This is a genomic window from Cupriavidus alkaliphilus (assembly GCF_900094595.1).
In the GTDB taxonomy this organism is placed as follows: Bacteria; Pseudomonadota; Gammaproteobacteria; order Burkholderiales; family Burkholderiaceae; genus Cupriavidus; species Cupriavidus alkaliphilus.
Map to the genome: position 1 here is coordinate 1 of NZ_FMAD01000019.1, position 86,473 is coordinate 86,473.

77 protein-coding genes are annotated in these 86,473 nt (G+C 68.3%); 42 read left to right on the forward strand and 35 right to left on the reverse strand.

The genetic code is table 11. From position 1 onward, the window contains the following. Positions 1 to 325 precede the first annotated feature (325 nt). From GA0116996_RS26980 to GA0116996_RS26995, 4 genes are all read right to left on the reverse strand, one after another. Positions 326 to 1,102, reverse strand: coding sequence for an enoyl-CoA hydratase (locus GA0116996_RS26980; RefSeq protein WP_092317912.1), 777 nt, complete (start codon positions 1,100 to 1,102; stop codon positions 326 to 328). A gap of 90 nt (positions 1,103 to 1,192) precedes the next feature. Then, positions 1,193 to 1,945 carry an amino acid ABC transporter ATP-binding protein gene (locus tag GA0116996_RS26985; protein ID WP_092317915.1) on the reverse strand — a complete coding sequence of 251 codons (753 nt, stop codon included), beginning with the start codon at positions 1,943 to 1,945 and terminating at the stop codon, positions 1,193 to 1,195. Between the two features lie 37 nt (positions 1,946 to 1,982). Then, positions 1,983 to 2,636, reverse strand: coding sequence for an amino acid ABC transporter permease (locus GA0116996_RS26990; RefSeq protein WP_092317918.1), 654 nt, complete (start codon positions 2,634 to 2,636; stop codon positions 1,983 to 1,985). Positions 2,637 to 2,742: 106 nt separating this feature from the next. Further along, positions 2,743 to 3,534, reverse strand: a complete 792-nt coding sequence (locus GA0116996_RS26995) for an amino acid ABC transporter substrate-binding protein (protein WP_092317921.1) — start codon at positions 3,532 to 3,534, stop codon at positions 2,743 to 2,745. Between the two features lie 273 nt (positions 3,535 to 3,807). Here GA0116996_RS26995 and paaG point away from each other — a divergent pair, with 273 nt between their 5' ends. The 3 genes from paaG to paaK are packed head-to-tail and all read left to right on the forward strand — an operon-like array spanning position 3,808 to position 6,479. Continuing rightward, entirely contained in the window at positions 3,808 to 4,632 is an 825-nt protein-coding gene (gene paaG / locus GA0116996_RS27000) for a 2-(1,2-epoxy-1,2-dihydrophenyl)acetyl-CoA isomerase PaaG (protein WP_092317924.1), read from the forward strand. Between the two features lie 39 nt (positions 4,633 to 4,671). Further along, the gene (paaI, locus tag GA0116996_RS27005) at positions 4,672 to 5,124 is read left to right on the forward strand and encodes a hydroxyphenylacetyl-CoA thioesterase PaaI (protein WP_092317927.1); all 453 of its coding nucleotides are present in this window, start codon (positions 4,672 to 4,674) and stop codon (positions 5,122 to 5,124) included. 50 nt (positions 5,125 to 5,174) lie between these two features. After that, positions 5,175 to 6,479: a phenylacetate--CoA ligase PaaK gene (gene paaK / locus GA0116996_RS27010; RefSeq protein ID WP_092317930.1), complete on the forward strand. Its 1,305-nt coding sequence runs from the start codon at positions 5,175 to 5,177 to the stop codon at positions 6,477 to 6,479. Between the two features lie 69 nt (positions 6,480 to 6,548). On the opposite strand, the gene mltA is transcribed toward paaK, so the two are convergent. Further along, the gene (mltA, locus tag GA0116996_RS27015; protein WP_092317933.1) at positions 6,549 to 7,694 is read right to left on the reverse strand and encodes a murein transglycosylase A; all 1,146 of its coding nucleotides are present in this window, start codon (positions 7,692 to 7,694) and stop codon (positions 6,549 to 6,551) included. A gap of 125 nt (positions 7,695 to 7,819) precedes the next feature. Here mltA and GA0116996_RS27020 point away from each other — a divergent pair, with 125 nt between their 5' ends. Next, complete coding sequence (locus GA0116996_RS27020; protein WP_092317936.1) at positions 7,820 to 8,038, forward strand: hypothetical protein; 219 nt, start codon at positions 7,820 to 7,822, stop codon at positions 8,036 to 8,038. Positions 8,039 to 8,051: 13 nt separating this feature from the next. Here the strand turns inward: GA0116996_RS27020 and apaG are convergent, their stop codons facing one another. Then, positions 8,052 to 8,426 carry a Co2+/Mg2+ efflux protein ApaG gene (apaG, locus tag GA0116996_RS27025; protein ID WP_012353991.1) on the reverse strand — a complete coding sequence of 125 codons (375 nt, stop codon included), beginning with the start codon at positions 8,424 to 8,426 and terminating at the stop codon, positions 8,052 to 8,054. Between the two features lie 278 nt (positions 8,427 to 8,704). Here apaG and rpe point away from each other — a divergent pair, with 278 nt between their 5' ends. The 8 genes from rpe to GA0116996_RS27065 all read left to right on the forward strand — a co-directional run bounded on the left by rpe (position 8,705) and on the right by GA0116996_RS27065 (position 16,052). Further along, entirely contained in the window at positions 8,705 to 9,406 is a 702-nt protein-coding gene (gene rpe, locus GA0116996_RS27030) for a ribulose-phosphate 3-epimerase (RefSeq protein WP_092317939.1), read from the forward strand. Next, the gene (gph, locus tag GA0116996_RS27035; RefSeq protein ID WP_092317942.1) at positions 9,403 to 10,146 is read left to right on the forward strand and encodes a phosphoglycolate phosphatase; all 744 of its coding nucleotides are present in this window, start codon (positions 9,403 to 9,405) and stop codon (positions 10,144 to 10,146) included. The genes rpe and gph overlap by 4 nt, the downstream gene beginning before the upstream one ends. A 426-nt stretch (positions 10,147 to 10,572) precedes the next feature. Further along, positions 10,573 to 12,102, forward strand: coding sequence for an anthranilate synthase component I (gene trpE, locus GA0116996_RS27040; protein ID WP_092317945.1), 1,530 nt, complete (start codon positions 10,573 to 10,575; stop codon positions 12,100 to 12,102). A gap of 20 nt (positions 12,103 to 12,122) precedes the next feature. Beyond that, entirely contained in the window at positions 12,123 to 12,692 is a 570-nt protein-coding gene (locus tag GA0116996_RS27045; RefSeq protein ID WP_092317948.1) for an aminodeoxychorismate/anthranilate synthase component II, read from the forward strand. A gap of 74 nt (positions 12,693 to 12,766) precedes the next feature. Continuing rightward, complete coding sequence (trpD, locus tag GA0116996_RS27050) at positions 12,767 to 13,792, forward strand: anthranilate phosphoribosyltransferase (protein WP_092318104.1); 1,026 nt, start codon at positions 12,767 to 12,769, stop codon at positions 13,790 to 13,792. An 11-nt stretch (positions 13,793 to 13,803) separates the two neighbouring features. Next, complete coding sequence (gene trpC / locus GA0116996_RS27055; RefSeq protein WP_092317951.1) at positions 13,804 to 14,607, forward strand: indole-3-glycerol phosphate synthase TrpC; 804 nt, start codon at positions 13,804 to 13,806, stop codon at positions 14,605 to 14,607. 12 nt (positions 14,608 to 14,619) lie between these two features. Next, the gene (locus GA0116996_RS27060) at positions 14,620 to 15,249 is read left to right on the forward strand and encodes a CYTH domain-containing protein (protein ID WP_092317954.1); all 630 of its coding nucleotides are present in this window, start codon (positions 14,620 to 14,622) and stop codon (positions 15,247 to 15,249) included. A gap of 29 nt (positions 15,250 to 15,278) precedes the next feature. Next, positions 15,279 to 16,052 carry a uracil-DNA glycosylase gene (locus tag GA0116996_RS27065; RefSeq protein ID WP_092317957.1) on the forward strand — a complete coding sequence of 258 codons (774 nt, stop codon included), beginning with the start codon at positions 15,279 to 15,281 and terminating at the stop codon, positions 16,050 to 16,052. A gap of 12 nt (positions 16,053 to 16,064) precedes the next feature. Here GA0116996_RS27065 and GA0116996_RS27070 read toward each other — a convergent pair whose 3' ends face one another. Continuing rightward, positions 16,065 to 16,343 (reverse strand): acylphosphatase, encoded by a 279-nt coding sequence (locus tag GA0116996_RS27070; RefSeq protein WP_092317960.1) that lies wholly within the window; start codon positions 16,341 to 16,343, stop codon positions 16,065 to 16,067. Positions 16,344 to 16,563: 220 nt separating this feature from the next. Here GA0116996_RS27070 and GA0116996_RS27075 point away from each other — a divergent pair, with 220 nt between their 5' ends. Both GA0116996_RS27075 and GA0116996_RS27080 read left to right on the forward strand, forming a co-directional pair. After that, positions 16,564 to 18,318 (forward strand): ABC transporter permease, encoded by a 1,755-nt coding sequence (locus GA0116996_RS27075; protein ID WP_208601275.1) that lies wholly within the window; start codon positions 16,564 to 16,566, stop codon positions 18,316 to 18,318. 12 nt (positions 18,319 to 18,330) lie between these two features. Continuing rightward, the gene (locus tag GA0116996_RS27080; protein WP_092317963.1) at positions 18,331 to 19,662 is read left to right on the forward strand and encodes an ABC transporter ATP-binding protein; all 1,332 of its coding nucleotides are present in this window, start codon (positions 18,331 to 18,333) and stop codon (positions 19,660 to 19,662) included. 28 nt (positions 19,663 to 19,690) lie between these two features. On the opposite strand, the gene GA0116996_RS27085 is transcribed toward GA0116996_RS27080, so the two are convergent. The 5 genes from GA0116996_RS27085 to GA0116996_RS27105 all read right to left on the reverse strand — a co-directional run bounded on the left by GA0116996_RS27085 (position 19,691) and on the right by GA0116996_RS27105 (position 27,260). Continuing rightward, the gene (locus tag GA0116996_RS27085) at positions 19,691 to 22,105 is read right to left on the reverse strand and encodes an FUSC family protein (protein WP_092317966.1); all 2,415 of its coding nucleotides are present in this window, start codon (positions 22,103 to 22,105) and stop codon (positions 19,691 to 19,693) included. Positions 22,106 to 22,161: 56 nt separating this feature from the next. Continuing rightward, positions 22,162 to 23,976 (reverse strand): M61 family metallopeptidase, encoded by a 1,815-nt coding sequence (locus GA0116996_RS27090; protein ID WP_092317970.1) that lies wholly within the window; start codon positions 23,974 to 23,976, stop codon positions 22,162 to 22,164. A 73-nt stretch (positions 23,977 to 24,049) separates the two neighbouring features. Beyond that, on the reverse strand, positions 24,050 to 25,054 hold the full coding sequence (gene acuI, locus GA0116996_RS27095) for an acrylyl-CoA reductase (NADPH) (RefSeq protein ID WP_092317973.1): 1,005 nt from the start codon (positions 25,052 to 25,054) through the stop codon (positions 24,050 to 24,052). A gap of 112 nt (positions 25,055 to 25,166) precedes the next feature. Further along, positions 25,167 to 25,925, reverse strand: coding sequence for a DsbC family protein (locus tag GA0116996_RS27100; protein WP_092317976.1), 759 nt, complete (start codon positions 25,923 to 25,925; stop codon positions 25,167 to 25,169). Positions 25,926 to 25,970: 45 nt separating this feature from the next. After that, on the reverse strand, positions 25,971 to 27,260 hold the full coding sequence (locus GA0116996_RS27105) for a UbiH/UbiF family hydroxylase (RefSeq protein ID WP_092317979.1): 1,290 nt from the start codon (positions 27,258 to 27,260) through the stop codon (positions 25,971 to 25,973). A 234-nt stretch (positions 27,261 to 27,494) separates the two neighbouring features. On the opposite strand from GA0116996_RS27105, the gene GA0116996_RS27110 reads away from it, so the two are divergent. After that, positions 27,495 to 27,746 (forward strand): hypothetical protein, encoded by a 252-nt coding sequence (locus tag GA0116996_RS27110; RefSeq protein WP_092317982.1) that lies wholly within the window; start codon positions 27,495 to 27,497, stop codon positions 27,744 to 27,746. 284 nt (positions 27,747 to 28,030) lie between these two features. Continuing rightward, a complete protein-coding gene (gene ychF, locus GA0116996_RS27115) occupies positions 28,031 to 29,122 on the forward strand; it encodes a redox-regulated ATPase YchF (protein WP_025585754.1) in 1,092 nt (363 codons plus the stop codon). Between the two features lie 74 nt (positions 29,123 to 29,196). Here the strand turns inward: ychF and GA0116996_RS27120 are convergent, their stop codons facing one another. The 3 genes from GA0116996_RS27120 to GA0116996_RS27130 are packed head-to-tail and all read right to left on the reverse strand — an operon-like array spanning position 29,197 to position 31,863. Beyond that, entirely contained in the window at positions 29,197 to 29,694 is a 498-nt protein-coding gene (locus GA0116996_RS27120; protein ID WP_092317984.1) for a GDYXXLXY domain-containing protein, read from the reverse strand. 10 nt (positions 29,695 to 29,704) lie between these two features. Beyond that, the gene (locus GA0116996_RS27125; RefSeq protein WP_092317987.1) at positions 29,705 to 30,820 is read right to left on the reverse strand and encodes a DUF4401 domain-containing protein; all 1,116 of its coding nucleotides are present in this window, start codon (positions 30,818 to 30,820) and stop codon (positions 29,705 to 29,707) included. Then, positions 30,817 to 31,863, reverse strand: a complete 1,047-nt coding sequence (locus GA0116996_RS27130) for a DUF2157 domain-containing protein (RefSeq protein WP_092317990.1) — start codon at positions 31,861 to 31,863, stop codon at positions 30,817 to 30,819. Before GA0116996_RS27130 ends, GA0116996_RS27125 begins: the two co-directional genes overlap by 4 nt. A 153-nt stretch (positions 31,864 to 32,016) precedes the next feature. Here GA0116996_RS27130 and GA0116996_RS27135 point away from each other — a divergent pair, with 153 nt between their 5' ends. After that, positions 32,017 to 32,784: a 5'-methylthioadenosine/adenosylhomocysteine nucleosidase gene (locus tag GA0116996_RS27135; protein ID WP_092317993.1), complete on the forward strand. Its 768-nt coding sequence runs from the start codon at positions 32,017 to 32,019 to the stop codon at positions 32,782 to 32,784. Positions 32,785 to 32,856: 72 nt separating this feature from the next. Here the strand turns inward: GA0116996_RS27135 and GA0116996_RS27140 are convergent, their stop codons facing one another. Further along, on the reverse strand, positions 32,857 to 33,102 hold the full coding sequence (locus tag GA0116996_RS27140; RefSeq protein WP_092317996.1) for a hypothetical protein: 246 nt from the start codon (positions 33,100 to 33,102) through the stop codon (positions 32,857 to 32,859). A 166-nt stretch (positions 33,103 to 33,268) separates the two neighbouring features. Between GA0116996_RS27140 and hemA the strand changes: the two genes are divergently transcribed. The 6 genes from hemA (at position 33,269) to GA0116996_RS27170 (ending at position 38,384) form a co-directional block, all read left to right on the forward strand. Continuing rightward, positions 33,269 to 34,573: a glutamyl-tRNA reductase gene (gene hemA, locus GA0116996_RS27145; protein WP_062801867.1), complete on the forward strand. Its 1,305-nt coding sequence runs from the start codon at positions 33,269 to 33,271 to the stop codon at positions 34,571 to 34,573. Positions 34,574 to 34,667: 94 nt separating this feature from the next. Then, the gene (prfA, locus tag GA0116996_RS27150) at positions 34,668 to 35,750 is read left to right on the forward strand and encodes a peptide chain release factor 1 (protein WP_092317999.1); all 1,083 of its coding nucleotides are present in this window, start codon (positions 34,668 to 34,670) and stop codon (positions 35,748 to 35,750) included. 191 nt (positions 35,751 to 35,941) lie between these two features. Further along, on the forward strand, positions 35,942 to 36,271 hold the full coding sequence (locus GA0116996_RS27155) for a hypothetical protein (RefSeq protein WP_092318002.1): 330 nt from the start codon (positions 35,942 to 35,944) through the stop codon (positions 36,269 to 36,271). 154 nt (positions 36,272 to 36,425) lie between these two features. Next, positions 36,426 to 37,319 (forward strand): peptide chain release factor N(5)-glutamine methyltransferase, encoded by an 894-nt coding sequence (prmC, locus tag GA0116996_RS27160; protein ID WP_092318005.1) that lies wholly within the window; start codon positions 36,426 to 36,428, stop codon positions 37,317 to 37,319. Positions 37,320 to 37,440: 121 nt separating this feature from the next. Next, the gene (gene grxD, locus GA0116996_RS27165; protein WP_012354019.1) at positions 37,441 to 37,752 is read left to right on the forward strand and encodes a Grx4 family monothiol glutaredoxin; all 312 of its coding nucleotides are present in this window, start codon (positions 37,441 to 37,443) and stop codon (positions 37,750 to 37,752) included. An 8-nt stretch (positions 37,753 to 37,760) separates the two neighbouring features. Beyond that, positions 37,761 to 38,384 (forward strand): UbiX family flavin prenyltransferase, encoded by a 624-nt coding sequence (locus tag GA0116996_RS27170; RefSeq protein ID WP_092318008.1) that lies wholly within the window; start codon positions 37,761 to 37,763, stop codon positions 38,382 to 38,384. 28 nt (positions 38,385 to 38,412) lie between these two features. Here GA0116996_RS27170 and GA0116996_RS27175 read toward each other — a convergent pair whose 3' ends face one another. The 3 genes from GA0116996_RS27175 to GA0116996_RS27185 all read right to left on the reverse strand — a co-directional run bounded on the left by GA0116996_RS27175 (position 38,413) and on the right by GA0116996_RS27185 (position 41,436). After that, on the reverse strand, positions 38,413 to 38,598 hold the full coding sequence (locus GA0116996_RS27175; RefSeq protein WP_092318011.1) for a hypothetical protein: 186 nt from the start codon (positions 38,596 to 38,598) through the stop codon (positions 38,413 to 38,415). Positions 38,599 to 38,740: 142 nt separating this feature from the next. Then, complete coding sequence (gene amaB / locus GA0116996_RS27180; RefSeq protein ID WP_092318014.1) at positions 38,741 to 40,258, reverse strand: L-piperidine-6-carboxylate dehydrogenase; 1,518 nt, start codon at positions 40,256 to 40,258, stop codon at positions 38,741 to 38,743. After that, positions 40,255 to 41,436: a saccharopine dehydrogenase family protein gene (locus GA0116996_RS27185; protein WP_092318017.1), complete on the reverse strand. Its 1,182-nt coding sequence runs from the start codon at positions 41,434 to 41,436 to the stop codon at positions 40,255 to 40,257. Before GA0116996_RS27185 ends, amaB begins: the two co-directional genes overlap by 4 nt. 127 nt (positions 41,437 to 41,563) lie before the next feature. On the opposite strand from GA0116996_RS27185, the gene GA0116996_RS27190 reads away from it, so the two are divergent. Continuing rightward, positions 41,564 to 42,013, forward strand: a complete 450-nt coding sequence (locus GA0116996_RS27190; protein WP_010809873.1) for an Lrp/AsnC family transcriptional regulator — start codon at positions 41,564 to 41,566, stop codon at positions 42,011 to 42,013. A 45-nt stretch (positions 42,014 to 42,058) separates the two neighbouring features. Continuing rightward, complete coding sequence (dapB, locus tag GA0116996_RS27195) at positions 42,059 to 42,868, forward strand: 4-hydroxy-tetrahydrodipicolinate reductase (RefSeq protein ID WP_092318020.1); 810 nt, start codon at positions 42,059 to 42,061, stop codon at positions 42,866 to 42,868. A gap of 45 nt (positions 42,869 to 42,913) precedes the next feature. On the opposite strand, the gene GA0116996_RS27200 is transcribed toward dapB, so the two are convergent. The 4 genes from GA0116996_RS27200 to GA0116996_RS27215 all read right to left on the reverse strand — a co-directional run bounded on the left by GA0116996_RS27200 (position 42,914) and on the right by GA0116996_RS27215 (position 47,986). Then, the gene (locus GA0116996_RS27200; RefSeq protein WP_092318023.1) at positions 42,914 to 43,645 is read right to left on the reverse strand and encodes a hypothetical protein; all 732 of its coding nucleotides are present in this window, start codon (positions 43,643 to 43,645) and stop codon (positions 42,914 to 42,916) included. Positions 43,646 to 43,823: 178 nt separating this feature from the next. Beyond that, the gene (locus tag GA0116996_RS27205) at positions 43,824 to 45,326 is read right to left on the reverse strand and encodes a chloride channel protein (RefSeq protein ID WP_092318026.1); all 1,503 of its coding nucleotides are present in this window, start codon (positions 45,324 to 45,326) and stop codon (positions 43,824 to 43,826) included. Between the two features lie 95 nt (positions 45,327 to 45,421). Further along, positions 45,422 to 46,438: a Bug family tripartite tricarboxylate transporter substrate binding protein gene (locus GA0116996_RS27210; RefSeq protein ID WP_092318029.1), complete on the reverse strand. Its 1,017-nt coding sequence runs from the start codon at positions 46,436 to 46,438 to the stop codon at positions 45,422 to 45,424. A gap of 54 nt (positions 46,439 to 46,492) precedes the next feature. Beyond that, on the reverse strand, positions 46,493 to 47,986 hold the full coding sequence (locus tag GA0116996_RS27215; RefSeq protein ID WP_092318032.1) for an acyl-CoA synthetase: 1,494 nt from the start codon (positions 47,984 to 47,986) through the stop codon (positions 46,493 to 46,495). A gap of 122 nt (positions 47,987 to 48,108) precedes the next feature. Here GA0116996_RS27215 and GA0116996_RS27220 point away from each other — a divergent pair, with 122 nt between their 5' ends. The 3 genes from GA0116996_RS27220 (at position 48,109) to GA0116996_RS27230 (ending at position 51,023) form a co-directional block, all read left to right on the forward strand. Next, positions 48,109 to 49,023 (forward strand): LysR family transcriptional regulator, encoded by a 915-nt coding sequence (locus GA0116996_RS27220; RefSeq protein ID WP_092318035.1) that lies wholly within the window; start codon positions 48,109 to 48,111, stop codon positions 49,021 to 49,023. Positions 49,024 to 49,156: 133 nt separating this feature from the next. Beyond that, positions 49,157 to 49,672 carry a winged helix-turn-helix transcriptional regulator gene (locus GA0116996_RS27225; protein WP_092318038.1) on the forward strand — a complete coding sequence of 172 codons (516 nt, stop codon included), beginning with the start codon at positions 49,157 to 49,159 and terminating at the stop codon, positions 49,670 to 49,672. Next, positions 49,665 to 51,023, forward strand: a complete 1,359-nt coding sequence (locus GA0116996_RS27230) for an MATE family efflux transporter (protein ID WP_092318041.1) — start codon at positions 49,665 to 49,667, stop codon at positions 51,021 to 51,023. The genes GA0116996_RS27225 and GA0116996_RS27230 overlap by 8 nt, the downstream gene beginning before the upstream one ends. A gap of 92 nt (positions 51,024 to 51,115) precedes the next feature. Here GA0116996_RS27230 and GA0116996_RS27235 read toward each other — a convergent pair whose 3' ends face one another. The 4 genes from GA0116996_RS27235 to GA0116996_RS27250 form a co-directional block, all read right to left on the reverse strand. Then, positions 51,116 to 52,564 (reverse strand): efflux transporter outer membrane subunit, encoded by a 1,449-nt coding sequence (locus tag GA0116996_RS27235; RefSeq protein ID WP_092318044.1) that lies wholly within the window; start codon positions 52,562 to 52,564, stop codon positions 51,116 to 51,118. After that, a complete protein-coding gene (locus GA0116996_RS27240) occupies positions 52,561 to 55,746 on the reverse strand; it encodes an efflux RND transporter permease subunit (RefSeq protein ID WP_092318047.1) in 3,186 nt (1,061 codons plus the stop codon). The genes GA0116996_RS27235 and GA0116996_RS27240 overlap by 4 nt, the downstream gene beginning before the upstream one ends. Continuing rightward, positions 55,743 to 56,966, reverse strand: a complete 1,224-nt coding sequence (locus GA0116996_RS27245) for an efflux RND transporter periplasmic adaptor subunit (RefSeq protein WP_092318050.1) — start codon at positions 56,964 to 56,966, stop codon at positions 55,743 to 55,745. Before GA0116996_RS27245 ends, GA0116996_RS27240 begins: the two co-directional genes overlap by 4 nt. A gap of 203 nt (positions 56,967 to 57,169) precedes the next feature. Continuing rightward, positions 57,170 to 59,578 carry a carbohydrate-binding family V/XII gene (locus GA0116996_RS27250; protein ID WP_092318053.1) on the reverse strand — a complete coding sequence of 803 codons (2,409 nt, stop codon included), beginning with the start codon at positions 59,576 to 59,578 and terminating at the stop codon, positions 57,170 to 57,172. A gap of 359 nt (positions 59,579 to 59,937) precedes the next feature. Here GA0116996_RS27250 and GA0116996_RS27255 point away from each other — a divergent pair, with 359 nt between their 5' ends. Then, positions 59,938 to 61,086, forward strand: a complete 1,149-nt coding sequence (locus GA0116996_RS27255; RefSeq protein WP_092318056.1) for a metallophosphoesterase — start codon at positions 59,938 to 59,940, stop codon at positions 61,084 to 61,086. 101 nt (positions 61,087 to 61,187) lie between these two features. Here the strand turns inward: GA0116996_RS27255 and GA0116996_RS27260 are convergent, their stop codons facing one another. Both GA0116996_RS27260 and ettA read right to left on the reverse strand, forming a co-directional pair. Then, complete coding sequence (locus GA0116996_RS27260; RefSeq protein WP_244160005.1) at positions 61,188 to 61,955, reverse strand: type I phosphoribosyltransferase; 768 nt, start codon at positions 61,953 to 61,955, stop codon at positions 61,188 to 61,190. 231 nt (positions 61,956 to 62,186) lie between these two features. After that, a complete protein-coding gene (gene ettA / locus GA0116996_RS27265) occupies positions 62,187 to 63,854 on the reverse strand; it encodes an energy-dependent translational throttle protein EttA (RefSeq protein WP_092318062.1) in 1,668 nt (555 codons plus the stop codon). A 149-nt stretch (positions 63,855 to 64,003) separates the two neighbouring features. Here ettA and GA0116996_RS27270 point away from each other — a divergent pair, with 149 nt between their 5' ends. Both GA0116996_RS27270 and GA0116996_RS27275 read left to right on the forward strand, forming a co-directional pair. Further along, positions 64,004 to 64,228, forward strand: a complete 225-nt coding sequence (locus GA0116996_RS27270; protein ID WP_010812270.1) for a hypothetical protein — start codon at positions 64,004 to 64,006, stop codon at positions 64,226 to 64,228. 49 nt (positions 64,229 to 64,277) lie between these two features. Then, positions 64,278 to 64,811 (forward strand): M48 family metallopeptidase, encoded by a 534-nt coding sequence (locus GA0116996_RS27275; protein WP_035848314.1) that lies wholly within the window; start codon positions 64,278 to 64,280, stop codon positions 64,809 to 64,811. On the opposite strand, the gene GA0116996_RS27280 is transcribed toward GA0116996_RS27275, so the two are convergent. Beyond that, positions 64,793 to 65,677 (reverse strand): endo alpha-1,4 polygalactosaminidase, encoded by an 885-nt coding sequence (locus GA0116996_RS27280; RefSeq protein WP_092318065.1) that lies wholly within the window; start codon positions 65,675 to 65,677, stop codon positions 64,793 to 64,795. The genes GA0116996_RS27275 and GA0116996_RS27280 overlap by 19 nt on opposite strands. Before the next feature lie 420 nt (positions 65,678 to 66,097). On the opposite strand from GA0116996_RS27280, the gene GA0116996_RS27285 reads away from it, so the two are divergent. The 4 genes from GA0116996_RS27285 to GA0116996_RS27300 all read left to right on the forward strand — a co-directional run bounded on the left by GA0116996_RS27285 (position 66,098) and on the right by GA0116996_RS27300 (position 71,134). Continuing rightward, positions 66,098 to 67,000 carry an amidohydrolase family protein gene (locus GA0116996_RS27285; protein WP_092318068.1) on the forward strand — a complete coding sequence of 301 codons (903 nt, stop codon included), beginning with the start codon at positions 66,098 to 66,100 and terminating at the stop codon, positions 66,998 to 67,000. A gap of 44 nt (positions 67,001 to 67,044) precedes the next feature. Further along, entirely contained in the window at positions 67,045 to 67,959 is a 915-nt protein-coding gene (locus GA0116996_RS27290) for an amidohydrolase family protein (RefSeq protein ID WP_012354043.1), read from the forward strand. A gap of 103 nt (positions 67,960 to 68,062) precedes the next feature. Beyond that, positions 68,063 to 69,505, forward strand: a complete 1,443-nt coding sequence (locus GA0116996_RS27295) for a UbiD family decarboxylase (protein WP_092318071.1) — start codon at positions 68,063 to 68,065, stop codon at positions 69,503 to 69,505. 237 nt (positions 69,506 to 69,742) lie between these two features. Next, a complete protein-coding gene (locus GA0116996_RS27300) occupies positions 69,743 to 71,134 on the forward strand; it encodes a nucleobase:cation symporter-2 family protein (protein ID WP_092318074.1) in 1,392 nt (463 codons plus the stop codon). Positions 71,135 to 71,159: 25 nt separating this feature from the next. On the opposite strand, the gene GA0116996_RS27305 is transcribed toward GA0116996_RS27300, so the two are convergent. Further along, a complete protein-coding gene (locus tag GA0116996_RS27305; protein ID WP_479928773.1) occupies positions 71,160 to 72,083 on the reverse strand; it encodes a LysR family transcriptional regulator in 924 nt (307 codons plus the stop codon). Between the two features lie 214 nt (positions 72,084 to 72,297). Between GA0116996_RS27305 and GA0116996_RS27310 the strand changes: the two genes are divergently transcribed. The 5 genes from GA0116996_RS27310 to GA0116996_RS27330 are packed head-to-tail and all read left to right on the forward strand — an operon-like array spanning position 72,298 to position 77,728. After that, complete coding sequence (locus GA0116996_RS27310) at positions 72,298 to 73,182, forward strand: FAD binding domain-containing protein (protein WP_092318077.1); 885 nt, start codon at positions 72,298 to 72,300, stop codon at positions 73,180 to 73,182. Further along, a complete protein-coding gene (locus tag GA0116996_RS27315; protein ID WP_092318080.1) occupies positions 73,170 to 73,682 on the forward strand; it encodes a (2Fe-2S)-binding protein in 513 nt (170 codons plus the stop codon). The genes GA0116996_RS27310 and GA0116996_RS27315 overlap by 13 nt, the downstream gene beginning before the upstream one ends. Continuing rightward, a complete protein-coding gene (locus GA0116996_RS27320; protein WP_092318083.1) occupies positions 73,682 to 75,970 on the forward strand; it encodes a xanthine dehydrogenase family protein molybdopterin-binding subunit in 2,289 nt (762 codons plus the stop codon). Before GA0116996_RS27315 ends, GA0116996_RS27320 begins: the two co-directional genes overlap by 1 nt. Further along, on the forward strand, positions 75,967 to 76,563 hold the full coding sequence (locus tag GA0116996_RS27325; protein WP_092318086.1) for a UbiX family flavin prenyltransferase: 597 nt from the start codon (positions 75,967 to 75,969) through the stop codon (positions 76,561 to 76,563). Before GA0116996_RS27320 ends, GA0116996_RS27325 begins: the two co-directional genes overlap by 4 nt. 55 nt (positions 76,564 to 76,618) lie before the next feature. After that, positions 76,619 to 77,728, forward strand: coding sequence for a CobW family GTP-binding protein (locus GA0116996_RS27330; protein ID WP_092318089.1), 1,110 nt, complete (start codon positions 76,619 to 76,621; stop codon positions 77,726 to 77,728). 31 nt (positions 77,729 to 77,759) lie between these two features. Here the strand turns inward: GA0116996_RS27330 and GA0116996_RS27335 are convergent, their stop codons facing one another. Next, on the reverse strand, positions 77,760 to 78,767 hold the full coding sequence (locus GA0116996_RS27335; protein ID WP_092318113.1) for an AraC family transcriptional regulator: 1,008 nt from the start codon (positions 78,765 to 78,767) through the stop codon (positions 77,760 to 77,762). Between the two features lie 421 nt (positions 78,768 to 79,188). Between GA0116996_RS27335 and GA0116996_RS27340 the strand changes: the two genes are divergently transcribed. Both GA0116996_RS27340 and GA0116996_RS27345 read left to right on the forward strand, forming a co-directional pair. Further along, positions 79,189 to 80,538 carry a nucleobase:cation symporter-2 family protein gene (locus GA0116996_RS27340; protein WP_092318092.1) on the forward strand — a complete coding sequence of 450 codons (1,350 nt, stop codon included), beginning with the start codon at positions 79,189 to 79,191 and terminating at the stop codon, positions 80,536 to 80,538. 4 nt (positions 80,539 to 80,542) lie between these two features. Continuing rightward, positions 80,543 to 81,964, forward strand: coding sequence for an amidohydrolase family protein (locus GA0116996_RS27345; protein WP_092318095.1), 1,422 nt, complete (start codon positions 80,543 to 80,545; stop codon positions 81,962 to 81,964). A 24-nt stretch (positions 81,965 to 81,988) separates the two neighbouring features. Here GA0116996_RS27345 and GA0116996_RS27350 read toward each other — a convergent pair whose 3' ends face one another. The 3 genes from GA0116996_RS27350 to GA0116996_RS27360 all read right to left on the reverse strand — a co-directional run. Beyond that, the gene (locus tag GA0116996_RS27350) at positions 81,989 to 82,309 is read right to left on the reverse strand and encodes an SH3 domain-containing protein (RefSeq protein ID WP_092318098.1); all 321 of its coding nucleotides are present in this window, start codon (positions 82,307 to 82,309) and stop codon (positions 81,989 to 81,991) included. Positions 82,310 to 82,626: 317 nt separating this feature from the next. Next, positions 82,627 to 84,879, reverse strand: coding sequence for a hypothetical protein (locus GA0116996_RS27355; RefSeq protein WP_092318101.1), 2,253 nt, complete (start codon positions 84,877 to 84,879; stop codon positions 82,627 to 82,629). A 13-nt stretch (positions 84,880 to 84,892) separates the two neighbouring features. After that, a partial coding sequence (locus GA0116996_RS27360) for a DUF2345 domain-containing protein (RefSeq protein WP_244160006.1) occupies positions 84,893 to 86,473 on the reverse strand: 1,581 nt, incomplete at its 5' end.

Consider the following 86,473-nt stretch of genomic DNA (forward strand, 5'->3'; position numbering starts at 1 on the left):
AGATTATGCAGAGCTTTCTTCGTTTCGTCAACCGTTCGCAGCAATCTTTTTTGCTGCCGTCAGCGCTGCAAACCTCGCTGCGCCAACCTCCCGGCTAACCCCGCAACCCTTGCTGCGCCTGCCTTGCAGGGGCCGCGTTGTGTTGCGAGGGGGCGAATAGTAGGCCGGTTTCGCCGCCCTTGCAACACCTTTGTCACGACGATGCGCTAAACGTTCCCGCGGTTCTCGCGTAAAGCCTTGAACGGCAACGGAAAATCGCCCCGACACGTGATCAAAACGAGGCAATACCCCTGCTTGTTCCACGGGTATTCCCTGATCCCAGCGCTTAACGGTGCTGGAAATCCGGGCTGCGCTTCTCCACAAAGGCGGCCATGCCCTCCTTCTGGTCTTCGGTGGCGAAGGTGGCGTGGAACAGGCGTCGCTCGAAGTGAACGCCCTCTGCCAGCGTGGTCTCGTAGGCCGCGTTGACCGATTCCTTGATCATCATGACCACCGGCAGCGAGAACCCGGCGATGGTCTCTGCCGCCGCCAGCACTTCTTCCAGCAGCTTGTCGGCCGGCACCACGCGCGACACCAGGCCGGAGCGCTCGGCTTCGGCGGCGTCCATCATGCGCGAGGTCAGGCACAGGTCCATCGCCTTCGCCTTGGAAACCGCGCGCGGCAGGCGCTGCGTGCCGCCCGCGCCGGGCATGGTGCCGAGCTTGACCTCGGGCTGGCCGAACTTGGCCGAGTCCGCGGCGATGATGATGTCGCACATCATCGCCAGCTCGCAGCCGCCGCCCAGCGCATAACCGGCCACGCCCGCGATGACCGGCTTGCGGATCTTGCGGATGGTTTCCCAGTTGCGGGTGATGTAGTCGCCCTTGTAGACGTCCATGAAGGAGTACTTGGCCATCATGCCGATATCGGCGCCGGCGGCGAAGGCACGCTCGCTGCCGGTGATGACGATGGCGCCGATACCGTCATCCTGATCGAAGGCGGTCAGCGCGGCGCCCAGTTCATCCATCAGCGCATCATTGAGCGCATTCAGGGCCTTCGGACGGTTCAGCGTGACCAGGCCAACGCGGCCGCGGGTCTCGACCAGGATGTTTTCGTACGGCATGTCTTCTCCTATCTATGTGTGGTCAGGCGGATGGCATGTCGCCACCGGCTGCGGGCTATTCTGCCATCGGTTGCGGCGTGGCGGCGCCGGCTAGAGCATGTGCGCCAGGAATTCGCGGGTGCGCGCGTGGGCCGGCGCTCCGAACACGTCGCTGGGAGGGCCTTCCTCCAGAATCCGGCCCTCGTCCATGAACACGACGTGGTTCGCCACTTCCCGCGCAAACCCCATTTCATGGGTGACGACGAGCATGGTCATATGCTCCTCCGCCAGCTGCCGCATGGTGCGCAGCACCTCGCCGGTCAGTTCCGGATCCAGCGCCGAGGTCGGCTCGTCGAACAGCATGATGTCCGGTTCCATCGCCAGTGCGCGCGCGATCGCCACGCGCTGCTTCTGGCCGCCGGACAGCCGCGCCGGATAGCTGTCCCGCTTGGCCAGCAGGCCGACCTTGCGGAGCAGCTCCTCTGCCTTTGGAATCACCGCATCGCGCCGCAGCCCCTTGACGGTCACGGGCGCCTCGATGATGTTCTGCAGCACCGTCATGTGCGGAAACAGGTTGAACGACTGGAACACCATGCCCATCTTGCGGCAGATGCGGCGCACTTCGGCGTCCGCCACATAGCGGGCGGCACCGTCGGGGCCGGCGGCGGCCAGCGTTTCGCCCTCGATGTGCAGGGTGCCGCGGTCGATCACCTCGAGATGGTTCAGGCAGCGCAGCAAGGTGCTCTTGCCCGAGCCCGACGGGCCGATCACCGCGGTGACATCGCCCTTGCGCAAGGTCAGCGAAACGCCGCGCAAGACCTGCAACGGCCCGAACGACTTATAGATGTCCCGTGCCGCGATCATGACGCCGGACGCATCGTGGGAAGGGGCGCCGTTCGGGTTAGTCATCATGTTTGGCATAGCGTTTTTCTAGATTCTGGAAGAACCAGGTCAGAATCAGCGTCATCACCAGGTAGAAAAGCGCGGCGACGAGGAAAGGCGTGGTGGTGAAATCGCGCTGCACGATGCCGCGCGCGGTGCGCAGAATGTCGTTGAGCGCCAGCACGTAGATCAGCGAGGTGTCCTTGATCAGCGTAATGGTTTCATTGCTGACCGGCGGCAGCACGCGGCTGACCATCTGCGGCAGCACGACGCGCCGCATGGTCTGGAAGTAGGTCATGCCCAGCGCCTTGCTGGCCTCGTACTGGCCGCGGTCGACGGACTTGATCCCGGCGCGGAAGATTTCCGCGAAGTACGCGGCGTAGTTGAGCGCGAAGGCCACCACTGCCGCGGGAAAATCAGGCAGCCGCACGCCGATGACCGGCACGAACGGCAGCGCGAAATAGATAAACAGCATCTGCAGCATCAGCGGCGTACCGCGCATCAGCCAGATATAGCCGTTGACCAGGCCGCTCAGCAGCGGCCATGACGAAATGCGTGCCAGTGCCAGCGCAAGCCCGAGCGGCACCGACAGGGCGAGCGTGATGGCGAACAGCGACAGCGTGACTTTGGCACCCTGCGCCAGCGGCAGCAGAAGAGATAAGACGTAATCCATGCTCGCGCGTACAGAAGGAGGTAAGGCCTCCGGGAATCCCGGCAAACGGGTCCGGAGTTGGCGTGCCCCTCGCCTCAACCGCGAGGGGTGTCACGCCAGGTCTGGATTACTTGGTGATGTCGGCACCAAACCACTGGGTGGCGATACGCGCCGCGGTGCCGTCCTGCTTCATCGACGCCAGGGTCTGGTCGAGCTTGCCGAGCAGTTCGGCGTCATCCTTGCGCACGCCGACGCCGTAGTCCTCGGTGCCGAAGTTTTCCTCCAGCACGCGGTATTCGCCGGCACGCTTGCTGATCAGGTAGCGGCCCACCACTTCATCGACCACGATCGCGTCGAGGCGGCCCGCCGACAGGTCCATCAGCGCCGTCACGTTATCGCCGAAGGTCTTGAGCTCCTTCAGGCTCGCGGCAATCTGGCTTTCCTTCTTGATGGCATCCACCGCGCTGCTGCCGTCCTGCGCGCCGACGGTGCGGCCAGCCAGGTCGGCCTTGGCCTTCACTGGCGACTGGGCGCCGACGATGACGATCTGGTGGTTGGTCATGTAGGGCGCGGTAAAGCTGATGTTCTTCTTGCGCTCTTCGGTGATGGTCAGCCCGTTCCACAGCACATCGACGCGCTTGCCGTTCAGCTCCGCCTCCTTGGCGCTCCAGTCGATCGGCTTGAACTCGACCGTCATGCCCAGGCGGCGGCTGGCCTCCTTGGCCATGTCGATGTCGAAGCCGACCAGTTCATTGTTGGCATCGCGAAAACCCATCGGCGGGAAATTGTCGTCCAGGCCTACGATGATCTTGGCAGCCGTTTCCGTGCCGGCAGCCGGCGCGGGGGCGGATTCTTTCTTGCCGCACGCGGCGAACAGCGCGACGGACGAAATCAGGAGCAATGCGGCAAACTTCTTCATAGGATTTCCAATGCGATGGGAGAGCTCGCCAGGCTTCGCTTGCGCCGGCCGGCGGGTTTTCAGATTGTTGTTGGCAGCGCGATTATAGAGCGGTGCCGCAGGCCGGCATTGCGGGCTGGCCGGCATTCGCGCCCATCCCGCCTCGCCAGCGAGTAGAAAGTAGTGCTAACATTGCCCGACCGACTGGTCGGTTTATTTTAGAGGCCTGAGCCCGTATCGACCGCACCGACCGCGAGTTCCGGAGTCCTCGATTCCATCCGGCAGGAGACAACAATGCCCCCGACGTCCACGCCCGCTGGCCAGCCGGTCAGCATCGAGAGCGGCCCCATCCTGCTGGCATGGCAGGGTCCGGTCGCGGTCATCACGCTCAATCGTCCCGACAAGCTCAACAGCTTCACCCGCGCCATGCACCAGGCGCTGCAGCAGGCGCTCGACCATGTCGAGGCCGGCGGCGCCCGTGCCCTGCTGCTGACGGGCGCGGGCCGCGGTTTCTGCGCCGGCCAGGACCTGGCCGACCTGGATTTCACGCCTGGGCACATGACCGACCTCGGCGAACTGATCGACACCTGGTTCAATCCGCTGATCCGACGCCTGCAGGCCCTGCCGCTGCCGGTGGTAGCGGCGGTCAACGGCACCGCGGCCGGTGCCGGCGCCAACCTGGCGCTGGCCTGCGACATGGTGCTGGCGGCGCGCTCCGCCAGCTTTATCCAGGCCTTCGTCAAGATCGGGCTGGTACCGGATTCGGGCGGCACCTGGCTGCTGCCGCAGCGCATCGGCATGGCGCGCGCACTGGGCCTGGCCATGACCGGCGAGCGCCTGAGCGCCGAGGAGGCCGAAACCTGGGGCCTGGTGTGGCAGACCATGGACGACCCGCTGCTGCCGGAACAGGCGCTGGCACTGGCCACGCACCTGGCCGCGCAGCCGACGCGCGCGCTGGCCGCGATCAAGCGCGCCATGTATGCCAGCGCCACGGCCACGCTCGACGCCCAGCTCGACCTCGAACGCGACCTGCAGCGGGAGCTTGGCCAGTCCGCCGACTATGCCGAGGGGGTCAACGCCTTCCTCGCCAAGCGCGCCCCGCACTTCACCGGCAAGTAGACCGCGGGCCCGCCCCGCATTCCCTGACAGGAGACCAGCTTGAAACAGGACCCCCAGGCCCTCGCGGAAGCCGCCGCGGCCGCGATGTATGAAGCCGACACCTGCAGCCGCTGGCTTGGCATCACGGTCGACGCGGTGCGGCCGGGCTTTGCGCGGCTGACCATGCCGGTGCGCAAGGAATTCCTCAACGGTCACGGCATCTGCCATGGCGGCCTGATGTTCACGCTGGCCGATTCGACCTTCGCTTTTGCCTGCAACAGCCATAACATCAACACCGTGGCGGCGGGCTGCAGCATCGAGTTCCTGCGGCCCGTGCACGGCGGCGACGTGCTCACCGCCGAGGCCACCGAGCAGGTTTTGTCCGGCCGGCACGGCATCTACGATATCCGCGTGACCAACGCCGCGGGCCAGGTGGTGGCGATGTTCCGCGGCAAGTCCGCGCAAATCAAGGGACACGTGGTGCCGCCGCCCGACGCAACCGAAGGCGCCTGAGCCAGCCCCGGCAAGATACTGAATACCAACGCCCCCATGCAGGAGACCCCATGAGCACGCGCCTGACCGACCTGCCCCTGGACCCGATCGAGACCGCCAGCCGCGCCGAGCTGCAGGCGTTGCAGCTGGAGCGCCTGAGATGGTCGCTCCACCACGCCTACGCCAATTCGCCGGTCTACCGGCGCAAGTTCGACGAGGCCGGCGTGCACCCGGACCAGCTGCAATCGCTGGCCGACCTGGCCCGCTTTCCGTTCACCAGCAAGCAGGACCTGCGCGACAACTACCCGTTCGGCATGTTCGCGGTGCCGCAGGACCGGGTGGCGCGCATCCATGCCTCCTCGGGCACCACCGGCAAGCCGACCGTGGTCGGCTACACGCTGCAGGACATCGACAACTGGGCTACCGTGATGGCGCGCTCGATCCGCGCCTCGGGCGCGCGGCGCGGCGACAAGGTGCATATCAGCTACGGCTACGGACTCTTCACCGGCGGACTGGGCGCGCACTACGGGGTCGAGAAGGCCGGCCTGACCGCGATCCCGTTCGGCGGCGGGCAGACCGAGCGGCAGGTGCAACTGATCCAGGACTTCAAGCCGGAAGTGATCATGGTGACCCCCAGCTACATGCTGGCAATCGCCGACGAATTCGAGCGCCAGGGCATCGACCCGGCCAGCACCTCGCTGCGCGTGGGCATCTTCGGCGCCGAGCCGTGGACGCCGGAGATGCGGCTGGCGATCGAGAAGCGCATGGGCATTTCCGCGGTTGATATCTATGGCCTGTCGGAAGTGATGGGGCCGGGCGTGGCCAACGAATGCGCCGAGACCAAGGACGGCCCCACCATCTGGGAAGACCATTTCTACCCGGAGATCATCGACCCCGACACCGGCGCGGTGCTGCCCGACGGCGAGTTCGGCGAACTGGTGTTCACCTCGCTGACCAAGGAAGCCATGCCGGTGGTGCGCTACCGTACGCGCGACCTGACCCGGTTGCTGCCGGGCACGGCACGCGCGGCTTTTCGCCGCATGGAGAAGGTCACCGGCCGGACCGACGACATGATGATCGTGCGCGGCGTCAACGTGTTTCCGTCGCAGATCGAGGAACTGATCCTCAGGCACGCCGAGCTGGCGCCGCACTACCAGTGCGTGCTGGCCAAGGAAGGCCACCTCGATACGCTGACGGTGCGGGTGGAATGCGCGCATGGCAGCGACACGCCGCGGGCGCACAGCGCGCGCGAGCAGCTGGCGCACGAGATCAAGTCTTATATCGGCGTGACCGCCGGGATCGAGGTGCTGCCTGAGGGCGGGATCGAGCGGTCAGTGGGGAAAGCGAAGCGAATCGTGGATCAGCGCAAGCGCTGAAGCCGCCGTTGTGCTCGCCGCCCGCTTGCGGGCGAGGGGAAACCCACTGCCTTCCCCCACTGCCTTCCGCTAGCTGCGCGGCATCAGCACCCACATCCTGCCGCCCTGCTTCATCCGTCCGGCGGTCTCGCCGGCGGCATCGCCGGCGCCCCAGAAGAAGTCCGCACGCACGCCGCCCTTGATGGCGCTGCCGGTATCCTGAGCGAACATCAGGCGCTGGATCGGCTCGGTCGACAGCGGGCGCGTGGTCGACAGGAACACCGGCACGCCCAGCGGGATCGTGGCCGGGTCGACCGCGATCGAGCGCTCCGCGGTCAGCGGCACGCCCAGCGCGCCCACCGGGCCGTCATTGTTCGGCGGCAGCTCGCGGAAGAAGACAAAGCGCGGGTTGATGTTCAGCATCTCTTCGACGCGGCCCGGGTTGGCCCGCGCCCAGGCCTTGATGCCCTGCATGGTGGCCTGCGCCGGGGTGATCTCGCCGCGGTCCAGCAGCCACTTGCCGAACGAGCGAAACGGCTGGTCGTTGGTGCCGCCAAAACCCACGCGCATCATGCTGCCATCCGCCATGCGGATGCGGCCCGAGCCCTGGATCTGCAGGAAGGCGGCCTCGACCGCGTCGTCGACCCAGACCAGTTCGTTGCCGCGCATGGCCGGGCTCTGCAGCAGCTCGGCGCGCGCCGGCAGCGCGCGGTTGCCGAACTGCGCCGGCTTGCGGTACAGCGGCACCTGGAACCTGCCCTGGCGCGTGCGCGAGCCATGCAGGATCGGCTCGTAGTAGCCGGTGATCAGGCCGCTGTCGGTGCCGTCGCCGTTGACCACGCGGTAGGGCTGGAAGTTGCTTTCGAAGTACGCGCGCATGGCGTTGATGTCGCCGGCATTGACCATCATGCCGGCGGCGCAGGCGCGGCTCCATTCCGCGCGCTTCTTCAGCGCCTGGCAGCTTTGCTGCAGCGCCGGCCAGGCGGCGCGCACATCATCCTGGGCCCAGCCGCCGATCTCGGCCCAGCTGGCCGCCTGCAGCCGGCCCTTTTGCGACGACGCCGTCGGCGGCGCGGTGCCGGACGGGGTGGTCTCGATGCGCGGCGGCGGGCCGCTCATGCAGCCGGCCAGCAGCACCGCGGCGCCGGCCAGCGCGAGCCAGCCGCGCAGGCGGCGCGCCGGCGGAGAAGAAACCTGGGAAACCTGGGGAGTCGGGAAAGCGTCCGCGTATGCCATCTTGCTATTGTTCAAAGTTCTCGGGGGCGCAGCCTGGGGCGCCGCATGGCGCCGGATTGCCCCTACAATGCCACCGTCATCCGTCAACCACCGCCTGCGCCCCCGCGGGCCGCGCTGCATCTGCCATGAGCAAGTTCTTCGAAGCCCATCCCATGCTGCTGTTCGCCCTGGAAGCCGGCGTGGCGCTGTTCCTGCTGATCTTTATCGTGGTCTGGACCATGGGCACGGCAAAAAAGCATCCGCGCCCCACCCGCGCGCCGTCGGAACATCCGTCGCGCCAGCAGCCGGCGCAGGGAGAGCCGCCAGCGCCGCAGCAGGATCAGGACAGCGCACCGCGGCCGTAGGTTCCCGGCACGTTCAGTGCAGCATGCGCGGCAGCACCAGCGCGAATTCAGGAATCGGCACCTCGAAGCGGTGGCCGTCCTCGGCCACGCAGAAGTATTCGCCCTTCATCGAGCCCACCGGGGTCGAGATCGTGGCCCAGCTGGTGTACTCGAAATGCTCGCCCGGCTTGAGCAGCGGCTGGTGGCCGACCACCCCCAGCCCGGCGACTTCCTGCGTGCCGTTGTCGCTGTCGGTGATGATCCAGTGGCGCGAGATCAGCTGCGCCGCGACCTCGCCGGTGTTGTGGATGGTGATGGTGTAGGCGAAGGCATGGCGCCCGCGCTCGGGGTCGGACTGGTCCGGCAGGTACTGGGTGCGCACCGACACGGAGAAGGCGTACTCGCTCATTTGGGCAGGGCCGGCGGCGGGACCGGCCGGCAGGGAAATGGGTAGCCGCATTGTGCGGGATGGGCGCGGGACGGGCAAGAGCGCGGGTCCGGCGCCGGCCGGACGCGATCGCCCCGGGCGGGCGTAGAATAGCGGTCTTTCAACGCCGTGCCGCCCGCCGTGGCCCCGGCCGCCCTTGCCGCACTTGCCGCCCAGCTGGTGTTCGCGGCCTGGCGGCGGCGCCCGCGGCCCGCTGCCAGCGGCGATAACAGCATTCCCTGCATTCACCGCGCGCCACCATGACCCAGCCCACCTTCCGCATCGCCCCTTCCATCCTGTCCGCCGACTTTGCCCGCCTGGGCGAGGAAGTGCGCCGCGTGACCGAGGCTGGCGCCGACTGGATCCACTTCGACGTGATGGACAACCATTACGTGCCCAACCTGACCGTGGGTCCGCTGGTGTGCGAGGCGATCCGCCCCCACGTGACCGCCCCCATCGACGTGCACCTGATGGTGCGCCCGGTGGACCGGATCATCCCGGACTTTGCCAAGGCCGGCGCCAACATCATCACCTTCCACCCCGAGGCCAGCGAACACGTCGACCGCTCGCTCGCGCTGATCCGCGACCACGGCTGCCAGGCCGGCCTGGTGTTCAACCCGGCCACGCCGCTGCACCACCTGGACCACGTGATGGACCGCCTGGACGTGATCCTGCTGATGTCGGTCAACCCGGGCTTCGGCGGCCAGTCGTTCATCCCCGAGACGCTGAACAAGCTGCGCGCCGTGCGCCAGCGCATCGACGCCTACACCGCGCGCACCGGCCGCACCATCCTGCTGGAAGTGGACGGCGGCGTGAAGGTCGACAACATTGCCGAGATCGCCGCGGCCGGCGCCGACACCTTCGTGGCCGGCTCGGCAGTATTCGGCAAGCCGGACGCCGACGGCGGCTACCGCGGCATCATCTCGGCGCTGCGCGGCGAACTGGCCAAGGCCGCCCGATGACCGGGGGCGTGGCGCTGCGCCGCGCCGACTGGCGCGGCATCGAAGGCGTGATCGTCGACCTGGACGGCACCATGGTCGACACCGCGGGCGACTTCCATGCATCGATTAACGCCATGCTGCTGACGCTGGGCCGCCAGCACCCCAACCTGGGGCCGGTGGCACCGATGTCAGAGCAGGAGATCGTCAGCTACGTCGGCAAGGGCTCGGAAAACCTGATCCGGCGGGTGCTCGACGCACGCTTTTCGCCGCTGCACGCCAACGGCCTCTTTGCCGATGCCTACGCGCTGTACGACCGCGAGTACATCCGCATCAACGGCCAGTTCTCGCAGGTCTACCCGGGCGTGCGCGAAGGCCTGGCGGCGATGAAGGCGGCCGGGCTGCGCCTGGCCTGCGTGACCAACAAGCCTTACAGCTTCACCGAGCCGCTGCTGGCCAAGACCGGCCTGGCCCAGTACTTCGAACTGGTCTATGGCGGCGATGCCTTCCCCCTGCGCAAGCCCGACCCGTTCCCGCTGCTGAAAGTGGCCGACGCCTTCGGCCTGGAGCCGTCGGCGATGGCAGCGCTGGGCGACTCCGAAAACGACGCGCAGGCAGCCCGCGCGGCCGGCATGGGAGTGCTGCTGGTGCCCTATGGCTACAACCATGGCAACCCTGTACAAGGCGTCGACGCCGATGGTATAGTCGACTCCATTGCCCATGCCGCAGCGCTTTTTGCCGCACACTGGGCCGGTCATCGATAGTCCGTCGATCCCGACCAAATCCTGAACCTTCAATGTTTCTCAACCGCAAACGCATCTCTTCTGGCAGTGATCGGCAGGCCTGGCCCTGGCGTCGCTGGCGCGCCTCCCAACAGGCGTAAAGTGCGTTCGCGAGTCTGCTGACACGCCTTCGATCCGAAGGCGTTGCCACCACCGGCCCAGGCGACCAGCCATGCCGGGCATCACTACCCAAACCCGCCAAAAGCCAGCGTAGTCTGATTTCTCTGCTACGTTTAGCTCAAGAACGCGCCGCACGCCCTCCTTCCGGCCGTGTGCAGCCTTGTCCGCAAGCTGGCTGCATCACGGTCCGCAACCGGGGCGGAATTCCCATACGCTCCAGCCAACTCTGCCGACAAGCGGCACCGCGCCTGCCATCGCCTGCGGCGCGGGCCGAACAAGAGGACCGACATGACCGAACTGGAATTCAAATCGCTGGCCGACCAGGGCTACAACCGCATCCCGCTGATCGCCGAAGCCTTTGCCGACCTGGAAACGCCGCTGTCGCTGTACCTGAAGCTGGCCCAGTCGCAGACCCGCGGGGTCAACACCTTCCTGCTGGAATCGGTGGTCGGCGGCGAGCGCTTCGGGCGCTATTCCTTCATCGGCCTGCATGCCCGCACGCTGCTGCGCGCCTTCGGCACCCGCACCGAGGTGGTGACCGACGGCAAGGTGGTGGAAACCCACGAAGGCAATCCGCTGGACTTCATCGCCGCGTTCGAAAAGCGCTTCAAGGTGGCGCTGCGCCCCGGCCTGCCCCGCTTCTGCGGCGGCCTGGCGGGCTACTTCGGCTACGACGCGGTGCGCTATATCGAGAAGAAGCTCGCCAACACACAGAAGCCCGACGACCTCAACCTGCCCGACATCCAGCTGCTGCTGTGCGAAGAGCTGGCGGTGATCGACAACCTGTCGGGCAAGCTCTACCTGATCGTCTACGCCGACCCGACCACGCCCGAGGCCTATTCCCGCGCGCGCCAGCGCCTGCGCGAGCTGCGCATGAAGCTGCGCCAGCCGGTCGACGTGCCGGTGACCAGCCCGTCGGTGCAGACCGAGGTCTACCGCGAGTTCGCCAAGGCCGACTACCTGGCCGCGGTGCACAAGGCCAAGGAATACATCATGGCCGGCGACATGATGCAGGTGCAGATCGGCCAGCGCCTGGTCAAGCCCTACCGCGATGCGCCGCTGTCGCTGTACCGCGCGCTGCGCTCGCTGAATCCGTCGCCGTACATGTACTTCTACAACTTCGGCGACTTCCAGGTGGTGGGCGCCTCGCCCGAAATCCTGGTGCGCCAGGAAGAGCGCAAGGTCGGCACCAATGGCGAAAACGGCGGCGACACCCGCAGCGAACACATCGTCACCATCCGCCCGCTGGCCGGCACGCGCCCGCGCGGCAATACGCCGGACAAGGACGCGCAGCTGGCGACCGAACTGCTCAACGACCCGAAGGAGATCGCCGAGCACGTGATGCTGATCGACCTGGCGCGCAATGACATCGGCCGCATTGCCGAGACCGGTTCGGTCAAGGTCACCGACAAGATGGTGATCGAGAAATACTCGCACGTGCAGCATATCGTGAGCTCGGTCGAGGGCACGCTGCGCGAGGGCATGAGCAACCTCGACGTGTTGCGCGCGACCTTCCCGGCCGGCACGCTGTCGGGCGCGCCCAAGGTCCATGCGATGGAGATCATCGACGAGCTCGAGCCGCGCAAGCGCGGCATCTATGGCGGCGCGGTGGGCTACCTGTCGTTCGGCGGCGAGATGGACCTGGCCATCGCCATCCGCACCGGCATCGTCAAGGACGGCAACCTCTATGTGCAGGCCGCCGCCGGCATCGTCGCCGATTCGGACCCCGAAGCCGAATGGAGGGAAACCGAGGCCAAGGCGCGCGCCGTGATCCGCGCCGCCGAGCAGGTCCAGGATGGCCTGGACTCCGACATCTGAGAGAACAGGAGACAGACGCCATGCTGCTGATGATCGACAACTACGATTCGTTCACCTACAACCTGGTCCAGTACTTCGGCGAACTGGGCGTGGACGTGCGCACCTATCGCAACGACGAGATCACCATCGAGGAAATCGAGGCACTGAAGCCCGACCATATCTGCGTGTCGCCCGGCCCGTGCAGCCCCAAGGAGGCCGGCATTTCGGTGGCGGCGCTGCAGCACTTCGCCGGCAAGATCCCCATGCTCGGCGTGTGCCTGGGCCACCAGGCCATCGGCGAAGCCTTTGGCGGCAAGGTGATCCGCGCCAAGCAGGTGATGCACGGCAAGGTCAGCACCATCGAGACCACGCAGCAAGGCGTGTTCAGCGGGCTGCCCAGGCACTTCGACGTGACGCGCTATCATTCGCTGGCGATCGAGCGCGAGACCCTGCCCGATTGCCTGGAGATCACCGCCTGGACCCCGGACGGCGAGATCATGGGCGTGCGCCACAAGACGCTCGCCGTCGAAGGCGTGCAGTTCCATCCCGAGTCGATCCTGTCCGAGCACGGCCATGCGATGCTGGCCAACTTCGTCAAGGCGCCGCGATGAGACTGCTCGATTCCGCGCCTGCCAGCCCCCATCACGCCACCGCACCCATCCCGCAGACTGCCAACGAGAACGCCATGATCACGCCGCAAGAAGCCCTGACGCGCTGCATCGAACACCGCGAAATCTTCCATGACGAGATGCTGCACCTGATGCGGCAGATCATGCAGGGCCAGATCTCGCCGGTGATGGCCGCGGCGATCCTGACCGGGCTGCGCGTCAAGAAGGAAACCATCGGCGAGATCTCCGCGGCCGCGCAGGTGATGCGCGAGTTCGCCAACAAGGTGCCGGTGAAGGATCGCGGGAACTTCGTCGATATCGTCGGCACCGGCGGCGACGGCTCGCACACCTTCAATATCTCGACCGCGTCGATGTTCGTTGCCGCCGCCGCCGGGGCGAAGATCGCCAAGCACGGCAACCGCGGCGTCAGCTCCAAGTCGGGCAGCGCCGACGTGCTGGAGGCGCTGGGCGTGAACATCATGCTGACGCCCGAGCAGGTCGGCCAGTGCATCGAAGAGACCGGTATCGGCTTCATGTTCGCGCCCACGCACCACCCGGCAATGAAGAACGTCGCGCCGATCCGCAAGGAAATGGGCGTGCGCACGATCTTCAATATCCTGGGGCCGCTGACCAATCCGGCCGATGCGCCCAACATTCTGATGGGCGTGTTCCATCCCGACCTGGTCGGCATCCAGGTGCGGGTGATGCAGCGCCTGGGCGCGCAGCACGCCATCGTGGTGTACGGCAAGGACGGCATGGACGAGGTCTCGCTCGGTGCCGCGACGCTGGTGGGCGAACTGAAGGACGGCGAAGTGCGCGAGTACGAGATCCACCCCGAGGACTTCGGCCTGTCGATGATCTCCAACCGCGGCCTGAAGGTCGCCGATGCCGCCGAGTCGAAGGACATGCTGCTCGAGGCGCTGTCCAACGCGCCCGGCACGCCGCGCGAGATCGTGACGCTGAACGCAGGCACCGCGCTGTACGCTGCCAACGTGGCGGACTCGGTCGAGGACGGCATCCGCCGCGCGCGCGAAGCCATCGCCAGCGGCGCGGCCCGGCAGAAGCTCGACACCTTCGTGCGGGCCACGCAGCAGTTCAAGTAAGAGACGCCGATATGTCCGACATCCTGCAGAAAATCCTGGCTGTAAAGGCCGACGAAGTCGCCGCCGCGCGCAAGCGGCGCGACCTGCCCAGCCTGCGCGCCGAGGCCGAAAGCCTGCGCACCGAGGCCGGCTTCGCGCCGCGCGGCTTCGAGCGCGCGCTGCGCGACAAGATCGCCGCCGGCCACGCCGGCGTGATCGCCGAGATCAAGAAGGCCTCGCCGTCCAAGGGCGTGCTGCGCGAGCAGTTCCTGCCCGAGGCCATCGCCGAGAGCTACGCCGCCCACGGCGCAGCCTGCCTGTCGGTGCTGACCGACGAGCATTTCTTCCAGGGCCACGCCGACTACCTGAGGCGCGCCCGCGGCGCCTGCCCGCTGCCGGCGCTGCGCAAGGACTTCATGGTCGACCTGTACCAGGTCTATGAAGCGCGCACCTGGGGCGCCGACTGCATCCTGCTGATCGTCGCGGCGCTGGATCCGGGACTGATGGCCGACCTGGAAGCCTGCGCGCACGAGCTTGGCATGGACGTGCTGGTGGAAGTCCATGGCGGCGACGAACTCGACGTGGCGCTGCGGCTGAAGACGCCGCTGCTGGGCGTGAACAACCGCAACCTGCGCACCTTCGAGGTCTCGCTGGACAACACCCTCGAGCTGCTGCCGCGGATGCCGGCCGACAAGCTGGTGGTGACCGAGTCCGGCATCCTCGGCCCCGGCGATGTGCAGCGCATGCGCGACGCGGATGTGCACGCGTTCCTGGTGGGCGAGGCGTTCATGCGGGCGAAGGATCCGGGAGTGGAGCTGGCGCGGTTGTTCGGCTGATTCCCAACCGCCATGCCCCAGGAAATCGAACTCAAGCTCGCCGTCACCGACGCCGCCCTTGCCCCGCTGGCCGCCTGGCTCGACGCCAACGGCCAGCCGCAAGGCGAGGCCACGCTGCTCAATGTCTACCTCGACACGCCCGGGCGCGACCTGGCGCAGGCGCGCGCCGCGCTGCGCCTGCGCCGCAAGGGCGCGCAGTGGCTGCAGACGCTGAAGACCGCCGGCAGCAGCCAGGGCGGACTGGCTACGCGGCATGAATGGGAGACCGCCATCGCCGGCGATGCCATCGAGCTGCAAGCTTTTCCGGCCGAGGCACAAGCCGTGCTGGCGCCGATGACCGGCAGCCTGACGCCGGTGTTCCGCACCGACTTCGTCCGCCGCAGCTGGATCGTCACGCAGGACGGCGCGCGCATCGAAGCCGCGCTCGACACCGGCACCATCACCGCGCCGGCCAGTGCCGCGCAGGAGCGCATCCAGGAACTCGAGCTGGAATGGCTCGATGGCGATGCCGCGCACGCCGCCGATGCGCTGCGCGCCTTCGCCGCACGGCTTGCCGCCGTGGTGTCACTGGCGCCCTCGGACCTGAGCAAGGCGGCGCGCGGCTATCGCCTGGCCGGAATCGCCGAGGGCAAGGCGTCATAATCGCGGTTTTCCCGCCGCGCATTTCCAGCATGCAAGCCTATCTCTTTGCCGAAGCGCCTCGCGCCCCCGGCGAACCCTCTCCCGCCGCCAGCCTGCAAGCGCAGGCCGATGCCCTGCCCGCCGCCTGGCGCGCCTTGCTCGAGCCCTGCATCGCCGTGCCGGCGTGGCGCGAGCTGGCCGCCTTTGTCGACGGCGAACGCGCCGCCGGCAAGGCGGTGTTCCCGCACCATGTCTTCCACGCGCTGCACCTGACGCCGCCCGATGCGGTCAAGGTGGTGATCCTGGGCCAGGACCCTTATCACGGCACCGGCACGGTCGGCGGCGTCGAGCTGCCGCAGGCGCACGGTCTCGCCTTCTCGGTGCCGGCAGGCATCAAGGTGCCGCCCAGCCTGCGCAACATCTTCAAGGAAATCGCCGCGGAATTCGGCGCCGTTGGCAAGTGCCAGCCGCGCAGCTCCGGCAACCTGGAAGGCTGGGCGCGCCAGGGCGTGCTGCTGCTCAATACGGTGCTGACGGTCGAGCAGGGCCAGGCCGCCAGCCACGCGCGGCGCGGCTGGGAAGCCGTCACCGATTGCCTGATCCAGCACCTCGCCGCCAGCCGGCCGAACCTGGTATTCATGCTTTGGGGCAGCCATGCACAGGCCAAGAAGCCGCTGCTGGGCGCGGGCCACTGCGTGCTGGAAGCGCCGCACCCGTCGCCGTTGTCGGCACACCGGGGCTTCCTCGGCTGCGGCCACTTCCGCGAAGCCAACCGCTGGCTCGAAACCCATGGCCGCACGGCGATCGACTGGACCGCTGCCTAGCCCACCGGGCCGCTAGACCGTAGGCCGGAACTCGAAGCCGGCAAACTCCCCTTCCCCGCGCCCGACCTCGACAAAGGTCACCTGCGCCGCCGGCGGGCCCGTCTCCATCCACGCCTGCAGCGCTTCCAGCTGCCTGAGCGTGCCGTGCGCCATCACCTCGACGGTGCCGTCGGCCCGGTTGCGCACCCAGCCGCCCAGGCCGAGTTCGTCCGCGGCGTCGGCGCAGGCGGCGCGATAGCCCACGCCCTGCACGCGCCCGTGCGCGACCAGGCGCCATGTTGCCTTGTTCATGGTGGGTTCCCCGCGAGCGCACGCGACGCGTGCGCGTTGTGTCATCGACACCAAGTAAACTAGACCGCCATGCCGGGCGTTACCAGGGGATGCGCGCCGCCCGGCGTGATCAGCATGAAGCCGGCGGCATGCGGGCTCTGCCATTGTCCGCCGGGGCCGCGAACCCGGGGCAGGCCACAAGCCTGCGCCCTGCCAGCTCGACACAGCCTGACAAGCGCCCATGATGCCACCCGCCGACCGCAACGCGGCCCAGCCAGCCCCTGGCTTCGACAGCCAGCTGCTGCGCGCCCCGCCCAATCGCTTCGACCTGGCGCTGCTGCCGATCATCCTGGCCGTGATCGTGATGGTCGCGTTCGCCGCGCAGCAGATGAATGTCCCGTTCCGTCCCGACCAGCCGCTGGCGGTACACCTGGACGTGGCTTACCTGCCCTACTACCTGATGCGCACCAGCATCCGCATGCTGGCCGCGCTGGCGGCGTCGCTGCTGTTCTCGCTGGCCTTTGCCGCGCTGGCGTCCAAGAGCCGCACCGCCGAGAAGGTACTGGTGCCGGCGCTGGACATCCTGCAGTCGATCCCGGTGCTGGGCTTCCTGTCGATCACCGTGACCGGCTTCATTGCGCTTTTTCCGGGCAACCTGGCGGGGGTGGAGTGCGCGGCGATCTTTGCCATCTTCACGTCGCAGGCCTGGAACATGGCGTTCAGCCTGTACCAGTCGTTCCGCACCATCCCGGGCGATCTGCTGGAGGCCGCGGCCATGTTCCGGCTGTCGGCGTGGCAGCGCTTCTGGCGGCTGGAAGTGCCGTACGCCATGCCCGGACTGCTGTGGAACATGATGATGTCGATGTCCGGCGGCTGGTTCTTCGTGGTCGCGTCCGAAGCGATCTCGGTGTCGGGCCAAGATATCCGGCTGCCCGGCATCGGCTCCTATATCGCGCTGGCGATCCAGCAGCAGGACCTGGCCGCGATCGGCTGGGCCATCGTGGCGATGCTGGTGGGCATCCTGCTGTACGACCAGTTGCTGTTCCGCCCGCTGGTGGCATGGGCCGACCGCTTCCGCTTCGAGACCCTGGCGCAGGACAAGCTGCCGCAGTCGTGGCTGCTGGACCTGCTGCGCCGCTCGGCGTGGGTGGGCGCGCTGCTGGCGCAGGCCGCGGCGCTGGCCTCGCGCACGCTGGCGTGGGGCGCGCGCCCTGGCGCGCCGGCACCGGCCCGACCGGCCAATCCGCGCCGGGCGCTATGGCTCGGCCGGGCGCGCGACGCCGCGATCGTGCTGGTCGCGCTGGCCGCACTGCTGCGCGTGGGCTATTTCGTCCACAGCGAGGTGGGCTGGGCCGAAGTCGTCCATGTGCTGTGGCTCGGCACGCTGACCATGGCGCGGGTGATCGTGCTGATTGCGCTGGCGGCGCTGGTGTGGGTGCCGATCGGCATCCGCATCGGCCTGAACCCGGACCTGGCGCGCATCGCGCAACCAATCGCGCAGTTCCTGGCGGCGTTCCCGGCCAACCTGATGTTTCCGCTGGCGGTGATGCTGATTGCGCGCTTCGGGCTGAACCCCGAGATCTGGCTGAGCCCGCTGCTGATCTTCGGCACCCAGTGGTACATCCTGTTCAACGTGATCGCGGGTGCGTCGGGCATCCCCACCGAGCTGAAGCTTGCCGCGCGCAACTTCGGCCTGCGCGGCTGGCTGCTGTGGAAGCGCTTCCTGATTCCGGCGGTCTTCCCCAGCCTGCTGACCGGCCTGGTCACGGCCGCGGGCGGTTCGTGGAACGCCAGCATCGTGTCCGAATACGTGACCTGGGGCGACCGCACCATCATCGCCACCGGGCTCGGCAGCTATATCGCCGAGACCACCGCGCGCGGCGACTTCCCGCGCATCGCGCTGGGCATCGGCGTGATGGCGCTGTTCGTGGTGGGCTTCAACCGGCTGTTGTGGAACCGCCTGTACCAACTTGCGCAGGAGCGCACACGCCTGTAAGGCAAGGCAACGATGGCAGAGAACATTGCACCCCCCACCGCCGCGGCGGTGATCGAACTGCGCGGCGTCGGCAAGATCTTCCGCACCGCCAGCCAGAGCGACCGCGCCGTGCTCGAGGGCGTGGACCTGACCCTGCGCGAGGGCGAGATCGTCGCCATGCTGGGCAAGTCCGGCTCGGGCAAGTCCACGCTGCTGCGCATCATGGCGGGACTGGTCGGCGCCGACCGCGGCGAGGTGCGTTTTCGCGGCCAGCGCCTGGCCGGCACCGCCGAAGGCATCGCCATGGTGTTCCAGTCGTTCGCGCTGTTCCCGTGGCTGACGGTGCAGCAGAACGTCGAGCTGGGGCTGGAGGCACAGGGCGTGCCCCGGGCCGAGCGCGAGCGCCGCGCCGAGGCCGCGATCGACATGATCGGCCTGGCCGGCTTCAACAGCGCGCTGCCGCGCGAGCTGTCGGGCGGCATGCGCCAGCGCGTGGGCATTGCGCGCGCGCTGGTAACCGAGCCCGACCTGCTGCTGATGGATGAAGCGTTCTCGGCGCTGGACGTGCTGACCGGCGAGACCCTGCGCGACGAGATGCTGGCGCTGTGGGAAGGCGGGCGCGCCAACATCAAGAGCATCCTGATCGTTTCGCACAATATCGAAGAAGCGGTGATGATGGCCGATCGCATCGTGATCCTGTCGAGCGACCCCGGCCGCATCCGCGCCGAGGTGCCGGTGGCGCTGCCGCGCCCGCGCAACCGCGACAGCGCCCAGGTGCGCGCGCTGGTCGACCAGATCTACGCGCTGATGACGGCGCCGGCGGTCGAAGCGCGCGTGCCCGCGCCGGCGCGCGAGATCGGCTACCGCCTGCCGGACGCCGATATCAGCCAGATGGAGGCCATCCTGGACCTGCTGTGCGAGGCGCCCTTCCACTGCCGCGCCGACCTGCCCCACCTGGCCGACGAGGCTGGCCTGACCGACGACGAACTGCTGCCGGCCTGCGAGGCGCTGCAACTGGTGCAGCTGGTGTCGATCGAGGCCGGCGACATCACCGCGACCGACGCGGGCCGCGCTTACTACGCTGCCGGGCCGCAGCAGCGCAAGGCCATCTTCGGCCGGCAACTGCTTGCCAACGTCGCGCTGGCCGCGCATGTGCGGCGCGAGCTGGTGGCGAGTGAAGCGGGCGAGATCGGCGAGGAACAGGTGCTGGAGGAACTGGAGCAGTTCCTCAAGCCGGCGGAGGCCGAACGGGTGCTGAGCGTGGCGATCGGATGGGGGCGCTATGGGGAAATCTTCGAGTACAGCTACAACAGCGGGAGGTTGACGCTGCCCGAGGATGAGGGGACGGCGGGGCACGGCGTTTAGATAAGGCCTGCCCCTCGGGATCGGGCTGCTACGACCGCGCCCGCATCGCCCGCCCGATCGCCCCTGTCCGCAGCGCGATCTTGGCCGCATCCTCGCGCAGCGCGCGCAGCCGGCGTTCCAGCACCGCGTTGGCGGGGCGGCCGGTGGAGCTGGATGTCGCCCCTGCCTGTTCGCTCGACTCGCCCGCCGCGGCAGCCTGCACCAGCGTGTCGGTGCGGCGCTTGTCGGCGGAATCGGCCAGGCGCGCGCGGCGTTCGGCGGCGGCGTCTTCCGCGGCTTCGGCCGCTTCGGCGCTGACGGTTTCGACGACGGCTTCAGGGGCCGCTTCGGCAGCCGCTTCCGGCACCGCCTCTGCGGCAACGGCAACCGGCTGGCCCGCATCCGCGGGCACGGTTTCCTTGCGCTCCACCGGCGCCTTGGCGCTGCGGATAAAGCCGGCGCCGCGGCCGCCACCGCGCTCGTCGGCGTGCAGCCGTTCGCTGGCCACCTGCAGGCTGTGGCTGGCGGCCTCGGTGGCCTGCTCGATCGCGGCTTCGGCGGCCGGGAGATCGAGTTCGTCGTAGTGCTGGCGCACCTGGATGCGCGCCGCCGCCACGTGCGCGGCCACCAGGTAGTTCTGCACGATGAAGCGGTTCAGGTTGTCCACCGCGCGGTGCCGGCTCTTGGGCTCGTCCAGCATGCGCTGGAACGACGAGATCAGCGCCGACAGGTTGTCCATGAACTGCTTGCGCTGCACGCGGTAGGCAAAGTCATCCTTGGCCCGGCGCAGCAGCAGGTCGCGCGTGGCGGCGATATAGCGGCGGTTGGCCTGCAGCACGTTCTCCACCAGCTTGGGGATGGCGCGGTACTCCCAGCTCGGCAGCACGAAGCTGAACAGCGACGCGATGATGCCGCCGATCACCGTATCCACCAGGCGCTCGCCCGCCACGGTGGGGCTCCCCGGCATCAGCAGGTGGATCTGGATCAGCACCTGGATGCAGGCGGCGATCGCGGTGTAGCGGTACTTGATGGTGACGAACGCGGCGCTGGCCACCAGCGACAGGAACAGCACGCCCAGCAGGATCAGCGGCTGGTGCACCACCTTCAGGATCGCGACCGAAACCACGCAGCCGATCAGCGTGCCGATCACGCGGTCGTTGTAGCGCTGCTTGGTCATGCTGAAGTTGGGCTTCAGGATGACGATGATGGTCAGCAGGATCCAGTAGCTGTGCGACACGTAAGGCAGGCGCTCGGCGATCCACAGCCCCAGCGCCACCGCCATCGAGACGCGCAGCGCAAAACGGAACGCCGGCGAGCGCCACTTCAGGTTGTCGCGCAGCACGCTCAGCTCGTACTTCTGGCGCGTCAGGAACGGCGTCATGTCCGAGCCGGGCAGCACCTTGGCCGGTTCCACCGGGGTGCGCGAGGCCTCGTGCAGCTGGCCGATCAGCGTGATCGCGCCGCGCATCATGTCGAGGGTCTCGACCAGCGCCGTCATCGCCGCCGGGTTGATATGGTGGTGGCGCAGCTGCGCGATCTCCGCCTCGACCGCGCGCAGGCCCTGGCGGTATTCCACCGTGGCGTACGAGCCCCGCCCGCGCGTGACCTCGTAGGCGATCTCTTCCACGTCCTTGCACATCTGCATCACCAGCCCGCGCAGCTGGTCCAGCACCGGCGTGCCGGCGAAAGTCTGGCGCAGCATCGGATAGTCGGTGTTGGTCGACAGGATGTACTCGTACAGGTCGAGCATGCGCAGGTGCACCTGCACCAGCAGCCCGTCGTGCGGGGTGCGGTTGCCGCGCAGCACCAGGTCGCGCGCGGCCTGCTGGCGCTCGGCCACCACGATCTGCTGGCGCACCAGCTGGTTGAACTGGGCCTCGAAGTCATTGCCGGCGTCGTAGAAGCCGGCCTTGATCTCGAGGTAGCCCGCCAGCTCGTACAGCGATTCGGCCAGCACCTGCTGCCGGGTGCGGCGCTCGGTGATCCAGCTCACCAGCATCGCGTAGCCCAGGTAGGCGACCGCGCCGATGCTGAACAGCGCCGCATGCTCCAGCGCGCGCCGCACCAGGAAGTCTTCGTTGATGGTGAGCGTCATCACGAACAGCGCGGCGAACTGCAGCGGCAGTGTCTTGTTGCCGTACACCGTCATCATGCCGGCCAGGAACGTCACCAGCACCAGCAGGAACGGCATCACGCGCGGGAACGGCGTGGCCAGCGCCACCACCAGCGTGACCACGCTGCACAGCAGCACGCTGGCCAGCATCTCGTTGAACTTGTGGTTCAGCGGGCTGGGCAGGTCCATCAGGCTGGTGCACAGCGCGCCCATCGATACCACCATCGCGGTGGGCAGGTCGCTGAAGTGCAGCGCGATCAGCGTCGCGCCGATCACGCCCGTGGCCGAGCGCAGCCCCCGGTAGACATAGTGCGAATACAGGAAGGTGCGGGGATCGTGCGCGTATTGCATGCAGCGGGGGCGGTGGACTGCGGTGGCGGTGGCTGGTGTCGCGGAAGAAGACTAGCTCACTGGCCCAGCCAGCGCGAGCGCGCCGCGTGGCGTCCGCCCTCCGGCTTGAGCTTGAACTGCGCCGCCGGCTCGCGCGCCAGCGTCACCGGCAAGACTTGCAGCTCGTCATGGCGGAATGCGTGCACCTCGATGCGGTCGCCGGTGCGGTAGCGCGCCAGCAGCTTGTCGAGCTGGCCCGGCGCCGCGCGCAGGCCGTCGACGGCCACCAGCAGGTCGCCGGCGGACAGGCCCGCGGCCTGCGCGGCGCCGCCATCGAGCACCTGGGTCACGCGCACCCAGCCGTCCTCGGTCTTGACCTTGATCCCCAGCGCGGCGGTGCGCGCCGGCTTCTGCGCCTCGGCCTTGATCCCGAACGCCTTGAACAGTGCCGGCAGCGGCAGCTCGCCGGTGCCTTCGGTCAGCGTGCGCAGCAGCGGCCCCAGGCGCAGGCCCGTGACCTCATCGAACAGCGCATGGACCTCGGCCTCGGTGACACCGCGCTGCACCGCGTCCGGCGCATAGAAGCCGCGGCCATAGCCGCGCCACAGCGCGCGCATGACATCGTCGAGCGAGCGCCGCCCGCGGGTCTTGTCGCGGATGGTCAGGTCCAGCGCCAGCGCCACCAGCGCGCCCTTGGTGTAGTAGCTGACGATGGCGTTGGGCGCGTTCTCGTCCTGGCGGTAGTACTTGGTCCAGGCGTCGAACGAGCTCTCGGCCACGCTCTGCTTGGTGCGGCCGTTGCCGCGCAGCACGCCGTTCCAGGTCTTGGCCAGCATCTCGACATACTGCGCCTCGGTGACGCAGCCCGAGCGCACCAGCACCAGGTCGTCGTAGTAGCTGGTGAAGCCCTCGAACAGCCACAGCAGCGGGGTGTAGGTTTCCTGCGCCAGCCGGTACGGCACGAACGCGGCCGGCTTGATGCGCTTGACGTTCCAGGTGTGGAAATACTCGTGGCTGCACAGCCCGAGGAAGGTGCGATAGCCCTCGCTGGTTTCGCTGTTGCCGCGCACCGGCAAATCATTGCGCGAGCAGATCAGCGCGGTGCTGGCGCGATGTTCCAGGCCGCCGTAGCCGTCACTGGTGACCATGGTCATGAACACGTAGCGCCGGTTGCTGTCCAGGAATGGCGCCTGCGCGGTGCGGGGCTCGAACAGCCGGATCTGGGTCTCGCAGATGCGCTTCAGGTCGCGGCACACGCGCTCGAGGTCCAGCTGCGGCACGCGGCCGGTGAAGACCACGTCGTGCTGCGCGCCGCAGGCGCGGAAGCTGGCCAGCTGGAAGTTGCCCATCTCGACCGGATGATCGACCAGCTCGTCGTAGTCGGCCACCTGGTAGCGGCCGAAGCCGTAGCGCCTGGCGCCGTCGCGGCCGGGCGCCTCGCGCATGGCGGTGGCCACGCGCCAGTCGCGGTAGGCCTCGCCCGCGGGGGCATGGATGTCGACGGTGCACGTCCGCTCGGCCTGTCCCTCCACGCACAGGAACACCGAACTGCCGTTGAAGAAGCCATGGGTCGTGTCCAGGTGCGCGGCGCGCACCGACAGGTCCCACGCGTAGACCTCGTAGCTGAGCGTCAGCGGGCCGTCGGCCAGGGCGACCGGCGCGGCCTGCCAGCGCTGCTTGTCGAGCTTGGTCAGCGCGACCTCGCGCCCGCCCGCGTCGGCGCGGATGCGCACGATATTGCGGGCGAAGTCGCGGATCATGTAGCTGCCGGGAATCCACGCCGGCAGCGAGAAACACTGCCCGGCCGGATCGGGCTCGCTCACGGTGACGGTAACGGCAAACAGGTGCGCTTCAGGCTGAAGCGGGGCGATGGCGTAGCGGATCGGCGTCATGGGCAGGATTGTAACGTCGGCGCCTGCACGCAGCGCCGACACGGGCAGGCGCGGCGTGACGGCCTGGTGCTGCTCAGCCGCGATTCACATCCACCACCACGCGCCCGCGCATGGCGCCTTCCATGATCCTGCGACCGGCCTCGATGGCCTCGCCCAGGCCGATCTCGCGCGTCAGCGCATTGAGCCGGTCCAGCTCCAGGTCGCTGGCCAGGCGCTGCCAGGCCTGTTCGCGCAGCGGCATCGCCGCCATCACGCTGTCGATGCCGTGCAGCGTGATGCCGCGCAGGATGAAGGGCGCGACCGAGCCGGGGAAGTCCAGCCCCTGCGCCAGCCCGCACGCCGTCACCACGCCGCCGTAGCGCACCTGCGCGCACGCATTGACCAGCGTGTGCGAGCCCACCGAATCGATCACCGCGGCCCAGCGCTCCTTCTGCAGCGGCTTGCCGGGCACGCCCAGCTCGGCACGGTCGATCACGTCGTCGGCGCCCAGCGCCTTGAGGAAATCCGCCTCGCGCGTCTTGCCGGTCGACGCCACCACCTTGTAGCCCAGCTTGCTCAGCAGCGCGATCGCCACCGAGCCGACCCCGCCCGAGGCCCCGGTCACCAGCACCTCGCCGTCGCCCGGGCGCACCGGGCCGTTGACGCCGCCGCGCTCGAGCGCCAGCACCGACAGCATCGCGGTATAGCCCGCGGTGCCGATCGCCATGGCCTGGCGCGTGGTAAAGGCGGCGGGCAGCGGCACCAGCCAATCGCCCTTCAGGCGCGCGCGCTGCGCCAGGCAGCCCCAATGGGTCTCGCCCACGCCGTAGCCGTTCAGCACCACCTTGTCGCCGGCTTTCCAGCGCGGATGCGCGGACTCCAGCACCGTGCCGGCGCCGTCGATGCCCGCCACCATCGGCCACTTGCGCACCACCGGCGAGCGGCCCGTGATGGCCAGGCCGTCCTTGAAATTGATGGTGGAGTAATCGACGGCAACCAGCACGTCGCCGTCGGCGGGCAACTGGGCCTCGTCGAGGGTGGCGAGGTTGGCCTGGGTGGCGCCGTCGGCCTGGGTCAGCAGCACTGCCTGGAAAGTCATGGTGTCTCCTTGGTCGCCTGGCGGCGATCGCATGCAATGGTGGGAAAGGCAGAAAGCACAACGGCCGGACAGGTCCGGCCGTCGTTCGAGCCGGGACAGGTCCGGCGCGCGCTTATTTCTTGATGCTGGCGAGCTTGCGCTCCAGCGTGGCGACGTCCGCCGCGCCGGGGATGCGGGTGCCGTCGGTGAAGAACACCGCCGGGGTGCCGGTCACGTTCATGCTCTGGCCCAAGGCCAGGTTCTCTTCGAGCGGGGTCTTGCAGCTGCCGTTGCCGGTCAGCGCCACCTGCTTGAGCATCCAGTCGCGCCAGGCCTTGGTGCGGTCGGCCGCGCACCAGACCTGCCTGGACTTGGTCTCCGAATCCGGCGACAGCACCGGGTACAGGAAGGTATACACGGTGATGTTGTCCATCTGCTGGAAGGTCTGCTCGATGCGCTTGCAGTAGCCGCAGTTGGGATCGGAGAACACCGCCACCTGGCGGCTGCCGTCGCCCTTGGTCCACTTGATCGCGCGCGCCAGCGGCAGGTCCGACCACTTGATGCGGTTGATCTCGGCGAGCCGCTCCTCGGTCAGGTTGGTGCCGGTGCGGGTGTCGATCATCTCGCCGTTCAGGATGTAGCGGCCGGTGGCGTCGGTGTACACCACCTGGCCGCCGATATTGGCTTCGAACAGGCCAGGCACCGGGGTCTTGCCGACGCTCTTCACTTCGGCGCGGCCGCCCAGCATCTTCTGCAGCGACTCCTTGATGCGCTCGGTGCCAGGCTCGCCCGCGGCGATGGCGTGCAGCGCGAAGCCGGCCGCGGCCAGACCGCCTGCGATCGCGGTGATGGTGGCGTAGACGGCGGGACGGCGGCGCAGGGATGGGAACATGTGGATTCCAGGAATTCGGTAAGGGGGCGGACGGTGCGTGCGGACCTAGCCAAGCGCGCGCCCGATCAGCATGCGCTTGAGCAGGGACTGGCCGCCGACCGCGCGCATGCCGGTATTGCGCACCACCCGCGCCAGGCTGCCGGGCAGCGAGAACAGCCGGTGCAGCCCGTCGGTGGCGGCGGTCAGCGACAACAGGTCGGTGGCGCGCGCGCGCTCGTAGCGGCGCAGCAGGCGCAGGTCGCCCTCGCTGCGGAAAGGTTCTTTGTCGGCCATCACGCGGCCAAGTTCCGCGACGTCGCGCAGGCCCAGGTTCATGCCCTGGCCGGCCAGCGGATGCACCACGTGGGCGGCGTCGCCCACCAGCGCCACGTGCGGCTGCACGAACTGGTCGGCACGCTGCAGCACCAGCGGGAAGCCCTGCGCGGGGGTCACGCAGCGCAGCGCGCCGAACTGCGCGCCGACCGCGCCGCTGGCGCCCTGCATCACGGTGGCGGCGAGCGCCTCGGGCGACAGTGCCAGCAGCTCGCGCGCGTGGGCCTCGTCGGCGGACCACACCATCGACACATGGTTGCCCGGCAGCGGCAGCAGCGCCAGCACTTCGCCGTTGGCGGGTTCCTCGTCGGCCATGAGCTTTTCCGGCGCGCCCAGGAACCACTGCCAGGCGGTTTCATGGTGCGGCCGCTCGCAGGCAAAGTTGGCCACCACGCCAAGCTGGCGGTACTTGCGCGTGCTGACGCCGATATGACATTGCTGGCGCAGCCACGAGCGCGCGCCGTCGGCGCCGATCGCCAGCGCGGTGCGCACCTTGCTGCCGTTGTCCAGCGTCAGGGTAATGCCGTCGGGGTCGCGTTCGCACACGCCGGCGGTGCCATCGTGCCACGTCACCTGGTGCTGGAAGCCGAGCGCGGTGTCGAGCGCGCGCTCGACCAGGCGCGACTCGATGATCCAGGCCAGCTGCGGCACCGCCGCGGCATACGCCGAGAAATGCAGGTCGCCGTCGAAGCTGGGCGAGGTCTCGGCGGCGCTGACATCGCCGAAAACCCGCATGTCGCGCACCGGCTGGATCCGTGCCGGATCCAGCGCCTCCCACACGCGCATGCGCTCGAGCAGCGCCTGCGAACTGGCGGAGAAGGCGTAGATGCGGCTGTCCCAGTCGTCCGGCCCGGCGCTGGCCGTGGCGCGCGCCGGCTTCGGCGCGATCAGCGCGACGTCCATGCCCTGCTGGGCCAGCAGCAGCGCGCAAGACTTGCCGACGATGCCGCCGCCGACGACGGCAACCTGGAAAGCGGAGGATTTGCGCGCGGCGGGTCGCGCGGACGCGTGGGATCGGGTCATGGCTGGATTATAGCCACGTCACTCCGGGGCCCGTCCGCGCCAGGCGGCGCCTGGTGCAGCCCTGACAAGCGTCCGGCTCTGCGCGCCCCGCTTCGGCCGATCCTTATAGCTGAACGTCATAAGCCTTAGAACAAAACAATAGGGTTGGCGCTTGCGCCCTGGGCCATGCCCGGGCTTATATTGAAACGAATATTTCTGACCCGGGGAACTCACCACCTGAAGGGAGGTGGAACAATGCTCAAACAATCACTATTGATTGCCGTCGTTACCGCAGGGGCCATGGGCACGGCATTCGGGGGTACCGGACTTCGCGATGTCTATACGGATGGCGCGAAAGGTTCGAAGTTCGATGTCTACACCGATGGCGCGAAGGTGTCGAAGTTTGATGTCTACACCGACGGCGCCCGCACCAGCGGAACCCGCGACACGTTCACGGACGGCGCGAAAACCTCGGATATGCGGGACCAGTTCACCGACGGCGCCTGATCGCGACCATCGCGATCCGGCACCAGACCACGATGCACGGCCAGGCTGACACCCTGGCCGTTTTCTTTGCCAGGGCGTCGCTTCTGCCCTGACACCGCTCCGCCCCCCCGAAAGGTTACAATCGCGGTTTTCCGTGGCAACGCGTGCAACTTCGCCGAGCCAGCGCGATGTGATGTCTTTGTCGCGTCCCGATGCAGTTCCGGCGGTAGCGCGCGGTGCGCGGCCGCCACGGCTCTGCCGGCACCGGTGGCATCACGCAACCCATTGATTCCGAAGACCACACCATGAGCCTCAAATGCGGCATCGTCGGCCTGCCCAACGTCGGCAAGTCCACGCTGTTCAATGCCCTGACCAAGGCCGGCATCGCCGCCGAAAACTATCCGTTCTGCACCATCGAGCCCAATGTGGGCGTGGTGGAAGTGCCGGATCCGAGGCTTGCGAAGCTGGCCGACATCGTCAAGCCGGAGCGCATCCTGCCGGCCACGGTCGAGTTCGTCGACATCGCCGGGCTGGTGGCGGGCGCCTCCAAGGGTGAAGGCCTGGGCAACCAGTTCCTGGCCAATATCCGCGAATGCGACGCCATCACCCACGTGGTGCGCTGCTTCGAGGACGACAACGTGATCCACGTGGCCGGCCGCGTGGACCCGCTGTCGGATATCGAAGTCATCAACACCGAACTGGCGCTGGCCGACCTGGCCACCGTCGAGAAGGCGCTGGCGCGCTACGTCAAGCCGGCCCGCGCCGGCGACAAGGAAGCCCAGCGCCTGGTCGCGGTGCTGGAAAAGGCCCAGTCCGTGCTCGACCAGGCCAAGGCCGTGCGCACGCTGGACCTGGCGCCGGAAGAGTGGGATGCGATCCGCCCGTTCTGCCTGATCACCGCCAAGCCGACCATGTACGTGGCCAACGTGCGTGAAGACGGCTTCGACAACAACCCGCACCTGGACGCGGTGCGCGAATACGCCAAGCAGACCGATTCCCCCGTGGTCGCCGTCTGCGCGGCCATCGAAGCCGAGATCGCCGACCTCGACGACGCCGACAAGGCCGAGTTCCTGGCCGACCTGGGCATGGAAGAGCCGGGCCTGGACCGCGTGATCCGCGCCGGCTTCAAGCTGCTGGGCCTGCAGACTTACTTCACCGCCGGGGTCAAGGAAGTGCGCGCCTGGACCATCCACGTGGGCGACACCGCCCCCAAGGCCGCCGGCGTGATCCACACCGACTTCGAACGCGGCTTCATCCGCGCGCAGACCATCGCCTATGACGACTTCATCGCCTTCAAGGGTGAGACCGGCGCCAAGGAAGCCGGCAAGATGCGCGCCGAAGGCAAGGAATACGTTGTGAAGGACGGCGATGTAATGAACTTCCTGTTCAACGTCTGATTCCCGCCAGACCACATCAAAAAAAGCCCGCCGATGCGGGCTTTTTCACAGGTGCGGCGTGACCCGCGCCCGCCTCACAGCTTCTCCATCCCCTTGCCGCGCAAGCCCACCAGCAGCGCCTGCCCGTCCGCCCCCACGCGGAATTCGCCGTATTCGGCCTCGGCGAAGCGCTTGCCCTGCCCCTCCTGGAAGAAATACGCATCGGTCGACACCTGCACCTGCATCCCGCCCCAGCGCGAGCGCGCGGTCTGGTAGCGCAGCAGTTGCTCGCCCGCCGCCAGCGGCTCGGCGTCGTGCACGCGCACGAAGCTGGCAATGCCTTGCGGGTCGCGCCGGATCACGGCGACGCCGTCGCGCGGAAGCCGCCGGTCTTGCGCCCGCGCGGCGCGGATCTGGTTGCCGATGTCGAAGTTCAGCGCCATGTAGTCGCCCTGCATCAGCGAGCGCGGATCGACCGGCGCGAGTTTGAGGAAGACGGTATCGCCGCGCGCCAGCAGGCGCTCCTTGCCGACGATGCCGACGGCGGCCAGCGCCAGCGTCAGCGCCCAGGCGATCAGGATCCAGCGTTTCATGCGGCCTCCTTCATGCGGCCTCCATCTGTGCGCGGCGCAGCAGCCAGTGGCGCCCGGCCAGCAGCAGCACGCCGGCCGCGGCGAGCGTGGCCGACTTGGCCACCAAGGTCCAGTGCAGCGCCGAGTAGTACCAGATAAAACCGATGGCGATGCTGGTAACGCCCAGGCCCAGCCACGGCATCGAGGCCCGGCGTAGCGCCAGCCCCAGCGCGAGCGCGCCGGCCACCACTGCGGGCGCGGCCGCCATCAGCGCGCCGAACGCCACCAGCCCGCCCAGCACGCCGCCTTGCATCGCCGGCCCGAGCGCCAGGCGGCGGCATTCGGCCAGCGCGAAACCGGCCAGCATCAGCGTGGTCAATCCCCCCGCGGCCCAGTGCGCCAGCGGGATGTGCGCCGCTTGCGGGCCCTCCAGCCAGGCCAGCGGATGGCTCATGCCGGTGACGACCAGCGCCGCCGCCAGCGTGAACAGCAGGGTCGCGTCGGCCAGCGGTTCCAGCAGCGCATGGCGGCCGTCCGCGCACAGGCGTGCCTCGGCCAGCGTGAAGCCGGCCGCCAGGGCGGCGCCGAGCGGCACCAGCCAGCCCAGCGACCACGTCAGCATCAGCCAGTCCTCCGGCTTGCCGCCGGCGATGGCGAGATGCACCGCGCCGGCCAGGCCGATCCACGCGCCCAGCCCGCACAGCAGCCGGTGCAGCCGGTTGGGCACCAGCCAGGCCAGCGCGGCCTCGAACAGCGCCAGCGCGGCCCAGAAGCCGACGCTCTCGGCCACGCGCGTGAAGCCGAACGCCTCGGTCAGGCCAAACACGGCCATGCCCTGCCCGCTCAGGCTGACCGCCAGCGCGAACTGCCCCGCGGCGATGCCGCCGCCGCGCCAGTACAGCAGCGCCGCCAGCGCGATCATGGCCAGCCCGGTGACGGCCATCGCCACGCCGTTCTCGCGCGCGGCAACGAAGACCGTGCCGACCAGGAAGAACTGGAAGAACAAGGCGCCGAGCCAGCCCGCCGCGCCCATCAGGCAGCGCACCGCCCACGGCGTATGGGGATGCGCGGGAGGCTCGCCCTGTACCTCGCCGCGTGCGGCGAGTTGTTGCCAGAGCCGTTGCTCGGTCTGCAGTACGTTGCTCATGCCTGCTCCAGCTGGCTGCGCCAGGCCCGCATCAGCCAGGCGGCCGCGGCGGCGGCCAGGCCGATGGTCAGCAGGCCGAGCAACAGGAACGCGCCGAAATCGTCCTTGCCCTCGAACAGCACCTTGGCGATCGCGGCCACGGCCAGCACGATGCCGGTCAGGCAGGCCAGGCTCAGCACCACGATATCGAAGGCATGCCAGCGGAACCACCAGACCAGCGCGGCCAGCGCCAGCACCGCCAGCGCGAAGGCGGCGCCGTCGAAGTCGCTGCGCAGCAGGCTGGCCAGCCCGAGCGAGCCGGCATGCAGGCACGCCAGCGCGGCCAGCATGCGGCCACCGGTGAGCCCGCGGAAGCCGAGCGACGGCGCCCTCGCGCACAGCAACTGCCACAGCACCAGCTGCAGCGCCACCGCGCCCAGCAACGCCAGCGTGGCGGTGCGCACGTGGCGAGAATCGAACAGCAGCGAGAACACGCCGTCAACGCCGAAGCGCAGGCTGAAATAGCGCAGCAGCGCCAGGTTGCCGACCACGATCACCAGCCACCAGTGCGGCGCCGCGCCCGCCGCCAGCGCCCACGGCAGCGCCAGCAGCGCCCACAGCGCGAACAGCTGCCAGGGATCGGCGCCGGTCTGGTAGGTCTGGCCGATCACCGCCAGCAGCACGCCCGCCATCACCTGCGCGCCGCCGAGCGCGGCCCGTCCGGCGGCATCGCCCGCCGGTCGCAGCCAGGCAAAGCCGGCCAGCAGCGTGATCGCGCCGGCGAGCAGGCCGAACCGGGCAAACTTGTGCAGGTCCTGCCAGTTGAAGGCAAAGAACACGATCACGCCGGCGCACAGCAGCGCGGTGCCCAGCGCCATCAGCGCGGTGTCGAGCCAGCGGCGCCAGTCCGCTGCGACCGGTTCGGTGCGCGCCCACGGGGCGGCGACCGCGGCTGGCCCCAGGCGGCCAAGCGCGCGCCAGTGGGCCAGTGCCTGGCGGATGGCGCGCCGCTCGCCAACGGCTTCGCGGTCCGGGCCATTTGCTCCGATGCGGGTTGCTTGCATGCTCGCCCTTGCGTGCTGGAATGACGGCGACTTTAGCAAAGTGATACGTGGGCCGCACCTGTTGCGTGGGAGGGGGTGTGCGGTCGCGCGCCATCTAGGCCCTGCCTGCGCGGGCCGGTATGCTGTGGCCCTTGTCACGTTTACCCACGCCCCATGACCCTCGGAATCCTTGCCGCCATCCACGATGAAGTCGACGGGCTCGTCGCCGCCATGCGCCATGACGACAGCCGCGCCACGGTACGCACCATCGGCATGCGCGACTACTACGCCGGCCATTTGTACGGGCAGCCGTGCGTGCTGGTGCTGGCGCGCATGGGCAAGGTGGCGGCGTCGGCGACCACGGTCACGCTGATCCGGGAGCTGGGCGCCACGCAGATCGTCTTTACCGGACTGGCCGGCGGCATCGGCGCGGCCACGCAGGTGGGCGACATCGTCATCGCCGACCGCACCCTGCAGCATGACCTGGACGCGCGCCCGTTCTTCGGCCGCCATGAGGTGCCGCTGCTGGAGCGCGCCGAATTCCCCGCCGATGCGGCGCTGACGGCCGAGCTGCATGCCGCCGCGGCGGACTTCCTGCGCGACGACCTCGCCGTCGACGTGCCGCGCGCGGTGCGCGAAAAGTTCGGCGTCGCGGCGCCGACCCTGCACCGGGGCATGATCGCCAGCGGCGACCAGTTTATCGGCTCGCCCGCCGCGGTAGCGGAGCTGCGCGAGCGGCTGCCGGGCTTGCTGGCAGTGGAGATGGAAGGCGCCGCGGTGGCACAGGTCTGCCATGAATATGGCGTGCCTTACGCGGTGATGCGGACCATCTCCGACCGCGCCGACGACACCGCGCATGTGGATTTTTCGGCATTCCTGACCGACGTGGCCAGCCACTATTCCAGCGGCGTACTGCGCCGTCTGCTGGCGGCGCGCGCCTGACGCCAGCCTTCGCGGCCGTCTGACCGGGATCAAGCCCCGTGCAGATTCCTGACCGGAAAGTCGGTTCAGTCGTTACCGTCCGCGCGGCCGCACCGTGCCCCAGAACCCGACCAGCAGCGCCGACCCGGCGATCACCGCGAGCCAGCTGCCGAGCTGGCCGTCGACAAACCAATGCAGCGCGCGGCCGGTGTAGAAGGCCGCCGCCGCACCCGCCGCGCCCAGCACCAGCGCGGCCGGCAGGGTCACCACGCGCCCTGCCGGATGCAGCCGGCGTGCCGCCAGTCCGACCAGCAAACCCACGATCAAGGTGCCCAGCATCCGCTTCTCCTGTGTTGTCTGCATCACAGCCGCATGCGGCCGCGGCGTAACGATACTGCAATCCTACGGCCCTGCCACCCACCGCGGCGGACGACTGCAATGATCGGTCCCGGCGGTATAATGACATCCGGTCCGGCCGCGCTCCGGATCGTACCAGTCCCCAACAATGCAACTGCTCGCGATCGGCATCAATCACACTACGGCACCCGTCTCGCTGCGCGAGCGGGTGGCGTTTCCGCTCGAGCAGATCAAGCCGGCGCTGGGCGCGCTGCGCTCCCACCTGTCGGGGCGCAGCGGCACCGAAGCCGCCATCCTGTCCACCTGCAACCGCACCGAGATCTACTGCGCCACCGACGTGCTGACGCCGGGCACGGACGGATTCGAGCACACCCTGCGCTGGCTGTCGCAGCATCACAACGTGCCGGCCACGGAGCTGGCGCCGCACCTGTACGCGCTGCCGCAGTCCGAAGCCGTGCGGCACGCCTTCCGCGTGGCCAGCGGGCTCGATTCGATGGTGCTGGGCGAGACCCAGATCTTGGGCCAGCTCAAGGACGCGGTGCGCACCGCCGGCGAAGCCGGCTCGCTCGGCACGTACCTGAACCAGCTGTTCCAGCGGACCTTCGCGGTGGCCAAGGAAGTGCGCGGCCAGACCGAGATCGGCGCGCATTCGGTGTCGATGGCCGCGGCCGCGGTGCGGCTGGCGCAGCGGATCTTCGAAAGCGTCTCGACCCAGCGCGTGCTGTTTATCGGCGCGGGCGAAATGATCGAACTGTGCGCAACCCACTTTGCCGCGCAGCAGCCGCGCCAGATCGTGGTCGCCAACCGCACCGTCGAGCGCGGCGAGAAGCTGGCCGAGCAGCTCAGCGGCCAGGGCCTGACCGCCAATGCGATCCGCCTGTCGGACCTGGGCGAGCGCCTGCATGAGTTCGACATCGTGGTGTCGTGCACCGCAAGCTCGCTGCCGATCATCGGCCTGGGCGCGGTGGAGCGCGCGGTCAAGCGGCGCAAGCACCGTCCCATCATGATGGTCGACCTGGCCGTGCCGCGCGACGTCGAGCCCGAAGTCTCGCGCCTGGACGACGTCTTCCTCTATACCGTCGACGACCTCGGCGCGGTCGTGCGCGAGGGCAACGCCCTGCGCCAGGCCGCGGTGGCGCAGGCCGAAGCCATCATCGAAAGCCGCGTGCAGAACTTCATGCACTGGCTGGAAACCCGCAGCGTGGTGCCGGTCATCCGCGAACTGCAGAGCAGCGGCGAAGCCATCCGCCAGGCCGAGCTGGAGCGCGCGCGCCGCATGCTGGCGCGCGGCGACGATCCGCAGGCCGTGCTCGAGGCGCTCTCCGGCGCGCTCACGCGCAAGTTCCTGCACGGCCCCACCCACGCGCTCAACCACACCCAGGGCGAGGACCGCGAGGCGCTGCTGCGCCTGGTGCCGGGCCTGTTCCGCCACAGCAGCCATTCCGAGCGCTAGCCGCGCTTGCCTCGCCGGCGCGCCGCGCCGTCACGCCCTCGCCGCCCCGTCCTTGTGGGCGTGGCCCGGCCCACCCGATTCCCTGTCCGCCCCGATGAAAGCCAGCATGCTTGCCAAGCTCGACCAACTGGCCGAGCGACTCGACGAAGTCAACGCCCTGCTCGCGCGCGAAGACGCGACCGCCAATATCGACCAGTACCGCAAGCTCAGCCGCGAGCATGCCGAGCTGTCGCCCGTGGCCGAGCAATACGGCCAGTACCGCCAGGCCCAGGACGACCTCGCCACCGCGCAGGCGCTGCTCGACGATCCGGAGATGAAGGACTTCGCCGCCGACGAGATCGCCGCCGCGCGCGACCGGCTGGAAGCGCTGCAGGCCAGCCTGCAGCGCCTGCTGCTGCCCAGGGACCCCAACGACGACCGCAACCTGCTGCTGGAAATCCGCGCCGGCACCGGCGGCGAGGAAAGCGCGCTGTTCGCCGCCGATCTGCTGCGGATGTACACGCGTTATGCCGAGCGGCAGCGCTGGCAGGTCGAGGTGATGAGCGAGTCGGAATCGGACCTGGGTGGCTACAAGGAAGTCATCATCCGGATCGCCGGCGATGCCGCGTTTTCGCGGCTGAAGTTCGAATCCGGCGGCCACCGCGTGCAGCGCGTGCCGGCCACCGAGGCGCAGGGCCGCATCCATACCTCTGCCTGCACGGTTGCCGTGATGCCCGAGGCCGACGAGGTTGGCGAGGTCGAGATCAACCCGGCCGACCTGCGCATCGACACCTTCCGCGCCTCCGGCGCCGGCGGCCAGCACGTCAACAAGACCGATTCCGCGGTGCGCCTGACCCACCTGCCCACCGGCATCGTGGTCGAGTGCCAGGACGACCGCAGCCAGCACCGCAACAAGGACAAGGCGATGAAGGTGCTCGCCGCCCGCATCAAGGACATGCAGGCGCGCGCCGCGCAGGCGCGCGAGGCCAGCACCCGGCGCAACCTGATCGGCTCGGGCGACCGCAGCGACCGCATCCGCACCTACAACTTCCCGCAGGGCCGCGTGACCGACCACCGCATCAACCTGACGCTGTACAAGATCGACATGATCATGGACGGCGACATGGACGAGCTGCTGTCAGCGCTGTCCGCCGAGCACCAGGCGGACCAGCTGGCGGCGCTGGGCGAAGACGCCTGAGCGCCACTTGGCGCGTCGTAGCCAAGGCTTCGGCGATGAACACCGCGTAAAGTCGCCGATATCTTTGTATTTGTTGTAAATGCTTGAAACAGCACTGGCAGGGGTAAGGTCGCTGTCTATAATCGACTTCGACCGGCAAACGGAGAATGGTGCCGGGTAGTCACTCCCGAGAACATATCTAGGACGAAATCATGAAAAAACTGCTCGCGCTGTTGATGATCACCGCGGCCATGGCCGCTTGCAGCAAGAAGGAAGAAGCGCCGCCCGCCGCCTCGAACGCCGAGAGCGCGATGCAGAGCGCCGCGGAATCCGCCAAGGCCGCCGCAAGCGATGCCGCCGCTGCCGCCAGCAACGCCGCAGATGCCGCCAAGGCTGCCGCCAGCGACGCCGCCTCGAACGCTTCCGCCGCCGCCGAGAAGGCCAAGGAAGACGCCGGCAACGCCATGGAGAACGCCAAGCAGGCCGCCAAGGATGCCGTCAACGCCGGCGCCGACAAGGCCAAGGACGCCGTCAATAAGTAATCGCCCGGCGGGGTCATTGCGCCCGCCGCCGCCGATGAGCGGTACACTGGCACGAAGCCGGAAGTTTCACCAGAGCACCGCCCCAAAGCCCCGCCAGGTCCCGCACCGGTGGGGTTTTTTATAGCCGGCACCAGAACCGTCTTTTACCCACGCGATGTCCACCCCCGACTCCACCGCGCTGCCGGCAACACCCACGCTGCGCGAGGCGCAGACCCTCGCCGCCATGGCCGGGCTGCCTGCGCTGGAAGCGCGCATGCTGCTGACCCACGTCACCGGCCTGAGCCGCACGCAGCTGATCACGCGCGACACCGACGTGCTCACTATCGCCCAGCGCGACGCGTTTGCCACGCTGCTGGCGCGGCGCCTGGCGGGCGAGCCGATGGCCTACCTGATCGGCGAGCGTGAATTCTTCGGCCGCAAGTTCCGCGTCACGCCGGACGTACTGATCCCGCGCCCCGATACCGAGGTGGCTGCGGAAGCCGCGCTGGCGCGGCTGGCCACGGTGCCGCAGCCCAACGTGCTTGACCTCGGCACGGGCTCCGGCATCCTCGCCGTGACGCTGGCGCGCGAGCGGCGCGACGCGCAGGTCTGGGCCACCGACATCTCGCCCGGCGCGCTGATGGTGGCGCAGGACAACGCCCGCGCGCTGGGCGCCGAGCGCATCGCGTTCCTGGTCTCGGACTGGTACGCGGCGCTGCCGCCGGAGCTGCGCTTCCACCTGATCGTCAGCAACCCGCCCTATATCGCCGCGGGCGACCCGCACCTGGCTGAAGGCGACCTGCGCTTCGAGCCGATCGACGCGCTGACCGACCACGACGACGGCCTCTCCGACCTGCGCGCCATCGTCGGCGGCGCCGGCGCGCGATTGCTGCCCGGCGGCTGGCTGCTGATGGAACACGGCTATGACCAGGCCGCGGCCACGCGCCAGCTGCTGCAAGCCAGCGGCTTCGACGAGGTCTTCACCGCGCGTGACCTGGCCGGGCTGGAGCGCTGCACCGGCGGACGCTGGCCGGGCGCGCAGCCCGCCGGTACCGCCGCGGCACCCTGAAGCGCCGCGGCGATTCCGGTAAAATTGCCATCAGATTCCCGCCGTGCGGCCCGGCCGCGCGGTATTCCGTTCTCCCCAGGCGGCGCCCGCGACACGGCCTCGCCCCACTGAAAAGCAAACCATGAGCGACGTGCAGCAACAGATCGACCAGATCGTCAAGGGCAACCCCGTAGTCCTGTTCATGAAGGGCACCGCGCAATTCCCGATGTGCGGCTTCTCGGGACGCGCCATCCAGATCCTGAAGGCCTGCGGCGTCGACGCGCCGACCACGGTCAACGTGCTGGACGACGAAGGCATCCGCCAGGGCATCAAGGAATACGCCAACTGGCCGACCATTCCCCAGCTCTACGTGAACGGCGAGTTCATCGGCGGCTCGGACATCATGATGGAGATGTACCAGAACGGCGAACTGCAAACCCTGCTGAAGGGCTGAGTCTCGCCATGTCCGGGGCTGGCGGCACACCGCAACGGCTGATCGTCGCCATCACCGGCGCCACCGGGGCCATCTACGGCGTGCGCCTGCTGCAGGTGCTGCGCGCGGCGCCCGCGGTGGAAACCCACCTGCTGATTTCGCCGGCCGGCGTGATGAACCTGCAGCACGAGCTGGACATCGGCCGCGCCGAGGTCGAAGCGCTGGCCAGCGTCGTGCACAACGTGCGCGACATCGGCGCCACCATCGCCAGCGGCTCGTTCCGCGCGCACGCCATGGTGGTGGCGCCGTGCTCGATGCGCACGCTGGCGGCGATCGCGCATGGTTTCTCGGACAACCTGATCACGCGCGCCGCCGACGTCACGCTGAAAGAGCGCCGCAAGCTGGTGCTGATGGTCAGGGAAACGCCGCTGAACCTAGCGCACCTGCGCAACATGACTGCGGTGACGGAAATGGGCGGGATCGTGTTCCCGCCGGTGCCGGGCTTCTACCAGAAGCCGCAGAGCATTGCCGAACTGGTCGATCATACGGTCGGGCGCATGCTGGACCTGGTGGACCTACCGCAGATCGGGCAAGCCCTGGCGCCAAGCTGGGGCGGGCTGAACCCCCGCGCCGGCGACGCGGCCGGGAACTGAGCCGCGCCGCCGCGCTTACCGGGAACGATTACCAGCGGCGATAGCCGCGGCCATAGTAGCCGTAGCCGCCGTAGTAGTACGGACGCGGCGCCACCACCACCGGCGCGGGCGCCACGTACACCGGCGCCGGACCGACCGCCGGGCCGGCGGGCGTGGGATAGACGGCGCAGCCGCCCAGCAGGGTCACCGATGCAGCCAGTCCAATCGTCAGCATTCTCATCATTTCATCCTTGGGTCGCAACGGGCATGTGCCTGCCTTGCTGACGTTATACGGGCGGAACGCGTAATACGGCGTCAAAGCCGTGTAACGCTTGTTACCGTTCCCTACGCGCCCTGCCGCCCACCCCGGGATGCCGTCAGATCTCGAACCGTATCCCCTGCGCCAGCGGCAGCGAATCGCCGTAGTTGATGGTGTTGGTGGCGCGGCGCATATAGCCCTTCCACGCATCGGAGCCTGACTCGCGGCCGCCCCCCGTCGCCTTCTCGCCGCCGAAGGCGCCGCCGATTTCCGCGCCGCTGGTGCCGATATTCACATTGGCGATGCCGCAGTCGCTGCCCGCCGACGACAGGAAGCGCTCGGCCTCGCGCATCGATTCGGTGAAGATGCACGACGATAGCCCATGTGCCGCGGCATTGTTCAGCGCGATGGCCTCGTCCAGCGTGGTGTACGGCATCAGGTACAGGATCGGGGCGAAGGTTTCGGTCAGCATGGTGTCGTGCTGCGCGTCGGTCATCACCAGCGCGGGCCGCACGTAGTGCGCATGCGGATAGCGGTCGGCCAGCAGCCGCTCGCCGCCGGTCACGATATTGCCCTGCGCGCGGCACGCCGCCAGCGCGTTGGCCATGGCGTCGCCGGCGGCGGTGTCGATCAGCGGGCCGACCAGCGTGCCGTCTTGCAGCGGATCGCCGACCGGCAGCCGGTCGAACACGGTGATCAGCCGGCTCGCCATGGTGTCCATCAGGTCGGCATGGATAAAGCAGCGGCGCAGCGTGGTGCAGCGCTGCCCCGCGGTGCCGGCCGCGGCAAAGGTGATGGCCCGCACCGCCAGTTCGATATCGGCCGAGGGCGCGACGATGGCAGCGTTGTTGCCGCCCAGCTCCAGGATGCAGCGCTTGAAGTGCCCGGCGCAGGCGATGCCGACCTCGCGGCCCATGCGGGTCGAGCCGGTGGCGCTGACCAGCCGCACCGCAGGGTGCGCGACCAGGTGGGTACCCAGGGTGCGCCCGCCCGGCAGCACCGCCGAGATGCCACTGTGCTGCGGCGCCGCCGCGGCCAGCACGCGCTCCAGCAGGCCGTGCGCGGCCAGCGCGCACAGCGACACCTTCTCCGACGGCTTCCAGATCACGCCGTTGCCGCATACCAGCGCCAGCGCCGCATTCCACGCCCACACCGCCACCGGGAAGTTGAACGCCGAAATCACGCCGCACAGACCGTACGGGTGCCAGGTCTCGCGCATCGCGTGCTGCGGGCGCTCGGAGGCGATGGTCAGCCCGTGCAGCTGGCGCGACAGGCCGACCGCGAAGTCGCAGATGTCGATCATCTCCTGCACCTCGCCCAGCCCTTCCTGCAGGATCTTGCCGGATTCGAGCGACACCAGCCGCCCCAGCGCTGCCTTGTGTTCGCGCAGCACCTCGCCGAAGCGCCGCACGATCTCGCCGCGCGCCGGCGCCGGCAGCAGCGCCCAGGTGCTCTGCGCCGCGTGCGCGCGCGCGATCAGCGCGTCGGCCTGCGCCGGCGTGCAGGGCGGCACGTGGCCGATGGCGTCGCCGTCGACCGGCGAGCGCACCGTCACGGCGCCGGCCGGCGTCCCTTCCCGCCATGGCCGCGGCAGGCCCAGCGAATCCCAGCAGGCAGCAAATTCTTGTGCTTTCATACGAGGCTCTCCTGGAGCGGATGCTGCGTGTAATGGCGACCGAAGCGGTTGGCCAGGAAGGCCTCCAGCGGCATCGACTCCTGCCGTACGAAGCCGGCCTGCGGCAGCGCGCCGGTGGCCACCATGTCCAGCGCGGTGCAGATGCCGGCGGCAGTGGTCAGCTGGATCGCATTGACATGCCCGCCCGCGCCGTCGACCCCGCCGATGCGGGCCGAGAACGAAGCCTGCGTCAGCGGCCCGCGCCCGCGTTCGCCGCCGGCGGGATAGCCGGTGGCGGTGGCGAACACGATCACCACGTCCTGCTCGGTCACCGGGATGGCGCGATCGAAGATATCGCGCAGCCAGTCGCGGCGTTCGCGCAGGCGCAGGTCGTTGAGCAGCAGCTTCATCAGCGCGCAGTGGCCGGGATAGCGGATCGACTTGTAATCGACATGGCGCGCCCGTCCGGCCAGCGTCTCGGGCAGCGTGCCCAGCCCGCCCGATGTATTAAAGGCTTCGTACTCGATGCCGTCCAGCGCAAAGCTCTCCAGCCCCTCCAGCGCCGTCAGTTCCACGCGACGGCCGTCGACGATGGCCTCGCACGGGTTGCAGTACTCGTTGATCAGTCCCTCGGTGCTCCAGGTGAGGTTGTACTTGAGCGCGTTGCTCGGGTAGCGCGGCAGCGCCCCCACCCGCATCTGCAGGTCCAGCAGTTCGCCGCCGCCGCGCAAGAAGCGCTGCGCGAGGTCGTGCCCGACCACGCCGATAAAGCCCGGCGCCAGCCCGCATTGCGGCATCAGCACCGAGCGCGCGCCCTGCGCCAGCTGGCGGATGGCCTGGGTCGCGGCGACGTCCTCGGTCAGGTCGAAGTAATGCACGCCGAGGCGCGCCGCCACCGAGGCCACGCTGATCGCGGCATGGAACGGCAGCGCGTTGAGCACGGCGTCGGCGCCGGCCAGCAGCGCGGCACAGGTGCCGGGCTCGGTGGGATCGCCAGCGCGCGCCAGCACGCCGCGCGGCAGGCCATCGAGGCGGCGCCCGTCATGGTCGACCACGCTGACGCGGTAGTCGCCGCTGTCGTGCAGCATGGCCGCAATGGTGCGGCCGATCTTGCCGGCGCCCAGCACCGTCACGTGCAGCGGGCGGTCGGCCCTGGGCAGGTCGCGCGGTGCCTGCCGGCCGAGATTCGAGGCTTGCATGATGTCTCCGTCCACAAGAAAAAGGATTCCGTTGACTGGAGTATGGATAGCCCGGCCGACATAATGAAGGCACAAGAACGACGAAAAACCGCCATAATCGAACGAAACGACGAGGCATCCCGACGTAATGACCGAACTCGACACCACCGACCGCCACCTGCTGTCGCTGCTGCAGGCCAACGCGCGCGAAAGCGCCGCCAACCTGGCCCGGCACCTGGGAATCGCCCGCACCACCGTGGTCGCGCGCATTGCGCGGCTGGAGCGCAGCGGCGTGATCGCCGGCTACGGCGTGCGGCTGGGCCAGCGCATGGAAGACAACGCCATCCTCGCCTATTGCGGCCTGTCGGTGCAGCCCAAGGCCGCGCCCGCGATCCTGCGCGCGCTGCAGCGGCTGCCCGAGATCGAAGAGGTCAATTCCGTCAGCGGCCCGGTCGACTACCTGGTGGCGATCCGCTGCGACACGCATGACCGGCTCGACCGGCTGCTCGACGAGATCGGCATGCTCGACGGCGTCAACCACACCACCACCTCGATCGTGCTGGCGCGCAAGCTCGACCGCCGGCGCGCCGCCGGCTGACGCGGTATGCTGCCAGACCCATCAGCTTTTGCGGAGCAACAGAACATGAACAATCCGATCCGTGTCGCCGTGGGCGGCGTGACCGGCTGGGCCGGCGGCGAACTGGCGCGCGGCGTGGCCCATGCGGCCGACATGACCCTGGTGGCCGGCCTGTCGCGCGGCGCCGCCGGCCAGACCCTGGCGCAGCTGACCGGCCATGCCGGTACCCCGGGCGTGGCCGCCGCCAGTATCGAAGTGCTGGGCGAGACGCCGTACGACGTCTACGTCGAATACACCAGGCCCGGGATCGCCAAGCACAACATCCTGCAGGCGCTGGCGCACGGTGCGCACGTGGTGGTCGGCACCTCCGGGCTGACCGACGACGACTATGCCGAGATCGACGCGGCCGCGCGCCAGGCCGAGCGCGGCGTGCTCGCCTGCGGCAATTTCGCCATCACGGTGGTGCTGCTGCAGAAGTTTGCCGAGATGGCGGCGCGCCACCTGGAACACTGGGAGATCATCGACTACGCCAAGGCCGGCAAGATCGACGTGCCCTCCGGCACGGTGCGCGAGCTGGCGTACCGGCTCGGCCAGGTCAAGGCCGCCGCGCAGGCGGTGCCGCTCGACCAGGTCAACGGCCCCAGGGAAACCCGCGGCGCCACCATGTCCGGCACGCAGGTGCATGCGGTGCGGCTGCCCGGCTACCAGCTGGGCGTGGAAGTGATCTTCGGCGCCGACGGCCAGCGCCTGCACCTGAAGCACGAGGCCGGCGACGGCTCCAAGCCCTATGTTGCCGGCGCACTGCTGGCGATCCGCAAGGTCCACACCGTGCGCGGCGTGGTGCGGGGGCTGGACAAGGTAATGGAAGGACTGTGAGGCAGCCGGCGGCGCACGCGTGCGGTGCGCCGCCGGCCTGTGCCGTTACCAGCTGCCGGGCTTTTCCGGCTTGGCCGGCGTCTTCGGCGCGGGCTTGGCCGCGGCGGCCTTGCCGCCCTTGGCCGCCGGTGCCGGGGGCGGATTGAGCTGCTTGTCGACCTCGGCATCCTTGTCCGCCATCAGCGCGCGCGCCTGCGGCAGCAGCATCTCGATGGTGCCGGTGTTGGGATCTTCCGGCATCGCATACAGCTCCACCGTCAGCGGCCGGTGGATCCAGCCGGCATGCAGCGTCTTGACGGTCTTGCCGGCCTTGTCGGGCATGTCCTCCTGCTCCTGGCGGAAGGGCTTGCCGTACAGCGCGCTGATGCTGTCGGCCGCGGCCTGCTGCGAATTGGCGCCGGCGGTCGGCACCATCAGGCCGACCAGCGCATTGCGATCGACAAAGGCCACCACATAGGGGCCATCCATGAACGCCGGGCGCTGCGCCCGCGGCACGCCGACCTGGCGCATCAGGCCATCGCCCTTCAGTTCGACGCAAAAGCCGGTGACATCGCGGCCGTCGGGCGAGCGCTTGTCGGCGCAGTCGGGCAGCGCCGGCAGCGGGTTGCCGATTTCCAGCATGGCCAGCAGCGGCGCCAGCGCGCTGTTTTCGGCCTGGGCCGAGGGCCTGGCGGACGGTGCGGAGGCGGGGGTGGCGGCAGGGGCGGCGGGGGCGGCATTCGCGCCGGCGGCGCCCAGCAGGCCGGCAAGCGCCAGCCCGGCAACGGGGAATTTCAAGACGGACTCCTGGTGAAAGGCTCCGGGTTGGAGCCCGCCCCCGCCGGGTTGTTCCTGCGCGGCGCGAGATCGTGGCGAGCGCTTCACTTGCGGCCGCGCACGGCAAGGGTGACAAGGGGGCGTGCGCTAGCTTACCCGATGGCGCCGGCGGCGCCGCCACTTGCGCGCCGCGCCGGCATTACCCCGCCGGCGCCTTGCGCGTCAGCGCCAGGGCTTCGCGCCGGAAGGTGTGGCCGACCTGGTGGTAGAACGGGTGCGGCGAGAACTGCCGCGAGATGAACGATGCCAGCAGCGACGCCGCCAGCAGGAACACCGTCAGGTCCTGCGTGCGCGTCATTTCCATCACGATCACGCTGGCGGTGATCGGCGCCTGCGTGGCCGCGGCCAGGAACGCGGCCATCGACACCAGCGCCAGTACGCGCGGCTCGGCCATGCCGCTGACGAAGTGCGCGACGTTTTCGCCGATGCCCGCGCCGATCGCCAGCGCGGGCGTGAAGATCCCGCCGGGAATGCCGGCGAAGTACGACACCACCGTCGCCACCAGCTTGGCCAGGCCGAACCACAGCGTGGCATGCGATTCGCCATTGATCAGCGCCGCGGCCTGCTCATAGCCGGTGCCGAAGGTCGCGCCCGCGGTGGCCCAGCCGATGATCGCCACCACCAGCCCGCAGCCGAACGCCGTCCACACCGGATGCCGCCCCGGCCAGTCGCGCCACGCGGCCGGCAGCAGCGCCGGCACGCCGCCCTTGAGCGCCTTGGCGAATACGCCGCCCAGCACGCCGGTGACCACCGCGCACAGCAGCACCGGGCCCCAGGCCTCATGCAGGCCCAGCATCGGCACCTTGACCACGAAATACGGGTTGTTGCCCAGCACCGCCAGCGACAGGAAACCCGCGGTCAGCACGCCCGACAGCACCAGGCGGTCCCAGCGCACCGCGGTGCCGCGGCCCAGCTCCTCGATGGCGAACACCACCCCGGCCAGCGGCGTATTGAATGCCGCCGCCAGTCCGCCGGCCGCGCCGGCGGCGATCAGCGCATTGGGATGAAAGCCGATGCGAAAGCGCAGCTTCTCCTGGCACCAGCGACCCCAGGCCAGCATCGCCGCCGCACCGACCTGCACCGACGGGCCCTCGCGCCCGACCGAGGCGCCCGCCAGCAGCGCGGCGGCGGTCAGCACCACCTTCCACATCGACTGGCGCAACGACACCAGCAGCGTCTGTGCCGGGCCCGACGGCGGCAAGGTCACCGCCGCGATCACCTGCGGAATGCCGCTGCCGCGCGCCTGCGGCGCCAGCCGGATGGTCAGCCAGCGCAGCGCGGCCAGTCCGAACGGCAGCATCACGAACGCCAGCCATGGCGTGGCCTGGGTCAGCTGGTGGTTCCAGCGCAGCGCCACTTCGGCGATCCACGCGAACACCAGCGAGAACAGCCCGACGCAACCCGCGCCGAACATGAACGCGGCATAGCGCAGCGTGGTGCGCGAGATGCGCCCAGCCTGGCGCGACTTGCGCCACGCCGCCACGCGCGCGCGGCGGCTGAGCTGGTTCAGCAGGCGGGGATCGAGCGGCGGCGCGCCGGCGTCGGACGCCGCCTGCGGGTCACGTCCGCTGTCCGGGTGGGCGCCCGGGTTATCGGCAGCCGAACCAGGAGGCGTGGGATCGTTGGGCTCGCGATCGGTCATGACGGGGGCGTGGCGCGTGGATGGCGTCGACTATACCCCCATCGTCGATGCGATGACCGGCGCGCGGCCGGTGATCGGCGGATGAATGCAGGCCATCAGTCCAGCGAGATGTTGTTCGCCTTGATCACCTTGCCCCAGTGCGCGCGGTCGGCCTCGAGATAGCGGTCGATCTCGGCCTGCGTGCGCGGCGGTTGCACCAGCAGCCCCAGGGCGCTGAAGGTGGCGCGGAACTGCGGGTCCTTCAGCACGTGGTCGGCGGCGGCCTGCAGCCTGGCCACCGCTTCGGGCGGCGTCTGCGCGGGCACGGCCAGGCCGAACCAGGTGGCGGCCTGGAAGTTGGGATAGCCGCTCTCGGCCACGGTCGGCACATCGGGCAGCACTTCCAGGCGGCGGCGCCCGGTGACCGCCAGCGCCTTGAGCTTGCCCGCCTTGATATGCGGCAGCGAGGTGCTGACCACATCCACCATCAGCTGCACGTCGTTGGCCAGCAGCGCCGCCAGCGCCGGGGCGCTGCCGTTGTAGGGCACGTGCGTGACGCCGATGCCCAGTTCGGTCTTGAGCATCTCGGTGGCCAGCTGCAGCGCGTTGCCCAGCCCCACCGAGGCATAGTTGAGCTTGCCGCCCTCGGCCTTGGCGTAGGCCGCGAACTCGCGGATATTGCCGGCCGGCACCCGGGTGTTGGTGACCACCACCAGCGGCGCCTCGGCGCCGATGCTGAAGATGCGGAAATCCTTGGGCGGATCGTACTGGATCTTCTTGTACAGCATCGGGTTGAGCACCATGCTGCCGTTGGTCGCCAGCACCATGGTGTAGCCGTCGGCCGGCGCGCGCGCCACGCTGGTGGTGCCGATCATGGTGGCCGCGCCGGGGCGGTTTTCCACCACCACGGTCTGGCCGAGCTGGCGCGACATGCCGTCGGCCAGCGCGCGGCCGAACTGGTCGGTCGAGCCGCCCGGCGTGTACGGCACCACCAGCTTGAGCGGGCGGTCGGGATAGGCCGCCTGCGCGGCGCCGCCCCAGAGCGCCAGCGCGCATCCCGCGCCGGCTGCGATCGCGGCGAGCCAGGCGCGCCTTGGCTTGAGACCGGTTGTCCTGGTCGGTTTGTTCTGCATCGCGTCTCCTCCTGTCGTTATCGGCTTGTGCCTGGTGCAGTCCCACCGGTGCGCTCAGACGCGGCGCTGGCGGCCTTCCCAGTATCGGTCGCGCAGCCGGCGCTTGGCCAGCTTGCCGGTTTCATCGCGCGGCAGTTGCGCCTCGACCACGATGCTGCGCGGCACCTTGAATCCGGACAGCCGCTCGCGCAGCCAGTCGATCACCTCGGCCTCGCGGATCTCGGCGCCCGGCATCGGCTGCACCATGGCCAGCAGGCGCTCGCCGTATTCCGCGTCGGGAATGCCGAACACGACGCAATCGGCCACCCCGGGATAGCGCACCAGCTCGTGCTCGATCTCCGCCGGGTAGATGTTGACGCCGCCGGAAATCACCATGTCCGAGGCGCGGTCGCAGATGAACAGGTAGCCGTCGGCATCGACATAGCCCATGTCGCCCAGCGTCACCAGCCCGTCGCGGTCGATGGCGGCGCGCGCGGCCTCATTGTTGCGGTAGCTGAAGTCGGGGTAAGCGGGCTGGCGCACATAGACCAGGCCGATTTCGCCCGGCGCGCACTCGCGGCCGTGTTCGTCGAGGATGCGCAGCTGCGCGTCGTCGACCGGCCTACCGGCGGTGCCCGGGCGCGCGGCGGCGTCGGCCGGCGTGGCCACGGTGATCATGCCGGCTTCGCTGGAGGCATAGGTTTCATGGATCACCGGGCCCAGCCACTCCAGCATCGCGCGCTTGACCTCGGGCGCGCACGGGGACCCGGTGGAGGCGACGAAGCGGATCGAAGACAGGTCGTACCTGGCGCGCACCTCGGCCGGCAGCTTGAGCAGGCGCACGTACATGATCGGCACCAGGTAGAGCACGTCGATGCGGTGCTTCTCCACCAGCGCCAGCACCTGCTCGGCGTCGAAGCGCGGCGTCAGCACCAGGCGCTCGGCCATCTGCAGCGCGTTCTGGATAAACGAGCCCGGCGCGCTGTGGTACAGCGGCGCCGACATCAGCGCGCGGCAGCCCGGCTCCAGCCCGTAGGTCTGCCGCACCACCGAACGCATGCGCGCAAGCTGTTGTTCGAGCCCGTCCAGCGGCAGCGCCTGGCGCACCACGCCCTTGGGCCGGCCGGTGGTACCCGAGGTGTACGCCATATGGCCGCGCGGCGCCACGCGCGGGCCGTCATAGGCGGGCTGCTGCGCGAGCCACGCTTCATATTCAGTCGCGCCTGCGGCGGGACCGCCCACCGACAGCACCGGCATGCCGGCCGGGACCGCGTCGCGCACCGCGGGCAGCAGGTCGTCCTGGACCAGCAGCACCTTGGCACCGCTGTCGCTCAGCAGGAAGCGCACTTCCTCGGCGGTGAAGTGCCAGTTGATGGGGCAGTAGTAGCAGCCGGCGATGCGGCAGGCATGGACCACGTCGGCATACACCGGATCGTTGCGCAGCAGTACCGCGATCACGTCGCCCTCCTGCACGCCGAGCGCGCGCAGGCCGCCACCCAGGCGGGCTCCGCGCGCCAGCAAGTCCTCGCCGCTGCGGTGCAGGTCTTGATACCAAAGGTCCGTGGCCATCCGCTGTCTCCTTGCCGGGTTATGTCAGCCGACCACTGTATCGGCGTAGCCCCGTATCGACAATCAGGCCGGGCGGAATCACAATGTTGCGCCAGACGTGACAATGCTGCAGGCAATCCCCGATGGACCTTAACCTGATCCAGGCCTTCGTCGACATCGTCGATGCCGGCAACCTCGCCGAAGCCGGGCGCCGGCGCGGCGTTACGCGCTCGCAGGTCAGCCGCCAGCTGCGCGAGCTGGAACACCAGGCAGGCGCGCAGTTGCTGCGCCGGACCACGCGCCGCCTGGAGCTGACCGAACCCGGCCATGCGCTGTACCAGCACGGGGTGCGCATGCTGCTGGAAGTCGCCTCGGCCCAGGCCGAGATCGACAGCCTGGGCAAGACGCTGCGCGGCCATGTGCGCGTCAGCGTGCCCACCGGGCTGGGCGACGCCTATATCGCGCCGATGCTGCTGCAGTTCGCGCACAAGCATCCCGGCATCACCCTGCGCGTGTTCTTTGCCAACCGCGTCAACGACCTGATCGCGGCCGAGATCGACGTGGCGCTGAAGGTCACCTCGGCGCCGCCGCTGGACCACGTGGCGCGTGAAATCTGCGATATCCGCTGGCAACTGTATGCATCACCGCAATATCTCGCGCGGATTGCGCCGGTGCAGGTGCCGCCGGACCTCGCCGGCTGCAGCTTCCTGTGCCCGCCCTACCCGCCCCGGCAGTTCCCGCTGTCGTTGTACCGCGACGGCCAGCGCGTGGACGTGGCGCTGACGCCCGCGCTGCAGTCCGAACACTTCCTGTTCCTGGCGCGCGCCGTGCGCGAAGGCCATGGCATCGGCATGCTGCCGGTCTATATCGGCTGGGAAGAAGTGCGCGCCGGCCACCTGGTGCCGGTGCTGCCCGACTGGCGTCCGGAGGGGCTGGGCAACAAGCTGTTCATCATCACCACGCCCAACCTGCATCCGTCGATGGCGACGCGCGCGCTGATCGGCTTCCTGCGCGAGGAACTGGAGAAACTCGAGGTATTTCGCGACGCCGTGAAGTAGCCGGCACCGCTGACCGGTGAACGCACGCTTTTGCCGGGTCATGGAAGCGGCCCGCCTGCGAACTTTCGATTTGCAAGCTATGCTGCAGCCAGCTTGCAAACTGAAAGCAAGCAGCACATAACGGCGGAGACCCATGCCCCCTACCGATTTCACCGCGATGCCCTGCCCCGTGGCCCGCTCGATGGCCGTGCTGGGCGAGCGCTGGGCCATCCTCGTGTTGCGCGAGGCCTTCTACGGCAGCACCCGCTTCGACGAGTTCGAACGCAACCTGGGCATCGCCTCCAACATCCTGAGCGCGCGCCTGAAGACGCTGGTGGCGCACGGGCTGCTGGCGCGCGTCGCGCCCGACGGCGGCGCCCGCCATGTCTACCAGCTGACCGACAAGGGCCGCGACTTCTTTCCGGCCTATGTGGCGCTCAAGGCCTGGGCCGACCGCTGGATGACCGACGAAAAGGGGCCGCTGACGCTGCTGCAGGACCGCCGCACCGGCACGGAAATCGCCGAGCCCGCGCTGACGCGCGCCGACGGCAGCGCGATCACGCTGGACGATGTGCGCGTGCTGCCGGGCCCGGGTGCCGGCCGCTTCCTGCGCCGTCGCTTCGGCGACGCCGAAGCCGCGGCGGGCGGACCGGAGCGCGGCCATGACTGACACGCGCGCCTTGCCCGCGGGCAGCCTGCCGGCCGACGCGGTGCCGGCCACCGAAATCGCCCGCCGCATCGGCAAGCTGGCCGGCCCCACCGCGCTGATCGCGCTGCTGCAGGCGGCCGCCCAGCTGATCGAAACCTGGCTGGCCGCGCGCCAGGGCACCGCGGCGCTGGCCGGCTGGGCCGTGGTGCTGCCGTTTGCGCTGCTGCTGCAGCAGATGTCGACCGGCGCCATGGGCGGCGGCGTGGTCGCGGCCATCGCGCGCGCGCTGGGCGCCAACAAGCGTGACGATGCCTCGGCGCTGGTGATGCATGCGCTGTGGATCGCCGTGATCGCCGGCCTGGCGTTTGCCGTGGCGCTGGCCGGGTTCCCGCGCGCGGTGCTGGGCGCGGTGGCGGGCGCCACCGCCGCCGAAGCGGCCGCCACCTATGCGATCTGGCTGTTCGGCGCCGGCGCGATCCCGGCCTGGCTGGCCAACACGCTGGCGTCGGTGCTGCGCGGCGGCGGCCGCCATGCGCTGGCGGCGCGCGTGCTGGCGTTGATGTGGATCGCATTCCCGGCGCTGTCGTGGCTGCTGGCCGAGCCCGCCGGCATGGGCCTGGCCGGCATCGGCGCGGCGCTGGCGGCGGTGTCGTGGGCCGCGGCGCTGGCGATGGCGATCGTGGTCGCGCGCGGCGGCGCGGGCTTCGTGCCGGTGCTGCGGGTGCGGCTGTCGTGGCCGCTGTTCGCGCGCATCCTGTCGGTGGGGCTGGTGGCGTGCGCGCTGGCCTCGGTCGCCAACCTGACCACCATCCTGGTCACCGCGCAGCTGCGTCACCATGGCACCGCCGCGGTGGCGGCCTACGGCATCTCGGCGCGGCTGGAATTCCTGATGATCCCGCTGGCCTTCGGCGTGGGCTCGGCGCTGACGGCGCTGGTCGGCCGCGCCGTGGGCGCCGGCGACTGGCATACGGCGCGGCGCACGGCGTGGGTGGGCGCACTGCTGGCGCTGGGCATCGCCGGCAGCGCGGGCGCCGCTGTCGGCCTGGCGCCGGTGCGCTTTGCCAGCCTGTTCACCCATGACCCGGAAGTGATCGCCATCGCCGCGCGGGCGCTGTCATGGGTGGGGCCGGCATTCGGCGGCTTCGGGCTCGGCATGGCGCTGTACTTCGCCTCGATGGGCGCGGGCCGCATGCGCTGGCCGGTGGCGGCCGGGCTGTGCCGGATCGCGCTGGCCGCGGGCGGCGGCTGGGTGCTGGCCAATACGTTCGGCATGGGGCTGGACGGGCATTTCCTGGGCGTGGCGCTGGGGATCACGGCGTATGGCGTGGTCACGGCGCTGGGCGTCAGGCAGGGGGAATGGTCGGCGCGATAACGCGCTGAAACACCGCCGGTTTGCTCCCCCTCATCCACTTCGCGCGAGAGGGGAGCGTATGCGACGAGGCGGTGGCAAGTTCGGGCGGCGCGCTACCGCGTCAGCACCTTCGCGTCTCCCTGCATGCCCGCTTCGCGCACATCCTGCGGCACCGCGGGCCAGCCGCCGCCGAGCGACTTGTACAGCGCCGCGGCGCCGGTCAGCACATCGACCTGGCCCTGCACCGCCGCCAGCTGCGTGGCAAACAGCTTCTCCTGCGCGGTGGTCACTTCCAGGTAGCTGGAATAGCCGCCCTCGTAGCGCGCGCTGGACTGGTCGGCATAGACCAGCAGGCTTTTCTCCTGCTGGCGCAGGCTGACCAGCCGCTTGCGGGTCTCGATGCTGTTGGCGAGCGCGCTGTTGACGTCGGCCAGCGCCGCCAGCACCGTGCCCTGGTAGGCCAGCATGGCCTGCTGGCGCTGCGCCGCGGCGCTCTGCACCTGGCCGCGGATGGCGCCGCCCTGGAAGACCGGCTGGGTCAGCCCGGCGCCGATGCCCCACACCTGCGAGGCGCTGTGCCACAGCGCGCCGGGCGTGCTGGCAATGGCGCCGAACAGTCCGCTCAGGTTCACCGCCGGCAGGTACAGCGCCTGCGCCGCGCCCAGCTGCGCGTTGGCGGCGATGGCGGCTTGCTCGGCCTGCAGCACGTCGGGGCGGCGCGACAGCAGCGCCGCCGGCAGGTCGGCGCCCGCCGGCGGCGGCAGCAGGTCGTGCACGGGCTTGCCGCGCTCGACCGCACCAGGCTCGCGCCCCAGCAGCAAAGACAGCGCGTTCTCGGTCTGGGCGATGGCGGTGCGCAGCGGCGGGATCGACGCCTCGGTCGAGTAGTAGTCGTTTTCCGCCTGCGCCAGTTCCACCTGCGAGATCACGCCGCCTTCGTAGCGCTGGCGGAAGATATCCAGCCCGCTGGCGCGCGACGCCAGCGTCTGCTGCGCGATCTCCAGCTGCGCGTCGAGCCCGCGCAGCGTGGCATAACCCTGCACCACCGACGCCGCCAGCGCCAGCACCACGCCGCGGCGCCCGTACTCGGCATTCCACAGCTCGGCTTCGGCCGCCTCGGCCTGGCGCCGGATGCGGCCCCACAGGTCCAGTTCCCAGCTGGCATTGGCCAGCAGCTGGTACGAATTGCGCGGCCCGTCGAGCCCGGCGAACGGCGTGCCGTTGAAGGTGCCGGCACGCTGGCGCGCCGCCGACGCGGACAGCCCCAGCTGCGGGAAGAAGCCGCTGCGCGCCACCATCAGCTGGCCGCGGAACTCGTCGATGCGGGCCGCGGCGATGCGCACGTCGTAGTTGCTGCGCAGCGCCGCTTCCACCAGCGCATTGAGCACCGGGTCGCCAAAGCTGTCCCACCAGGCGCTGTCGGCGGCCACCGTCAGCACGCCGGTGTCGAGGCGGTATTGCGCCGGGTCAGGAGTCTCGGGGCGCTGGTAGTTGGGGCCGATGGCGCAGCCGCCCAGCAGCGCGGCCACGCAGGCGCCGGCCAGCTTGCGGCGCGCGCTCATGACGGCTCTCCCGTCGGCGGCGTGGCCGGTGGCGTTGTGGGTGGTGCAGTTGGTGTCGGCGCGGCGCCCTTGGGCTTGGGCTTGCGCTCGGACATCGTCTCCAGGCCCCAGAAGAACAGCGGGATAAAGAACAGCGCGATCACCGTAGCGCCGAGCATGCCGCCGATCACGCCGGTGCCGAGCGACTGCCGGCTCGCCGCCGAGGCGCCGCTGGCAATCGCCAGCGGCACGCAGCCGAGGATGAACGCCAGCGAGGTCATGATGATGGGCCGCAGCCGCAGCCTGGCCGCGTGCAGCGCGGCGTCGTAGGCGCTCAGGCCTTCCTTGTGGCGCATCTCCACCGCGAACTCGAAGATCAGGATGGCGTTCTTGGCCGCCAGCGCAATCAGTACCGTCAGGCCGATCTGGAAGTACACATCGTTCTGCATGCCGCGCATCAGGATCGCCAGCAGCGCGCCGAACAGCGCGAACGGCACCGCCAGCAGCACGCCGATCGGCAGCGACCACTTCTCGTATTGCGCCGCCAGGATCAGGAACACCATCAGCAAGGCAAAGGCGAACACATAGATCGCGGTCGAGCCCGCGCTCTTCTCCTCGTACGCCTGGCCGCTCCAGGAGTAGCTGTAGCCTTCGCCCAGCACTTCCTTCGCGATGTCTTCCATCGCCTGCAGCGCCTGGCCCGAGCTGTAGCCGGGCGCGGCGTCGCCCATGATCTTGGCGGCCGGGAAGTTGTTGAAGCGCGTAACGATGTCGGCGCCGGGCACGTATTTGACGGTAGTGACGGCCTTGATCGGCACCATCTCGCCGTTGCGGTTGCGCACGTAGACCTTGTCGATATCCTCCGGGCGCGAGCGGTAGTCGGGCTCGGCCTGCAGGATCACCTGGAACAGCCGGCTGTTCTTCGGGAACTGGCTGACGTAGAGCGAACCGAACATGGTCTGCAGCGCCGAGTAGACCTGCTCCACCGGCACGCCCTGGGTCTCGGAGCGCTCGCGGTCGACCTCCACCATGAGCTGGCGCGAGCGCGTGTTGATGGTGGAGTTCACGCCGCTCAGCTCGGGCCGCTCGTGCGCCTTGGCGATGAAGGCGCGCACCTTGCCCTCCAACTGCTGGTAGGTGCCGTCGCCGGTGCTCTGCAGCCAGAACTCGAAGCCGCCGGTACTGCCCAGGCCCGGGATGGAAGGCGGGTTGATCGGGATCACCACGCCGTCCCGGTAGGTGGAGAACTCCTTCTTGGCGTTGGCGATGAGGTCGGCCGCGCTTTCGCCGTCGCCGCGCTCACTGAAGCCCTTGAGCGAGACAAAGAGCGTGCCGGCGTTGGACTTGTTCTGCGAATCGATCAGGCTGAAGCCGGTCGGCGCGGCCACCGCGGCCACCCCCGGCTGTTTGGCGAACCAGTCCTCGGCGCGGCGCGACAGCGCCTGGGTGCGGTCCAGGCTGGCCGCATCCGGCATGATCACCGCACCCAGCAGATAGCCCTGGTCCTCCACCGGCAGGAACGACGACGGGATGCGCGCGAACATCAGCCCGATCGCCGCCAGCATCGCCACGATCACCCCCAGCGACACCACCGTGCGCCGGATGATTGCCTGGTTGGCAGCGTCATAGCGATCGATCAGGCGGTCGAACTTGGCGTTGAACCAGCGGAAGAAACGGTTTTTCTTCTGCTCGCCGGGCTTGAGCAGGATCGCCGCCAGCGCCGGCGACAGCGTCAGCGCCACCACGCCGGACAGCACCACCGATACCGCCAGCGTCACCGCGAACTGCTTGTACAGCTGCCCGGTGATGCCCGACAGGAACGCCACCGGGATAAACACCGCCAGCAGCACCAGCACGATCGCCACAACCGGTCCGCTGACCTCGTCCATGGCGCGCTTGGCGGCTTCCTTGGGCGGCAGGTTGAACTCGGTCATGTTGCGCTCGACGTTCTCGATCACCACGATGGCGTCGTCGACCACGATGCCGATCGCCAGCACCATGCCGAACAGTGTCAGCATGTTGACCGAGAAGCCGAACATGCTCATGCCGACGAAGGCGCCGATGATCGACACCGGCACCGCCAGGATCGGCACCAGCGTGGCGCGGAAACTCTGCAGGAACAGGTACACCACCAGGATCACCAGGATCACCGCGTCGCGCAGCGTGTGCACCACTTCGCCGATGGACTCCTGCACGAACTCGGTGGTGTCCAGCGCCACCTCATACTCCAGTCCGGGCGGGAACGACTTCTTCAGCTCGGCCAGCGTGCCGCGTACCTGCTTGGCCACGTCCAGCGCATTGGCGCCGGGCTGCTGGTAGACCGCCATCAGCGTCGCGGTCTTGCCTTTGTAGCGGCTGCGCAGAGAGTAGTCCTTCTGGCCCAGCTCGACCCGGCCCACGTCCTTCAGGCGCACCAGCGCGGCGTCGCCCGACTGGGCGCGCAGGATCATGTTCTCGAACTCGGCGGGCTCGGTCATGCGGCCCTTGGTGGCGATCGGGAAGGTCAGCTTGACTTCGCCGTCGGTGGGCGACTGCCCGATGCGCCCGGCGGAATACTGCTGGTTCTGCGCGCTGACCGCATTCTTGACGTCTTCCACGGTGATGCCGAGCGACGCCATCCGGTCCGGCCGCAGCCAGATGCGCATGGCGTAGTCGGGGCTGCCGAAGATCGACGCCTGGTTGGCGCCGGGAATGCGCTTGAGCGCGTCCAGCACATAGATGTTGGCGTAGTTGCCGACAAAGGTCTGGTCGTAGCTGTTGTCGGGCGAATACAGCGCGATCACCATCATGAACGCCGACGACCGCTTCTGCACCGACACGCCCTGCGACGTGACCGCATCCGGCAAGGTCGGCAGCGCCAGGTTGACGCGGTTCTGCACGTCCACCTGCGCCAGCTGCGGGTCGGTGCCGATCTCGAAATACACGTTCAGCGTCATGTCCCCGGTGGAGGAGCTCGACGAGTTCATGTACATCATGTTGTCGGCGCCGTTGACCTGCTGCTCGATCGGCGCGGCGACGTTCTGCGCCACCACCTCGGCGCTGGCGCCCGGATACTTGGTGCTGACCGTGATCGACGGCGGCGTGATTTCGGGGAACTGTGCGATCGGCAGCCTGGTCAGCGCCACCAGGCCGCCCACCACGATGATGATGGACAGCACCGAGGCAAAGATCGGCCGGTCGATAAAGAAGTGGGATAGCTTCATGGCTTGCCCCCGGCGCCGGCGGCAGCCTGGGGCTGGGATGGCGGCGCGGCGGCCGCAAACGCGCCGGACGCGGCAGCGGGCGCGGGCCGCGCCGCGGTGGCTTCCACCGGCCGCACCGGGACGCCGGGCGCGAGCCGCAACATGCCGCTGACCACCACGCGCTCACCGGCCTTCAGGCCGGTGCTGACGATCCAGTTGTCGCCGCTCCACTGGCCGGCCTCGACCACGCGCTGCTGCGCCTTGTTGTCGGGGCCGACCACCCATACCTGCTGGCCGCGCGGGCCCTGGATGATGGCTTCCTGCGGCACCGCGATGGCCTGCCTGCGCTCGGCGCCATGCAGCTTCACGCGCACGAACTGGCCGGGGCGCAGCGTGCCTTCGGGATTCGCGACCTCGGCGCGGATCATGTAGGTGCCGGTTTCCGCGTTGAAGGCGGCATCGGCAAAGGTGATCTTGCCGTGATGCGGGAACTGGCTGCCGTCGGCCAGCACGATCACCACGTCGAAAGCGCCCTGCGCCGGGAACCTGAGCGCGCCGGACTCCTGCCCGGTGCGCGCGGACAACACCTCGTTCTCGGACAGGCTGAAGTTGACCCACATCGGGTCGAGCTTGGCGACGTAGGTCAGCAGGCTGTTGGACGGATCGATATAGCTGCCCGCCTGCTTCTTGGCAAAGCTGGACACCCCGGTGACCGGCGACTTGATGGTGGTGTAGCCCAGGTTGAGCTTGGCGTTGGTGACGTTGGCGCGGGCCGCCTCGACCGCGGCCGCGGCGGACTGCTGCTTGCCGGTCGCGTCGTCCAGGTCGCGCTGGCTCAGCGCGTTGCGCTCGGCCAGCGGGCGCACCCGCGCCAGGTCGGCATTCGCGGTCTTGAGCCGCGCCACCTGCTGCGCCAGCTCGGCGTTGGCCGCGTCCAGCGCCGCGGCAAACGGCTTCGGATCCATCACGAACATGGTCTGGCCGGCCTTGACCACCGCGCCCTCGGTATAGACGCGCTGATCGAGAAAGCCATTGACCCGCGCGCGGATCTCCACCTGCTGCGAGCTCTGGGTCTGGCCGACAAAGTCGTAGACGATGGGTACATCGCGCAGCGCCACCGTCATCACGCTGACCTCGGCCGCGGGCGGCGCGTGGGCTGCCGGCTTGTCGTTGCCGCAGGCGGCCAGCGTCATGGCGCACGCCAGCCACAGCGCGCCGCGCCAATGAAATGCATGGTTCACGGATTCCCCTCCCGTCATGGTTTTGCATGCGACGGCTGCGTGCGGACACCGGACTGGCCAGGCTCCGCCGCGCCGGTCCGCCGGCCGCGCTCCCGTTTTCTCCGGCAGGTTAAGGCCCGCGCCCGGCCGGCGCCAATTCAATTCTTTTGTTGACGTCTTTACTGCTTTCGAGACCGCCCGGTCGGCGCCAGGGTTGCGCTGCCTTAACGGCGAAAGCCGCCATGGAAGCCGCCTCCGCGCAGGCCGCCGGCCCTCGCGCCGAAGCCGCCGCCAGGGCCGCGCCCCTGCCAGGCGCCCGCCGTGCCCTGCAGGCGCTGCTGGCCGATCTCGCGTGCCTGGCGCTGTTGCTCCAGCCTGGCGGTGGCGTCGTTGCCCGGCTGCACCGGCTCCCACCCGCCGGGCGTGTGCTTCTGCCAGCCCTGGTCGGTGTGCTGGTAGACCGAGCCGTCGTGGCCGGCATAGACGTTGCCGTTGTTCCATACCACCGCGTTGTCCTTGGCCGGGTTGGCGACAAAGCCGCGGCTGCCGGCAGTGTGCTCGCCGCTCTGCGTATTGCCGGCGATGCCGGCCTCGGCCGCGCCGACACGGCCGGTCTGGGCGTTGTAGCCCGCCGCCTGCCGCCCCGCGGCATAGTCGCCGGTGTAGGCGTTGCCGGCCACGCCGCCGCGCGCCGCGCCTTCGCGCCCGGTCGACGGGTTGGCGAAGCTGCCCTGGCGGCCGGCAGCGTAGTCGCCGGAATAGGGATTGAACGCGGCGCCGCGGCTGCCCTGGTAGCGCGCGCCGGTGGCCGGGTTGTAGCCGGCGGCCGCGGTACCGCGCCATTCGGTACCGGTCCAGGCGTTCCAGCCCTGCGCGTGGGTGACCGTGCCCTGGCCCCAGCGGCCGTAGAAGTTGGCCTGGTTGACGTTGACGTAGTTCCAGTTGTACGGGCCGCCCCACCAGTACGGGCCCCAGTACGGCGAGGCTGCGCCCCAGAACGCGCCCGCGGCGAAGCCGAAGGCAAAGCCTTCAGCCAGGCCGATGCCGAAGCCCGCGCCGTAGCCGTAGGTGGCCGGATAGCCGTAGTAGACCGCGCCCACGTAGGGCGGATAGACATAGCCCGTGCCATAGACCACCGTGCCGTCGGCGCTGACCACCACGCCCATGTAGCCGGGGGTGTAGCCCACCACCACGGTCTGTGGCGTGACGGCGTAGATGCGCACGTAGGTGACGTAGTACACCGGCGAGGTCGGCGGGATGGTGTAGATCGCCGACGGCACCTCGGTGGCGACCTGCCAGGGGCCCGTCGGCGCCGGCGCCGCAAACCAGACGCCGTTGGCCACCGCGTAGTAATGGCTGGCGTCGACCTCAATCACGGGGGTGCCGGTATTGACTGCGTAACTGAGCGAGGTGCCGGTGATCGGCACGAAGCGCGGCGCGCCGTCATATGCCACCGTCAGGCTGGCCTTGCTGCGCGACACGGTGGCGGTCTGGGGGATGGTGGCGGCGATCTCGGCCTCGCGCGCCTGCGGCGTGCCGGGCACCGACACCAGCACGTTGGCCTTGGGATCGGTCGGCGGGATGCGGGCGAAGTCCGCCGGCAGCCGGCTGCCAGGCACGTACTGCCACGGGCCGGTCAGCATCGGCGCGCGGAACCAGCGCCCCGAGACCAGCACGTAATACTGGTTGGCGGCCGGATCGACAAAGACCGCGTGGTCGGCGTTGGCCATGGTCAGCAGGCCGACCCCGCTGACCGGCGCCATCTGCGGGGCGCCGCTGGTCACCACCAGCTCGGTCGGCTGCGTCGCGAACAGGATGGCCGGGGCCCGCGCCGGACGCTTGCCGTCGGCGGGCAGCATCGCATCGGGCTTCATGCCGGCCGCCGCCTTGGCGGCTGCGCTCTCCAGTGCCTTGGGCACGGTGGTCTGCACCTCCCAGGCGCCGCCGGCCGATTCCGATCGGTACCAGTAGCCGGCCGCCTTCAGGAACAGTTCGCCGCCCGGCGCGCGCAACAGCAGCGCGCGGCTGTTCAGCGCGCGTTCGTACGATGTGCCCGGCACGGTGCGCCAGGCGGGCTCGCCATCGACCAGCACCAGCAATGTGGGCGTGGTGGCGAACAAGATCTGCGGCGCGTCATTGCGCACCGCGACGCGGCCGGCTTTCGCCAGTTGCTGCGACACTGCGTAGCTGGCCTGCAACTGGTCCAGGGGCACCGTCAGCCCGTTGGCGGGCAGGCGCGACACCAGCGCCTGGCGCACGCGGTCGGCGGCGTCGGGGCGGGTCGGCACTTCGACGCTGTCGATCGTGATCCGGCTCAGCTGTACCAGCCCGGAGGGCTTGTCGATATCGCCAGTGGCCGAGAAGTGAACCACCCCGTAGGTCGGCGAGCCCGCCTTGTCGCCTACCGCCACCGCGGCGCGCCCGGACAGTCGAGTGCCTTCCCAGTTCTCGATCTGGGGCTGGTACAGCTCGACATGGTCGGTGGCTGCATCAAAATTGCGCGGCCAGGTCAGGGGCGCCACGGCCACCGCCGACGACGCCTTGGGCGGCGTGGCGGCCTGAGGAGCGAGCGGGACCAGCGCAAGCCAGGCCGCTGCGATCAGCGCGCTGGTCTGCTTTATCCGAAACGACATGGGTATCTCCGGGAGGGCGCCGCCTGCGCCGGCTGGCCGGCACTCGCGGGCACGATGCTGCACAACAGGCGGCCCATTTCGCGAATCTAGAGTAGGCCGCCAATGGGAACAATCCGATTTGAAAACATTCAGGATCCGTCAGAAAACGGACAGATCAGCCGCCCCGCCCCGAGGGAAGCAGGGCTCGCCAACAAGACAGGCATTGGGTCACGGCGCGGCGGCGTCAAGCCGCAATGCGCCGTTGCGGCGCGCGTCGGCGCAGCGGGTGTGCATCTTGCATGGCCCGGTGCCGCCACCCCGGACCTTGAAGCCGGCCGTCGTGGCCCTCATCTCTGAACACTCCATCCCGGCTCCCGCCCATGCCTCCACGCACCACCATCCTGACCGCGGCCCTCATCACGGCGCTGCTGCATGGCTATATCGGGCTGCGCCTGTTGCCGGCGATGCCGGTGCCGGTAGCGGTCAAGGCCCTGGCAGCGGTCTGGCTGGCCCTGTCCTGCGCCCTGCTGCCCGCCGGACTGCTGGCCCGGCGCGTCAGCCAGCCGTGGTCGGACCGGGTGTCGTGGATCGGCATGCTCGCCATGGGCTTCTTCTCCTCGCTGCTGGTGCTGACGCTGGTCCGCGACGTGGCCCTGGCCGCCGCCTGGCTGGCGGGGCTGCTGCTCGGCTGGCGCGCACCGGGGCTGGCCGCCGGCAGCGCCCTGGCGGTGCCGCTGCTGGCATTGCTGGTCACGCTGGCGGGTTATGTCAACGCGCGCCGGCTGGCGCGCGTGGTCGAGGTCGAGGTGCCGGTGCGCGGCCTGCCGGAGGCGCTGCACGGCTTCACCATCGCCCAGATCAGCGACATCCATGTCGGCCCCACCATCAAGCGGCCTTACCTCGAGCGCATCGTCGAGCGCGTCAACAGCCTGCAGGCCGATGCCGTCGCCATCACCGGCGACCTCGTCGACGGCACCGTGCCCGAGCTGTCTGCCCACACCGCGCCGCTGGCCCGGCTGCGCGCGCGCCACGGCGCCTACTTCGTCACCGGCAACCACGAGTACTACGCCGGCGCCGAGCCCTGGATCGACGAACTGCGCCGGCTGGGCCTGCGTGTGCTGTTGAACGAGCACGTGGTGCTGCAGCATGACGGCGGCACGCTGGTGCTGGGCGGGGTGACCGACTATTCCGCCGGCCGCTTCCACGACAGCCACCGCAGCGACCCGCAGCGCGCCATCGCCGGCGCCCCCGCCGATGCCAGCGTGCGCGTGCTGCTGGCCCACCAGCCCCGCACCGCGCCGGCGGCGGCGCAAGCCGGTTTCGACCTGCAGCTGTCGGGCCATACCCACGGCGGCCAGTTCTGGCCGTGGAACCTGTTCGTGCCGATGCAGCAGCCGTACACCGCAGGGCTGGTGCGGCATGGCTCGCTGTGGGTCTATATCAGCCGCGGTACCGGCTATTGGGGACCGCCGAAGCGGTTTGGGGCGCCGTCGGAGATTACGCGGGTGCGGTTGGTGCGCGCCGGCTAGGAAGCTGCCGTAAAAGACGAAGTCTTTTCGCGAGCATGGCGCAGCAAAAAGCCCCGCTCAGTTGAGTCGGGGCTTTTGCTTGTAGCACGAATTCTGCGTGCTCATCGCTGCCGGCGGCCGGGGCCTCGGAGCTTTACTTGCCCTTCAGGTCCATCGAGCTGAATGCCTTTCGCGCCAAGTCGGAGATGCGTTTCTTGTTTCGCCTTAGCTCGGCGATTTCGGATTTCGTCAGTTGTACGGAAACCGATGAGGTAGCCCGCTTCATCCGCGGTGAGGGCGTGGGTGGCAATGCCGAAGATCTTGCGGATTTCATCGCCATACCTCCTTTCCAGTTCACGAATTACGCTGCGGGGCGCCACCAGTCTACCAGAGCGTCCTGCGCAAACCAGGATGACTGCAGCGATCACCCCGCCACGGTGACATTGAATATAGTTGGCAAGCTCGGCAAGCGTGCCCCCCATCGTAGTAACGTCGTCGACTAGCACATAGCGCCCATCTGGCACGACATGCCCGGAGAAACTAGCGCGCAGATTCAGCCGCTCCATTGGGTCTGCGCCGGTGTGGAATACCTTTGCTGTCTGCACAATGGATTCGTCGACCGATCCGTCCAGGATATGGTGCAGATACATCGCCAGCACTTGTGGGATGGCGTTCTCGCCTGCGGCTTCTTTCGCATGCGGCGCGACGAAGATGCATGAACGTGGGAGCCCTTCGTCGCGCAACCTTTCCACCAGCCGCGGAGCAAGGTCGACAATCAGCTGTATTGCCGCTTCGGTGCTACCGGCTTTGGCGGCCTTGTAGCTCGGATGCGCCTTGAGTTCGGCATCGGACCGATAGAGGAAATATGGCGACCCGACCGTCGCTGGCAAAGGGTGTTCACGATCCTGCCGGACCTCGCATGGCAGCCTTCCTCCGTGACGCCCAGGTAGCCGTTTTAGAACTAAGAGGTGGATTGACTTTCGCATCCACCAAACCTATCCGGCATCACCCTAATGCCAAAGGCCCGGCGACATGATTCAGAATTTTCGACAGCGCATACAGCCAGCGCCATAAAAAAACCAGGCCCGCAGACCTGGTTCTCTTTCTGGCTCAGCAGTACCTCACCGCGCGATCGGCTTGTACCGGATCCGCTTCGGCTTGGCCCCTTCCTCGCCCAGCCGGCGCTTCTTGTCGGCCTCGTACTCCTGGTAGTTGCCGGGGAAGAACTCGACATGCGAGTCGCCCTCGAAGGCCAGGATGTGCGTGGCGATCCGGTCCAGGAACCAGCGGTCGTGCGAGATCACCATCACGCAGCCGGCGAACTCCAGCAGCGCGTCTTCCAGCGCGCGCAGCGTTTCCACGTCGAGGTCGTTGGACGGTTCGTCCAGCAGCAGCACGTTGCCGCCGGCGATCAGGGTCTTGGCCATGTGCAGGCGGCCGCGTTCGCCGCCCGACAGCGTGCCGACCTGCTTCTGCTGGTCGCCGCCCTTGAAGTTGAAGCGGCCGATATAGGCACGCGACGGGGTCTCGTAGCGGCCAACGGTCAGCACATCGGCACCGCCGGAGATTTCCTCGAACACGGTCTTGGTGCCGTCGAGCGCGTCGCGGCTCTGGTCGACGAAGGCCATCTTCACGGTCGGCCCGATCTTGATCTCGCCGCTGTCCGGCTGCTCCTTGCCCGTCAGCATCTTGAAGAACGTCGATTTGCCGGCGCCGTTCGGGCCGATGATGCCGACGATCGCCCCGGGCGGCACCTTGAAGCTCAGGTTTTCGATCAGCATGCGGTCGCCAAAACCCTTGCTGACGTTGTCGAACTCGATCACTTCGTTACCCAGGCGCTCACCCACCGGGATGAAGATTTCCTGGGTTTCGTTGCGCTTCTGGTATTCCTGGCTGTTCAGCTCGTCAAAGCGGGCCAGGCGCGCCTTGGACTTGGCCTGGCGCCCCTTGGGATTCTGGCGCACCCACTCCAGTTCCTTGTGCAGCGCCTTCTGGCGCGCCGACTCGCTGGCCTCTTCCTGCTTCAGGCGCGCTTCCTTCTGGTCCAGCCACGAGCTGTAGTTGCCCTTCCACGGAATGCCGTGGCCGCGGTCCAGTTCCAGGATCCACTCGGCCGCGTTGTCGAGGAAGTAGCGGTCGTGGGTCACGGCCACCACGGTGCCCGGGAAGCGCGTCAGGAACTGCTCCAGCCAGTCGACCGATTCGGCATCGAGGTGGTTGGTGGGTTCGTCGAGCAGCAGCATGTCGGGGCGCGACAGCAGCAGGCGGCACAGCGCCACGCGGCGCTTTTCGCCGCCCGACAGGTGTTCGATCTTCGCGTCCCACGGCGGCAGGCGCAGCGCGTCGGCGGCGATTTCCAGCTGCAGTTCGACGTTGTTGCCGTCGCTGGCGGCCAGGATGGCTTCGTACTTGGCCTGGTCGGCGGCGAGCGCGTCGAAGTCGGCGTCCGGCTCGGCGTACGCGGCGTAGATTTCATCGAGCTTCTTGCGCGCCTCGAACACACCGCCCAGGGCCTCTTCCACCGACTCGCGCACGGTCTGCTCGGGGTTGAGCTGCGGCTCCTGCGGCAGGTAGCCGATGTTCAGGTTCGGCATCGGCGTGGCTTCGCCCTCGATTTCCTTGTCGAGGCCGGCCATGATCTTGAGCAGCGTGGACTTGCCCGAGCCGTTCAGGCCGAGCACGCCGATCTTGGCGCCCGGGAAGAACGACAGCGAGATGTCCTTCAAAATGTGACGCTTGGGCGGAACGATCTTGCCCACGCGATTCATGGTGAAAACGTACTGTGCCATGGGTGCGTGTTGGTGATGGTGCTGGAGTAGGTGCGGGAATGGCGGAGTGTATCAGGCACGCCGGGACGCGCAGCCTGGGCCCGGCCAGCTTTGGCCTCCGCCGGTACAATCACAGGTTCGTCTTTCCGCTGATTTTTCAAGCCATCGCCATGAGCAAACCCGCCCTGACCCTGAAATTCAAGTGCAAGAAGTGCACCAAACCCGTCACGCTGTACCTGCAGAAGACGTCGGCGTGCTCGCACATCACCCCGTACCAGGGTTTCTGCAAGTGCGGCGAAATGATGCGCCACGCCACCGGCGACAAGGACGCGGTCGAGTCCTTCGTCAATTCGCTCGACAACAGCTGGATGCACCACCATCACCACCACCACTGAGCCGGCCACCGTGGTGAATGAGACCTGGCGTCCCGCCGGCAAGGACCCGATGCGCTTCTTGGGCGGCTATCCGCCCGGCGTGCTGGAGCAGGTACGCGAACTGGTCGCCGCCGGCCGGCTCGGCGATCATCTTGCCCGCCGCTACCCGGGGCGCCACACCGTGCAGACCGACCGCGCGCTGTACGAATACACCACGGACATCAAGCAGGAATACCTGCGCAGCGCGCCGCCGCTGCACAAGGTGGGGTTCGATGCGCGCCTGGATTCCGCGCAGCGCGCGCTCGGCCTGCATACCGCGATCTCGCGCGTGCAGGGCGGCAAGCTCAAGGCCAAGAAAGAGATTCGCGTCGCCTCGCTGTTCAAGGAGGCGCCGCCGGAGTTCCTGCGCATGATCGTCGTGCACGAGCTTGCCCACCTGAAGGAAAGCGAGCACGACAAGGCCTTCTACCGGCTCTGCGAATACATGGAGCCGCGCTACCACCAGCTCGAGTTCGATACGCGGCTCTACCTGGCCTGGCGGGAGCTGGAACGCGCCGCCCCCGCCGGCGGCATCGATCCGCGCGCTCAGGCGTCGCAGGCGTAGCGGAACGACCCGTTCAGCATCCTGGGCAGCACCAGCGTGCGCAGGTTGGCCGCCTGGGCCTTGGCGCACAGCCCGGCACGCGTGGCGGCGTCCCGGTACTTGGTGGCGTATTCGATCTGGAATACCGGCTTGCCCTGCCCCGTGAACGCGGTATAGGCGCCGCACTCGCGGTACTGGAAGCACTGTTCATTGATGGCGAAGTCAAAGCTCGCGGCCAGCTCGGCCACCTGCCCCACATCGTTCTTCAGACCGACTGCCAGCCCGCGCGCATGCGCCTCGGCGGCCAGGAAGCGGTTGTAGTCAAGCTGGGTCTCGGCCGTCAGCGGCAGGCCGGTGCTGTTGGTATAGCCATCGACATTGTCGGGATCGACCGCATCGCAGCCCTTGCTGACCGCCAGGTCCATGCGCGCCAGCATGATGCGACGCACGTTGGCCGAGCGCGTATCCAGCCAGCGCTCACCGGCCCAGCCCGACAGCGCGGCGCCCTGGTCGGCCTCGGTGAACTGGTTGAAGTCGGGTCGCCAGTCCTCGGAACTGCCCGCCGAGAAATAGCAGATCACGCGCCGGCCCTGCGCCTTGAGCGCGTCGATGGTGGCCTGCGGGGTATCGAACAGGTCGAAGTCATAAGCGGTCACCGCATAGCTGGTGTTGAGCCTGCCGGTCAGCTGGATCTGCCAGGTGTCGGTGAGCGCCGGGGCCCAGCGGGTGGTGGCGCTGGTGGTAGTTTCGTTGATGTACCGGGTCGTGGCCGCGGCCGTCGGCGACACCATCTCGGTCTGTCCGCCATCGCCGCCGCAGCCGCCCAGCGCCAGGCTCAGCGCAACCGACAGCATCGCCGCTGCCTTCTTCGCATCGTTGCCATGCATATGTTCTTCCCCCCTTCCCTGTGATGAACCCCGTTCGAAGCGATCGGCCCTGTTGTCGATATGCCGCGGCGGCCGGGCCTGCCGCTGCGTTCCCCGCAATGTAGCGGATTCGCGGCCTGGTCTGGAATGGAGGCCGGCCCCACTGTTCGTGCGGCGCAACACATGATGCGCTTGACCCATGCCTAAGCGCTATGTATAAAGAGCGCGTGGGTAGAAGCGGTCGATTGGACAGCAGCGGTGCAATGCCGCGAGGTTCAACTGGAGATTGCTCACTGACGGAGTGTTTCGTCGGTGGCGCAGTGCTCCAACAGCTCCCCTGACAAAGACTCCCGATCGCAGCATGCAAGGCCGGCCCCGCGGCGTTGTTCGCGCGCGCCCGCCGCATGCGTGTCCAACCTAGTCATTGTTAGGGGATCTCCCATGATCATCGACACCAGCTGTTATCCGACGAACCTGGTGGACCTGGCCTGGCGCCACGACGGCGACCCGTTCACCGGCGAGCGCCTGATCCAGATGATGGACGGCCCATTCACCATCAACGGCAAGCCGCGCCGCATCGACAAGGCCTTTATCCAGCCGCCGCAGGGCAACACCATCTACACCTACACCGACGGCGTGAAGTCGGGCAGCGAATCGATCGACGCGTACATGGCGTACACGGTCGAGATGGTCAAGAAGTATCCCGACCGTTTTATCGGCTGCTTCGTCTACAACCCGCGCTGCGGCGTGCAGAACGGCGTCAACGCGATCGAGCACTACGTGAAGACGCTGGGCTTCAAGATGGTCCAGTTCCAGGCCAACATGCACGCCTACCGCCCGGACCGCGCGCTCGACTGGCTGCGCCCGGCGCTGCAGAAATGCGCCGAGCTCGGCGTGCTGGTCAAGCTGCATACCGGCGACGGCCCTTACAGCATCCCGACCGAATGGGTGCCGATGATGAAGGAGTTCCCGACCGTGAATTTCATCATGGCCCACTTCGGCGTGCAGACCGGCGGCGTGTACTGCTTCGAGCCGTTCCAGATGGCGATGGACATGCCCAACGTGTACTGCGAATCGGGCTGGTGCCTGCAGTCGCGCATCGTCGAGTTCGCCAAGGTCCTGCCCAAGCACAAGATCCTGTTCGGTTCCGATACCCCGCCCAACGAGCCCGGCATGTGGCTGCGCCTGCTGGAAGTGCTGTGCTTCGAGCCGCCCCAGGGCCTGAACCTGGATGAAGACACGCTCGAGGACTACCTCGGCAACAACGTCGCCCGGATGATCGGCCTGGAGCCGACGCCGGTGCCGCGCACGCTGGAAGAAGCGAAAGCGCGCCTGGCCGCATAAGCCCCGCACCCGCGCCAACGACAACGGACTCCGGAGCACCCGACATGATTATCGACACCCACCTGCACCCGACCAACCTGGTCGACGAAGCCTGGCGCCACACCGGCGAGCCCTTCAACGGCGAGCGCATGCTCAAGATGATGGACGGCCCCTACATGATCAACGGCAAGCCGCGCCGCATCGACATGGGCTTTATCCAGCCGCCGCCGGGCAACACCGGCTACCGCGACGGCAACCGCCGCGGCCGCGAAGGCATCCGCGACTACATGGCGTATATCGCCGAGCTGTGCCAGAAGTACCCCGACCGCTTTATCGGCAACTTCACCTTCAACCCGCGCTGGGGCCCGGAAGAAGGCGCGCTGGAGCTGGAATTCCACGTCAAGGAGTACGGCTTCAAGATGCTGAAGCTGCATGCCAACATGCACGGCTACCGGCCCGACCGCGCGCTCGACTGGCTGCGCCCGGCGATGAAGGTCTGCGCCAAGTACAACGTGGTGGTGCTGATCCACACCGGCGACGGCCCGTACACCATCCCGACCATGTTCTACCCGATCATCCGCGAATTCCCGATGGTCAATTTCATCATCGGGCATTTCGGCATCCAGACCGGCGGCAACTATTCGTTCGAGGCGTTCTGGATGGCGATGGACACGCCCAACGTGTACTGCGAATCGGGCTGGTGCTTCCAGTCGCGCATCGTCGAGTTCGCGCGCCAGCTGCCGCGCGACAAGATCGTGTTCGGCACCGACACGCCGCCCAACGAGCCCGGCATGTGGCTGCGCGAGCTGGAAATGCTGTGCGGCCCCGCGCCGCAGGGCATGGACCTGGACGAGGACGGGCTCGAGGACTACATGGGCAACAACATCGCCCGGCTGGTCGGCATCGAGCCCACGGCGCCGCCCAGGACGCAGGAAGAGGCGCTGGCGCGGCTGAAGGATACCTACGCCAGCACACGCTAGCCGGTAGCAGTTCGGCAGGCAGGCACGGCACGGCGGCCGGGCGCATTTCCCGGCCGCCGGGGCAGCCTTCGCCCTGGCCCACCCTGACCACAGGAGCCGACTCATGAACGCACCCTCAGCGCCCTTTGCCCCGGCGGCAGCGGCGCACAAGCCTTTCCACGATACCTCGCAGGATTTCCACCAGTTCCTGGCGGCCTACCGCGAGGCCTTTCCCGAAGACGTGCTGCATATCCGCGAGCCGGTCGGCGCCGACCAGGACCCGACCGCGCTGGTGTGGGCGCTGGCCGCGCAAGGGCGCCATCCGGCCCTGCTGTTCGACCACGTCGAAGGGCTGGGCACATCGCTCGCGACCAATCTCTTTGCCTCGCGCGAGCGCGTGGGGCGCATGCTCGGCGGCGTGTCGCCCGCCGGCATCCATGCCGAATACCAGGCCCGCAGCCGCCGCATGGTGGCGCCGCGCGTGCTCGACAGCGGCGCCGTCACCGGCCACGTCGAGACGCAGCACATCGACCTGCGCACGATCCCGGCGATCCGGCATTTCGCCACCGACCGCGGCCCCTACATCACCAACGCGATCCTGATCGCGGAAGACCCCGACAGCGGCATCGGCAACGCCAGCTACCACCGCTCGATGCTGCATTCGCCCACCGAGATCGCCACCAGCCTGCATTCGCGCGGCCACCTGTGGCGCATGCAGCAGCGCGCCGCCGAACTGGGCCGTGCGCTGCCGGTGGCGATGGTGATCGGCGCGCATCCGTTGTTCATGCTGGCCGGCGCCGCGCGGCTGCCGTTCGGCGTTGACGAGCGCCATGTCGCCGGCGGCCTGTTCGGCGCGCCGCTGGAAGTGGTACGCACGCCGCGCCACGGCATCCTGGTGCCGGCGCATGCCGAGATCGTGCTCGAAGGCGTGATCGATCCCGAGGCGCGCGTCGACGAAGGCCCGTTCGGCGAGTTCACCGGCTACTCGTCGGACCGCTCGACCAACAACCTGCTGCGCGTGCAGAGCGTGATGCGGCGCACGGACGCGTGGCTGGTCGACGTGGTCGGCGGCAACTCGGCCGAGCACCTGAACCTGGGCCGCATCCCGCGCGAGTCAGAGATGGTGGAGAAACTCCGCGAGCGCTTCCCCGGCGTCACCGCGGTGCACTACCCCAGCTCCGGCACGCATTTCCACGCCTACGTGGCACTGCGCCAGAGCCGCCCGGGCGAGGCCCGCCAGGTGATGCTGGGCCTGCTCGGCTGGGACCCGTACCTGAAGACGGTGGTCGCGGTGGACGAGGACGTCGACATCACGCGCGACGAGGAAGTGCTGTGGGCCATGGCCACGCACCTGCAGCCGCACCTGGACGTGGTGGTGGTGGACGGCCTGCCCGGCAGCGCGCTCGATCCGTCGGCATCCGGTGTCGGCACCACGTCACGCATGGGACTGGATGCGACGCGCGGACCGAATTTCGACGGCATGCGCGCGCGCATCGATCCTGCCGCGATGGCGCGCGCGGCCGCGCTGCTGGCGCGGCTGGAGCGTGCGGCATCCCACGTGCCGTGAGGCGCGGCTCAGGGATAACCCGCTGAAAACGGCGGATTCATCGTTTCACCCGATCGATAAATCCGCCGCGAACGTTGTACCTTCCCTGCGCCGCTGTCATGCTGGACTGACAAGACAGGACTGGCGCGGGCTTCGCACGAGAGGATGGCACGACCATCCCGCAGAGGAAACGCCGGCGACCTTGGCGACACGTTAGCGCAATGCGCAACCGGCGTGATACCGACCAAAGGAGACAGCATGAACCCCACCCTGCCTACGCAAGGGCATGCCCCCGTGCATCCCGTCGACGAGGTCCTGCCCCCGCCCCGCCTGCTTGCCCTGGGCCTGCAGCATGTGCTGGTGATGTATGCCGGCGCCATTGCCGTACCCATGATCATCGGCGGCGCGCTCAAGCTGCCCAAGGACCAGGTGGCTTTCCTGATTGCCGCCGACCTGTTCTGCTGCGGCCTGGTGACGATGATCCAGAGCATCGGCATCTGGAAGGTCGGCATCCGGCTGCCGGTGATGATGGGCGTCACCTTTACCGCGATCGCGCCGATCATCGCCACCGGCTCCAATCCGTCGCTGGGGCTGCCGGCGGTGTTCGGCGCGGTGATGGTGGCGGGCATCTTCACTTACTTTGCCGCGCCTTATGTCGGCAAGATGGTGCGCTGGTTCCCGCCGGTGGTGACCGGCACCGTGGTGCTGGTGATCGGGGTCTCGCTGATGCGGGTCGGCATCAACTGGGCAGCGGGCGGCAACCCCACCATCAACACCGCGGCCGGCCCCGTGCCCAACCCCAATTTCGGCCTCCCGGTGAACATTGCCATCGCCACCGCGGTGCTGTGCACGGTGCTGGCGCTGGTAGCGTTCGCGCGCGGCTTCCTGTGCAACGTGGCGGTGCTGATCGGCATTGCGGTGGGCTTCGTGATCGCGCTGGCGCTGGGCAAGGTGAATTTCGACGGCCTGCATAACGCGCACTGGGTCGAGTTCATCACGCCCTTCCACTTCGGCTGGCCCACCTTCGATGCCATGACCGCGGTCACGCTGTGCGTGGTGATGATCGTGATCATGATCGAGGGCGTGGGCCAGTTCCTGGCGCTGGGAGAAATCGTCGACCGCCCAGTCGGCCCCGAAGACCTCGCGCGCGGCCTGCGCGCGGACGGCGTCGGGGCATTGGTGGGGGCGGTGTTCAACACCTTCACCTACACCTCCTACGCACAGAACGTGGGGCTGGTCCAGGTCACCGGCGTGCGCAGCCGCTGGGTCTGCGCCACTGCCGGCGGCATCCTGGTCGTGCTGGGCTGCCTGCCCAAGCTGGCCTTCTTCGCGGCCTCGATCCCGCAGTACGTGCTGGGCGGCGCGGCGCTGGTGATGTTCGGCATGGTCGCGGCCACGGGCGTGCGCATCCTCGGCCATGTGGACTTTGTCGAGAACAAGAAGAACGCCTACATCGTCGCCGTCAGCGTGGCACTGGGCATGATCCCGCTGGTGTCGGACAAGTTCTTCGCGCAGATGCCGGAGCTGCTGGCCAAGTTCTGCCAGAACGGCATCCTGCTAGGCACCCTGACCGCGGTGCTGCTGAACCTGCTCTTCAACGCGCGTTCGCCGGCCCCCCAGCCCCACGGCCTGGCCAAGGAACCGGCATGACGTAGCCAGCCGCGGTCAGAGGTAGTCAGACGGCTTCGGCCAGCCTGGCGCGGTAGCGCATCAGCAAGTCGCGGAAGGCCTGGGCCGGCGGCGACAGCGACCGGTCCGCGTGCACCAGCAGCGAGATCTCGCGGTGGATCACCGGATCGGTCGGCATCACCGTCGCCAGCCCCAGCGCGGTGGTCAGCCGCGTGACCGCCGCGCTCATCACGGCGATGCCCAGGCCGGCGTCGACCATGCCCACCATGGTCAGCGGCAGGAACACCTCGTGCACCCGCTGCAGCGTGATGCCGCGCGCGGCCAGCGCGGTGTCCAGGCAGTCGCGGATCGGGTTGCCCTTGTGCGGCCCGATCACCGGCAGCCCGGCCACGTCCTCCCAGCGCAGGGTCTTGCGCCGGCGCAGCGGATGGTGCGCGGGCATCACGATGACGAAGGCATCGTCCATCAGCCGCTGCGCGTTCAGGTCGGGCTGGCCCTCCGGGATGGTGCCGATGCCGAAATCGACCTCGCCCGAGCTGACCATCCTGGTCACTTCGTGCTCGGACACATCGTGCAGTTCCACCTTCACGCCCGGATGGCTGACGCAGAACTCGCGGATCACGCGCGGCAGCATCAGCGCCGCCTGGATCGACGACGCCGCGATCGATACGCGCCCCCGTCCCAGCGTGCGAAGTTCGCTGGAGTTCTCGATCACGCTGTCGATATCGGCCACGGCCTTCTTCACCAGCGGCAACAGCTCGGCGCCGGCTTGCGTGATGTGCAGCTGGCGCGTGTGGCGGTCGAACAGCTTCAGGCCGAGGTTGGCTTCCAGCTCATGGATCAGCGCGCTGACCGACGACTGCGACAGGTCCAGTTTTTCGGCCGCGCGGGTGAAGTGGCGCTCCTGCGCCACGGCGATGAACGCGCGCAGCTGGCGCAGCGACACGTTCATGTTGCTGAGGTTGGGCACGTTGTCTACCTCCGGGATCTCGGGGTGCGCGCTCCGCGGCGAAAAGCCAGCGCTTTCGCGGCGCGTCTGATTCAGAGGGTAACACGATCAATTAATCCGTTTGCGGGCCTTTACCGATGAAGAGCTGCCGCCCATGATGGATTCAACGGCGCGCGCCCCACACGACCTCGGCAAGTTCGGCAGCCGCCGCCGATGGCACAGACCAGGAGGAGCAATGAGAGCGTTTGAGTATTTCGAACCGGCGACGCTGGCCGAAGCCTCGGCCATGCTGCACCGATGCGGCGGCAAGGCCAGCGTGCTTGCGGGGGGCACCGATCTGCTGGTGCAGATCAAGGAGTCCGTGCGCAAGCCCGAGCAGGTCATCAACATCAAGAAGATCCCGGGCATGGACGTGCTGACGTTCGACCCCGTGAACGGCCTGCGCATCGGCGCGCTGGTGACCACGCGCGCGGTCGAGACCTCGGGCTTCGTGCAGCGGCACTACGCCAGCCTCGCCCGGGCAGTGACGGACTTTGCCTCGATCCAGGTGCGCCATCGCGCCACCGTGGTCGGCAATGTCTGCCGCGCGTCGCCGTCGGCGGATTCGATCGCGCCCCTGGTGGCCGACGGTGCCTCGGTGCACCTGTACGGTATGTCCGGCTCGCGCGAGCTGCGCGTCGAGGACTTTGTCACCGGCGTCGGCAAGACCGCCATCGCGCCGGACGAGATCGTCACCCGCATCACCGTGCCGGCGCCGCGGCCCGGCACCGGCAAGGTTTATCTCAAGCATGGCCGCCGCGTGCAGATGGAACTGGCCACGGTCGGCGTGGCGGTCTCGCTGACGGTGCAGGACGGCCGCTGCGCCGACGCCGGCATCGTGCTGGCGGCGGTCGGCCCCACGCCCGTGCGCGCGGTGCGCGCCGAGCACGTGCTGCGCGGCCAGCGCCTGACCGACGCCCTGATCCTGCAGGCCGCGCACGCCGCCATGGACGAGGCCCGTCCGATCAGCGACGTGCGCGCCAGCGAGGCCTACCGGCGGCAGATGGTCAGCGTGCTGACCCGCCGCGCCCTCGAACAAGCCCTGGAGGCCGCCCTGCGCGGAGCATCATGCGAAAAATGATCGAACTCGTCATCAACGGCGAACCGCGCGAGCTGGCGGTGGAACCGCACAGCACGCTGCTCGACGCGCTGCGCAACGACGCCTGCCTGACCGGCACCAAGAAGGGCTGCGACGTCGGTGAATGCGGCTCCTGCACCGTCATCATCGACGGCCAGCCGATGAACAGCTGCCTGGTGCTGGCACCGGAAGCGCACGGCTGCCACATCACCACCATCGAGGGCGTGCAGCCCGCGCCCGACACCGTGCATCCGCTCCAGGAGCAGTTCATGCGCTGCGGCGCCGCGCAATGCGGCTTCTGCACGCCGGGCTTCATCGTGATGGCCAAGGCCCTGCTCGACGAGAACCCGCATCCCACCCGCGACGAGATCCGCTTCGCCATTGCCGGCAATATCTGCCGCTGCACCGGCTACACCAAGATCATCGAGGCCATCGAGCAGACCGCCCAGGCCATCGACCCCGCCGGGTGCGCGCACCGCATCCGCGCCAGCGAGGAGGCATGATGACCCACGCCGTGATCGGACACAGCGTCAAGCGCACTGACCTGCTCGACAAGGTCACCGGCAACGCCCGCTACGTTGCCGACATGCCCTTCCCCGGCCTGCTGTTCGGCAAGATCAAGCGCAGCAACGTCGCCCACGCCCGCATCCGCCGCATCGACACGTCGCGCGCGCTGGCGCTGCCCGGGGTCAAGGCGGTGCTGACCCACGAGAACGTGCCGCGCGTGCTGCACGCCGGCTCGCCGCATCCGCGCTCCGCGTCGGTGACCTGCGACCAGTACATCCTGGACGACAAGGTGCGCTACTGGGGCGAAGGCGTGGCCGCGGTGGCGGCGGTCAGCGAAGAAATCGCCGAGCGCGCGCTCGAGCTGATCGAAGTGGAATACGACACCCTGCCCGCGGTCTTCACCACCGAAGACGCGGAGCGCTCCGACGCGCCGCGCATCCATGAGCGCGAGCCCGGCGGCAACCTGGTGCTGCCGCCGGTGATCGTCAGGCGCGGCGATGTGGAAGCCGGCTTTGCCGAGGCCGACTTCATCCTCGAAGGCGTCTACGAGGGCGGCCGTCCCACCCCGGCCTACATGGAGCCCAACGTGCTCACGTGCAGCTGGGACGGCAACGGCAACCTGACGGTGTGGATCTCCACCCAGACCGCCTTCATGGTGCGCGGCATCATGGCCGAGGTGCTGGGGTTGCCGCTGCACAAGGTGCGCGTGCTGGTCGACCACATGGGCGGCGGCTTCGGCGCCAAGCAGGACCTGTTCCAGCATGAGTTCCTGTGCGCGCTGCTGGCGCGCGAGACGCGCCGGCCGGTGCGCATGGAATACACCCGCGAGGAAACCTTCCTCGGCGGCCGCACGCGCCATCCGGCCAGGATCTGGCTGAAGCAGGGCTTCCGCAACGATGGCACCATCACCGCGCGCCAGGCCAGGGTGGTGTTCAACTCAGGCGCCTATGGCTCGCACGGCCCTGGCGTGACCAACGTCGGCACCGCCGCCATGGTGTCTCTGTACCGCTGCGACAACGTGCTGCTCGAAGGCCGCTGCGTCTACACCAACAGCCCGATCGCCGGCGCATTCCGCGGCTACGGCGTGGTGCAGACCTACTACGCGCTCGACGTGCAGATGGACGAGGCCGCCGCGCACCTGGGCATGGACCCCGCCGAACTCAAGCTCAGGAACGCCGTGCGCGAAGGCGACATCGCGCCCTCTAACCATCCGCTGATCGGGCACGGCCTGGAGGCCTGCATCGCGCACGGCATGGCCCTGCTCGACTGGCCCGCGCTGCGCCGCCGCGCGCGCGACACCAGCGGCCCGGTCCGCACCGGCTGGGGCCTGGGCTGCGAGATGCACGGCAGCAGCGCCTATCCCGGCATCAAGGAACAGGGCAACGCCATCATCAAGATGAACGAGGACGGCACCGTGGTGCTGCTGACCGGCGCGGCGGGGCTGGGGACCGGCGCGCATACCGCCCTGGCGCAGATCGTGGCGGAAGAACTGACGTTGCCGTTCGAAGCGGTATCGGTGGTACACGGCGACACCGACGTGGTCCCCTGGGACATCGGCGCCTTTGCCAGCCACACCACCTACATGGTCGGCAAGGCCGCGCAGATGGCGGCGGGCGAGATCAAGCGGCAGCTGTTCGAGCGCGCCGCGAAGCTGATGGAGTGCGAGCCCGACGCCCTGACGCTGGCCGGCGGCGTCATCGCCGTGCGCGACCGCGACGGCCCCACGCTGACGGTGCGCGAGGCGGTGATGCCACGCAAGGGCATTCCCGCCGCGCAGCTGGTGGGTACTACCACCTACCACCCGACCAAGTCGTATTCGTTCGCGGCGCATTTTGTCGAGGTGGCGGTCGACACCGAGACCGGCTTCATCACCGTGCGGCAGGTGGTGCCGGTGCACGACGTCGGCAAGGTGATCCATCCGGTGGCGGCCGCGGGCCAGATCGAAGGCGGCATCCAGCAGGGCATCGGCCACACGCTGTACGAGGACTATCAGATCGACATGCGCACCGGCCGCTCGCTCAACGCCAACTTCGTCGACTACAAGATGCCGCTGGCGATGGATATGCCCGAGATCCGCACCGTGATCCTCGAAGCCGCGCCGGATCCCGGCGGCCCGTTCGGCGCCAAGGGCGTGGGCGAAGACCCGATCGTCGCGATCGGGCCGGCGATTGCCAATGCGGTGTTCGATGCCATCGGCGTGCGCTTCCGGCACTACCCGATCAAGCCTGAACAAGTCCTGCAGGCGCTGGCAGAGAAGGCGGCACAGGAAGGTAGCCAGCCATGACCCGCAAGCAACGCCTCGTCGTCGCCATCACCGGCGCCAGCGGCGCGGTGTACGGCGTGCGCATGCTGCAGGCGCTGGCGGCGCTGGACGGCTGGGAGACGCACCTGGTCTGCTCGCCGTCCGGGCTGCTGACCGCGCACCATGAACTGGGCCTGCAGCGCCCGCAGATCGAGGCCATGGCCGACGTGGTGCACAACGTGCGCGATATCGGCGCCACCATCGCCAGCGGCTCGTTCCGCTGCGACGGCATGGTGGTGGCGCCCTGCTCCATGCGCACGCTGGCCGCCATCGCCACCGGGCTGGCCGACAACCTCGTCACCCGCGCCGCCGACGTAATGCTCAAGGAGCGCCGCCGGCTAGTGCTGCTGGCGCGCGAGACCCCGTTCCACCTGGTGCACCTGCGCAACATGACCACGGTGACCGAGATGGGCGCCATCGTGCTGCCGCCGGTGCCGGCCTTCTACGCGCATCCGCAATCGGTCGACGACATCGTCGACCACACCGTGGGGCGCGTGCTGGACCTGTTCGACGTACCGCACGACGGTCTGGTGACACGCTGGCAAGGCCTGCGCCCCAACGTCGCCACCGCTTGAAGAGACCTACCGCCTCGCGCTCGCGGGGAACGCAGCACCCTAATCAGGAGACAACATGAACGCACCTGCCGTCGCACAACAGCCGCCCGTCCCGGTCACCATCCTTACCGGCTTCCTCGGCTCGGGCAAGACGACGCTGCTCAACCACATCCTGACGCAGAAGCACGGCCACCGCATTGCCGTGATCGAGAACGAGTTCGGCGAGGTCGACGTCGACTCCGACCTGGTGATGACCTCTGACGAAGAGATCTTCCAGATGACCAACGGCTGCATCTGCTGCGTGGTCGATGTGCGCACGGACCTGGTGCGCATCCTGCAGAAGCTGCTGGAACGCCCCGAGCGCTTCGACCATATCCTGGTAGAGACCAGCGGCCTGGCCGACCCGACCCCGGTGGCGGCCACCTTCTTCATGGACAACGAAGTCGCCAGGCAGGTCACGCTCGACGGCATCCTGACGCTGGTCGATGCGGTGCATATCGAGAGCCATCTCGACGACCCCCAGCTGACCGGCTTCGACAACCAGGCCGTCGACCAGATCGTCGCCGCCGACCGCGTGATCCTGAACAAGACCGACCTGGTCGACGCCGCGCAGCTCGACCGGCTGGAAGCCCGCATCCACCGCCTGAACGAGGGCGCGCAGATCCTGCGCTCCAACTTCGCGCAGGTGGACCTGGGCAAGATCCTGGGTATCGGCGGCTTTACGCCGGGCTCGATCCAGGCTGACGCGCACGATGACCACCACGGTCACGCCCATGCGCACGACCATGAGGATCACCACGATCACGACCACGACCACATCTGCGACGAGCACTGCGACCACGCGCACGATGACGAGGCGCACGGCCACCGCCACGATCCGTCGGTGACCTCGGTCTCGCTGGTGTTCGACCAGCCGTTCGACCGCCAGCGCCTCGAGCATGGCCTGAAGGCGCTGCTGGCCGCGCAGGGCGACGATGTGTTCCGCATGAAGGGTATCGTCGCGGTGGCGGGCGATGACCGCCGCTACGTGCTGCAGGCGGTGCACCGGCTGATGGACTTCCATCCCGCCGAGGCGTGGGGCGCGGAACCAGCGCAAAGCAAGTTCGTGTTCATCGGCCGCCATCTCGACAAGTTGCGGCTGCAGACGCTGCTGAAGGTGTGCCTGCCGGTGGCGCAAGCCGCCTGATTGCGCCGGCGGCAGCGGGACTGGCTTGCCGTCAGTCCCGCTGCGACGCTGCCGCGCGCAAGGTCTGCGACGGCAGCTCGCCGAACTCGCGCCGGTACTCGCGCGAGAACAGGCTCAGGTGGGTAAAGCCGTGCCGCAGCGCGACCGCGCCGACCATGCCCTTCTCCTGCGGCGCGCGCTGCAGGTCGGCGCGCGCGCCATGCAGGCGCAACAGGCGCAGGTACTCCATCGGCGTGGTGTCCTTGCTCTTGCGAAAGCCCAGCTGCAGCGTGCGCGCCGACACCCCGCAATGCGCCGCGATCTGCTCCAGCGTCAGCGGCTGGTCCAGGTTGGCGCGCAGGTAGGCGATGGCGTGGCGCACATAGTCGGGCAATACCGCCTCGAAGCGGCGCGGCAGCATATTGCCGTCCGCGGCAAAGCGATCGAGCAGCAGCGTTGACAGCACGATGCGCTCGATGCTGGCATCCACCGCCGGCACACCGCTGCCTTCGCGCCGCACCCGCGTTTCCGCGCGCAGGTAGCCCACCAGCGCCTGCCAGCGCCCGGCGCGGCCATCGTCCACCACCGGCTGCATGTCGAACTCGATCGGCGCCGGCGGCTCGAAGCTGAACTGGTGGCGGAACGCCTCTTCGATCAGCTGGCGGCGGATCACCACGCTGAAGCGCTCGCAGCCCGGATCCAGCGACAGCGTGGTCGGCACGGTGGGCGAGAACACAAAGGTCGCCCCCGGCGGCATCAGCATCGCGCCACGCGGCGTTTCCACGCGGCAGGTGCCGGCCAGCACGGTCTGGATCACAAACTCATCCTTGTTCGGCTGCGGCTCGATCTGCACCGCCTGGTTGTAGGCAATGGTCACCAGCGTGAGCCGGCCGATGGTGCTGGTATCGATGCGCGCATCGAGCGCCGCATCGTCCTCCGCCGCGCGCAGCCGCGTCGGGCCGAACACGCGGCCGGACAACGACTGGATGCGATCGAGGTCGCCGCCACGAGAGACTGACGGGCGCGGGGCTGCGGCGGACCAGGCTGCGGTGGGGGACATATGCAATGGGGGCGGAAAGTTGGACAAGACAAAGGCTTGCCTGCCGATAGGCATGCCACTGCCAACAGCCGCGGTGAACGCTCCTCTCTCCCGCAAGCGGGAGAGGGGAGCAAACACGCGGTGCGCGACGCGCCTGCGCCGCGAAAAATATGCCATCCATCCTATGGCCCCCACCCGGCGCACGCAACCCAAGGGAAACCCCTGATCCCTCCGGCGCGCATTTTGCAAGCCCGCTTGCGGCCCCGTGCCACGGCCTTCGCAATAACGCTATGACGGCATGCCGTGCATCACTACTGTGCAAGGCATGCGTGGGCCATGCGCCGCGCATGGCACCGTGACGGACCGAGCCCGGCAACCACAGACCGGGCCAGCCGCCGCCGGCATGGCGCACTTTCCCCAGTACGCGGCAGGAGACCACATCATGCAACCAGCGGTTCACCCCGTCGACCAGATCCTGCCGGCACGCGCCATGGCGTCGCTCGGCTTCCAGCACATGCTGGTCAGTTACCTCGGCGCCATTGCGGTGCCAATGATCGTGGCGGGCGCGCTCAAGATGACCCCCGCCCAGACCACCATGCTGATCAGCACCGCGCTGTTCACCTCAGGCATCGCCACGCTGCTGCAGACCGTCGGCTTCTGGAAATTCGGCGTGCGCCTGCCGCTGATGCAGGGCGTGGCGTTCAGCTCCGTGGGCCCGGTCATCGCCATCGGCACCGATCCCACGCTGGGCTTCAACGGCGTCTGCGGCGCCATCATCGCCGCCGGCGTGATCGCGATGTTCCTGGCGCCGGTGATCGGCAAGCTCAAGCGCTTCTTCCCGCCGGTGGTGAGCGGCTGCACCATCACCGCCGTGGGCCTGTCGCTGTTCCCGGTTTCGTTTCACTGGTTTGGAGGCGGAAGGGGCGCGCCGGATTTCGGCGCGCCCATCTTTTTCCTGGTCGCCTTCGGCGTGGTGGCGCTGATCCTGCTGATCAACCGGCACGGCGGCGAACTGGTGCGCAACCTGTCGGTGGTGATCGGCCTGCTGGTCGGTGGCGCGGTAGCGTGGATGCTGGGCATGGGCAGCTTCGATGAGGTCACGCGCGCGCCGTGGTTCACCATGGTGACGCCGTTCGCGTTCGGCATGCCCACCTTCAACATCGGTGCGATCACCACCATGGTGATCGTGATGGTGGTGCAGATGGTGGAATCGATGGGCCTGTTCGTTGCCGTCGGAGACATCGTCAAGCGCCCGCTGACCGAGCGCGACGCCACCCGCGGCCTGCGCGCCAACGGCCTGGCCAGCGCCATCGGCGGCATGTTCGCGGCGTTCCCGTACATCGCCTTCATGGAGAACGTAGGACTGGTGATCGTCACCGGCGTGCGCAGCCGCTGGGTGGTCGCCACCTGCGGCGTGATGCTGTGCGCGGTGGCGCTGGTGCCCAAGATCGGCGCGCTGTTTGCATCGATACCCGCCGCCGCGCTGGGGGGTGCCACCATGGTGATGTTCGGCGTGGTGGTTGCCGCCGGCATCAAGACGCTGGGCGAGGTGGACTACGAGCGCAACCCCAACAACCTCTCCATCGTCTCCATCACGCTCGGCTGCGCGATGATGCCGGTGATGCTGCCCGGCATGCTGGAGAAGCTGCCCGGCTTCCTGCAGCCCTTCGTCCACAGCAGCGTGATCATCGCCTGCGTGGTTTCCGTGGTCCTCAACCTGATTCTCAACGGCCTGCCAGCCCGTGAAGCCGACGAGCTGCCCGCCAGTGCCGACAACGTCCAAGGGGTCTGAAAACATGGTGCACAACACCAACGCCACCACCGCGCCCGCCAGCGACCTGCTGATCCGCAACGCCGCCGCCGTGATGACCGGCCGCGCCGGCACCGCCGCGCGCGCGGGCGCCGCCGCGCGCGCGGGCGCCGCCGACATCCGCATCCGCGACGGCCGCATCGCCGAGATCGGCGCCAGCCTGGCCCACCAAGACGGCGAAGCCGTGCTCGACGCCAGCGGCTGCGTGGTCTACCCGGGCTGGGTCAACACCCATCACCACCTGTTCCAGAACCTGCTCAAGGCCGTGCCCAGCGGCATGAACGTCGGGCTGGAGCAATGGCTGGCGGCCGTCGCCTACCCGCGCCTGGCGCGCTTCAGCCCCGAGATCTTCCGCACCGCGGTGCGGCTGGGCATGGCGGAACTGCTGCTGTCCGGCACCACCACCTGCGCCGATCACCACTACCTGTATCACCACGGCCACGGTGCGGAAACCGGCGACGTGCTGTTCGAGGTGGCCGAAGAGCTCGGCATGCGCCTGGTACTGTGCCGCGGCGGCGCGATCCAGTCAGCCTCCGATCATCCCGGCATGCGCGCGACCGCGCTGGTGCCCGAGACGCTGGACGAAATGCTTGCCGATATCGAACGGCTGAAAGCGCGCTACCACGACGCCGCACCCGACGGCCTGCGCCGCGTGGTGGTCGCACCGACGACACCGACCTTCTCGCTACCGCCCGCGCTGCTGCGCGAACTCGCCGCCTTTGGCCGCGGCATGGACCTGCGCCTGCATTCGCACCTGTCCGAGACCGACAACTACGTCAGGTTCTGCCGCGAGAAATACCAGTGCACGCCGGTGCAGTTCGTCGCCGACCACGACTGGCTGGGACCGGATGTCTGGTTCGCGCACCTCGTCACCGTCAACCCGGAGGAAATCCGCATGCTGGCCGTGACCAACACCGGCATGGCGCATTGCCCCGTCAGCAATGCGCGGCTGGGCAGCGGCATCGCGCCGGTGCGCGCGATGGCGGATGCGGGCGTGCCGATTTCACTCGGCGTCGATGGCGTCGCTTCCAACGAGTCGGGCAGCATGGTGCACGAGGCCAACTTCGCTTGGCTGGTGCATCGCGCGCTGGGCGGGGCCGCGCAAACGCGCGTCGAGGAAGTGATTCATTGGGGCACTGCTGGCGGGGCTCAGGTTTTGGGGCTGCCCGGTATCGGCACGCTTGCGCCGGGGCAATCGGCGGACCTGGCAATTTATGACGTCAGCGGACTGCGGTTCCATGGGTTCCATGACATCGGCACGGCCCCGGTCGCGGCTGGGGAGCCGACGCCGGTAAGGGATGTGCTGGTGCGTGGGCGCCACGTGGTGCGCGATGGCGCGATCGTCGGGCTGGATCTGGAGAAGCTGAGGCGGGAGGCGCGGGAGGCGTTGGCGACGCTGGTCGACTGAAGCGGCTTGGTGTCGCGTTAGATGCTATGGGTTGGGGACGAACCGCATTGAACGGATGATGGCCAGCACGTCTGGCAGTGCATGCTCCGATCGTTTCAAGATCGGCTTACCGCGTGCCGCTGTGAGCTCGCGCGGGTCGTAGCCCAACAGCCAGTCGCCGTTCTGAGTCATCACTGCACGCTGTTCGTCACCCATGCAAAAACTCAATGTCCTGGGGCGAGGCGGCGCTACTGCACTCCATGTCTGGATGTACGCTTCGCTGTAGTAATACTCGTTTACCTTGCCAAGGCGCCTTAGTTGTACCTCCCGGGCGTAGCCCTTTTCAACGCCACGGTATGCTTCCATTAGCTTTGGACATATCTCCTTCGCGTTCCCGGGATGGCAACTGATTGAAAATGACATCTCACGTAAGGGGCGACCCTTGGGATAATAGTTGTCATGCTGGAAATATCCCGAGGCTAAAGGACTGGACCTAACGATGTCAGTGTACCCCCCGGCTTTAGCCATGAACTCCACCGCGCAATCCTTGATTGGAATTACATAGCGCTGCATCCCTTTGGACTGGGGCGTATCACTATCTGCGTCCGCCTTAGTACTCAGGGCAACAGCGAGCAAGGCAAAGCCAGCCCAGCGTCCAGCCATGGCCAAGAGGCCTCTCTGCATTATTTCCTCCATTCGTAGTCGTCCGGTTTAAGCCGCAGCACGCCTGCTCGGTCCGGGAAAGTCGGGTGGTCGAAAAGCAAAACCTGGGCATAGGCGTAGGCATGGTATCTATCCACTAGGCCGTTCAGCGAAGGGTTTTCTCGCGACAGGTGGCCGGGCAAGTTCACAATGCAAGCAACCCGCCGGAACGAAACATTCTCGTAGAACACGAACGACTCCCGTTTACGTAACGGACTACTGAAATGTATGTGGAACGCGCGCTGTGTGCTGGCGGCATATTTGTCGGCCTCCTCATCTGCCCGGTTCACGAGCCAATAGTAGCCGGCGCTGTCTGCGGCGTCGTAGGGCTCTCGCGCAATGTCATTGCGCCATCGCTTTACGTGGGGCGGTATGCTCGGCTCTACTCCGAATAGCGGAAGGTTGCTGCGCAGTGTGCCGGATTTCTCATGGGCCGCCAAAAGCTGCGAACTGAGCTTTGCGTCTATGCTGCGCCCGCGAAACTTCCAGTAGCCGATGTAGTTTCCCGGGTGCGTAAGTTGCAGGCCTCCGCGCCCATACCACGGTGCATACCAATTTTTCTCCCCACCGATCTCTATCAAGGTACTCAGCCAGACTGTCTCTTGTACCGAATTTCCTAAGAATGCGGCCACTCGTTTGCGAGTAGTAACACCATATTTGCGCCACATGACGTTCAATTGCTTGCAGTGCTCTGCGATCAATTTCCCGGCCGTCCCCTGTGCTGGCTCATAAACTATTTTTTCCGGAATCCCTGCCCCAAGGCCCCGCAACATCCTCGCCGGCACAGCCTGCCTGAGTTCATCAACACTAAGCCACAGCGCCCGACGCATATGATGAATGAACTGCAGCGGGTGGAAATGCCATACTGCACGCGGCAATCCTGTGTTCTGCCAGAATGCCAGCTTCTGCGCCTGCTTCTTGAACCGCTGCCAGCTGTCTTCCGAAACCAACGGCATGCCCGGCTTGCGCAGGCGCGCAAAGCGTTCATCCAGGTCAGAGACATCCCATTCAGTCGGATGCTTGACCACCAGATGACGCAGCGCCGCCTTGCCCGCTTGGCTGGTTTCGCTCAGCATCTCTAGCGTCGCCGGCTCGTCGACGATGGCATCGGCCGGACTCAGCATCGCGCCTTCTTCAACCTTCTGCCAGCCCAGCCAATACGGGAAATCCGCGTCAGACAACCGGACGATACCGGCCTGCGACAGGTCGATATAGCCCGCCGAGCCAGGCGCATAGGGCACCATTTGCCAATTGTCGGTGTGGCCGCTGCGCTCTTCGCTAAGTACACGCCCCAAGGTAAGCCACTCCAGGCCGGTGCTTGGGTTGTCCGGATACAGCGCCTCCGCGAGCGCCAGCATGGCATAGGCATAACCTGGCTGCACGATCCGGCCGATTTCGCGGTACTGGCCCTGTGCCGTGCGTATGCGTGTGGTCGTAATGCGCTTGTCCTTATCCAGCCGCACGCTGACATAGAGGCACTGCCCGATATTGCTCCCCGCTGTGCCAGCCGGAAACATCGGGTTGCCATCCTTGTCCGACGTCCGCCATACCCCATTGCCCTTGGGCAAGCGCGGATGCGCCGCTACAAATGACTTGCCTTCCGGGATAACAAAGTGAATGTCGCCGTAGATATCGGCGCTGCCCTTTTCCGTGATGAGGCTGCTGTCGCGGAAAAACCCAGCCAGTGCCTCGTCGGTACAGAAGATCTCGAAATGGAAGCCACTGCGCCCGGTCTGGTGCTGGCTTCCGGGATAGCCCAGTATGTCGCGCCGGTAGACCTTGGCTTTCTTGGGATCGTCCGGCACCCGCGCGTCCGGGCTGGTACGGGCTCGATAGCACGCCGGCAGCGTGTCGGTGCGACCGTGCAAATGCTCGGCGGCGGCCAGGTTCACGTACAGCGAATAGAACACCACGGGCGTGGCCGCGCCGGTCTCGGTCTCATGGCGCAGCAGAACAAAGCTGGTGTCATAGGGCTGGCCCTCATAAGTTTCGGTCTTTGGCGCCAGCCGATAGGCCACAATGGTGCCGTCTGCGATGGCGCGAACCGGCGTTGCCGTATCGGCGCCGACATGCATACCGCCGTGCCAGCAGTGGGTGTTGCCGATCATGCGCGCCGGATACGCGCCCTTCGGGTCGTCTGATTCGGCCAGCAGCCGCGCCAGCCAGGCGTCCTCCGACTCCTCCAGCGCATTGCCCGCCAGTGGCATTGTAAGAATGGGATAGCTGATGATCATGGCGCAATCCGGCTCAGGAGTAAGGGAAGGAACCGGGTATCTCCCATGGAGTCGCCGGTGCCATTGGCAGCGGATAGTCGTGGCGAACGCCTGCCTCGAACTTCCTCTGCGCCGCCTTGTAGGTAATCGGCCCCGGACATTCAAAGGTGATATTGCCGCCCTCGATCGTGATGGCAGCCCCGCCCGCGGTGGCAATGCGAATGCGCCTGGCCGCAGCAAAATCCACATTCATATTGGCCGACACGATGGTTAGATCCTCCCGCGCCGCCAGCTTCAGCAGGTCATGCTGCGCCTGGAGATCGATATCATCCTGACCCGCAGTCAATTGCAGGCCGACGTTGCCCTCGCCGGGCGCGGACAGCCCGGCCGCAATGCCGATCGCGTGACCCGCATGGATGCGAGCCTGTCCCGCGACGGCGACGTTGTTGTCCTGCCCGCTGGCCAGCACGACGCTTTCCCCATTGGCGAGTTGCAGGTCCTGTCCCGCCACCACGGCGAGGCCGGCCCTGCCGTTGAGATGGACCATCGGCTCGCTTTGGTGCGGCACCTTGCCTGGCGTGCTGGTACTGCCGCTGGCAGCGTCGCCTTTGGCGGCTTCGAGGGATTGTCCGTCGACCATGCCGGCTGCGGCTTTGGCCTGTTTCGCCAGCGGCGCCTCATCGTCCTTTCCCGCTGACAGTGCCTGGGTCTGGTGCGTGGTCGCGCCATCGCTCAGTGTCCTGACCAGATCGCCCGCCTGACGCAACAGCGCAATGCCCGCAGCGTTGTCGCCTGTCGGCAGCACGCGGCCCGTGACGGCATCGCGATAGGTCGTCAGCAATAGCCCGGCCCGGCCGCGTACCGCGACGTGGCCATCGGTGCGCAGATCGAACCCTTGCCCCCTGAAGCTGCCGCGGCGATTGTCCTGCTGGTGGATCACGTGGCCCAGATTGAGCTGGGTGGCTTGTTTGGTCGTGGCCAGTTGCGTGCGCAGCTGGTCGTCGGTGTCGTCGAACACCAGCTGGTTGTAACCCTTGCCGCCATGCTCCTGGCTCTTGAACCCGGTCAGCGCGGCGTCGTTGCGGTGGCCGTCCGGATCGGCACTCATGCCGTGCCACGCCGGGCCATTGCCGCCGGCAAGGTTGCCCTGTGCGCTCGGCTGGCTGTCGGAGCCCATCGCATAGATGCCGCTGGCGTCATACGGCTGCGAGAACGTGGTGGCGGCCATCGACTTGCCGCCCGGCGTGGGCGCGATGCCGGCTTCCCCCTGGCCGTTGTACAGCGCGCCGATCACGAAGGGCTGGTCGATATCGTTGTCCGCAAACTTGACCAGCACCTCCTGGCCAATGCGCGGCAGCCATTGCCAGCCCATGCCGGCGCCGGCTTGCCGCTGCGCCACGCGTACCCAGCGGCTGCTGCGGTCGTCGGCGCGCTCGCCGCGCTGCCACGGGAAGCGCATGCGGATCTGGCCGCACGGGCTGGCGTGGTGTTCGGCGCTGCCATCAGCTTGGCTCTGCCCATCCGGGCCAACCACGATCGCGGTATGGACGCCCAGCGGGGTCGATTGGCTATAGAGGCGCGGGCAATCGCCCTCCAGCACGGCGGCGCGCCATGG

What these genes read in the sequence shown, in the direction of transcription:
- GA0116996_RS26980 (WP_092317912.1), bottom strand. Translation starts at nt 1,102, where the DNA reads ATGCCGTACGAAAACATCCTGGTCGAGACCCGCGGCCGCGTTGGCCTG.
- GA0116996_RS26985 (WP_092317915.1), bottom strand. Translation starts at nt 1,945, where the DNA reads ATGATCGCGGCACGGGACATCTATAAGTCGTTCGGGCCGTTGCAGGTC.
- GA0116996_RS26990 (WP_092317918.1), bottom strand. Translation starts at nt 2,636, where the DNA reads ATGGATTACGTCTTATCTCTTCTGCTGCCGCTGGCGCAGGGTGCCAAA.
- GA0116996_RS26995 (WP_092317921.1), bottom strand. Translation starts at nt 3,534, where the DNA reads ATGAAGAAGTTTGCCGCATTGCTCCTGATTTCGTCCGTCGCGCTGTTC.
- paaG (WP_092317924.1), top strand. Translation starts at nt 3,808, where the DNA reads ATGCCCCCGACGTCCACGCCCGCTGGCCAGCCGGTCAGCATCGAGAGC.
- paaK (WP_092317930.1), top strand. Translation starts at nt 5,175, where the DNA reads ATGAGCACGCGCCTGACCGACCTGCCCCTGGACCCGATCGAGACCGCC.
- mltA (WP_092317933.1), bottom strand. Translation starts at nt 7,694, where the DNA reads ATGGCATACGCGGACGCTTTCCCGACTCCCCAGGTTTCCCAGGTTTCT.
- GA0116996_RS27020 (WP_092317936.1), top strand. Translation starts at nt 7,820, where the DNA reads ATGAGCAAGTTCTTCGAAGCCCATCCCATGCTGCTGTTCGCCCTGGAA.
- apaG (WP_012353991.1), bottom strand. Translation starts at nt 8,426, where the DNA reads ATGAGCGAGTACGCCTTCTCCGTGTCGGTGCGCACCCAGTACCTGCCG.
- rpe (WP_092317939.1), top strand. Translation starts at nt 8,705, where the DNA reads ATGACCCAGCCCACCTTCCGCATCGCCCCTTCCATCCTGTCCGCCGAC.
- gph (WP_092317942.1), top strand. Translation starts at nt 9,403, where the DNA reads ATGACCGGGGGCGTGGCGCTGCGCCGCGCCGACTGGCGCGGCATCGAA.
- trpE (WP_092317945.1), top strand. Translation starts at nt 10,573, where the DNA reads ATGACCGAACTGGAATTCAAATCGCTGGCCGACCAGGGCTACAACCGC.
- GA0116996_RS27045 (WP_092317948.1), top strand. Translation starts at nt 12,123, where the DNA reads ATGCTGCTGATGATCGACAACTACGATTCGTTCACCTACAACCTGGTC.
- trpD (WP_092318104.1), top strand. Translation starts at nt 12,767, where the DNA reads ATGATCACGCCGCAAGAAGCCCTGACGCGCTGCATCGAACACCGCGAA.
- trpC (WP_092317951.1), top strand. Translation starts at nt 13,804, where the DNA reads ATGTCCGACATCCTGCAGAAAATCCTGGCTGTAAAGGCCGACGAAGTC.
- GA0116996_RS27060 (WP_092317954.1), top strand. Translation starts at nt 14,620, where the DNA reads ATGCCCCAGGAAATCGAACTCAAGCTCGCCGTCACCGACGCCGCCCTT.
- GA0116996_RS27065 (WP_092317957.1), top strand. Translation starts at nt 15,279, where the DNA reads ATGCAAGCCTATCTCTTTGCCGAAGCGCCTCGCGCCCCCGGCGAACCC.
- GA0116996_RS27070 (WP_092317960.1), bottom strand. Translation starts at nt 16,343, where the DNA reads ATGAACAAGGCAACATGGCGCCTGGTCGCGCACGGGCGCGTGCAGGGC.
- GA0116996_RS27075 (WP_208601275.1), top strand. Translation starts at nt 16,564, where the DNA reads ATGATGCCACCCGCCGACCGCAACGCGGCCCAGCCAGCCCCTGGCTTC.
- GA0116996_RS27080 (WP_092317963.1), top strand. Translation starts at nt 18,331, where the DNA reads ATGGCAGAGAACATTGCACCCCCCACCGCCGCGGCGGTGATCGAACTG.
- GA0116996_RS27085 (WP_092317966.1), bottom strand. Translation starts at nt 22,105, where the DNA reads ATGCAATACGCGCACGATCCCCGCACCTTCCTGTATTCGCACTATGTC.
- GA0116996_RS27090 (WP_092317970.1), bottom strand. Translation starts at nt 23,976, where the DNA reads ATGACGCCGATCCGCTACGCCATCGCCCCGCTTCAGCCTGAAGCGCAC.
- acuI (WP_092317973.1), bottom strand. Translation starts at nt 25,054, where the DNA reads ATGACTTTCCAGGCAGTGCTGCTGACCCAGGCCGACGGCGCCACCCAG.
- GA0116996_RS27100 (WP_092317976.1), bottom strand. Translation starts at nt 25,925, where the DNA reads ATGTTCCCATCCCTGCGCCGCCGTCCCGCCGTCTACGCCACCATCACC.
- GA0116996_RS27105 (WP_092317979.1), bottom strand. Translation starts at nt 27,260, where the DNA reads ATGACCCGATCCCACGCGTCCGCGCGACCCGCCGCGCGCAAATCCTCC.
- GA0116996_RS27110 (WP_092317982.1), top strand. Translation starts at nt 27,495, where the DNA reads ATGCTCAAACAATCACTATTGATTGCCGTCGTTACCGCAGGGGCCATG.
- ychF (WP_025585754.1), top strand. Translation starts at nt 28,031, where the DNA reads ATGAGCCTCAAATGCGGCATCGTCGGCCTGCCCAACGTCGGCAAGTCC.
- GA0116996_RS27120 (WP_092317984.1), bottom strand. Translation starts at nt 29,694, where the DNA reads ATGAAACGCTGGATCCTGATCGCCTGGGCGCTGACGCTGGCGCTGGCC.
- GA0116996_RS27125 (WP_092317987.1), bottom strand. Translation starts at nt 30,820, where the DNA reads ATGAGCAACGTACTGCAGACCGAGCAACGGCTCTGGCAACAACTCGCC.
- GA0116996_RS27130 (WP_092317990.1), bottom strand. Translation starts at nt 31,863, where the DNA reads ATGCAAGCAACCCGCATCGGAGCAAATGGCCCGGACCGCGAAGCCGTT.
- GA0116996_RS27135 (WP_092317993.1), top strand. Translation starts at nt 32,017, where the DNA reads ATGACCCTCGGAATCCTTGCCGCCATCCACGATGAAGTCGACGGGCTC.
- GA0116996_RS27140 (WP_092317996.1), bottom strand. Translation starts at nt 33,102, where the DNA reads ATGCTGGGCACCTTGATCGTGGGTTTGCTGGTCGGACTGGCGGCACGC.
- hemA (WP_062801867.1), top strand. Translation starts at nt 33,269, where the DNA reads ATGCAACTGCTCGCGATCGGCATCAATCACACTACGGCACCCGTCTCG.
- prfA (WP_092317999.1), top strand. Translation starts at nt 34,668, where the DNA reads ATGAAAGCCAGCATGCTTGCCAAGCTCGACCAACTGGCCGAGCGACTC.
- GA0116996_RS27155 (WP_092318002.1), top strand. Translation starts at nt 35,942, where the DNA reads ATGAAAAAACTGCTCGCGCTGTTGATGATCACCGCGGCCATGGCCGCT.
- prmC (WP_092318005.1), top strand. Translation starts at nt 36,426, where the DNA reads ATGTCCACCCCCGACTCCACCGCGCTGCCGGCAACACCCACGCTGCGC.
- grxD (WP_012354019.1), top strand. Translation starts at nt 37,441, where the DNA reads ATGAGCGACGTGCAGCAACAGATCGACCAGATCGTCAAGGGCAACCCC.
- GA0116996_RS27170 (WP_092318008.1), top strand. Translation starts at nt 37,761, where the DNA reads ATGTCCGGGGCTGGCGGCACACCGCAACGGCTGATCGTCGCCATCACC.
- GA0116996_RS27175 (WP_092318011.1), bottom strand. Translation starts at nt 38,598, where the DNA reads ATGCTGACGATTGGACTGGCTGCATCGGTGACCCTGCTGGGCGGCTGC.
- amaB (WP_092318014.1), bottom strand. Translation starts at nt 40,258, where the DNA reads ATGAAAGCACAAGAATTTGCTGCCTGCTGGGATTCGCTGGGCCTGCCG.
- GA0116996_RS27185 (WP_092318017.1), bottom strand. Translation starts at nt 41,436, where the DNA reads ATGCAAGCCTCGAATCTCGGCCGGCAGGCACCGCGCGACCTGCCCAGG.
- GA0116996_RS27190 (WP_010809873.1), top strand. Translation starts at nt 41,564, where the DNA reads ATGACCGAACTCGACACCACCGACCGCCACCTGCTGTCGCTGCTGCAG.
- dapB (WP_092318020.1), top strand. Translation starts at nt 42,059, where the DNA reads ATGAACAATCCGATCCGTGTCGCCGTGGGCGGCGTGACCGGCTGGGCC.
- GA0116996_RS27205 (WP_092318026.1), bottom strand. Translation starts at nt 45,326, where the DNA reads ATGACCGATCGCGAGCCCAACGATCCCACGCCTCCTGGTTCGGCTGCC.
- GA0116996_RS27210 (WP_092318029.1), bottom strand. Translation starts at nt 46,438, where the DNA reads ATGCAGAACAAACCGACCAGGACAACCGGTCTCAAGCCAAGGCGCGCC.
- GA0116996_RS27215 (WP_092318032.1), bottom strand. Translation starts at nt 47,986, where the DNA reads ATGGCCACGGACCTTTGGTATCAAGACCTGCACCGCAGCGGCGAGGAC.
- GA0116996_RS27220 (WP_092318035.1), top strand. Translation starts at nt 48,109, where the DNA reads ATGGACCTTAACCTGATCCAGGCCTTCGTCGACATCGTCGATGCCGGC.
- GA0116996_RS27225 (WP_092318038.1), top strand. Translation starts at nt 49,157, where the DNA reads ATGCCCCCTACCGATTTCACCGCGATGCCCTGCCCCGTGGCCCGCTCG.
- GA0116996_RS27230 (WP_092318041.1), top strand. Translation starts at nt 49,665, where the DNA reads ATGACTGACACGCGCGCCTTGCCCGCGGGCAGCCTGCCGGCCGACGCG.
- GA0116996_RS27235 (WP_092318044.1), bottom strand. Translation starts at nt 52,564, where the DNA reads ATGAGCGCGCGCCGCAAGCTGGCCGGCGCCTGCGTGGCCGCGCTGCTG.
- GA0116996_RS27240 (WP_092318047.1), bottom strand. Translation starts at nt 55,746, where the DNA reads ATGAAGCTATCCCACTTCTTTATCGACCGGCCGATCTTTGCCTCGGTG.
- GA0116996_RS27250 (WP_092318053.1), bottom strand. Translation starts at nt 59,578, where the DNA reads ATGTCGTTTCGGATAAAGCAGACCAGCGCGCTGATCGCAGCGGCCTGG.
- GA0116996_RS27255 (WP_092318056.1), top strand. Translation starts at nt 59,938, where the DNA reads ATGCCTCCACGCACCACCATCCTGACCGCGGCCCTCATCACGGCGCTG.
- ettA (WP_092318062.1), bottom strand. Translation starts at nt 63,854, where the DNA reads ATGGCACAGTACGTTTTCACCATGAATCGCGTGGGCAAGATCGTTCCG.
- GA0116996_RS27270 (WP_010812270.1), top strand. Translation starts at nt 64,004, where the DNA reads ATGAGCAAACCCGCCCTGACCCTGAAATTCAAGTGCAAGAAGTGCACC.
- GA0116996_RS27275 (WP_035848314.1), top strand. Translation starts at nt 64,278, where the DNA reads ATGCGCTTCTTGGGCGGCTATCCGCCCGGCGTGCTGGAGCAGGTACGC.
- GA0116996_RS27280 (WP_092318065.1), bottom strand. Translation starts at nt 65,677, where the DNA reads ATGCATGGCAACGATGCGAAGAAGGCAGCGGCGATGCTGTCGGTTGCG.
- GA0116996_RS27285 (WP_092318068.1), top strand. Translation starts at nt 66,098, where the DNA reads ATGATCATCGACACCAGCTGTTATCCGACGAACCTGGTGGACCTGGCC.
- GA0116996_RS27290 (WP_012354043.1), top strand. Translation starts at nt 67,045, where the DNA reads ATGATTATCGACACCCACCTGCACCCGACCAACCTGGTCGACGAAGCC.
- GA0116996_RS27295 (WP_092318071.1), top strand. Translation starts at nt 68,063, where the DNA reads ATGAACGCACCCTCAGCGCCCTTTGCCCCGGCGGCAGCGGCGCACAAG.
- GA0116996_RS27300 (WP_092318074.1), top strand. Translation starts at nt 69,743, where the DNA reads ATGAACCCCACCCTGCCTACGCAAGGGCATGCCCCCGTGCATCCCGTC.
- GA0116996_RS27310 (WP_092318077.1), top strand. Translation starts at nt 72,298, where the DNA reads ATGAGAGCGTTTGAGTATTTCGAACCGGCGACGCTGGCCGAAGCCTCG.
- GA0116996_RS27315 (WP_092318080.1), top strand. Translation starts at nt 73,170, where the DNA reads ATGCGAAAAATGATCGAACTCGTCATCAACGGCGAACCGCGCGAGCTG.
- GA0116996_RS27320 (WP_092318083.1), top strand. Translation starts at nt 73,682, where the DNA reads ATGACCCACGCCGTGATCGGACACAGCGTCAAGCGCACTGACCTGCTC.
- GA0116996_RS27325 (WP_092318086.1), top strand. Translation starts at nt 75,967, where the DNA reads ATGACCCGCAAGCAACGCCTCGTCGTCGCCATCACCGGCGCCAGCGGC.
- GA0116996_RS27330 (WP_092318089.1), top strand. Translation starts at nt 76,619, where the DNA reads ATGAACGCACCTGCCGTCGCACAACAGCCGCCCGTCCCGGTCACCATC.
- GA0116996_RS27335 (WP_092318113.1), bottom strand. Translation starts at nt 78,767, where the DNA reads ATGTCCCCCACCGCAGCCTGGTCCGCCGCAGCCCCGCGCCCGTCAGTC.
- GA0116996_RS27340 (WP_092318092.1), top strand. Translation starts at nt 79,189, where the DNA reads ATGCAACCAGCGGTTCACCCCGTCGACCAGATCCTGCCGGCACGCGCC.
- GA0116996_RS27345 (WP_092318095.1), top strand. Translation starts at nt 80,543, where the DNA reads ATGGTGCACAACACCAACGCCACCACCGCGCCCGCCAGCGACCTGCTG.
- GA0116996_RS27350 (WP_092318098.1), bottom strand. Translation starts at nt 82,309, where the DNA reads ATGGAAGCATACCGTGGCGTTGAAAAGGGCTACGCCCGGGAGGTACAA.
- GA0116996_RS27355 (WP_092318101.1), bottom strand. Translation starts at nt 84,879, where the DNA reads ATGATCATCAGCTATCCCATTCTTACAATGCCACTGGCGGGCAATGCG.